General features: G+C 70.4%; 96 protein-coding genes, 1 tRNA gene and 6 pseudogenes (1 of these 103 only partly in view). 42 read left to right on the forward strand and 61 right to left on the reverse strand.

What is annotated here, in order from left to right; genetic code table 11:
• Positions 1-188: 188 nt before the first annotated feature.
• Positions 189-356 carry a hypothetical protein gene (locus ACIBB8_RS08335; RefSeq protein ID WP_398949711.1) on the forward strand — a complete coding sequence of 56 codons (168 nt, stop codon included), beginning with the start codon at positions 189-191 and terminating at the stop codon, positions 354-356.
• Between the two features lie 583 nt (positions 357-939).
• Here the strand turns inward: ACIBB8_RS08335 and ACIBB8_RS08340 are convergent.
• A complete protein-coding gene (locus tag ACIBB8_RS08340; protein ID WP_398949712.1) occupies positions 940-1,572 on the reverse strand; it encodes a hypothetical protein in 633 nt (210 codons plus the stop codon).
• A 139-nt stretch (positions 1,573-1,711) separates the two neighbouring features.
• Here ACIBB8_RS08340 and ACIBB8_RS08345 point away from each other — a divergent pair, with 139 nt between their 5' ends.
• From ACIBB8_RS08345 to ACIBB8_RS08365, 5 genes are all read left to right on the forward strand, one after another.
• Positions 1,712-3,097 (forward strand): universal stress protein, encoded by a 1,386-nt coding sequence (locus ACIBB8_RS08345; protein ID WP_398949714.1) that lies wholly within the window; start codon positions 1,712-1,714, stop codon positions 3,095-3,097.
• A 216-nt stretch (positions 3,098-3,313) separates the two neighbouring features.
• Positions 3,314-3,994, forward strand: coding sequence for a TetR/AcrR family transcriptional regulator (locus ACIBB8_RS08350; RefSeq protein ID WP_398949716.1), 681 nt, complete (start codon positions 3,314-3,316; stop codon positions 3,992-3,994).
• Positions 3,991-4,128, forward strand: a complete 138-nt coding sequence (locus ACIBB8_RS08355) for a hypothetical protein (protein ID WP_366691711.1) — start codon at positions 3,991-3,993, stop codon at positions 4,126-4,128. Before ACIBB8_RS08350 ends, ACIBB8_RS08355 begins: the two co-directional genes overlap by 4 nt.
• 174 nt (positions 4,129-4,302) lie before the next feature.
• Positions 4,303-5,181 carry an ABC transporter substrate-binding protein gene (locus tag ACIBB8_RS08360; protein ID WP_398949718.1) on the forward strand — a complete coding sequence of 293 codons (879 nt, stop codon included), beginning with the start codon at positions 4,303-4,305 and terminating at the stop codon, positions 5,179-5,181.
• A 646-nt stretch (positions 5,182-5,827) separates the two neighbouring features.
• Complete coding sequence (locus ACIBB8_RS08365) at positions 5,828-6,718, forward strand: NAD(P)H-binding protein (protein ID WP_398949720.1); 891 nt, start codon at positions 5,828-5,830, stop codon at positions 6,716-6,718.
• Between the two features lie 191 nt (positions 6,719-6,909).
• On the opposite strand, the gene ACIBB8_RS08370 is transcribed toward ACIBB8_RS08365, so the two are convergent.
• The 17 genes and pseudogenes from ACIBB8_RS08370 to ACIBB8_RS08450 form a co-directional block, all read right to left on the reverse strand.
• Positions 6,910-6,997: transfer RNA gene (locus tag ACIBB8_RS08370), tRNA-Leu, on the reverse strand.
• Between the two features lie 642 nt (positions 6,998-7,639).
• On the reverse strand, positions 7,640-8,791 hold the full coding sequence (locus tag ACIBB8_RS08375; RefSeq protein WP_398949722.1) for a sugar phosphate isomerase/epimerase family protein: 1,152 nt from the start codon (positions 8,789-8,791) through the stop codon (positions 7,640-7,642).
• Positions 8,792-8,840: 49 nt separating this feature from the next.
• Positions 8,841-10,250: a nucleotide pyrophosphatase/phosphodiesterase family protein gene (locus tag ACIBB8_RS08380; RefSeq protein WP_398949724.1), complete on the reverse strand. Its 1,410-nt coding sequence runs from the start codon at positions 10,248-10,250 to the stop codon at positions 8,841-8,843.
• On the reverse strand, positions 10,247-11,422 hold the full coding sequence (eboE, locus tag ACIBB8_RS08385; RefSeq protein WP_398949726.1) for a metabolite traffic protein EboE: 1,176 nt from the start codon (positions 11,420-11,422) through the stop codon (positions 10,247-10,249). The genes ACIBB8_RS08380 and eboE overlap by 4 nt, the downstream gene beginning before the upstream one ends.
• A 4-nt stretch (positions 11,423-11,426) precedes the next feature.
• Positions 11,427-12,275 carry a TatD family hydrolase gene (locus ACIBB8_RS08390; RefSeq protein ID WP_398949728.1) on the reverse strand — a complete coding sequence of 283 codons (849 nt, stop codon included), beginning with the start codon at positions 12,273-12,275 and terminating at the stop codon, positions 11,427-11,429.
• Entirely contained in the window at positions 12,275-12,934 is a 660-nt protein-coding gene (locus tag ACIBB8_RS08395) for an EboA domain-containing protein (RefSeq protein ID WP_398950092.1), read from the reverse strand. The genes ACIBB8_RS08390 and ACIBB8_RS08395 overlap by 1 nt, the downstream gene beginning before the upstream one ends.
• On the reverse strand, positions 12,931-13,824 hold the full coding sequence (locus ACIBB8_RS08400) for a sugar phosphate isomerase/epimerase family protein (protein ID WP_398949730.1): 894 nt from the start codon (positions 13,822-13,824) through the stop codon (positions 12,931-12,933). The genes ACIBB8_RS08395 and ACIBB8_RS08400 overlap by 4 nt, the downstream gene beginning before the upstream one ends.
• Entirely contained in the window at positions 13,821-15,002 is a 1,182-nt protein-coding gene (locus ACIBB8_RS08405; protein ID WP_398949731.1) for an SCO3242 family prenyltransferase, read from the reverse strand. The genes ACIBB8_RS08400 and ACIBB8_RS08405 overlap by 4 nt, the downstream gene beginning before the upstream one ends.
• Positions 14,999-16,117, reverse strand: coding sequence for an inositol-3-phosphate synthase (locus tag ACIBB8_RS08410; RefSeq protein WP_398949732.1), 1,119 nt, complete (start codon positions 16,115-16,117; stop codon positions 14,999-15,001). Before ACIBB8_RS08410 ends, ACIBB8_RS08405 begins: the two co-directional genes overlap by 4 nt.
• Positions 16,118-16,463: 346 nt before the next feature.
• Entirely contained in the window at positions 16,464-20,177 is a 3,714-nt protein-coding gene (locus ACIBB8_RS08415) for a ThuA domain-containing protein (protein ID WP_398949734.1), read from the reverse strand.
• Between the two features lie 391 nt (positions 20,178-20,568).
• On the reverse strand, positions 20,569-21,573 hold the full coding sequence (locus ACIBB8_RS08420; protein WP_398949736.1) for a sugar phosphate isomerase/epimerase family protein: 1,005 nt from the start codon (positions 21,571-21,573) through the stop codon (positions 20,569-20,571).
• 12 nt (positions 21,574-21,585) lie between these two features.
• Positions 21,586-22,815, reverse strand: a complete 1,230-nt coding sequence (locus ACIBB8_RS08425; RefSeq protein ID WP_398949738.1) for a Gfo/Idh/MocA family protein — start codon at positions 22,813-22,815, stop codon at positions 21,586-21,588.
• A gap of 70 nt (positions 22,816-22,885) precedes the next feature.
• On the reverse strand, positions 22,886-23,923 hold the full coding sequence (locus ACIBB8_RS08430) for a substrate-binding domain-containing protein (RefSeq protein WP_398949740.1): 1,038 nt from the start codon (positions 23,921-23,923) through the stop codon (positions 22,886-22,888).
• An 82-nt stretch (positions 23,924-24,005) separates the two neighbouring features.
• Complete coding sequence (locus tag ACIBB8_RS08435) at positions 24,006-25,055, reverse strand: ABC transporter permease (protein ID WP_398949742.1); 1,050 nt, start codon at positions 25,053-25,055, stop codon at positions 24,006-24,008.
• Positions 25,052-26,578 carry a sugar ABC transporter ATP-binding protein gene (locus tag ACIBB8_RS08440; protein WP_398949744.1) on the reverse strand — a complete coding sequence of 509 codons (1,527 nt, stop codon included), beginning with the start codon at positions 26,576-26,578 and terminating at the stop codon, positions 25,052-25,054. Before ACIBB8_RS08440 ends, ACIBB8_RS08435 begins: the two co-directional genes overlap by 4 nt.
• Positions 26,579-26,704: 126 nt before the next feature.
• A complete protein-coding gene (locus ACIBB8_RS08445; protein ID WP_398949745.1) occupies positions 26,705-27,886 on the reverse strand; it encodes an ROK family protein in 1,182 nt (393 codons plus the stop codon).
• Between the two features lie 119 nt (positions 27,887-28,005).
• Positions 28,006-28,194, reverse strand: a pseudogene (locus ACIBB8_RS08450) (nitroreductase/quinone reductase family protein); the annotation flags it as partial.
• Between the two features lie 509 nt (positions 28,195-28,703).
• On the opposite strand from ACIBB8_RS08450, the gene ACIBB8_RS08455 reads away from it, so the two are divergent.
• Complete coding sequence (locus ACIBB8_RS08455; RefSeq protein WP_398950094.1) at positions 28,704-29,369, forward strand: fascin domain-containing protein; 666 nt, start codon at positions 28,704-28,706, stop codon at positions 29,367-29,369.
• 267 nt (positions 29,370-29,636) lie between these two features.
• On the opposite strand, the gene ACIBB8_RS08460 is transcribed toward ACIBB8_RS08455, so the two are convergent.
• Entirely contained in the window at positions 29,637-30,086 is a 450-nt protein-coding gene (locus ACIBB8_RS08460) for a carboxymuconolactone decarboxylase family protein (protein ID WP_383063226.1), read from the reverse strand.
• 94 nt (positions 30,087-30,180) lie between these two features.
• Between ACIBB8_RS08460 and ACIBB8_RS08465 the strand changes: the two genes are divergently transcribed.
• Positions 30,181-31,059: a sigma-70 family RNA polymerase sigma factor gene (locus tag ACIBB8_RS08465; RefSeq protein ID WP_398949747.1), complete on the forward strand. Its 879-nt coding sequence runs from the start codon at positions 30,181-30,183 to the stop codon at positions 31,057-31,059.
• A gap of 147 nt (positions 31,060-31,206) precedes the next feature.
• Here ACIBB8_RS08465 and ACIBB8_RS08470 read toward each other — a convergent pair whose 3' ends face one another.
• Entirely contained in the window at positions 31,207-31,860 is a 654-nt protein-coding gene (locus tag ACIBB8_RS08470; protein WP_398949749.1) for a GntR family transcriptional regulator, read from the reverse strand.
• A 66-nt stretch (positions 31,861-31,926) separates the two neighbouring features.
• Entirely contained in the window at positions 31,927-32,883 is a 957-nt protein-coding gene (locus ACIBB8_RS08475; protein ID WP_398949751.1) for a beta-ketoacyl-ACP synthase III, read from the reverse strand.
• A gap of 238 nt (positions 32,884-33,121) precedes the next feature.
• Between ACIBB8_RS08475 and ACIBB8_RS08480 the strand changes: the two are divergent.
• Together ACIBB8_RS08480 and fdhD are read left to right on the forward strand one after the other, a co-directional pair.
• Positions 33,122-33,265 (forward strand): annotated as a pseudogene (locus ACIBB8_RS08480) (Fe-S-binding domain-containing protein); the annotation flags it as partial.
• Between the two features lie 5 nt (positions 33,266-33,270).
• The gene (fdhD, locus tag ACIBB8_RS08485; protein ID WP_398949753.1) at positions 33,271-34,119 is read left to right on the forward strand and encodes a formate dehydrogenase accessory sulfurtransferase FdhD; all 849 of its coding nucleotides are present in this window, start codon (positions 33,271-33,273) and stop codon (positions 34,117-34,119) included.
• Positions 34,120-34,234: 115 nt separating this feature from the next.
• Here fdhD and ACIBB8_RS08490 read toward each other — a convergent pair whose 3' ends face one another.
• On the reverse strand, positions 34,235-35,278 hold the full coding sequence (locus ACIBB8_RS08490) for a bile acid:sodium symporter family protein (protein WP_398949755.1): 1,044 nt from the start codon (positions 35,276-35,278) through the stop codon (positions 34,235-34,237).
• Between the two features lie 116 nt (positions 35,279-35,394).
• On the opposite strand from ACIBB8_RS08490, the gene ACIBB8_RS08495 reads away from it, so the two are divergent.
• The 4 genes from ACIBB8_RS08495 (at position 35,395) to ACIBB8_RS08510 (ending at position 39,999) form a co-directional block, all read left to right on the forward strand.
• Positions 35,395-36,297, forward strand: coding sequence for a LysR substrate-binding domain-containing protein (locus tag ACIBB8_RS08495; protein WP_398949757.1), 903 nt, complete (start codon positions 35,395-35,397; stop codon positions 36,295-36,297).
• A 299-nt stretch (positions 36,298-36,596) separates the two neighbouring features.
• A complete protein-coding gene (locus ACIBB8_RS08500) occupies positions 36,597-38,396 on the forward strand; it encodes an AMP-dependent synthetase/ligase (RefSeq protein ID WP_398949759.1) in 1,800 nt (599 codons plus the stop codon).
• Positions 38,397-38,583: 187 nt separating this feature from the next.
• Positions 38,584-39,420 carry an aldo/keto reductase gene (locus ACIBB8_RS08505; protein WP_398949761.1) on the forward strand — a complete coding sequence of 279 codons (837 nt, stop codon included), beginning with the start codon at positions 38,584-38,586 and terminating at the stop codon, positions 39,418-39,420.
• A gap of 96 nt (positions 39,421-39,516) precedes the next feature.
• Positions 39,517-39,999, forward strand: a complete 483-nt coding sequence (locus ACIBB8_RS08510; RefSeq protein WP_398949763.1) for an RICIN domain-containing protein — start codon at positions 39,517-39,519, stop codon at positions 39,997-39,999.
• Between the two features lie 11 nt (positions 40,000-40,010).
• Here the strand turns inward: ACIBB8_RS08510 and ACIBB8_RS08515 are convergent, their stop codons facing one another.
• Entirely contained in the window at positions 40,011-40,940 is a 930-nt protein-coding gene (locus ACIBB8_RS08515; RefSeq protein ID WP_398949765.1) for a class I SAM-dependent methyltransferase, read from the reverse strand.
• A 21-nt stretch (positions 40,941-40,961) separates the two neighbouring features.
• Positions 40,962-41,933: a cupin domain-containing protein gene (locus ACIBB8_RS08520; RefSeq protein ID WP_398949767.1), complete on the reverse strand. Its 972-nt coding sequence runs from the start codon at positions 41,931-41,933 to the stop codon at positions 40,962-40,964.
• Positions 41,934-42,014: 81 nt separating this feature from the next.
• Between ACIBB8_RS08520 and ACIBB8_RS08525 the strand changes: the two genes are divergently transcribed.
• Positions 42,015-42,869 carry an NmrA family transcriptional regulator gene (locus ACIBB8_RS08525; protein ID WP_398949769.1) on the forward strand — a complete coding sequence of 285 codons (855 nt, stop codon included), beginning with the start codon at positions 42,015-42,017 and terminating at the stop codon, positions 42,867-42,869.
• Between the two features lie 228 nt (positions 42,870-43,097).
• On the opposite strand, the gene ACIBB8_RS08530 is transcribed toward ACIBB8_RS08525, so the two are convergent.
• The gene (locus ACIBB8_RS08530) at positions 43,098-43,841 is read right to left on the reverse strand and encodes a class I SAM-dependent methyltransferase (protein ID WP_398949771.1); all 744 of its coding nucleotides are present in this window, start codon (positions 43,839-43,841) and stop codon (positions 43,098-43,100) included.
• Between the two features lie 92 nt (positions 43,842-43,933).
• On the opposite strand from ACIBB8_RS08530, the pseudogene ACIBB8_RS08535 reads away from it, so the two are divergent.
• Positions 43,934-44,142: pseudogene (locus tag ACIBB8_RS08535) on the forward strand (LysR family transcriptional regulator); the annotation flags it as partial.
• Between the two features lie 115 nt (positions 44,143-44,257).
• Here the strand turns inward: ACIBB8_RS08535 and ACIBB8_RS08540 are convergent.
• Positions 44,258-44,563 (reverse strand): 4a-hydroxytetrahydrobiopterin dehydratase, encoded by a 306-nt coding sequence (locus ACIBB8_RS08540; protein ID WP_398949773.1) that lies wholly within the window; start codon positions 44,561-44,563, stop codon positions 44,258-44,260.
• A gap of 61 nt (positions 44,564-44,624) precedes the next feature.
• On the opposite strand from ACIBB8_RS08540, the gene ACIBB8_RS08545 reads away from it, so the two are divergent.
• On the forward strand, positions 44,625-45,422 hold the full coding sequence (locus ACIBB8_RS08545; protein ID WP_398949775.1) for a helix-turn-helix domain-containing protein: 798 nt from the start codon (positions 44,625-44,627) through the stop codon (positions 45,420-45,422).
• Between the two features lie 114 nt (positions 45,423-45,536).
• Here ACIBB8_RS08545 and secD read toward each other — a convergent pair whose 3' ends face one another.
• The 7 genes and pseudogenes from secD to ACIBB8_RS08580 form a co-directional block, all read right to left on the reverse strand.
• Positions 45,537-47,840, reverse strand: coding sequence for a protein translocase subunit SecD (secD, locus tag ACIBB8_RS08550; protein WP_398949777.1), 2,304 nt, complete (start codon positions 47,838-47,840; stop codon positions 45,537-45,539).
• 53 nt (positions 47,841-47,893) lie between these two features.
• Positions 47,894-48,358: a hypothetical protein gene (locus ACIBB8_RS08555; protein ID WP_398949779.1), complete on the reverse strand. Its 465-nt coding sequence runs from the start codon at positions 48,356-48,358 to the stop codon at positions 47,894-47,896.
• Positions 48,359-48,471: 113 nt separating this feature from the next.
• Positions 48,472-49,296: a rod shape-determining protein gene (locus tag ACIBB8_RS08560; protein ID WP_398950096.1), complete on the reverse strand. Its 825-nt coding sequence runs from the start codon at positions 49,294-49,296 to the stop codon at positions 48,472-48,474.
• A 183-nt stretch (positions 49,297-49,479) separates the two neighbouring features.
• Positions 49,480-51,594 (reverse strand): NAD-dependent DNA ligase LigA, encoded by a 2,115-nt coding sequence (gene ligA / locus ACIBB8_RS08565; protein WP_398949781.1) that lies wholly within the window; start codon positions 51,592-51,594, stop codon positions 49,480-49,482.
• Between the two features lie 78 nt (positions 51,595-51,672).
• Positions 51,673-53,796, reverse strand: a complete 2,124-nt coding sequence (locus tag ACIBB8_RS08570; protein WP_398949783.1) for an alkaline phosphatase family protein — start codon at positions 53,794-53,796, stop codon at positions 51,673-51,675.
• Between the two features lie 96 nt (positions 53,797-53,892).
• Complete coding sequence (locus ACIBB8_RS08575; RefSeq protein ID WP_398949785.1) at positions 53,893-54,297, reverse strand: hypothetical protein; 405 nt, start codon at positions 54,295-54,297, stop codon at positions 53,893-53,895.
• 152 nt (positions 54,298-54,449) lie between these two features.
• Positions 54,450-55,337: pseudogene (locus ACIBB8_RS08580) on the reverse strand (aldehyde dehydrogenase family protein); the annotation flags it as partial.
• Here ACIBB8_RS08580 and ACIBB8_RS08585 point away from each other — a divergent pair.
• The 3 genes from ACIBB8_RS08585 (at position 55,267) to ACIBB8_RS08595 (ending at position 56,952) form a co-directional block, all read left to right on the forward strand.
• The gene (locus ACIBB8_RS08585) at positions 55,267-55,449 is read left to right on the forward strand and encodes a hypothetical protein (protein ID WP_398949787.1); all 183 of its coding nucleotides are present in this window, start codon (positions 55,267-55,269) and stop codon (positions 55,447-55,449) included. The pseudogene ACIBB8_RS08580 and the gene ACIBB8_RS08585 overlap by 71 nt on opposite strands.
• Before the next feature lie 103 nt (positions 55,450-55,552).
• Positions 55,553-56,335, forward strand: coding sequence for an MBL fold metallo-hydrolase (locus tag ACIBB8_RS08590; RefSeq protein ID WP_398949789.1), 783 nt, complete (start codon positions 55,553-55,555; stop codon positions 56,333-56,335).
• Complete coding sequence (locus ACIBB8_RS08595; RefSeq protein WP_398949791.1) at positions 56,332-56,952, forward strand: DedA family protein; 621 nt, start codon at positions 56,332-56,334, stop codon at positions 56,950-56,952. Before ACIBB8_RS08590 ends, ACIBB8_RS08595 begins: the two co-directional genes overlap by 4 nt.
• Here the strand turns inward: ACIBB8_RS08595 and ACIBB8_RS08600 are convergent.
• Both ACIBB8_RS08600 and ACIBB8_RS08605 read right to left on the reverse strand, forming a co-directional pair.
• Positions 56,942-58,141, reverse strand: a complete 1,200-nt coding sequence (locus ACIBB8_RS08600; protein WP_398949794.1) for an MBL fold metallo-hydrolase — start codon at positions 58,139-58,141, stop codon at positions 56,942-56,944. The two genes, ACIBB8_RS08595 and ACIBB8_RS08600, sit on opposite strands and share 11 nt — an antisense overlap.
• 101 nt (positions 58,142-58,242) lie before the next feature.
• On the reverse strand, positions 58,243-59,511 hold the full coding sequence (locus ACIBB8_RS08605) for an aminotransferase class I/II-fold pyridoxal phosphate-dependent enzyme (protein WP_398949796.1): 1,269 nt from the start codon (positions 59,509-59,511) through the stop codon (positions 58,243-58,245).
• Positions 59,512-59,851: 340 nt separating this feature from the next.
• On the opposite strand from ACIBB8_RS08605, the gene ACIBB8_RS08610 reads away from it, so the two are divergent.
• Both ACIBB8_RS08610 and ACIBB8_RS08615 read left to right on the forward strand, forming a co-directional pair.
• A complete protein-coding gene (locus tag ACIBB8_RS08610) occupies positions 59,852-60,661 on the forward strand; it encodes a class I SAM-dependent methyltransferase (protein WP_398949798.1) in 810 nt (269 codons plus the stop codon).
• A 66-nt stretch (positions 60,662-60,727) separates the two neighbouring features.
• The gene (locus ACIBB8_RS08615; protein ID WP_398949800.1) at positions 60,728-61,081 is read left to right on the forward strand and encodes a VOC family protein; all 354 of its coding nucleotides are present in this window, start codon (positions 60,728-60,730) and stop codon (positions 61,079-61,081) included.
• A 27-nt stretch (positions 61,082-61,108) separates the two neighbouring features.
• On the opposite strand, the gene ACIBB8_RS08620 is transcribed toward ACIBB8_RS08615, so the two are convergent.
• From ACIBB8_RS08620 to ACIBB8_RS08630, 3 genes and pseudogenes are all read right to left on the reverse strand, one after another.
• A complete protein-coding gene (locus ACIBB8_RS08620; RefSeq protein WP_398949802.1) occupies positions 61,109-61,651 on the reverse strand; it encodes an AAA family ATPase in 543 nt (180 codons plus the stop codon).
• A 28-nt stretch (positions 61,652-61,679) separates the two neighbouring features.
• Positions 61,680-63,650 (reverse strand): DUF5107 domain-containing protein, encoded by a 1,971-nt coding sequence (locus ACIBB8_RS08625; protein WP_398949804.1) that lies wholly within the window; start codon positions 63,648-63,650, stop codon positions 61,680-61,682.
• A gap of 201 nt (positions 63,651-63,851) precedes the next feature.
• Positions 63,852-64,001: pseudogene (locus ACIBB8_RS08630) on the reverse strand (arginase family protein); the annotation flags it as partial.
• 66 nt (positions 64,002-64,067) lie between these two features.
• Between ACIBB8_RS08630 and ACIBB8_RS08635 the strand changes: the two are divergent.
• Positions 64,068-64,421 (forward strand): DUF6204 family protein, encoded by a 354-nt coding sequence (locus ACIBB8_RS08635; RefSeq protein WP_398949806.1) that lies wholly within the window; start codon positions 64,068-64,070, stop codon positions 64,419-64,421.
• A 140-nt stretch (positions 64,422-64,561) separates the two neighbouring features.
• Here the strand turns inward: ACIBB8_RS08635 and ACIBB8_RS08640 are convergent, their stop codons facing one another.
• The 3 genes from ACIBB8_RS08640 to ACIBB8_RS08650 form a co-directional block, all read right to left on the reverse strand.
• Positions 64,562-65,488 carry a hypothetical protein gene (locus ACIBB8_RS08640; RefSeq protein ID WP_398949808.1) on the reverse strand — a complete coding sequence of 309 codons (927 nt, stop codon included), beginning with the start codon at positions 65,486-65,488 and terminating at the stop codon, positions 64,562-64,564.
• A 101-nt stretch (positions 65,489-65,589) separates the two neighbouring features.
• Positions 65,590-66,027: a hypothetical protein gene (locus ACIBB8_RS08645; protein ID WP_398949810.1), complete on the reverse strand. Its 438-nt coding sequence runs from the start codon at positions 66,025-66,027 to the stop codon at positions 65,590-65,592.
• Positions 66,028-66,181: 154 nt separating this feature from the next.
• Complete coding sequence (locus ACIBB8_RS08650; RefSeq protein WP_398949812.1) at positions 66,182-67,330, reverse strand: cation diffusion facilitator family transporter; 1,149 nt, start codon at positions 67,328-67,330, stop codon at positions 66,182-66,184.
• A gap of 17 nt (positions 67,331-67,347) precedes the next feature.
• On the opposite strand from ACIBB8_RS08650, the gene ACIBB8_RS08655 reads away from it, so the two are divergent.
• Entirely contained in the window at positions 67,348-67,707 is a 360-nt protein-coding gene (locus tag ACIBB8_RS08655) for an ArsR/SmtB family transcription factor (protein ID WP_398949814.1), read from the forward strand.
• A gap of 77 nt (positions 67,708-67,784) precedes the next feature.
• Here the strand turns inward: ACIBB8_RS08655 and ACIBB8_RS08660 are convergent, their stop codons facing one another.
• The 3 genes from ACIBB8_RS08660 to ACIBB8_RS08670 all read right to left on the reverse strand — a co-directional run bounded on the left by ACIBB8_RS08660 (position 67,785) and on the right by ACIBB8_RS08670 (position 70,731).
• Positions 67,785-69,065 (reverse strand): MFS transporter, encoded by a 1,281-nt coding sequence (locus tag ACIBB8_RS08660; RefSeq protein ID WP_398949816.1) that lies wholly within the window; start codon positions 69,063-69,065, stop codon positions 67,785-67,787.
• On the reverse strand, positions 69,062-70,198 hold the full coding sequence (locus tag ACIBB8_RS08665; RefSeq protein WP_398949818.1) for a PLP-dependent cysteine synthase family protein: 1,137 nt from the start codon (positions 70,196-70,198) through the stop codon (positions 69,062-69,064). The genes ACIBB8_RS08660 and ACIBB8_RS08665 overlap by 4 nt, the downstream gene beginning before the upstream one ends.
• A 137-nt stretch (positions 70,199-70,335) precedes the next feature.
• Positions 70,336-70,731 carry a hypothetical protein gene (locus ACIBB8_RS08670; RefSeq protein WP_398949820.1) on the reverse strand — a complete coding sequence of 132 codons (396 nt, stop codon included), beginning with the start codon at positions 70,729-70,731 and terminating at the stop codon, positions 70,336-70,338.
• Between the two features lie 702 nt (positions 70,732-71,433).
• Between ACIBB8_RS08670 and ACIBB8_RS08675 the strand changes: the two genes are divergently transcribed.
• A complete protein-coding gene (locus tag ACIBB8_RS08675) occupies positions 71,434-72,981 on the forward strand; it encodes an esterase (RefSeq protein WP_398949822.1) in 1,548 nt (515 codons plus the stop codon).
• Positions 72,982-73,162: 181 nt separating this feature from the next.
• Entirely contained in the window at positions 73,163-75,385 is a 2,223-nt protein-coding gene (locus tag ACIBB8_RS08680) for an NADP-dependent isocitrate dehydrogenase (protein WP_398949824.1), read from the forward strand.
• Between the two features lie 446 nt (positions 75,386-75,831).
• On the opposite strand, the gene ACIBB8_RS08685 is transcribed toward ACIBB8_RS08680, so the two are convergent.
• The 4 genes from ACIBB8_RS08685 to ACIBB8_RS08700 form a co-directional block, all read right to left on the reverse strand.
• Complete coding sequence (locus tag ACIBB8_RS08685; protein ID WP_398949827.1) at positions 75,832-78,207, reverse strand: beta-N-acetylglucosaminidase domain-containing protein; 2,376 nt, start codon at positions 78,205-78,207, stop codon at positions 75,832-75,834.
• 497 nt (positions 78,208-78,704) lie between these two features.
• Entirely contained in the window at positions 78,705-79,055 is a 351-nt protein-coding gene (locus ACIBB8_RS08690; protein ID WP_398949829.1) for a transposase, read from the reverse strand.
• Entirely contained in the window at positions 78,941-79,300 is a 360-nt protein-coding gene (locus ACIBB8_RS08695; RefSeq protein WP_398949831.1) for a transposase, read from the reverse strand. The genes ACIBB8_RS08690 and ACIBB8_RS08695 overlap by 115 nt, the downstream gene beginning before the upstream one ends.
• 45 nt (positions 79,301-79,345) lie before the next feature.
• Positions 79,346-79,930 carry a DinB family protein gene (locus ACIBB8_RS08700; RefSeq protein ID WP_398949833.1) on the reverse strand — a complete coding sequence of 195 codons (585 nt, stop codon included), beginning with the start codon at positions 79,928-79,930 and terminating at the stop codon, positions 79,346-79,348.
• Positions 79,931-80,366: 436 nt separating this feature from the next.
• Between ACIBB8_RS08700 and ACIBB8_RS08705 the strand changes: the two genes are divergently transcribed.
• Positions 80,367-81,089, forward strand: a complete 723-nt coding sequence (locus ACIBB8_RS08705) for a carbon-nitrogen hydrolase family protein (protein ID WP_398949835.1) — start codon at positions 80,367-80,369, stop codon at positions 81,087-81,089.
• 49 nt (positions 81,090-81,138) lie between these two features.
• Here the strand turns inward: ACIBB8_RS08705 and ACIBB8_RS08710 are convergent, their stop codons facing one another.
• From ACIBB8_RS08710 to ACIBB8_RS08750, 9 genes and pseudogenes are all read right to left on the reverse strand, one after another.
• Positions 81,139-81,705, reverse strand: a complete 567-nt coding sequence (locus tag ACIBB8_RS08710) for a GNAT family N-acetyltransferase (RefSeq protein ID WP_398949837.1) — start codon at positions 81,703-81,705, stop codon at positions 81,139-81,141.
• A 27-nt stretch (positions 81,706-81,732) separates the two neighbouring features.
• The gene (locus ACIBB8_RS08715; protein WP_398949839.1) at positions 81,733-81,972 is read right to left on the reverse strand and encodes a lipopolysaccharide assembly protein LapA domain-containing protein; all 240 of its coding nucleotides are present in this window, start codon (positions 81,970-81,972) and stop codon (positions 81,733-81,735) included.
• Between the two features lie 135 nt (positions 81,973-82,107).
• A pseudogene (locus ACIBB8_RS08720) lies at positions 82,108-82,304 on the reverse strand (peptidase S15); the annotation flags it as partial.
• Positions 82,305-82,311: 7 nt separating this feature from the next.
• Positions 82,312-83,256, reverse strand: coding sequence for an LD-carboxypeptidase (locus ACIBB8_RS08725; RefSeq protein ID WP_398949841.1), 945 nt, complete (start codon positions 83,254-83,256; stop codon positions 82,312-82,314).
• A complete protein-coding gene (locus tag ACIBB8_RS08730; protein ID WP_398949843.1) occupies positions 83,253-85,241 on the reverse strand; it encodes a prolyl oligopeptidase family serine peptidase in 1,989 nt (662 codons plus the stop codon). Before ACIBB8_RS08730 ends, ACIBB8_RS08725 begins: the two co-directional genes overlap by 4 nt.
• Before the next feature lie 20 nt (positions 85,242-85,261).
• Positions 85,262-86,605 (reverse strand): M20/M25/M40 family metallo-hydrolase, encoded by a 1,344-nt coding sequence (locus ACIBB8_RS08735; RefSeq protein WP_398949845.1) that lies wholly within the window; start codon positions 86,603-86,605, stop codon positions 85,262-85,264.
• Positions 86,598-87,431: a M55 family metallopeptidase gene (locus ACIBB8_RS08740; RefSeq protein WP_398949847.1), complete on the reverse strand. Its 834-nt coding sequence runs from the start codon at positions 87,429-87,431 to the stop codon at positions 86,598-86,600. The genes ACIBB8_RS08735 and ACIBB8_RS08740 overlap by 8 nt, the downstream gene beginning before the upstream one ends.
• Before the next feature lie 540 nt (positions 87,432-87,971).
• The gene (locus ACIBB8_RS08745) at positions 87,972-90,443 is read right to left on the reverse strand and encodes an MFS transporter (protein WP_398949849.1); all 2,472 of its coding nucleotides are present in this window, start codon (positions 90,441-90,443) and stop codon (positions 87,972-87,974) included.
• 187 nt (positions 90,444-90,630) lie between these two features.
• Positions 90,631-91,074, reverse strand: a complete 444-nt coding sequence (locus ACIBB8_RS08750) for an SRPBCC family protein (protein ID WP_398949851.1) — start codon at positions 91,072-91,074, stop codon at positions 90,631-90,633.
• Between the two features lie 428 nt (positions 91,075-91,502).
• Here ACIBB8_RS08750 and ACIBB8_RS08755 point away from each other — a divergent pair, with 428 nt between their 5' ends.
• Positions 91,503-93,095 (forward strand): alpha/beta hydrolase, encoded by a 1,593-nt coding sequence (locus tag ACIBB8_RS08755; protein ID WP_398949853.1) that lies wholly within the window; start codon positions 91,503-91,505, stop codon positions 93,093-93,095.
• Between the two features lie 58 nt (positions 93,096-93,153).
• On the opposite strand, the gene ACIBB8_RS08760 is transcribed toward ACIBB8_RS08755, so the two are convergent.
• On the reverse strand, positions 93,154-93,741 hold the full coding sequence (locus ACIBB8_RS08760; RefSeq protein WP_398949855.1) for an adenylosuccinate lyase: 588 nt from the start codon (positions 93,739-93,741) through the stop codon (positions 93,154-93,156).
• A 358-nt stretch (positions 93,742-94,099) separates the two neighbouring features.
• On the opposite strand from ACIBB8_RS08760, the gene ACIBB8_RS08765 reads away from it, so the two are divergent.
• From ACIBB8_RS08765 to pssA, 10 genes are all read left to right on the forward strand, one after another.
• Complete coding sequence (locus tag ACIBB8_RS08765; RefSeq protein WP_398949857.1) at positions 94,100-95,881, forward strand: 3-hydroxyacyl-CoA dehydrogenase family protein; 1,782 nt, start codon at positions 94,100-94,102, stop codon at positions 95,879-95,881.
• A gap of 199 nt (positions 95,882-96,080) precedes the next feature.
• Positions 96,081-96,896 (forward strand): TetR family transcriptional regulator, encoded by an 816-nt coding sequence (locus ACIBB8_RS08770; protein ID WP_398949859.1) that lies wholly within the window; start codon positions 96,081-96,083, stop codon positions 96,894-96,896.
• 126 nt (positions 96,897-97,022) lie between these two features.
• The gene (locus ACIBB8_RS08775; protein ID WP_398949861.1) at positions 97,023-97,820 is read left to right on the forward strand and encodes a GNAT family N-acetyltransferase; all 798 of its coding nucleotides are present in this window, start codon (positions 97,023-97,025) and stop codon (positions 97,818-97,820) included.
• Between the two features lie 392 nt (positions 97,821-98,212).
• A complete protein-coding gene (gene ccrA, locus ACIBB8_RS08780) occupies positions 98,213-99,550 on the forward strand; it encodes a crotonyl-CoA carboxylase/reductase (RefSeq protein WP_398949863.1) in 1,338 nt (445 codons plus the stop codon).
• A 1-nt stretch (position 99,551) separates the two neighbouring features.
• Positions 99,552-101,564, forward strand: coding sequence for a protein meaA (locus tag ACIBB8_RS08785; RefSeq protein ID WP_398949865.1), 2,013 nt, complete (start codon positions 99,552-99,554; stop codon positions 101,562-101,564).
• Positions 101,561-102,580: an HpcH/HpaI aldolase/citrate lyase family protein gene (locus tag ACIBB8_RS08790; RefSeq protein ID WP_398949867.1), complete on the forward strand. Its 1,020-nt coding sequence runs from the start codon at positions 101,561-101,563 to the stop codon at positions 102,578-102,580. Before ACIBB8_RS08785 ends, ACIBB8_RS08790 begins: the two co-directional genes overlap by 4 nt.
• Before the next feature lie 2 nt (positions 102,581-102,582).
• Positions 102,583-103,110, forward strand: coding sequence for a MaoC family dehydratase (locus tag ACIBB8_RS08795; protein WP_398949869.1), 528 nt, complete (start codon positions 102,583-102,585; stop codon positions 103,108-103,110).
• Between the two features lie 2 nt (positions 103,111-103,112).
• Positions 103,113-104,354, forward strand: coding sequence for an acyl-CoA dehydrogenase family protein (locus tag ACIBB8_RS08800; RefSeq protein WP_398949871.1), 1,242 nt, complete (start codon positions 103,113-103,115; stop codon positions 104,352-104,354).
• Between the two features lie 181 nt (positions 104,355-104,535).
• A complete protein-coding gene (locus tag ACIBB8_RS08805) occupies positions 104,536-105,183 on the forward strand; it encodes a phosphatidylserine decarboxylase (protein ID WP_366134641.1) in 648 nt (215 codons plus the stop codon).
• Entirely contained in the window at positions 105,170-106,024 is an 855-nt protein-coding gene (gene pssA / locus ACIBB8_RS08810) for a CDP-diacylglycerol--serine O-phosphatidyltransferase (protein WP_398949873.1), read from the forward strand. Before ACIBB8_RS08805 ends, pssA begins: the two co-directional genes overlap by 14 nt.
• Before the next feature lie 77 nt (positions 106,025-106,101).
• Here the strand turns inward: pssA and ACIBB8_RS08815 are convergent, their stop codons facing one another.
• From ACIBB8_RS08815 to ACIBB8_RS08825, 3 genes are all read right to left on the reverse strand, one after another.
• Positions 106,102-108,567, reverse strand: a complete 2,466-nt coding sequence (locus ACIBB8_RS08815; protein WP_398950098.1) for a SpoIIE family protein phosphatase — start codon at positions 108,565-108,567, stop codon at positions 106,102-106,104.
• Between the two features lie 159 nt (positions 108,568-108,726).
• The gene (locus ACIBB8_RS08820; RefSeq protein WP_398949876.1) at positions 108,727-108,906 is read right to left on the reverse strand and encodes a hypothetical protein; all 180 of its coding nucleotides are present in this window, start codon (positions 108,904-108,906) and stop codon (positions 108,727-108,729) included.
• A 142-nt stretch (positions 108,907-109,048) separates the two neighbouring features.
• Positions 109,049-110,164 (reverse strand): glycerate kinase, encoded by a 1,116-nt coding sequence (locus tag ACIBB8_RS08825; protein WP_398950100.1) that lies wholly within the window; start codon positions 110,162-110,164, stop codon positions 109,049-109,051.
• Positions 110,165-110,315: 151 nt separating this feature from the next.
• Between ACIBB8_RS08825 and ACIBB8_RS08830 the strand changes: the two genes are divergently transcribed.
• The 4 genes from ACIBB8_RS08830 to ACIBB8_RS08845 form a co-directional block, all read left to right on the forward strand.
• Positions 110,316-110,810 (forward strand): NUDIX domain-containing protein, encoded by a 495-nt coding sequence (locus tag ACIBB8_RS08830; RefSeq protein ID WP_398949878.1) that lies wholly within the window; start codon positions 110,316-110,318, stop codon positions 110,808-110,810.
• 380 nt (positions 110,811-111,190) lie between these two features.
• On the forward strand, positions 111,191-111,934 hold the full coding sequence (locus tag ACIBB8_RS08835) for an SIR2 family NAD-dependent protein deacylase (protein ID WP_398949880.1): 744 nt from the start codon (positions 111,191-111,193) through the stop codon (positions 111,932-111,934).
• 1,522 nt (positions 111,935-113,456) lie between these two features.
• On the forward strand, positions 113,457-114,509 hold the full coding sequence (locus ACIBB8_RS08840; protein WP_398949882.1) for a substrate-binding domain-containing protein: 1,053 nt from the start codon (positions 113,457-113,459) through the stop codon (positions 114,507-114,509).
• Positions 114,510-114,630: 121 nt separating this feature from the next.
• On the forward strand, positions 114,631-114,981 hold the beginning of the coding sequence (locus ACIBB8_RS08845) for a sugar ABC transporter ATP-binding protein (protein ID WP_398949884.1). It continues 1,221 nt past the right edge of the window; only the first 351 of its 1,572 coding nucleotides appear in the window; the start codon lies at positions 114,631-114,633; its stop codon lies off the right edge, out of view.

Consider the following 114,981-nt stretch of genomic DNA (forward strand, 5'->3'; position numbering starts at 1 on the left):
CCAGAGGCAATGTAGCCCCGAGTCGACACGAGCAACAGTGGTCACTTTCGCCTCCAGTCTCCCCAGGGAAACCGGAAGCAATCATTCAACTTTCGCACCCTTGCGCCCAGTTGGAATGACCACATAGCTTCTGCCCCGGCCGGACCTCACCCATGGTCCGGTCTTCACCCCTACGACGGAGGTCCACGATGACCCGTGTGATCGGCACGATGGGCGACAAGCTGCTGAGCAAGCTGCTGAAGGAGGAGCGCGCAGGCGCCTGCTTTCCGGAGGCCGGCCGGTTCTGCAAGTGCGTGAACCACGTCCGGTACATCATCACCTGCCTCGGACCCTGCGCGAAGAGCGGCACCTGCTGACCCACGCCCCATCCCATTCCACCAAGTCCGCCGTGTCAGGTAACCACGAGGTAGTCATGAGGCTTAACCCCGGGGCGGAACAGCTCAGTCGCGGCACGGATGAAGACCGGTTCCGCTTCACCGGTGACGGCGTGTGCGTCAAGCACACCGTCACACGGCGATGACGCGCTCCGGCCCAACTGCCGGTTACCCGGAGGAGACTTCTCCTCCGGGTAACCGGCTGCGAGCCCGCGCCGCATGGGCGGCCGTCGCCCTGTAGTTCCGCGTCGCGGGCGTCGTCGACGCCGACTTCCACCATCAGCTCGGGCTCCACCAGCGTGACGTTCAGCGCCTCCCGGCTGCCCAACCCAGCCCAGGGCGTTGTGTTGCTACTCATCGCCGACAGTCGGCGATGCGCGGTCGCCGTCCGAACTTGGCCAACCACTGGCGGCTTTCCGTTTCCGGGACCCTGCTGCGCGGCCTGTGCCCGCACGCTCCGCCGGTACTGGAGAAGCTCGTCGCCCGACTCCTGGCCAGGACCCGGCGGATCGCCCGGCGAACGCCGGACAAGTCGCGGGCATCCTGTACAGATCAACGAGCGCTGCTACTTGCCCGGCTTGAACGTGCCTTCCGCCGGGTGCGCGAACGCCCCCACCGTGGTCTTCTTCCCGGCCGAAGTCCCCTTGAGCGCGAGCTGCCCGCCCATCACCCGTAAGTCCAGGTAGAAGCGCACCACGCCCCGCTCGGCCTTCAGGCCGTGGATGCGGGAGTTGATGTAGCCGAGCTGGTTCAGCTTCTGCCTCACCTGAATCGTGGTGGGCTTGTTCAGGCCAATCAGCGCCTGGGTAATGCGTTTGCCATGCTCACGGCCCTCACACGCCTCCACTCCACTCAGCTCAGGCTGCTCAGGCGTAGCAGTGGGGGACGGCACGTCCGTGGGCGGCTTCTCGTCCACTGGCAGCATCTCACTCGGCCCCGTGGGCGGATGCTCACCCGGGCCCGGATCATCCGACTCCGCAGCCGGGGCATCCGGCACGCATGGCGCACCCACCCGCTCCAGCATCTTCATAAACGCAACCTGCGCATCCGGGCTCGGGCTGGTAGCCACCGCCTGCGCGCCCACGCTGCCTGCGGTGTTCTGCTTCCGTTTACCGGCCTGCTCGCTGCCGCACGCAGCCAGCGCCACCACCGCGAGCACTGCCGCCCCCGCGCCCGTAAGAACTCTGTTCAGCGTCATGAACACAGGCTCACAGCACAGTCTGCCATCGCGCATGAGTACGCGTACTCATGCGCGATGGCAGGCCCCGTAGAGGCGTGGTCGGGGGGCCGGGCATCCCCCTCAGTGCACCCTGCCGCCCTCTGCCCCGGAGAAGAAGGTGGTAGGACACCGAGTTCTCCGGGCCCGGCGCGCGACCCGGTTCGAGATGTTCGTGACGCCGGAGCGGCTGAATGCCTGGTACCTGGAGTCCAGGGTGGTGAACATGGTCACTCCCGGCAGGGAGGACAACGTCCGGGTGGCCATGACCGTACGCGAGGCCATCTACCGGCTCGTCACCAACCGCCGTCTCGGTGAGGAGTTCGACCGGGAGGCGTTCGACGCGGTGAACACCGCCGCGCGCAAGACTCCTGTGACACCCCAGCTCACCCTGACCGGGCGGCTCACCGACGCGACTCCGGAGCAGGCGCTGGCGACCGTCGCCAGGCAGGCCGAAGGCACGTACCCGCACCACCGGGTGCGCGCCTTCGGCCTGCCCGCACTGTCCTCGGGACCTCCGGCCCCGATTCCGGAGCCATCAGGCCCTGGGACTCGGTGGCGCCCTGGGCGAGGCTGGTCACCAGCCTCGGGTTACCCGCCCGGGACCCATCGCCGAGCCTGGAGAAACAACGTCATGAGCAAGTACGTGTTGGCCGGAGTCGACGGCTCGGCCGAGAGCACCGCGGCGGCGCAGTGGGCGGCCGACGAGGCCGTCCGCCACGGCGTCGGCCTGCGGCTGGTCCACGCCTGGACCTGGCAGGACAACCTGCACGGCGATCCCGACCAGCCGACGGACGTGCGGGCCCTGACCCTGCGCATGCTCACCGACGCCGCGCAGGAGGTCCGCCAGGCCCACCCGGGCCTGGATGTGCACGCGGAAGTCCTGGACGGGGACGAGTCGGCCGCAACCCTGCTCGGTGCCGCGACCGACGCCGAGTCGCTGGTCGTCGGTTCGCTGGGCCTGGGCCGATTCCGCGGGCTACTGGTCGGCTCCGTTGGCCTCGCTGTCGCGGCGCGGTGCGACGTGCCCGTGGTCCTGGTCCGCGCCGCGCAGTCGGAGCCGGTCACCGGACCTGGCGCCTCCGAGGTGGTCCTTGGCATCGACACTCGGGCCCCGGCGGACGACGTCATCGAGTTCGCCTTCCGGCAGGCCGCCTCCCGGGGCCTCGTGCTGCGCGCCGTGCACGGCTGGGCTCCGCCGCCGGTCTGGGGCTACGCCGGGTGGGTGACGCCGCAGTTCGAGGCCGAGCAGTTCCAGGCCATCGAGGCCGAGTTGCTCAGCCAGGCCCTCACCACATGGCGGAAGAAGTACCCCGAGGTCGAGGTGGTCGAGGACAGCCGGATCGGCAGCAGCGCCGGTGCGGTGGTGGACGCCTCCGGCGATGCCGCGCTCGTCGTAGTCGGCCGCCGACGCCGTCGGCACCACCTCGGCCTGCGGCTCGGAGCGGTCGCGCACGCGGTGCTCCAGCACGCGCAGGCCCCGGTCGCGGTCGTCCCGCACGACTGAACCAGCCTGGTGCCTCCGGCGTGGGGCATGGGCCCCCCGGCACAGCGCGGGGCGTCTCCGGATGCCGCGTCCACGCAGTTGGACGCGGCATCCGGCGTTTGCATCGCACCACCCTCCTCCGTCGTCAGGCAGCGGGTTGCCAGTTGCCGAGACAGGCTCCTGCCCCCAACGCATCGTGCCTTGACAACACGCGAGCGGGAACCCAGCCTGGGAACTATGGAAACTAAATCAGCATGGAAAGTTTCCACACGCGACGAGCAGCGTGCTGACGTGATCGTCGAGGCGGCCGGCCGCCTGTGCCTCGCGCCAGGCTTCGCGCGAGTGAGCATGGACGATCTCGCTCGTGAGCTCGGGATGAGCAAGAAGACGATCTACCGCCATTTCCCGGACAAACGCAGCCTGCTGACCGCCGTACTGGACCGGCAGTTCGCAGCAGTGGAGCGCACGCTGATGACGGCGGCCGAGGAAGCAGAAGGGCAGCCGTTCGATGTGCGGGTCCAGCGGTTCCTGATCGCGGCGGGCAGCGAGCTCGGGCGGATCGGCGCGGCTCGGCTCGCGACCGGACGGGGCGGCGATGCGCCGCTGCGCCGCTACGTGGAGCAGCGCGCGGACGCGGTGGTCTACCGGCGGCTCGACGAGCTGTTCCGGGACGGACACCGGCTGGGACTGCTGTCGACGCCGCCCGAGCTGCTCAGCGAGATCACCCGCGGCGCGCTGGAGCGGCTTCTCACCTCGCAGTTGCCGCACGAAATGGACTGGACCGCGGCGGATCTACTGCGGGCGACCGTCGACACCGTGCTCCACGGGGCGATCCGCTCAGCACCCGGCATCGACGACGACCAACTCGGGGCGGTCATTCCGACAGCCCGCGCCGGTGCGGAGGAGGTGGGCCCATGATCGGGTCGACCGACACGTATGTCATCAAGTCGTTCCAGGACGCGACGTGGGAGGAACTGGACGGCGAGTTCGACGCCGAGATGCCTGCGACGTTCGCGGTCATCAGTGGCCGCCGCTACCCCTGGGCCGCCTGACACACCCGGCCGACGGCGACAAGCCGGCCGTCTTCTACATCAGCCAGGACGACGCCTTCACGATCGGTACCCCAACCGCGGTCAATGGCGGGATGTTCATGCACTGACACCCCCGCCCTCCATACACGAGGCCGGACCGCATCCGACACACCGTCACGTCGAAGGAAAACATTCATGCACACGATCGATCTCGCCTACGTCGGACGCGGCCCGCACGAGGAACTGGTCACCTACATTGCCGATCAGGAGGACTTCTACGCTGACGAGGACGTCCACGTCGCCGTGCGCGACGGCTGCACCTGGGATGCACAGCGGCTGCGCCGCGGCGCAGTCATTGGGCTGGGCCGGACAGTGCTGTCCCGACTGAGGGACGGCATCCCTTGGATCGCGCTCAATGTAAACACCTACCGCCCCTTGTTCTGGTTCCTGGCTCGCCCCGGCATTGCCTCGGTGGCCGATCTGGCCGGCCGGCGGCTGACGGTACACCCCCCTCACACCGGACCCGGGTGCTTTACCCGGATCGTGCTGCGCCAGGCCGGCCTCGACCCGGACCGCGACGTCCAGACCATCGTCCGCTGGCCCGGCGACTTCGGCATGGACCTGCGCCGGCTGGAGGAGGGCAGTATCGACGCCGCCGTGGTCGGTGACACCCTGGCACCGGACGCGGTCGCCGCCGAGCACGGTTGGCAGGTGCTGGCCTTTGTCGGCGACCACTTCCAGATCCCCACCTCGGGCGTGGCCGTCGACCCCACCTACACCGACCCGGGCAGCCCTGCGGTCCAGGCCGTCGTACGAGCCCACCGGCGCGCCCTGCAGGTGATCCGCAACGACCCCGACACCACGGTGCGGTACCTGCAGACGTTCCTCGGCCGACACACCGAGGATGAAGTCCGAGCCCACTACGAGGCGTATATCGCAACGCAGTTCACCACCGACGGCCGAGTCGACCTCTCCATCGGCGTCAACGCGATCACAGCGGTCGCCGCCGAACTCGGTGTCCCTGCCACTTTCACCGCAGCCGAGTTCTACCGCACCGCAACCATCACACCTTAGACAAAGGTGTCCGAATACGTGTCAGCGAACATAGGCGGTCAGGTCAGTGAGCGGCTGACCACCTGGCCAGTCCGCAAGTTGCGCCACACCAGGGAGCCACGACGTCCGCCAAGAGGTCCCCCGCTGTGACGAGGCACCGTAGTTGGCATGGCGGCACGGCTGCGACCAGCAGCGATGCAAACTGACCTGGTAAGGTCCTCGGAACCTGCCCCTGTGGCCTTGGACGACCGCGGTGATCACCGCTTTGCAGCCGCACCTCAACGAACCGGGTCTGGCAGGCTGAGTCTTTCGGTGCGGCACCTCACTGCCGCGGCTCGCTGCGCCGATCACGACCGGGTAACTCCGTGTCCATAAAGCCATCCGCTTACCGATCAGCGGACTCGTCCGGTCGAACGGGGTCCTGATCGGGCGGTCGCGGTGCGGTCGGTGCAGGAAGGCGCGACATCGCCGGCGCTGCTGGCTGGTGGAAGGCCGCCGCATGAGGGCTGCCGTCTCGCGGCTCTTGGCGGCCCGGGGCATGCTCGTGGTGGTGAACCACCACGCCATCGCACAACCGGAGGACCCGGCCGAAAACATTGCCTTTTCCCAGACACAATCGGAAGAAGGGGTTCCGCGATCGACAGCGGCTCCGGACAGAGGGAAACCCATGTATGAGAAGAACCACGCGACGGTGGCGGTCACCGGGGTGACCGGGGCGCTGGGCAGCCGGATCGCGGCCCGACTCGCCAGCCATGGCATCCCCCAGCTCCTCGTCGGACGCAGCCCAGACCGCATGCCCGAACTGCCAGGCGCCCAGCGGCGCGGTCCGGCCGCCTACGCCGACGCCTCCGCCATGCGCAAGGCACTCGAGGGCGCGTCGACCCTCATCCTGGTGTCCGGACACCGCACAGGGCGCCGACTGGAGGAACACGCCGCCGCGGTCGAGGCCGCGATCGCGGTCGGCGTGAACCGGGTCCTGTATGTGTCCCTCGTCGGCGCTTCGCCCACCGCCACCTACATCAACGCCCGCGACCAGTGGGCGACCGAACAGTTCCTGGCCGGGGCCGGGATCCGCCACACGGTGCTTCGGTCGGGCTTCTACACGTCGACGCCGGCCGCCCTCGCCGACGAGGAGTTCGTCGTGAGCGGCCCCGCGAGCACCGGCCGGGCCGCCTTCGTCACCCACGAGGACATCGCCGACGTGATCACGGCCGTCGCCCTCGACGAGGGTCCCCGCTCCGAGCATGACAGCGCGACCCTGGAGATAACCGGGCCCGAGGCCCTGACCCTCGACGAAGCGGTCACCCGGATCGCGGCGGCCACCGGCCGGCCCTACCGCTTCGAACCCGAGACCCTTGAGGAAGCCTTCGCGCGGCGATGGCGATGGGGCATGAGCGGGGAACAGATCGAGACCTGGATCTCGTGGTACCAGGCGATCGAAAGAGGCGAGATCTCCACGGTCACCGACGTCGTCCCCCGGCTCACCGGCTCACCGGCGACCCCGATCTCGGACGTGCCCTGGTGGCCCGCGCCGAACACCGCGCGTGGCACCCCCTGAGCTCAAGCGAGCACGATGCCGAGCGAAGCCACTCGGATGGACTGCTTCGCCGCCACATCGGCGCAACCGCGGCGAAACGCTCGGCCTGTCATCCCTGGTCTGACCTGGGGAATCACTGGGCCGTTGGTCACGTGGTTGGTCACGCCACTGCCCAGAAAAGCAGAAAACCCCTGATGGACAGGGGTCTCAGCTGGTGTCCGAGGGGGGACTTGAACCCCCACGCCCGATAAAGGGCACTAGCACCTCAAGCTAGCGCGTCTGCCATTCCGCCACCCGGACTAGGTGATCGGCCCCGGTCTCCCGCGGCGACAAAGAAAACAATACCAGGGGTTTGGAGTGCCTCTCACCTGCATATTCGGTGGTCAGTGGGGGGTGGCGGGCATACGGAAGCGACTGACCTGACATGTGTACGGTCTGTCGCCGCTCGTACACGCGCAGTGCGCCAGGCGGATCGCCGGGCGGCGTCCGGCTGCTGCGAAGACCGTCGGGCTAGGGCCTGTTCTGAGTTCCCCGTCGTCCGCGCGAAGCGCGGGCGCAGCGGTGGTCGGTGCGGCGAGCGTGCGTGCCGGGCGTCGGGGCGCAGGCGGGGAACTCAGAACAGGCCCTAGCGCCCTTCCTGGCAGGCTTTGCCCCGTCATCGCGCTGCGGGCGCTGCCCCCGCCGTGAACGATCCGACGACCGCTGTGCAGTGTCTGGACGGACGAGGAGCCCGCAGGTGTCGCGGGGGATGCCGGCCGGAATCGATGGCCTGCTGAAGTTGGCGCCCGAGGAGCGGACAGGCGCGCTGGTCGGGCACCGTACGCTCCTGCTGACGGCCGTGGAGCGCACGGTGCCTGACGTCACCGGGCGGGCGCGCGCTGTTCCCCGGTGTCAGGAATTGGGGGTGAGGCGCGGACCGCCCGTCCGGTACCGCCGATGGTCCTACTTGCGCAGCGCCGCCAAGTTGTCGTAGCCGATCCGCGCATGGTTCAGGGACTGCGCGGGGACGGTCGAGCTCGGTGCGTTGTCCTGCTCGACCATCGGGTTGTGGTAGTTCTTCGCCCCGACGTGGCGGAAGAACGTCCGGTAGTCGATGTCCCCGGTACCGAAGGGGACCATGTCGTAGCCGTTGCCGCTGTTTGTGTTGACGATGCCGTCCTTGGCGTGGAACAGCGGGTAGCGCTTGGTGTTGCCGCGGACCAGTGCCGCCGGGTCGAAGATGTTCTCCTGCTGCGATCCGTCGTGCGCGGTGTAGGTGTGGAACTTGTACTGGGCGACGTGCGCCCAGAAGATGTCCATCTCCAGCCATACGGACTTCGGGTCGGTGACCTCAAGGAAGTACTCGAGCTTGCGGATGCCGGAGCTGCGGGTGGGGCGTCCCTGTGCGTCCAGCGGACCGCCGTCGAGCAGGAAGCCGTAGGCCGCGTCGTGGTTGTGGGTGTACAGCTTGATGCCCGCGCCCTGAGCGATCTGTCCCAGCGTGTTCCACTTGTCGGCGGCCACGTCCCAGTCGGCACGGTACGCGCTGCCGGTGGGGTCACCACCGGTGCCCATGTGTTCCATGCCGAGGATGTTCGCTATCTCGAGGTGGAGCTTGAACTTGTCCAGGTCGCTCTGGTTCAGCGGCCAGGACGACGGGATGAAGCCGTGGTTGCCCTGGGCGCGCAGACCGTACTCGTCCAGCCACGAGCGCAGCAGCTTCGCGCCTTCCACCGATTCGAGGTTGTTTCCGCCGGGTGCGTTGGCGTGCTGGCCATAGCCGGCGAACTCGACCTGCTGGTAGCCGTAGCGGGCCAGCTCCCCGAAGACCTCACGGAAGCCCGAGGGAAGGTCGGTGGTGAGCGGATCCCGGCCCGTGGCGTCGCGCACGGTGTACAGGATGATTCCTCGTCTCGCCGCCGGGACCAGAGCCTGGCCGACACCCTGACCATTGCTGGATGCGGTCTGGGCGAGGGCCGGCGACGCGCCGAAGGCGGGCGCGGCGATCGCCGCTGCCGCAGCGGCCGTGCAAGTGCTCAGGAAGCGGCGGCGACTGACGCCGAGGCTGCGGCGCAGGGCGCCGTCGGTTCCGGATTCGTCGTTGTACGCGGTCACGGTCTCTCTCTTTCTCGAAGATGCTCGAAACGCTGTGCGCGGACCGATCTCATGCGAGGCCGGCCAGCTTGAGGAGCAGGGACTTCACTTCGGTGGCCCGGACGGGGCCGGTGAACGCGTGGGGGGTGGAGCAGAGGATGAGCGGACCTTCTTCGTCGCTCAGGGGGAGGCGGCCGTGGCTGCCGCGAATGGGTGACGGATCGAGGGGCACGACCGCCATCCGGTAACGCATGCCGAGCTTCTTGCGGGCCACGGCGGTGGCCGCCTTGACCCGGACGTACGGGTCCTGGGGGTCCAGGAAGAGTTCGACCGGGTCGTAACCGGGTTTGCGATGGATCTCGACGAGCTGCGCGAAGTCGGGGGCGCGCGCGTCGTCGAGCCAGTAGTAGTACGTGAACCAGGCATCCGGGTCGGCAACGGCGACGAGCTCGCCGGAGCGCGGGTGGTCGAGGCCGTGAGCCTTCTTGCCCTCGTCGTCGAGGAGTTGTTCGATGCCTTGGACGTCCTGGAGAGCTTCACGGGTCGCATCGAGATCCTCGGGACGGCGTACGTAGACGTGGGCGAGCTGGTGGTCGGCGACGGCGAAGGCGCGGGAGGCCATCGGGTCCAGGTACTCCATGCCGTCCTGGGTGTGGACCTCCAGCAGGCCGGCGCGGCGCAGTGCCCGGTTGATGTCGACCGGGCGGTCGACGCGGGTGATGCCGTACTCGGAGAGCGCGACGACGGTGCGCCCCTCGCGCCGGGCGTCGTCGAGCAGCGGAGCCATGGCCCGGTCGAGCTCAGCCGCCGCCCGGTACGCGCGGGGGTCGTCGGGCCCGTAGCGCTGCAGGTCGTAGTCCAGGTGCGGCAGATAGCACAGGGCCAGGTCGGGGTGGCGGGTGTCCAGGATGTGCCGGGTCGCGTCGATGATCCACTGCGAGGAGACGAGGTCGGCGCCTGGTCCCCAGAAGTGGAAGAGGGGGAAGGTGCCGAGCTTTTCGGTGAGTTCGTCGTGGAGGGCGGGCGGCCGGGTGTAGCAGTCGGGTTCCTTGCGGCCGTCGGCGTAGTAGACGGGACGTGGGGTCACGGTGACGTCGGTGTCGGCGCCCATCGCGTACCACCAGCAGATGTTGGCGACGGTGTAACCGGGGTGGGCGCGGCGGGCGGCGTCCCAGAGCTTGTCCCCGGCGACGAGTCCGTTGTGCTGGCGCCAGAGGAGGACGTCGCCGAGCTCGCGGAAGTACCAGCCGTTGGCCACGATGCCGTGTTCGGCGGGGGTGGTGCCGGTGAGGAAGGTGGACTGGGCGGCACAGGTGACGGCGGGCAGCACGGTGCCGAGGGGGGCGTGGGTGCCGGACTGGCCGAGGGATGCGAGGTGCGGCATGTGGTCGAGGAGCCGGGGGGTGAGGCCGACGACGTCGAGGACGAGGAGGGGGGTGGGGGCGCCGGTGGGGGACGTACCCGTTTCGACCGGTGTCACGGGAGCTCCTTGAGGCCGAGGTCGACCAGGAGGTCGCGGGCGAGGGTGAGTTCGGCGGCGATGCCGTCGGCGAGCTGGGGCCGGCTGCGGGGGCGCAGCTCGGCGGGGAGCGCCTGCCAGGTGTACGTCTCGACCTCCAGGTGACGCGTCAACGGCCGGGCTCCGCCGACCAGTCGGGTCAGCGTGGACTGGAGCACCGGGAGGGTCGAGGTGAGCGGTGGGGCGGGGGGTGCGTGCAGCGGGACGTGGAAGTGGGCGCGCCACGGGGTGCCGTCGGGCAGTGCGTGGCCGGTGACCGCCTCGTCGAGGTCGTCGGTGCCGCGCAGTCCGTGCGTGGTCCGGGTGCGGGTCTGGTGGAGGAAGCGGGGTTCGGCGAAGGCGGCGAGCGCGGTGCGCACCTCGGGGAGGTGCGGGTGTTCGGCGTGGAGTGCGGCGGAGAGCTGGCACTTGGTGACTTGGATGCCGGCTGCGGAGAGTGCGTCGAGGGCGGTGTCCGGGTCTTCGAAGGAGGTGGCGAGATGGCAGGTGTCGATGCAGATGCCGATGCGGTCGTGTCCGACGGCGGTGAGCGGTGCGACGGCGTCGGCGGTGGTCTCGACCGTGCAGCCCGGTTCGGGTTCGAGACCGATCCGGATGGATTTGCCGGTCAGCTCGGCGAGGGCGTCGAGCCGTTCGGCGAGGGTGCTGAGGGCGGTGTGTGCGGTGCGGGCGGCTTCCGGGTCGCCGGTGTACGGGGTGCGCCAGGCGATCGGGAGGGTGGAGATGGTGCCTTCGGTGACGTCGTCGGGGAGCAGGGTGGCGAGCAGCCGGGCGAGATCGGTGGTGTGGGCGAGGCGTTCGGCGTCCGTCCAGTCCGGCTTGTACACCCGGTACTTGACCTCTTCGGCGCCGAACCCTTCGTACGGGAAGCCGTTCAGGGTGACGACTTCGAGGCCGCGGCGGTCGAGTTCGGCGCGCAGGGAGCGCTGCTGGGCGGGGTCGTTGATCAGGGTGTTCGCGGCGTCCTTGGCGAGCCAGAGGCCGATGCCGAGGCGGTCGCGGCCGAGGCGTCTGCGGACGGGTTCGCAGTGGTCGCGCAGTTGGGCGCGGACACCGTCCAGGGTCTCGGCGGGGTGGACGTTGGTGCAGTAGGCGAGGTGGACGGTGGTTCCGTCGGGGTGGCGGAAGCGCATCGGGTCACTCCCCGCCGCGGAGGATGGAGTTCCCCTCGTGGAGTGGATCGGGGGTGGCGAGATCGAGTTGCAGGCGGCCGCTCTGGCCGTAGAAGGCGACGGGGTTGCGCCAGAGGACCTGGTCGACGTCGTCCTCACTGAACCCTGCGGCGAGCATGGCGTCGCCGACCTTCCGGGTCTTGAGGGGGTCGCTCCTGCCCCAGTCGGCGGCCGAGTTGACCAGGATTTTCTCGGTGCCGTGGGTCTTGAGGATCGCGATCATGCGGTCCTCGTCCATCTTGGTGTCGGGGTAGACGGAGAAACCGGCCCAGCAGCCGCTGTCCGCGGCGTCCTTCACGGTCGTCTCGTTGAGGTGATCGAGCAGGACCCGCTCCGGGGGGAGGTGGGATTCGCGGATCACGTCGATGGTGCGGTGCAGACCGGTGAGCTTGTCGCGGTGCGGGGTGTGGACGAGGGCGGGCAGTCCGTGGTCGGCGGCGAGCTGCAGCTGGGCGGCGAGGGCGGTGTCCTCGGCAGGAGTCATGGAGTCGTAGCCGATCTCGCCGACGGCGACGACGGAGTCCTTGACGAGGTAGCGGGGCAGGGCGTCCAGGACGGGGGTGCAGCGGGGGTCGTTCGCCTCTTTGGGGTTGAGGGCGAGCGTGCAGTGGTGGGCGATGCCGTACTGGGCGGCACGGAAGGGTTCCCAGCCGAGGAGGGCGTCGAAGTAGTCGAAGAAGCTCGCGGGCGAGGTGCGGGGCTGGCCGAGCCAGAAGGAGGGTTCGACGAGGGCGCGGACACCTGCGTCGTACATCGCCTGGTAGTCGTCCGTGGTGCGGGAGGTCATGTGGATGTGGGGGTCGAAGATGCGCATCAGGACTCCTCCGTGGAGACGGCAGGGCCGGGGGTGGTGAGATCGAGCACCCGGGTGAGATCGGCGGGGACGCTGCGTCCGGCGGCGGTGCGTTCGGCTGCGAAGTCGCCCAGCATGCGCGCGAGTTCCGCGTCCCCGCGGGCGCGGTGGGCCAGTGCGTCGACGGCCTCGACGGGGACTCCGGTGAAGAGGCACTTGAGGATGGCGTGGCGCCACTGGTGCGTGTCGAGATGGGCGGCGGCGTACGGACCGACGGCGGCGGCGACCAGCCGGGTGTCGTTGGTGCGCAGGGCGTCCTCGACGAGGGGGAGGGCGGTGGGGCCGAGGTCCAGCCGGTGGAGGGTGAGGAGGACGGCGCGCCGCTCGGCGGCGGTGCCCTGTTCGTAGAGCCTGGTCACGGCGGGGAGGGCGGCTCGGGCTTCGAGGAGCAGCAGGGCGCGTACGGCGTCGGCGTGCTCCAGTCCGCAGTGCCGGCCTGCGGCGGCGAACCGCAGCTCCCACGGGGGCACGGCGTACGGGCCGCCGGGCGCGGTGTCCTCGTGGGCGGCGGCGTGCGCGGCCTCGGTGAGGGCCTCGTCGAGCCACGCGCGTGCGGCGCCGCCCAGCCGGCCGTCGAGTTGCCCGCGGGTCAGCAGCGGGGGCGTCTGCGGTGGCGTCATCGGCATGACGTTGCTCCCTTCGGGACGTCCTTCGGGACTGTCGACGGGATGCGGGAGCGAAGGAAGTCGATGGAGGTGCGGGCGAGTTCGGGGCCGGCGTGGGAGTGGCGGGGCAGTTCGACCACGGTGAGGCCGCGGTATCCGGTGTCGCCGAGTGTGTCGAGCGCTTCGAGTACGGGCGGGAAGTCGATCTCGCCGTCGCCGAACGGCAGATGCTCGTGGATGCCCCGGCGCATGTCCTCGATCTGGACGTGGCGCAGCCAGGGTGCGGCGTCCCGGACGCAGTCCGCGGGTGAGGACGGCTCCAGGCACTGGCAGTGGCCGATATCGAGGGTGAGCCCGAGTGGTTCGGGGTCGCCGCTGAGGATGCGCAGGTGGTGGAAGTCGGAGAGATTGGCGAGGAGATGTCCGGGTTCGGGCTCGATGGCGAGTGGGATGCCAATGCGGTCGGCGGCTGCGAGCACCGGGGCCAGGGCGTCGGTCAGCCGCTGCCAGGCCGTATCGGGCGTGGTGTGGGGTGGGGTGATGCCGCTGAAGCAGTGCACGGCGTGGGCGCCCAGGTAGGCGGCGACTTCGACGGCCCGGACCAGGAGCCGGGTGCGGGCGGCGCGGTCCTCCGGGTCCGCGTCGAGGAGGGACGGGCCGTGCTTGCGGCGCGGGTCGAGGACATAGCGGGCACCGGTCTCGACGGTGACACCCAGCCCGAGCTGTTCGAGTCTGTGCGCCACGCGGCGGGTGCGGGCGGCGAGGTCCGGGGCGAGGGGGTCGAGGTGCATGTGGTCGAGGGTGAGGCCGACGCCGTCGTACCCGAGGCCCGCGAGGAGCGCGAGGGCGTCGTCGAGGCGGAGGTCGGTGAGCCCGTTGGTGCCGTAACCGAGGCGGATGGTCATGTGGGGCTCACCTTCCGGGCGAGTGTGCGGGCGAGAGGGACGAGTCCCATGACGGCGAGCCCGGTGCCGGCCGCTCCGGCACGGGCGGCGAGCGCGGCCTGGAGCGGGATCATCGCCCGGATGCCGCTGCCCACGGCGCGCTGGGTCAGCGGCGGGGACGGGTTCAGGGTGGCGTGGAGGAGCGGCTCGGCGGCGGTCCGGAGGTAGGCGCCGGTGAGTGCGGTGACGAGGAGGCGGGGCGAGGTGCCGGTGGGGGTGTCCGGGGGTGCGGGTGCTCCGGGTACGAGGCGGTGGTTGTCCCCCGTCACGCCGCTTCCCGGGGCCGGGGGCACGTCCCCGTGCCCCCGCTGCTCGCGCACCGCGGTCGCGCCGAGCGCGATGACCGCCGCGAGCGCGGAGAGGGGCGCGGTGGTGGAACCGCCCTGCGCCTCGTGGCGCGAGACGGCGGTGACGGCGTAGGTGTGCGCTCCGAGCAGGGCGGCGGCGGGGAGTGCGGCGCGCAACGGGAGGGCTGCTTGCCGGGACAACTCCCCGTGGCGCGGCTGGACATCCCTGGCTGATTTCGCCAGGGTGCGGCCGCTCCTGCCGACGAGCCGGGCGATCGGTCCGCGGCGCGGCCCCCCGGCGCGGCCCGGGGTGGGCGCGGGTGTCCGGACGAGGTCTGTCGCCGGGCTGCCGGGCGCGGTGACCGTGCGGGTGTCGGAGCGCTCCGGCTCCGCGCCTGCCCCCCATGTTGCGGTGGCGCCCAGCAGCAGGTCGAGGGCGCGTGCCGTGGCCATCGCGGCCGGGCCCGCCTGGGTGTGCTTCAGGTGGAGGTCGTAGGCCCAGACCGTTGCGGCCAGGCCGGTGGCCACCGTCAGGGTCGGGCGGCCGGCGCGGGCGGCGAGGGACAGGCCCGCGGCCGTCAGCGCGCCTGCCGCCGTGAGGGCCGCGCCCGGGGTGATCCGGCCCGAGGGGATCGGGCGGTGCGGACGGTCGACGGCGTCCTCGTCGCGGTCGGCCCAGTCGTTGAGGGCCATGCCCGCCTCGTAGAGGCAGAGGGACGCGCCGACGGCCAGCGCGGTGCCACGGCCGGGACGCCGTCCGATGGCCGCCGCCCCGGCGAGTGCGTCCCCGGGGACGGTGAACAGTGCCGAGATCCGCAGCAGCTCGGCCCAAGCCCGTACGGTAGCTGTCACTTCTCCCCCCGCAGCCGTTCGGCGAAGGCCAGCAGCGCGTTGTACTGCTCGGACAGTGCGGCGGGGCCGCCGTCCGGGTCCTTGAAGTAGAAGCCGAGTTCGGGACGCGGGCCGGTCAGGCCCACCTCCTGGGCGCGGGCGAGCAGCCGCGCCAGGTCGAGGACCAGGGGGGCGGCCAGCGCCGAGTCGCAGCCCTGCCAGGTCGTCTGGAGGACCATGCGGGCGCCGAGGAATCCGTCGAACGCGATGTGGTCCCAGGCCGTCTTCCAGTCGCCGAGTGCGGGCACGTCGTCGATGTGCACCTCCCCCTCGGGCGCGGCGCCAAGCGTGTCGGCGAGGACGCGCTCCTTGCCCGCGTTCTTGGCCGCTGCGGCGCCGGGGTCGGCCAGCGCCGCTCCGTCCCCGCCGCCCAGCAGGTTCGTACCGGACCAGGCCCGTACCGGCAGGGCGCGTTGCACGAACATCGGGGCGAGCACGGAGCGGAGCAGCGTCTGGCCCGTCTTGCCGTCGCGGCCTGCGTGAGGAAGTCCGCAGTCCGCGACGGCATCCTGGAGCGCGGGAGCGCGCAGTCCGGTGGAGGGGGTGAAATTGATGTAGGGGCAGCCGGCCCGGAGCGCGGCCGCGGCGTAGAGCGAGCTGGTGGGCAGCCGGTTCTCGCCGGGTTCCGGGACGGGTTCGGTCGACGCGACGTTGATGACGACCGTGCGGGTCAGGTCGCCCCGGCGGCCGAAGTCGGTGAGGTCCGCGGCGAACGCAGCGATGAGTTCCTCGTCGGTGCGGGTGTCGCCGGGCAGCGGTCCACCCGGGCGTATCTCGGCGTCAGCGGCCGCGAGTTCGGTCCGTACGGCGGTGGGCAGCCCGTGCGGGAGCACTCCCCCCGCGGCCAGTGCCTCCGCCCGTTTGGGGAGCGGACAGCCGACGGTGTCGTGCCCTCCGAAGACCAGGGATGTCAGCGCCGGCAGCCCGCTGCCGGCGAACGGCGCGGTCTCGGTGACCATGCCTGCCGCCGGGTGGAAACCCGCCGCGACGGCCGCGCAGCCCGCCATGGCGGTGGTGGCGACGGAGCCGCGTGCTCCGATGAACCAGACTCCGGTACGAACGGCATGTGCTGACACGGGCTGCCTCCCTGGCTGGGGATCCTGGCTGGGCAGTGCAAAGAGAGGGGGCGCTGATCGAATCGAGGACGGACAAGGGTGGAGGGTGACGGCGGGCGGGGTAGGGCCTTTGCCCCGCCCGCCGTCAGTCTGCGGCTGTCGCCCAGTGCCGTGACCGGCAATGTCTGCCCCATGGGGAGCGTCGTCCAGTGCGTGCGATCGCAAGGCGGCCGGAAGTCCTTGGATGGGGTCTCCCCCTGCTCGAACCGAGCTGAGAGCCTGGGGAAGGAGCTACCAGGGCTTGTGGCCAACGCGGCGAGCGGGCGTGCTGGGCGGCGCGACGGGGCAAAGCTTGCCGGGAGGGGTACTAGGCGGCGGGCAGCTCCTTCAACTCGATGTTGCGGAAGGACACATGGTCGTCGGCTCCGTGGTTCTGGAGGCCGATGTAGCCGCTCTTCAGGCTGCGGACGGGATCGGTGTTGGTGAAGTCGTTGATCTTGACTCCGTTGAGGAAGACCTGGAGCCGTTCGCCCTGGACCTTGATCTCGTAGCTGTTCCACTGGCCGGGCGGCCGCAGGACCTGGTCACGGGCCTTGATGTCCGCCGCCTTGAAGCCGTAGATGGAGCCCGTGGTGCGGTCGGGGGCGTCGGTGGCGTCGATCTGGACCTCGTAGCCGTTGTTCACCGCGGACCAGGGGTCGTCGGACTCCGGGAACCCGACGAAGACACCGGAGTTGTCGTCGCCCTCCAGCTTCCAGTCGAGCTTCAGCGAGTACGACCCCAGCTCCTTGGCCTGGTAGGTGAGCAGGCCCATGCCGCCGTCGGAGCGGAGTTCACCGTCGACGACGTTGAACTTCCCGGGGCCCGCCTGCTTCCAGCCCTCGAGCGTCTTGCCGTTGAAGATCGACCGGTAGCCGGTGTCCGGCTTGCAGTCGGCCTTCACCTGTCCGGCCGCGTAGCGGACGCCGCCGAGGAGGAGCTGGCGGAAGGCAGGTTCGGCGTACGACGCCTTGGTGTGGCCGAGGCCGGTGTAGAAGGAGCGGCCGCCCTGGTAGGTCTGGCACCAGGTGATCGGGTGGTCGCCCTTCATGGTGCCGCCGGTGTAGGTCGTCTCGTCGAGCGTGGCGAGGACCTTCACCTTGTCGCGCGGGTTGGTGCGGTAGTTGTACAGCTCATCGGTTCGGTTCCAGGCGTCGTCGAGGTGGGCGGTCGCCGGGTGCTGGTGGTCCTCGACACGGACGGTGACGGGCTGGATCGCGGGGTGTCCGGCGAAGTACGCGCCGACAAGTCCGCCGTAGAACGACCAGTCGTACTCGGTGTCCGCGGCGGCGTGCACGCCCATGTAGCCGCCGCCGGTGGCGATGTAGTTCTCGAACGCCTTCTGCTGGTCGGCATTGAGGACGTCACCGGTCGTGGAGAGGAAGACGACGGCGTCGTAGCGGGCCAGATTGCTGGTGGTGAACTGGCCTGCTTCCTCGGTGGAGTCGACGGTGATGTTGCTGGTCGCGCCGAGTTCCTTCAGTGCCGCGATGCCCTCGGGGATCGCGTCGTGGCGGAAGCCGGCCGTCTTCGAGAAGACCAGGACCCGCTTGGCGGTCCGGTCGGGGGCGCTGTTGGAGAGCTCGAAGTCGTCGACGTCGTAGAGCGCCCCGGCGCCGCCCTTGAAGACCAGGAAGAGTTCGGTGGCCTTCCCCGGGACGCCGCGCAGCGGTACGTCGATGTCCTGGAATTTCTCCCAGCCACCGGTCACCGGGACCGGTGCGGAGCCGAGGATCTTGCCGGTCGCGGAGCCGGACCGTACTTCGAGGAAGCCCCCCGCGCCGCCGGACGAGATCCGGGCGGTGAGCTTGGTGGAGTCACCGAGGATGTACGGCTTGAAGGCGATCCAGTCGCCGTTGTCGATGTCGCCGACCGTCTTGCCGCCGTGCGCGGCCGCCTTGTCGTACGTCCTGATGCCGGACGACGCGGTGAAGTGCTCGGCCTGCCGGTGGCGGGGCTGAAGCTGCGACTGGGCGTGGCCGGAGAGCGCGGCCTGGCCGCCGCCCCCGCCGTCGGTGTACGAGGCGTCGATGACTCCGAAGATGTTGGCGTTCGGGTCGTGTCCGCCGTCGATCTGGGTGCTGATGGTGCCGGTGCAGCCGTTGGTCGTGGTGATCGGGTGGCCGTGGCTGTCATGACCGAGTACGAAGCGGACCTCGACCTTCGAGCAGTCGATCGTGCCGTCCTCGGGGTCGGTGACGGTCACCTTGAACGGGACTTTGTCGCCGAAGCTGAACAGCTGCCCGTCACCGGGGAGTTCCAGCTTTACCGTGGGTGCCGTGTTGCCGACGGTCACATGAACGCTCGCCAATCCGGTGCGTCCGGTGGGGTCCTTGGCGGTGACGGTCGCGGTGTAGGTGCCGTTCTTCCTGTACGTGTACGTGGGGTTCGCGGCGGTCGACGTGCCGCCGTCACCGAAGTCCCAGGCGTACGTGAGTGCGTCGCCGTCGGAGTCCGTGGTGCCGGCCGAGGAGAACTGCACCTTCAGCGGTGCGGCGCCGGACGTCTTGTCGGAGGCGGCTTCGGCTACGGGCGAGTGGCCGCCGGTGGCGTTCTCGATGCGGTAGAGCGCGGAGTTCTCGTCGCCGCCGAACCAGGAGAGGCCGTAGTCCAGGACGTACAGCGCCCCGTCCGGGCCGAAGGCCATGTCCATCACCTGGGTCCCGGACCACGGGACGTTGTTGATGGACTGGACGGTGCCGTCGCCGTCCTGCTTGATGCGCTTGATCCAGCGCCGGCCGAACTCACCGGCGAAGAAGTCACCGTCGTACGACTCGGGGAACTTCACGGGTGAGTCGAGGTTCGGGTCGTAGTGGTAGACGGGGCCGCCCATCGGCGACTCGGAGCCGTTGCCGAACTCGGGCACGGAACCGCCGTCGTACGGGATCCAGGCGGGCTGCGCCGGGGGCAGGTCGACCAGGCCGGTGTTGTGCGGCGAGGTGTTCTTCGGGGCGTTGCAGTCGAAGGCGGCGCCGGACGTCTTCGTCGCGAAGTCGTAGTCGACGAACGCGTCGTTCTTCCCGGTGCAGAACGGCCAGCCGAAGTTGCCCGGCTCGGTCACCCGGGCGAACTCGACCGTTCCGGCCGGTCCGCGCTTGGGGTCGGCAGCGCCCGCGTCGGGCCCGTAGTCGCCGACGTAGACAATGCCGGTGGCCTTGTCGACGCTGAAGCGGAACGGGTTGCGGAAGCCCATCGCGTAGATCTCGGGGCGCGTCTTGTCCGTGCCCGGCGCGAAGAGGTTGCCGTCCGGAATGGTGTACGAGCCGTCGTCGGCGACCTTGATCCGCAGGATCTTGCCGCGCAGGTCGTTGGTGTTGCCCGAGGTGCGCCGGGCGTCGAACGCAGGGTTGCGGTTCGGGCGTTCGTCGATGGGCGTGTAGCCGTCGGAGGCGAACGGGTTGGAGTCGTCGCCGGTCGACAGATACAGGTTGCCCTGCGCGTCGAAGTCGATGTCGCCGCCGACGTGGCAGCAGATGCCACGGGACGCCTTGACGTCGAGAACCTTCTTCTCGCTGCTCAGGTCGAGGGTGCCGTCCTCCTTGAGGACGAAGCGGGAGAGCCGGTTGACGCCGTCGAACTTGGCGAAGTCGGCGGCGGTTCCGGTCTCCGGGGCGTCGCCGGGCGGGGTGTCCAGCGGAGGCGCGTAGTAGAGGTAGATCGCTCGGTTCTCACTGAACTTCGGGTCGATGCCGACGCCCTGGAGGCCTTCCTCGTCATGCGAGTAGACGGGGATGACGCCGGAGACCCTGGTGTTGCCTGCGCTGTCGGTGATCCGCAGCTCGCCGTTGCGCGAGGTGTGCAGGACGCTGCGGTCGGGGAGCACGGCCAGGGACATGGGTTCGCCGGTCTCTGCGGCGCCCTTGGCGAGGGTGACCTGCTGGAAGTCCTCGGTCGCCGCCGCGTCGGACGCGGCCGGCGAGGTCGGGACCGATGCGGCCGCACCGGACGGGGCGCCCAAGGCGAGGGTGGTCGCGGTGAGCAGGCCGCCGGTGAGCAGGGCGAGGGATGTTCGGAGTCGGGGCCGGGTTCTGGTTCTGTGCACGAGTGTCCTCCGGAGAGTGCCGGTTGTACGGGCGAGTGCTGCCGTGCCGTTCCGCGCGGGGACTGCCGCGCAGGTCACCGAGGGCCTGGCGGGGCTCCGGTGACGCGAGTCATGTGGTGTACACCAAGGGGACGGTAGACGGGTTCGTCCGAGGTGGAAAGCCCTTGCGCAGGAGATAAGTTGAACTTTTTCCTGGGCCAGGACAAAGGAGGTTTTGGGCAGCCTGAACCGTCCCGGCGGCGCGCGTGTCGCCGGGCAGCGCAGACCCGTCCGCCACCCGCCCCGCCCCGCCGGGGCTCCGGCCCCGGACCCCGGCCCTCACACGCCGGACGTGCTCAAAGGGCGCGATCGAGGAGCGGAGGTCCGGGGATGGAGCCCCGGGGAGAAGCCGTCAGTCGCCGCCCCCGAATGCCGCGTCGAACGACGCAGCCGGCGGGTCGAAGTCGTACCGCTTCAGCGTGGCAAGCGCTTCCGGTGCGCCCGCCAGCCGGTCCATCCCGGCGTCCTCCCACTCCACCGAGATCGGGCCTTCGTAGTCGATCGAGCGGAGCATCCGGAACACGTCCTCCCACGGCACGTCACCGTGCCCGGCGGAGACGAAGTCCCAGCCGCGCCGCGGATCGCCCCAGGGCAGGTGCGAGCCGAGACGGCCGTTGCGCCCGTCGAGACGCTTGCGGGCCTCCTTGCAGTCCACGTGGTAGATCCGGTCCCGGAAGTCGTAGAGGAAGCCCACCGGATCGAGGTCCTGCCAGACGAAATGGCTCGGGTCGAAGTTCAGCCCGAACGCGGCCCGGTGGCCGACGGCCTCCAGGGCCCGGTGCGTGGTCCAGTAGTCGTACGCGATCTCACTGGGGTGCACCTCGTGGGCGAACCGCACGCCCTCCGCGTCGAACACGTCGAGGATCGGGTTCCAGCGCTCGGCGAAGTCCTTGTAACCGCGCTCGATCATCCGCGGCGGCACCGGCGGGAACATCGCCACCAGGTGCCAGATCGACGAGCCGGTGAAGCCGATGACGGTACGGACCCCGAAGGCGGCGGCCGCGCGGGCGGTGTTCTTGATCTCCTCGGCGGCCCGTTGCCGTACCCCTTCGGGCTCGCCGTCGCCCCAGATCCGGGCGGGCAGGATGCCCTGATGCCGTTCGTCGATCGGGTTGTCGCAGACCGCCTGGCCGACGAGGTGGTTGGAGATCGCCCAGCACTTCAGACCGTACTTGTCGAGCAACTGCCGCCGCCCGTCGAGATAGCCGGGGTCGGCAAGAGCCTTGTCGACCTCGAAGTGATCACCCCAGCAGGCGAGTTCGAGCCCGTCATAACCGAAGTCCCGAGCAAGCCGGCAGACCTCCTCCAGCGGCAGGTCGGCCCACTGGCCGGTGAAGAGCGTGAAAGGACGGGGCATGCGCGGAACCTCCTAGGACGGTACGGGGGTGTGTACGGAGCTCTTCTCGGCGCTTTCCTCCACCGCCGCGAGCACCCGCTGCACCTGAAGTCCGTCGGCGAACGACGGAACGGGGTCGGCCCCTTCGGCGATCGTCGTGACCAGGTCGCGGGCCTGGTGGATGAAGGTGTGCTCGTAGCCGAGTGCGTGGCCCGGCGGCCACCACGCCTCCAGGTACGGGTGCGCGGGCTCGGTGACGAGGATGCGGCGGAACCCGGCGGTGGTGACCTGCTCGGTGTGGTCGTGGAAGGACAGTTCGTTGAGGCGTTCCAGATCGAAGGCGAGCGAGCCGCGTTCGCCGTTGATCTCCAGCCTTAAGGCGTTCTTGCGGCCCGCCGCCATCCGGGTCGCCTCGAACGAGGCCAGTGCTCCGGAGGCGAGCCTGCCGGTGAACAGGGCGGCGTCGTCGACGGTGACCGCCCCGCGTGCTCCGCTGTCCGCGGTGCCCGAGAGCCCGGCCGACGCTCCGGCGAGCAGCGGTCGTTCCCGTACGAAGGTCTCGGCGACCGCCGACACCCCCACCAGGAGCTCCCCCGCCAGATACTGGGCAAGGTCGACGATGTGCGCCCCGAGGTCGCCGAGCGCACCGGATCCCGCGTGCTCGCGCTTGAGCCGCCAGGTGAGCGGCGAGTCGGGGTCGACCAGCCAGTCCTGGAGGTAGGTGGCCCGTACGTGCCGCAGGGCGCCGAGCCTGCCGTCGGCGATCAGCTTCCGTGCGTACGCGATCGCCGGCACCTTGCGGTAGTTGAAGCCGACCATCGCCACCTGGCCGCGAACCCTGGCCCGTTCCGCGGCCTCCGTCATGGCCTCCGCCTCGGCGACCGTGTTGGCGAGCGGCTTCTCGCACAGCACGTGCTTGCCGGCCTCCAGGGCGGCGATGGCGATCTCCGCATGACTGTCGCCGGGCGTGCAGATGTCGACGAGCTGGACGTCGTCCCGGGCGATCAGGGCACGCCAGTCGGTCTCCGCCGCCGCCCAGCCGTGCCGTTCGGCGGCGGCGGAGACCGCCGTACGGTCGCGTCCGCAGATCGCGGCGAGAGCCGGCTGCATCGGCAGGTCGAAGACGTGTCCGGCGGTGCGCCACCCCTGTGAGTGGGCGGCGCCCATGAACGCGTATCCGACCATGCCGACTCCGAGCGTCGCCTTCGGCACGATCGTCGGCGGCGCTGCGGCCTCCTGCTCCGTCTCTTCCCTACGGGCCATACGGGCTTCCTCCTCGTCGGTCGTTCGGTGGGCGCACGGCAGGAGGGTCAGCACCCTCCTGGACGGCGGATCAGCTGAAGCCCGTCGGCAGGTACTGGTCGATGTTGTCCTTGGTGACAACGGCCGAGTAGAGGGTGAGGCTGGTCGGGATCTCCAGTTCGGAGAGCCCGCCGATGCCCTTGCCCTGCCCCAGGGCACGCGCCAGGTCGATCGCGGACGCGGCCATCGTCGGCGGGTAGAGAACCGTGGCCTTCAGGACGCTGTTGTCGGCCTTGATGGCGTCCATCGCGGACTTCGCGCCCGCGCCTCCGACCATCAGGAACTCGTCCCGGCCGGCCTGCTGGATGGCGCGGAGCGCGCCGACTCCCTGGTCGTCGTCGTGGTTCCACAGCGCGTCGAACTTCTTCTGCGCCTGCAGGAGTTGAGCCATCTTCGCCTGGCCCGACTCGACGGTGAAATCGGCGGCCTGACGAGCCACCAACTTGACGTTGGAGTAATTCTTGAGGGCGTCGGCGAAGCCCTGGCTGCGCTGCTTGGTGAGCTCCAGGTTGTCGATGCCCGCGAGCTCGACCACCTTGGCGTTCGGCTTGTCCTTGAGCTGTTCGCCGATGTACGTGCCGGCATTGAGACCCATGCCGTAGTTGTCGCCGCCGACCCAGCAGCGGTAGGCCTGCGGTGAGGCGAAGATGCGGTCCAGGTTGATGACGGGGATGCCCGCCTTCATCGCCTCCAGACCGACCTGGGTGAGCGCCTTGCCGTCGGCGGGGAGGATGACGAGGACGTCGACCTTCTTGTTGATGAGGGTCTTGACCTGGCCGATCTGGGCGGCGGTGTCGTTGGAGCCCTCGGTGATCTCCAGGGTCACCTCGGAGTACTTCTCCGCCCGCGACTTGGCGTTCTCGTTGATGGCGTTGAGCCATCCGTGGTCGGCCTGTGGTCCGGCGAAGCCGATGGTGACGGGCTTGCCGGGCTTGTCGTCGGCAGCCGGCTGATTGCTCTGCGCGGGCTGCGACTTCTTGGGCTCATTGCTGGTGCAAGCGGTGAGGAGAGCGCCCGCGGAGACGGCTGCGGTGCCGAAGAGCAGTCCTCTGCGGCTGGTTTCTGGCATGGCTGTCGAACCCTTCATCCGGTGCGTGGGTGGCATGCGGAACTGTGGGTGAGATGGGGTGGAGTGGGGAGAGCCCGGGGACTCAGGTCTCCCCGTGGGCCGAGGTTCGGCGCTGGACCAGGACGGCGGCGACGATGATCGCGCCCTTGGCGATCTGCTGGACATCGCTCTGCAGATTGTTGAGCGCGAAGATATTGGTGATGGTGGTGAAGACTAGGACACCGAGGACGGAGCCGACGATCGTGCCGCGTCCTCCGGTGAGCAGGGTGCCGCCGATGATCGCGGCGGCGATGGCGTCGAGCTCGTACAGGTTGCCGTTGGTGTTCTGTCCCGAGCCGGACAGGATGATCAGCATGAAGGCGGCGATGCCGCAGCAGAGCCCGGAGAGCAGATACAGATAGAGCCGCTGCCTCTTCACGTCGATCCCGGCGAGGCGGGCCGCTTCCGCGTTGCCGCCGACCGCGACCGTGCGGCGTCCGAACGTCGTCCGGTTCAGCACCAGCCAGCCGATGACGGTGACCGCGGCGAAGGCCATGACCAGCGGCGGGATGCCGAGGACGTACGAGTCGGGCAGCCCCAGGTCGAGGACCGACTGGACGGTGACGATCTGTGTCTTGCCGTCGGTGATCAGCAGGGCGAGACCGCGGGCCGAGGCGAGCATGGCCAGCGTCGCGATGAACGGCACCACCCTCCCGTACGCGATCAGCACCCCATTGACGAGTCCGGCGCCGAGGCCGACGAGCACGGCGGTGAAGAGGATCCCCGCGAAGCCGTACTCCTGGGTGGCGAGCGTGGTCGCCCAGACCGAGGCGAGCGCGACCATCGCGCCGACCGACAGATCGATGCCGCCGCTGGTGATGACGAACGTCATGCCGACGGTGACGACGCCGATGACGGACGACTGGGTCAGGATCAGCTGCAGATTCCCGGTGTCCAGGAACGCGTCGGGCTCGGTGAAACCGCCGACGGCGATCAGTGCGGCGAGGACGCCGAGCAGCGACAGGTTACGGACGTCCGCGCGCACCCCGAGGGCGCGCAGTCCGCCGCCCTTCGAGGGCGGCAGCGCCGCGGGGGCGGGCGGGGCCGCCTTGTCCGGCCCACCGTGCTGCGCCGAGGAAACGGGCTGAGTCATGACGTCGGGCTCCCTTCCATCACGAGGTCGAGTACACGGTGCTCGTCGAGCTCCTGGGCCTCCGCCGTATGCACGACGCGGCCCTCGCGGAGCACCAGCACCCGGTCGGCGAGGCCCAGCACTTCGGGCACTTCGCTGGAGACCAGCAGAACGGCGAGGCCTTCGTCGGCCAGCCGGCGGATCACGGCGTAGAGCTCGGCGCGGGCGCCGACGTCGACACCGCGGGTCGGTTCGTCGAGCAGCAGCACCCGGCAGCCGCGCAGCAGCCAGCGGGCCAGGACGGCCTTCTGCTGATTGCCGCCGGAGAGGGTGCGGACGGGGGTGTCCGGGTTGTCGGGGCGCAGCGAGAGTTCGCGGGTGGCGGCGCGGGCCGCCCGGCGCTCGTCTCCGCGGTTGAGCCAACCGGCCCGGGAGAAGCGGGACATGGAGGAGACCGACACGTTACGGGTGACGGATTCGAGCATCAGCAGGGCCTGCGCCTTGCGTTCCTCGGGGGCGAGTCCGATGCCCGCGGCGACGGCGGCGCGGACGCTGCCGGGGCGCAGCGGCCGCCCGCCGACGAGGACCCGGCCCGCGCTCGGCCTGCGGGCTCCGTAGATCGTCTCCAGGATCTCGGAGCGCCCGGATCCGACGAGTCCGGCGAGCCCGACGATCTCGCCGGGCCGCAGTTCCAGGTCGACGGGGGCGAACTCGCCTTCCCTGGCGAGTCCTTCGAGAGTGAGCACGGGGTCCTGCCGGATGTCCTCCGCAGGAGCGCCGGGGCGCTGCGGGAAGACGTACTCGACATTACGGCCGGTCATCATGGCAACGATGTCGCGCGTAGGGGTGGACTCGGCGGGCAGCCCGACGGCGACAGCCCGCCCGTCCTTGAGCACGGTCACCCGGTCACCGATCCGGCGAATCTCCTCCAGGCGGTGGGAGATGTAGACGACGGCTACCCCGTCGGCGGTGAGCCCGGCGACGATTCGGAAGAGGTTGGCGACCTCGTCGGGGTCGAGGGCGGCGGACGGCTCGTCCATGACGATGAGCCGTACGTCGTGGGAGAGCGCCCGCGCCATGGAGACAATCTGCTGCTGGGCGGCGGACAGCGCACCGACGGGACGGGCGGGATCGATCTCGGGGTGGCCGAGGCGCTTCAGCAGTGCGGCGGCGGCCGCGCGCCCTTCGCGGGTGCGGACGACGAAGCGGGCGGCGGTGGGTTCGTGGCCGAGGAAGATGTTCTCGGCGACCGAGAGGCCTTCGACCAGGTCGAGTTCCTGGTAGATGGTGGCGATGCCGAGACGCATGGCGGCGATCGGCGACTTGAGCGAGACGGCTGCGCCGCGCCAGGTGATCTCGCCGCCGTCGGGCTGGTGAGCCCCGGCGAGCACCTTGATGAGGGTGGACTTGCCGGCGCCGTTCTGGCCGAGCAGACAGTGGACTTCGCCGGCCTGGACCTCCAGGTCCACGCCGTCGAGGGCGCGCACACCGGGGAACGACTTGGTGATGCCGGACATGGTGAGCAGGGGTGGTTCTGATGCCATGACAAATCCCCTCGGCGGGTGCGGGGCCGGTGAGCGGGCAGGGCGCAGTGCTGTTCCGGGGGTCACCCCCCGGCCCCCCGGCCACAAGAGGCGGGGGGCGGTTCGGTGGTGCGTACCGGTCGAGGGTCAGGCCGGTGAGAACAGGTGGTCGCTGATGAGCCGGGCGGCGCCGATCACTCCGGCGGCCGGCCCCAACTCGCCCAGAACGATGGGGAGATTGCCGGTGGCCAGCGGCAGGGACTGCCGGTAGACCTGGGTCCGGACGCTGGCGAGGAGCGTGTGGCCGAGGCCGGTCACACCGCCGCCGATCACCACCAGTCCGGGGTTGAAAAAGCTGACGAGTCCGGCGATGACCTGGCCGACCCGGTTGCCGCCCTCGCGGATCAGGTCGAGCGAGGTGGCGTCACCGGCGGCCGCGGCGGCGGCCACATCGGCGGCAGTGAGTTTCCCGGCCGCCTCCAGCCGGGTGGCGAGCTCCTGCGACTGTCCCGCGCGCGCCGCGTCCTCGGCGTCGCGGGCCAGCGCGGCGCCGCTGAAGTGGGCTTCCAGGCAGCCCCGGTTGCCGCAGGCGCAGGCGCGGCCGTCGGGTTCGACCTGGATGTGGCCGATGTCGCCGGCGCTGCCCGTCGTACCGCGGTAGACGTCGCCGCCGACGACGATGCCGCAGCCGATTCCGGTACCGATCTTGACGCAGAGGAAGTCGCCCACGGAGCGTGCGACGCCCGCGTGCTGTTCCCCCATCGCCATCAGATTCACGTCGTTGTCGACCATGACGGGGCAGCCCAGTTCCTGGCTGAGTGCCTCGCGGACCGGGAAGCCGTCCCAGCCGGGCATGATCGGGGGTGCGACCGGTACACCTTCGGGGAAGCGGACCGGTCCGGGTACGCCGATGCCCGCGCCGTCGAAGCCTTCGGCGAGTCCGGAGGCCCGGAGCTTGGCCGCCATGGACAGCACCTGTTCGAAGATCGCGACAGGTCCTTCGCGTACGTCCATGGGGTGGTTGAGGTGACCCAGAACCTCCAACTCCGCGTTGGTGACCGCCACATCGATGGATGTGGCACCGATGTCGACGCCGAGGAAACGCAGTGCGGGAGCGAGCCGGATGTTGTGCGAGCGACGCCCGCCGCGGGAGGCGGCGAGTCCGTCGGCCACGATGAGTCCGGTCTCCAGCAGCCGGTCCACCTCTACGGCGAGCTTGGAGCGGGAGAGGTCGACCTGATCCCCCAGCTGTGCCCGGGAGTTGGGCCCTCCGTCACGCAACAACCGGAGCAGTCGCGCCTGATGCGCATTCGCGGGTCGTGCCGTCATACGTCTCACGCGCCCCTCCCCGCCACATCGGCCTGTCCGTCGGGCTTTCGAGTGGAACGTAGCAGCGGTTGCCGGGAGTGGGAAGAAGTTGCGCAGGAATCCACTACAACTTTCTCCACACCGAGGACAAAGCGGTGCCGGCCGGTCCGGGCGCCGGTGGTGGTCAGCAGCACGAGCGGGGCGCCCTCGAACATCCCGCCCACCTCGCCGGCGCATGTTCGTCGACGCGCTCGCGGCTTACGAACGCGGCCCCGGTGACCTCGGCGACCGCCGCGTTGCCACAAGAGCCGGCTGGACCACGAGTCCACAGAGAGGCGCAGGCCCGCCGACGGACGGACGACCGCAATTCCGTGGACGGCACACCGGCTCCCGCCCGAACCGAACCCGCGCTTCGCGGACGCGGCCGATTTCCGGGCAGCAGTCCCGACAAGTGGCCGTGAAGGAAACGAAGAGTTTCGCTCGCCTTAACGGAGAAATGCGGAATGCGTCATGCAGCACGGCTACTTTCCGGACCTTCCGGAATTCCGTAAAATCATTGTCGAAAATCGCATCCCGCCGTTACGCTGAGGCTGCTTCGCCAAGTGGCGCAGCAGCTGCGGAAACGCCCGGGGAGGGCGTCGGCCGTAGTTGTCGAGGGTGGGGATTAATTCGGGGACGGCTTCGCCATGCGGAGAGAACAGTTACCGGCGCACGCAACGACCTGTGCCGCTGTTCATGCCGTGAATATCCGGAGAAGGTGACCGGAAACCCGACGAGGCCCGTTTTCTCGCCGCCTCCGAATTCTTTTGACGACATGTGAGGATGACCTGTGCGACGCATCACGTCCGTTTTTCTGTCACTGAGTGCCCTTCTGGCGGTCTCCACGCTGGCTGCACCCGCGGCCGGAGCCGCCCCGCGGGCCGACGGACCGGCCGCCGTTCCCGGCGGCTGGGAGGCGGTGGACGGCGCCGAACTGGCGCGGATCTCAGAGAAGACAGGCACCCGGCAGGCCCCGTTCGCCGCCGGTGGCGGTGTCTCCACCACGGCCGAGGTGCCTGAGCTCCTCGCCCTGCAATCAGCCCGCAACGGTCAGTTCGCCGCGACCGAGGTGAACTACGCCGCGCCAAACACTGGTGTGCTGCGGGCCCGGTCCGCCGAGGTCGGCGGCTCCTGGGAGGGCTTCGCCTTCGAGTGGGACGAGGCTTCCGCGACGTACGCCCTGAAGTCCCTGGCGAACAACCGCTACGTGGCGGTCGAGAAGAACTACACCGGCAGCGCGCAGAACGTGCTGCGCGCCCGTTCCACCAGTGTGGGCGGCTGGGAGCGGTTCTTCCTGTACTACAACGAGGGACTGGACCGCTGGGCGCTCCAGTCCACGCTGAACGGGCTCTTCGTCGCCATGGAGAACAACTACACCGGGTCGCTCCAGTACGCACTGCGCGCCCGCTCGACCGAGATCACCGGCTCCTGGGAGGAGTTCACCCTCTACCACCTCGGCGCCTGACGTACGGCCGGACCCCGGTGCCCGCGGAGAGCGGGCGCCGGGGTCCGCGCTGCCGTTGCGGGCCCTGCGGGACCGAGTTCGCCCCGGGAGCCGGGGCCCCTGGCCGCGCACCACGCACCGCCACTGGTCCTACGGGAGGAATAGTCAAGACCTGTGGATCGGGGTACCTGTCACGAATGCCACAGACCTTGGAGTTTCGGTCTGTGGGGGCGTCATCCCTTGACGTTAGGAAGGCGCGGCCTCCAGGGGGATGACGCCCCGCCCGACTCACCAGGTCTTGCCAGCCTGCTCCCGGACCGTGCGGTTGATCCGGTTGAAGAAGTTGGTCATCGCGATCTCCAAGGTGATCGCGCCCAGTTGCTCCTCGCTGAAGTGGTCGGCGGCGGCGTCCCAGATCTCGTCGGTGACGCCCGGTGCGCCGTCCTGGAGCCGGGTGGCGGCCTCGGTCAAGGCGAGGGCAGCCCGCTCCTCATCGGTGTAGAAGGGCGTCTCGCGCCATGCGACCACGTTGTGCAGCCGCTCGTCTGTCTCACCGGCCTGCTTCGCCGACTGGATCGTGGCGAAGACGCACGGACTGCAGCCGTTGATCTGGCTGACACGCAGATGGACCAGCGACAGCAGGTGCTTGTCTACGCCCCCGGCGTGAATCGCCTTGTAGAGGTGCTGGATTGCTGTGATCACGTCGGGATTGGCCGGGCTCTTCACACGTGCTTCCATCGGTCTTACCCCTTCATCGGTGGTTCATCGGTTACCTGCACCCCTCCGGGCCCGTCATCACCCGTGACGGAGCAGAGCCGAGGAAGGTAACAACATGTCCGACACCAGCCCGACGGACCCGATAGCCGAGACGTTCGAGGCCCAGCGCGACCGGCTGCGCGCGGTCGCCCATCGCATGCTCGGGTCGCACGCCGACGCCGAGGACGTGGTCCAGGAGGCCTGGCTGCGGCTCTCCCGCCAGGACACGGCGACCATCCACAACCTCGCCGGCTGGCTGACCACGGTGGTCGGCCGGATCAGCCTCGATGTCCTGCGATCGCGCCAGGCCCGCCCGGAGGCGTCCTACGACGACGGTCTGTCCGAGCTCGTGGTGACGCTCGACGACAATCCTGCTCCCGAGGACGACGCGGTGCTCGCCGACTCGGTCGGGCTCGCACTCCTCGTCGTTCTGGAGTCGCTCGGGCCGAGCGAGCGGCTGGCGTTCGTGCTGCACGACCTGTTCGCGGTGCCGTTCGACGAGATCGGTCAGATCCTCGGCAAGTCCACCGCCGCCACCAAGATGCTCGCCAGCCGCGCCCGCAGGAAGGTGCAGACGATTGAGCGACCGACCGGCGTCGGACGGGAGCAGCGAGAGGTGGTCCAGGCCTTCCTGGCGGCGGCTCGCCGCGGCGACTTCGAGGAGTTGCTGCGGGTACTCGACCCCGAGGTGAAACTGACCGTCGACACCCCGTCCGGCGTGGTCGTCACCCTCGGCGCCACCAAGGTCGCAGCCGGCGCGCAACTGTCCGCCAGCGCAGCCACGCAGGGGCGGACGGTGCTCGTCAACGGCCTCCCGGGGATCATTTCCTGGCGCGAGGACGGCACCCCGCTCTCGGTCCTCGCGTTCACCGTCGTCGACGGCCGGATCACCGACATCACGGTCGTGATCGATCCGGCCAAGCTCGCGCTGATGGACCTGCCGGATCCGGCGTGAGTCCCTGCCGGGGCAGGTCGCTGCCAAGCGGCCAAGGTCTGTGGATCATTGACCTGTTTCAGGCTGCGGGGGCTTCGTGGCGTTCGACGAGGTGGCCGCGTTCGAAGCGGGCCCCGGCCCGGACGAGGGCGACGAGGTGGGGTGCGTTCACGGCTTGCGCGTCTGCTCCGTGTGCGCCCGCATGATCTCCGCGGCCCGCTGTTCGTCCCGCGAGGAGATCGCCGCGGTCAGCGAGCGGTGTTCGATCCAGGACCGGGTGCCGCGCCGGCGGGCCACCGGTGTGTAGTACCAGCGGACCCGGCGGTCGACCTGTCCGGCGAGCTGGGCGAGCACTACATTGCCCGCCAGCTCCATGACCTTGGCATGGAAGGCGGCGTTGGTGGCGACGGCGAGATCCACATCGTCGTCGGCAACCGCCTGCTCGCCCTTGGCGCAGAGCTCTTCGAGGGCGGCGATGCCGGCCGTGCCGGAGTTGGCCGCGGCCAGCCGGGCGGCCTCGGCCTCCAGCAGGGTGCGGACCGAGAGCAGCTGGTCCGCCTCCTCCTCGGTGGGTTCATGGACGAACGCGCCCTGGGCGGGACGCAGATCGACCCAGCCCTCGGTGTTCAGTCGCTGCAAGGCCTCGCGCACCGGCTGCCGGGACACACCGAGGTGCCCCGCCAGCTCACTCTCGACCAGATGCCGGCCGGGGCGGAGCGCACGCGTGGTGATCAGTTCGAGCAGCGCCTCATAGACACGCTCGCGCAGCGGACCGGGCCGTTCCAGCTTTGGCAGGGCCCCCTGCGGTAGTCCTGTGGACAACGTCGCCGTCCCTCTCCGGGCGACGAGCAATTGCTTATCGTCTACAGTCTACGAGCGCCATGGGAGTCAGGGGCAACGGATCACCTGACCCGCGTACGAGAGGTTCCCGCCGAACCCGAAAAGCAGTGCCGGAGCGCCGCTGTCGACCTCGCCGCGTTCCACCAGTTTCGACAGGGCCATGGGGATCGAAGCGGCGGACGTATTGCCGGAATCCACGACATCCCGGGCGATGACCGCGTTGACCGCACCGATCTTCCTGGCGACCGGTTCGATGATCCGCAGATTGGCCTGATGCAGTACCACCGCGGCCAGATCCTCGGGGGCGATCCCTGCCTTTTCGCACACTTTGCGCGCGATGGGCGGCAGTTGGGTGGTGGCCCAGCGGTAGACGGACTGCCCCTCCTGGGCGAAGCGCGGCGGCGTCCCCTCGATCCGGACCGCGCGGCCCATCTCCGGCACCGACCCCCAGAGCACGGGGCCGATTCCGGGCGCGGCGTCCGCTCCGCCCTGCGGGTCCGCGACCACGACTGCGGCACCCGCACCGTCGCCGAGCAGGACGCAGGTGGAGCGGTCGGTCCAGTCGGCGATGTCGGCCATTTTGTCGGCGCCGATCACCAGCGCACGGGTCGCGGCGCCCGCCCGGATCGCATGGTCGGCGGTGGCGAGGGCGTGGGTGAACCCGGAGCAGACCACGTTGATGTCCATGACGGCGGGCGAAGCCATGCCGAGGCGGGCAGCCACGCGCGCGGACATGCTGGGCGAACGGTCGATCGCGGTGGAGGTCGCGACGAGGACCAGATCGATGTCGGCGGGGTCGAGTCCGGCCGTGGCGAGCGCCTTGGCCGCCGCGTGCGCGGCCATCTCGTCCACCGGCTCGTCAGGGCCTCCCACATGGCGGGTCTTGATCCCGACGCGACTGGTGATCCACTCGTCGCTGGTGTCGACCATGGCCGCCAGGTCGTCATTGGTGAGCACCTTGGCGGGCTGATAGTGGCCGAGCGCCACGACACGTGAGCCGGTCATGTAGAGGTTCCCCTCGCTACGTATGGCAGGAACTACCCAGTCTTGGTGGCTACCGCCCGGTACGGGGGCACGTGATCCCACAGGATTACCGGCCGAGGCTTGGAGGCTTGACAACACCCTTGACGACCGAACGCATACTGCAGACGCGCCGAGACCCGTCCCATCCCATCGCCGCGGGCCGCATCTGGCCGCGATGCGGCGGGACGGCGTCCGCGTCACACTGCCGTCCGAGCGCGCCGTCGGGTGTGTCGCGTACGCCACACTCCATGTGCAGGACAATGAGCTCGTCAAGGTCACCTCTCCGCAGGACAACCCGGTGACCCATGGCAACCTGTGCATCAAGGGCCGCTTCGGCTTCCACCACGTACAGAATCGGGTTTAGCCGCCATGGGACGGGTCACCGAGCGCCGCCGCACCATCCGCATCCGGGACGGGGCGGTCTCCACGCGCCCCGACACCCTCGTCGCCGAGGAGCCCCTGGAGATCCGGCTGAACGGCAGACCGCTCGCCATCACCATGCGCACGCCGGGCGACGACTTCGCGTTGGCGGCGGGCTTCCTGGTCAGCGAGGGCGTGATCGGTGACGGCTCCGAGGTGCAGTCGATCGTGTACTGCGCGGGGGCGACGGCGGACAGCGTGAACACGTACAACGTGGTGGATGTGAAGCTCGCGCCCGGTGTGCAGGTCCCCGACATCACACTCGAACGCAACGTCTACACGACCTCCTCCTGCGGGCTCTGCGGCAAGGCGAGCCTCGACGCGGTCCGCACCACCACCCGGCACCCGATCGCCGACACTCCCCCGGTCCGGGTCGAGCCCGCGCTGCTCTCGGCTCTCCCCGACCGGCTCCGCGAGTCGCAGCGGGTCTTCGACCGGACCGGAGGCCTGCATGCGGCGGCGCTGTTCTCCGAGACGGGGGAACTGCTCGACATCCGGGAGGACGTCGGCCGGCACAACGCCGTGGACAAGCTTGTCGGCCGGGCCCTGACCGACGACCGGCTACCGCTGTCCCGCGCGATTCTGCTGGTGTCCGGGCGGGCCTCCTTCGAGCTGGCGCAGAAGGCGGTGATGGCCGGAATCCCGGTGCTCGCTGCGGTCTCGGCGCCGTCGTCGCTCGCCGTGGATCTGGCGGCGGAGACCGGACTGACCCTGGTCGGATTTCTGCGGGGCCCATCCATGAACGTGTACGCGGGTGAGCACCGCATCGCCCTGGAGACGACGGTCGGCCAGGCCTGAGGTGCCCGGCCCGTGACACGGGCCAGGGGTCCGGCCGGCGGGGAGGGCCCCCTGCGCCGGCCTGTCCCGCTTCCATGGCGTCCGTCATCGGCGCCTTCGGGTTCGGGCGAGCGCGTCAGCCCGCCAAAAGGGGCTCCTCGGCCACCGCACCGCTCGCCGGAATGCCCGGGCGCTCCCGGAGTCCGTCCTGCGGATCCCGCGAGCGCCGCTTCGCGATCACCGCGCACACCATCAGCTGCATCTGGTGGAAGAGCATCAGGGGCAGCACGGCGAAGCCGGCGTGCGCCCCGAAGAGCACACTGGCCATCGGGAGTCCGGATGCCAGGCTCTTCTTCGAACCGGCGAACTGGATGGCGATCCGGTCGCCTCGGTCGAAGCCGAGCCGCTTCGCCCCGTACCAGGTCAGCGTGAGCATCAGCGCGAGCAGCAGCGCTTCGGCGGCCAGCAGCGCACCGAGCCTAGCCGGGGTGACCTGGTGCCAGATACCGGCGACCATGCCCTCGCTGAAAGCCGTATAGACGACCAGCAGGATCGAGCCCCGGTCGACACGGCCGAGGACCTTCTTGTGTCGGGTGAGGAAGCCGCCGATCCAGCGGCGGAGCAGCTGCCCGGTGATGAACGGGAGCAGCAGCTGGACCCCGATCCTCAGCAGCGCGTCGGCCGAGAATCCGCCTCCGCTGTTGCCGAGCAGCGCTGCGGCGAGCAGCGGGGTGAGGAAGATCCCGGCGATCGAGGAGAAGGAGCCCGCGCAGATCGCCGCCGGCACGTTGCCGCGGGCGATCGAGGTGAAGGCGATCGACGACTGGATGGTCGGCGGGACGAGGCAGAGGAAGAGGAAGCCGGTGTAGAGCTGCGGGGTCAGGACGTACGGAACCAGCCCCTTGCCCGCCAGTCCCAGCAGCGGGAACGCGACGAAGGTACAGATCAGGACGGTGAGGTGGAGCCGCCAGTGCTTGAGGCCGTCGAGCGCCTCGGCGGTCGAGAGGCGGGCGCCGTACAGGAAGAAGAGGAGGGCTACCGCTCCGGTCGACGCGCCGTCCGCGACCTCCGCGGCGGCCCCCGATGCGGGCAGCAGCGCCGCGAGCGCGACCGTGCCGATCAGCGCCAGGATGTACGGGTCGATCGGCAGCCAGGACGGCAGCTTGAAGGTGCGGCTCATGTGCTCCACGTGTCTCTCGTTCAGGTCGTGCCCTCTTCATCCTGCTCTCGATCAGGGCGATCGGGAATCCGGCATACCGCTCTCACTGTCATCATGATTCGCGATAGCTTGACGCTATGTACGATCCTGCACAGCTCCGTACCTTTCTTGCCGTCGCCCAGACGCTGAGCTTCACCCAGGCCGCCCGTCGGCTGGGCGTGCGGCAGTCCACGGTGAGTCAGCACGTGCGGCGGCTGGAGGACGCGACCGGGCGCCAGCTGTTCACGCGGGACACGCACCGGGTCGATCTCACCGTGGACGGTGAGGCGATGCTGGGCTTCGCGCGGACGATCCTGCAGGCCCACGAGCGGGCCGCGGCGTTCTTCACCGGAACGCGGCTGCGCGGGCGGCTGCGATTCGGGGCGTCCGAGGACTTCGTGCAGACCCGGCTGCCGGAGATCCTGGAGTCGTTCCGCCGCGACCATCCGGAGGTCGAGCTGGAGCTGACCGTGGAGCTCTCCGGGACGCTGCACCGGCAGTTGGCGGCGGGACGGCTCGATCTCGTCCTCGCCAAGCGGCGGACCGGTGACACGCACGGCGAACTGGTCTGGCAGGACGCACTGACCTGGATCGGCGCACCGCACCTGCGGATCGACCCGGACCGCCCGGTGCCGCTGATTCTCTTCCCGCCGCCGGGCCTCACCCGGGCCCGCGCCCTGGAGGTGCTGGAGGAGCACGGCCGGTCCTGGCGGATCGCCTGTACGAGTACGAGCCTCAGCGGACTCGTCGCGGCGGCCCACGCCGGTCTCGGCGTGATGGCGCACACCCGCGGGCTCATCCCGCCGGGACTGACGCCCGTACCGGCCAGGGCGGGGCTGCCGGAACTCGGCGACGTGGATTTCGTCCTGCTGCACGGCCGCCGCCGGGATGCGGCGCAGGAGGCGGCGGACGCGCTCGCGGCAGCGATCCTGGCGGGCGGCGACCGGCTGATCCGTGGCATCGGCGGGATCAACGCGATCAGCGGCAGCGACGGCGCATGACCGCACGCGTGCGCGGGGCGAAAGGGAAGCACAGGTCCGGAACACCCCCTGACCGCCTTGACGGGAGTGGCCGAGGCGTACGGATCCGGTGGAGATTCCGGCGCGAGCTACTTACCCCACCGTCAGAAGCGCGCCCGAGCCCTGCCCATCTGGCCGGATATCTGTGGCTGACCAGTGCAGATGGCACGCTTTCCGGTCGTTCCGGGCCCTCCCGCCGAGCCACCCGGTGGGGTAGCGTCACGGCGCAGTGCGGAGCGCCACAAGGAGCAGGTCATTGCGCGAGTTCACTGTCCCCCCCCATGGCGGTCGCGCCTCAGGTAGGCGGGCTGGCCGATGCCGTCTTCGACTACGCGGAGGAGGATCCGCACCGTGTCGCACTGGGCCGGAAGGACGCGGACGGACACTGGCGTGATGTCAGCGCGGCGACGTTCCGCGACGAGGTGCTCGCGCTCGCCAAGGGGCTGATCGCCCATGGTGTCCGGTTCGGTGACCGAGTCGCCCTGATGGCGCGTACCCGTTACGAGTGGACACTCTTCGACTTTGCGCTGTGGTCGGTCGGCGCCCAGTCCGTGCCGGTCTATCCGACCTCCTCCGCCGAGCAGGTCTTCTGGATGCTGCACGACGCCGAGGTGTCCGCGATCATGGTCGAGCACGAGGACCATGCGATGACGATCGCCTCGGTGATCGACCGGCTGCCCCAGCTGAAGCGGCTCTGGCAGTTGGACTCGGACGCGGTGACCGAGCTGGTCGAGGCGGGCGTGCCTGTCGAGGACGAGGTGGTGCACCGGCACCGGCGGGCGGTGATGCCCGATTCGGTGGCGACCGTCATCTACACGTCCGGCACCACGGGCCGCCCCAAGGGCTGCGTGATCACGCACGCCAACTTCATGTTCGAGACGGACACGATGGCGTTGCGCTGGGAGTCGGTCTTCCACTCCAAGCCGGGCGACGAGGCCGCCACGCTCCTCTTTCTGCCGCTGGCGCACGTCTTCGGCCGGATGGTCGAGATCGCGGCGGTCCGTGGCCGGGTGAAGCTGGGCCATCAGCCGGAGCTGTCGGCGAAGGCGCTCATGCCGGACCTGGTGTCGTTCCGGCCGACATTCATCCTGGCGGTTCCGTACATATTCGAGAAGGTCTTCAACGGCGCACGGCGCAAGGCCGAGGCGGAGGGCAGGATCGGGCCCTTCGACAAGGCCGTGGACGTAGCGGTGAAGTACGCGGAGGCGATGGAGCACCGGGCGTTCGGGACCGGCCCCGGCCCTTCCGCGGCGCTGCGGATGCAGCACCAGTTCTTCGACAAGGTCGTGTACAAGAAGGTCCGCGACGCGATGGGCGGCCGGGTCCGGCACGCCATGTCGGGCGGCTCGGGGATGGAGCGGCGGCTCGGTCTGTTCTTCGAGGGCGCCGGCGTCACGGTGTACGAGGGGTACGGACTGACCGAGTCCACGGCGGCGGCCACCGCCAATCCGCCGGAGCGCACCCGGTACGGCACGGTCGGGCAGCCGATCCCCGGCACCACCGTGCACATCACCGACGACGGCGAGGTGTGGGTGCACGGCGCCCAGGTCTTCGGCGGCTACCTGGGCAACCCGAAGGCCACCGCCGCGGTGCTGCACGACGGCTGGCTGGCCACCGGCGACCTGGGTGCGCTCGACGAGGACGGCTATCTGACGATCACCGGGCGGAAGAAGGAGATCCTGGTGACATCGGGCGGAAAGAGCGTGTCGCCGGCTGGTCTGGAGGAGCGGGTGCGGGCCCATCCGCTGGTGGCGCAGTGCATCGTGGTCGGCAACGACAGGCCGTACATCGCGGCGCTGGTGACCGTCGACCAGGAGTCCGTGGACCACTGGCTCACCATGCAGGGGCGGCCGCCGATGAACGCGGCGGACCTCGTGCGGGACCCGGATCTGGAGATGGAGGTCAGGCGGGCGGTGGTGGCCGCCAACACGGCGGTGTCGCAGGCCGAGTCGATCCGTACCTTCAGGATCCTTGCGCATCAGTTCACCGAGGAGCACGGCCTGCTGACCCCGTCGCTGAAGCTGAAGCGGAAGGCGATCGAGACGGCGTACGCGGTCGAGGTGGACGCGCTGTACCGCTGAGATCGCAGGGCGTCGGGAGCCCACTCCCTGTCGCGAGGAAGGCCGTAGGGCCGGAGCGCTGTCGGGCCCTGCTTGCGTCGGTCCCGAGCTGACGGGGTACGGACGGGCCGGTCGGCAGGGAATGCATGGCGCCTCGTGATCGTTGATTATGGGGATATCAACCGACGACGCAAAGGATCGACTGCTCGTGAGCCAGGTCCCCTCCCTCACCCTCAACAACGGCGTCGAGATGCCGCAGCTCGGTTTCGGTGTCTGGCAGGTGCCTGACGACGATGCCGCGAAGGCAGTCGCGACGGCCATCGAGTCCGGGTACCGGAGCATCGACACCGCCGCGATCTACGGGAACGAGGAGGGCACCGGCAAGGCCGTCGCCGCCTCCGGCGTCCCCCGTGAGGAGCTCTTCGTCACCACCAAGCTGTGGAACGTCGACCAGGGCTACGAGTCGACGATGCGCGCATTCGACGCCTCACTGGACAAGCTGGGCCTCGACTACGTCGACCTGTACCTGATCCACTGGCCGGTGCCTGCCAAGGACGCGTACATCGACACGTACAAGGCGTTCGAGAAGATCTACACCGACGGTCGCGCGAGGGCCATCGGTGTCTCCAACTTCCTTCCGGAGCACCTGGAGCGCCTGCTCGGCGAGACCTCCGTGGTCCCGGTGATCAACCAGATCGAGCTGCACCCGCAGCTCCAGCAGGCCGAGTCACGCGCCTTCCACGCGCGGCACGGCATCGCCACCGAGGCCTGGTCCCCGCTGGGACAGGGCAAGGGCCTCCTGGAGGTCCCGACGGTCGTCGCGATCGCCCGGAAGCACGGTCGCACACCCGCGCAGGCTGTGCTCCGCTGGCACCTCCAGACGGGCAACGTGGTGATCCCGAAGTCCGTGACACCGTCGCGGATCGCGGAAAACATCGATGTGTTCGGCTTCGAGCTGGACGCCGACGACCTGGCCGCGTTCGCCGCGCTCGACGAGGGCAAGCGCATCGGCCCGAACCCTGGCGAGTTCAACCTGGGCGCCTGAGCCCAGCCGTCGCACGACCGCATCACGCACGACCGCCGTCCGGCTCCCCCGCCGGGCGGCGGTCTGCATGCGGGTGAACCCGGAGGAGACACCATCATGAGCGCGGACACCGCACCCGTTGTCGCACCAGGCCTGTATCGGCTGCGCAATGTGGGCAGCGGACTGCTGCTGGAGGTCGACGGCTGCGCCAAGGGCAGCGGCGCCAACGTGCAGCAGGGCACGGACAAGCAGGACGGGGCGGGCGGGCGGCACTGGCAGCTCTCCCCCGTACACGAGGGTGCCGCGCTGTACCACCTGACCAATGCGCACAGCGGCAAGCGGCTGGACGTCGCGAATGCCTCCACGGCGGACGGCGCCAACGTCCAGCAGTGGAAGGCCAACAACTACGGCGCCCAGGAGTGGCTGATCGAACAGCACCTGGACGCGCCGGGCACCGTGACGCTGGTCAGCTTCATCAGCGGACTCGTCCTGGAAGTGGCCGACAGTTCCACGGCGGACGGCGCCAATGTCCAGCAAGGGGAGGACACCGACTCCCCCGGCCAGTGGTGGAAGTTGGAGCCGGTGCCGGACAGCCCTTAGGACCGGCAGTGTCAGCCCCGTCGGGCCAGGTGGACCGTACGCGCCGTCAGCAGGAAGACGTCGGGCCGGTGGTGCAGTCCGGCCGGGTCCTCGGGGTCGAGCAGCCGGTCGAGTGTGGTGAGGTCGTCGGCGGCGAGTTCCCCGGCGAACATCTCGCGGCGGCGGGCGAATTCGGCGATGACATGCTTGCGCGCCCGGTCGGAGAGGGGTGCGGGCAGGTCGAGCAGGAAACTGCGAGTGCCCTGCGGGGCCAGCCCCACCGCGGCGAACAGGGCACTCCAGTCCTCGATCTCCCGCGTGGCGTCCGGGAGCGCCGCCCGCATCTCCTCGAACCACTCCGCGGTGATCGCGTCGAGCCTGGCCTCCAGGCCGGGCCGGCCGATGCCGATATCGCGCGGAAGCTGACGGGGCGGCAGCCCGCCCTCGACGAGGGCGACGGTCCCGCCGGGGCGCAGCAGTCCGGCGAAGCCGGCGAGGACGGCGCGCTGGTCTCCCATGTGATGCAGGGCGTTGCCCGCCCAGATCAGGTCCGCCTCTCCCAACTTGGTCAGCTCGTCGGGGATTTCGGCGTGCAGGGTACGGACGCGATCGCCGAGTCCGAGGCGTTGGGCGCGGGCCAGCGTGCGCTCGAGGAGTGCCGGAGTGCTGTCCACGGCGACGACTTCGGCCTCGGGGAACTCCTGGGCGAGCAGGCAGGAGATCACGCCGGGTCCGCTGCCGATGTCGAGGACCCTGCGTACCTGCGGGGCGGTGGGCAGTCCGGCGATCCAGTGGGCCGCCGCCGCGTACTGGGGGCTGCTGAGCTCGCCGTTCCGCTCCAGCTGCGGACCCATGACGTCCCAGTCGAGGTCGGTGGTGTCGTGGTGGTGGCTGTGCCCGGTACGGTCGGGCCGGTCGTGGGTGCTGCCGTGATGAGGGCTGTGATCGGCGTGCTTCGTCATGCGGACAAGCCTCGCCGGTCCTCAGGCAGGTGGCGAACTTTGTTGCCGGTTCGGCAAGCCGTGGCCTCTCCGGTACTCCTGGGGGCTGACGCCGCGGCCGCGTTTGAAGGCGGTGCTGAAGGCGAACGACCCGCTGTAGCCGACCTTCCGGGCCACCGCCTCCACGGTGGCGTCCGTCTCCCGCAGTAGATCCGCGGCGACGGCCAGGCGCCAGCCGGTCAGGTACGCCATCGGCGGCTCCCCCACCAGTTCGGTGAAGCGGCGGGCGAGTCCGGCCCGCGAGACTCCGGTCCGGGCGGCCAGTGCGGCGACTGTCCAGGGGTGCGCCGGTTCGTTCTGCAGCAGCCGTAGCGCCTGTCCGACGACCGGGTCGCCCATCGCCCGGTACCAGGCCGGTCCCTCGGCCCCGGGCCGGGAGAACCAGCTGCGCAGTACGGCGATGAGCAGCAGATCGAGCAGCCGGTCGAGGACTACGCTCTGGCCCGGCTCGTCCCGGGATATCTCGGCGTCGAGCAGCATCAGCAGGGGGTCGCTTCGGGTGTCGGAGGGCAGGAGGAGCAGCGGGGGCAGGGCGTCGAGGAGCCGCCTGCTGATCTCGCCCTCCAGCAGATAGGTGCCGATGAGCATGTTCGCCGCGCCGTCAGGGGCGTTGCCCCAGGTGCGTACCCCCAGCTGCATGGACTCCGAGAGCGGCTCGCCGCGCAGGGTGCCGCAGACGCCGCCGGGGCCGATCCGGGCGTGCGGCGCGGTGCCGGGGGTGTCAGCGACGGTGTACGGCTCCGGGCCGCGGGCGATGGCGATGTCACCGCGCCGCAGCAGCACCGGGTCCGTCGCGCCTGCGGGGACGATCCAGGCCTCGCCGTGGGTCATGGACATCAGACAGAGCGGCGCCCGGTCCTCGATCCGTACGGACCAGGGCGGTTCCATCACCATGCGCAGCAGGAAGGCCCCCCTGGCCCGTGGTCCGTCGAGCAGTCCGGCGAGTGCGTCCATGGTCAGCAGCGTAGACGTACGCGTAGGGGGTTGAGCGGTTCGCGCATGGTCCGGGCGCAGCGTCTCCGCGACGCTTGAGTCATGACACAGAACACGGAGAACGTGAAGCGCGAGACAGTGTTGGTGACGAGCGGTACGGGAAAGACGGGCCGCCGGGTGGTGGAGCGGCTCGCCGCCCGCGGAGTGCCGGTACGGGCCGGCTCGCGCGATGGCGAGGTCCGCTTCGACTGGGCGGACGAGTCGAGCTGGGCGCCCGCCCTGCGGGGCGTGGATGCCGCGTACGTCGCGTACTACCCCGATCTGGCGGCGCCCGGTGCCCCGGAGGCGATGGCGGCCTTCGGGCGGATCGCGGTGGAGAACGGGGTGCACCGGCTGGTGTTGCTCTCCGGGCGGGGCGAACCGCAGGCGGTGGTGGCGGAGGAGAAGCTGCGGGGGGCGGCGGCCGGGGCAACGCTCACCGTCGTACGGTCGGCGTTCTTCGCGCAGAACTTCAGCGAGGGCGCGCTGCTGGACGGGGTGTTCGGCGGTGAGGTGGTGTTCCCGGCGGGCGGGACCGCTGAGCCGTTCGTCGATGCCGACGATCTGGCTGACGTGGTGGTCGCCGCGCTCACCGAGGAGGGCCACGAGGGCCTGGTGCACGAACTGACCGGACCTCGGCTGCTGACCTTCGACGAGGTGGCGGCGGAGCTCACGCGGGCCGTGGGACGCGAGGTGCGCTACGTATCGGTGACGGAGTCTCAGTACGCGGCGGCTTTGGAGGAGTTCGGCATGCCGGGGCCCGAAGCGGGCTTCCTGGCGGAGCTGTTCACGACGCTGCTGGACGGTCACAACGCGAGCACGACGGACGGGGTGGAGCGCGTGCTGGGACGGGCTCCGAAGGACTTCGGCACGTTCGCGCGGGAGGCCGCGGAGGACGGGGCCTGGACGGTGGCGTAAGGGGGTCATCTGCCGGACCCCCGGCCGACGCGGGCGAACCGATGCGGCCTGCGCGCCCTGATGACGCGCGGGACACGGACGGCCAAACCCCTGTCGGGCAGGTTCAGGCAGCCCGCCCGCAGGGGGGGTTGCCTGAACCTGCGGTCTGCCGCCTGCGCGGGCGGGGGCGTCACCGCGAACTCGGGGTCCTGCGATGCGGCCCCGGACGACCCCCGACCCCGCGGGACTTCAGCCCCTGCGCCGGAACGCCAGCAGCCGGTACTCCGGCTCGGGGCGCGGCCGGTCCGGCTCGGGCAGCGCCAGGAGCGCCGACGCCAGCTCGTCCGCCGCCGCCCCCGGCACCTCCAGACGTGAGACGAAGTAGCCGGCACGCACAGCATGCGCAGCACTGCGCGGCGTCCGCCCCTGCCCGTGTCCGAGGAATCGGTTCTCCCCCACCACATCGAGCCCGGCCTCCGCCCCGTACGCGACGACCAGTTCCTCGGGGTCGGACGGGCTGGGACGCAGGTACGGCGCGAACAGCTCATCGATGTCGCTGCCCACGTCGTGCGCTGCGTCCTTGTCGACCGTGGTGACGAACACACCGCCGGCCCGCAGCACCCGTGCCGCCTCGGACACCACCGCCCGCACGTCACCCGCCCCCCGCAGCAGATGCAGCAGCCAGACGGTGCCCACGGCGTCGACCGCGGCGGCGGGCAGCGGCAGCCGCCGTGCGTCGGCCAGCGCCACGGCGCCGATCCGCTGCCGCGCGAACCGCACCATGCCGTACGAGGCATCGGTGCCCAGCACCCGCAGTGCAGGCCGGGCCAGTGCCATCCGCTCGGTGACCAGTCCCGTACCGCAGCCGATGTCCAGCAGTGTGCGGGCGGACTCCGGGACCAGCCCGAGCAGCGCGCGTGCCGCCGCCTCGGCGCGGGGCACACCGCCACGCGTCGCGTCGTATGCAGCCGCCTCAGCGTTGTAATCCAGCATGAGGGCGACTGTAGGGCAACCGCCCCGTATCGCTGAACAGATCAGCGACAGGCGTGTATTGCCGGTTCGGCCGGGCCGCATAACTTGTGTTCATCGAGCTGGAGTTACGCCGGCTACGGACCGCATGTGCCATCGCCGACATGGTGGCCTCACCACGGCGGCAGCCGCGTCGGGGCTCGCCCAGCCCGCTCCGAGCGCTCAACTGCGGAGGATCGAGAAGGCATTCGGCGGGCCGCTCTTCGACCCGGACCATACCGGCGCCCACCCCACCCCGCTCGGCAAGTTGGTGCTCGGCACCGCGCCTGGTGACCCGGCCGGTCGCCGGGTCAGCGCTGAGCCGGCGTACCCGCGCCGGCTCGCCGCGCACCCCCGTTTCGGGGTGGGGGCGCCCCGACGAGCGCGGCGCCCCCGCTCCGTCACACCGCGCCGTGCCCCGCGGCAATCGCCTCCACGCGCGCGGCGAGTTCCAGGTCGTGCTCGGTGACCACCCCGCCCGCGTCGTGCGTGTTCACCGACAGGGAGACGGTGTTGTAGCCGAGCGTCAGATCGGAGTGGTGGTTCAGCTCCTCCTGGATCTGCGCGACATGGATGGTGAGTCCGGCGGCGGCGAAGTGCGAACGGAACCGGTATCTGCGGGTGATCCGGTCTCCCTCCAGCGCCCAGCCGGGCAGCTCGCGCAGCCGGTCCTCGATCTCTTTCTGCGACAGCGGTTCGGCGGGCATGGTGCGACTCCCTCACAAGGTCGATACCGATGGGCGGTGCCGGTGACGTTACGGTCTCCGTATGACAACTGTCGCGCTTGACACAGGGGTAGGGCCACTGCTGCGCAGTTGGCGGGAGCAGCGCCGACTGAGCCAGTTGGAGCTGGCGCTGCGCGCGGACTCCTCGGCCCGCCACATCTCCTTCATCGAGACGGGCCGTTCCCGCCCCAGCGAGGAGATGATCCTCCGGCTGGCCGAGCATCTCGATGTACCGGTCAGGGAACGCAATGCCCTACTGGTGGTGGCCGGCTATGCGCCCCGTTACGCGGAGACCGCGCTCGACGATCCCGCGATGGGTACGCTGCGCGAGGGCATGGAGCAGCTGTTGCGAGGGTACGACCCGTATCCGGCGCTCGTCGTCGACGGGACATATAACGTGGTGGCCGCCAATCGGGGTATCGCCATGATGCTGGAGGGGGTGGCCGAGCACCTGCTCGCACCTCCGCTCAACGCCATGCGGCTCACCCTCCACCCCGAGGGCCTGGCTCCGCGGATCCGTAATCTTCCGGAATGGCGGGCCGACCTGCTGGCGCAGATGGAACGTCAGATCGCACTGGCCCGTTCGGCGGAGCTGCGTGAGCTGTACGAGGAGGTCGCGGCCTATCCCCTGCCGAAGAGCGCCGACGGGCAGGACGAGCCGTCGGCACTGCCGTTCGCGCTGCCGATGGTGATCGAGCACGACGGGCGGGTGCTCTCGTTCGTCTCCTCCATCGCGACGTTCAATACGCCGATGGATGTGACGGTGGCCGAATTGGCGATCGAGACGTTTCTGCCCGCCGATCAGGAGACCGCCGCGTATCTGAGGTCGCTCCCGTCCTGACGGTCCGCATCCGGTGCGTCACTTGGCGGGGGCGGGCGGAACGCAGGACCGCCGCGACGTGTGCCGCCCCCGCCTCGGTAGGCGGGGGCGGCACGCTGCGGGAGCGCGAAGCGGTTACACACGCGCCCCGTTGTCGAGCGGGTCCCGGCGTTTCGTCCGCGCGCCGGACGTGCGCCCGGGGGCCCGCTTGCGGGCGGGCGGCGGGGCCTTGCTGCTCTTCTCCAGGGTGAGTGCGACCGGTACGGCCGTCAGGACCGAGGAGTACGTGCCGACGCAGATACCGATGAGCAGGGCGAGCGCGAAGTCCGCGAGGGAGTCGCCGCCCAGCACGGCAAGAGCGGCCAGGATGAAGAGGGCGCCCATGCCGGTGTTGACGGTTCTGGGAACGGTCTGCAGGACGGCGCGGTTGGCGATGGTCGCCACGGGTACGCGGCGCGCCTTCGCCCACAGTTCGCGGACCCGGTCGAAGACGACCACCGAGTCGTTGACGGAGTAGCCGATGACGGTGAGGAGTGCGGCCAGGAAGATGCCGTCGACGGTGCGGCCGAGCCAGGCGAACGCGCCGATCAGAATGATGACGTCATGGACGAGCGCGGCGACCGATGCCAGGGCGAACGTCCAGCGGAACCGGACCGCCAGATACCCGAGTTGCACCAGGACGGCGATGGCGAGCGCGATCAGCGCGTTGCGCCGCAGTTCGTCGCCGAGGCTGGGTCCGATGAGTTCGTCGCGAACCTTGGTGGTGTGGCCGCCCTCCTCGGCAAGGACGGCACGCAGGGCGTGCTCCTCGTCGTTGCTGAGGTCCCCGGTACGTACGGAGAGGTCGCCCGCGCCCGCCGTGGTGACCTCGGCGTCGCCGAACCCCGCGTCAGCCAGGGCAGTGCGGGCGGTCTCCACGTCCACGGGCCGGCTGGTGGAGTACTCGACGAGCCGGCCTCCGGTGAACTCCACGCCCAGATTGACACCCCGTACGACGATACCGAGGACCGCGACGGCGATCAGCGCCGTGGAGATCAGCAGCCAACGGCGGGGTGACCGGAACAGCTGCGGATCACGGCGGGCCAGCCAGGTCCGTACCCGGCCGGGGCGGGCGATGCCGTTGACGCCCCGGTAGTCGCTGACGAACCGCGAGCGGGACGCGATCTCGGTGAGGGCGCGAGCGATGACGAGCGCCGAGAACATCGACGCGAGAACACCGATGGCGAGCGTGACTCCGAAGCCCTTGACCGGTCCCGAGCCGAGGAAGAAGAGCAGACCGGCCGCGATCAGGGTGGTGACGTTGGAGTCGGCGACCGCGCTCCAGGCGTTACGGAATCCGGCGGTCATCGCGGAGCGCAGGGAGCGGCCGGGACGTTCCGCGTACTCCTCCCTGGCCCGTTCGAAGACCAGCACGTTCGCGTCGACCGCCATCCCGATGGCGAGGACGAATCCAGCGAGTCCGGGGAGGGTGAGGGTGACGCCGAGAGCGACCAGCGCGGCGTACGAGATGACTCCGTACGCGGCCAGGGCCATCGCGGCGAGGGCGCCGAAGAACCGGTAGACGAACGTGATGAAGAGGGCGGTGGCGGCGGCGCCGATGAGGGCGGCTTGGGCGCTGGCGTCGATGGCGGCGGCGCCGAGTGTCGGACCGACGGTCCGCTGTTCGACGATCTCGACGGGAAGGGGCAGCGCGCCGCCCTTGATGAGCAGCGCAAGATCGCGGGCCTCGTCGGCGCCGAAGGAGCCGGTGATCTGTGTGGAGCCGGACGGAAGGCCGACGTTGCAGCCGACGGACGGGGCGACCTGGGGCGAGGAGATCACCTGGTCGTCGAGGACGATCGCGACCCGCCGCCGATCGTCCTGAACGGGATGGCAGGCGGCTTCGCCGGTCAGCCGGGTCCAGTCCCGGCCCGCGCCCTTGTGGAAGTCGAGGGAGACGGTCCAGCCGGCGCCCTGCTGGGCATCGAAGGAGGCCCCGGCGTCCTTGACGCCCGCGCCGGTGAGCCGGGCCGGGCCGAGGGCGAGAGGGCGGCCCTCCTCGTCGGGCAGCGTCAGCCCGTCGGCCTTTCCCTTCTCCTGTTCCGTGCCGGGTCCCTGGACGGCGTGGAAGCTGAGCTGGGCGGTCTTGCCGATGACTTCGGCGGCCTTGCGCGGGTCCTGGACGTCGGGCAGCTCGACGATGATCCGGTCCTCTCCGGACCGGGTCAGGGTCGGTTCGGCGACGCCGAGCGAGTCGATGCGCTGGCGGAGCACCTCAACGGTTCGGTCGGTGCTCTCCCGGTCCGCCTTCGTGGTGGCGGAGTCCTTGGCCTGGAGCACCATCCTGGTGCCGCCCTGAAGATCGAGGCCGAATCTGGGTGACATGGTCAGCGTGATGAGCACGGAGACGAGCAGCACGGCCGCAGCCAGAACCGCTCGCACCGTGGTGGCGCGAGTCATGGAAATCCTCCGAGAGGGACGTCGGCCGCACTCGCCTCGGCGAGGACACGGCGTCAGGTCTGTCGAGCAGAACGGTGGCCGGGGGAACGGTCCGTCCTCGGAGGGCCGCGTACGCCGGGGAGCGCCACGCGGAAGGGATCGGCTGCGAAGGAAGGGGTGTCCGGGGCCCGTTGCCGGGCCGGAAGCGGTACGAGGATGCCGGGCGTCCCCGGCAGCAGGGCGCCGCCGGGGCCAGGCGGCGGCAGCTGGTGCTGGATGCGGATGTGGTCGGTGGCGACCCAGGGGCGGGGAACGGCCGGGAGAGCTGTGCGGTCGTGGCCTGCCGTGGCCGTGTGGGTCTGCCGGGTGTCGTGCGTGCGGGCGGTCCGGTCGGTGTGCTGGGCGGACGGCGGAACGACGGCCGTGTGCGCGGCGGCGGGCGACGGACCGGACAGAGAGCGTGGCGGGGTTACGGCTCCGGCGGCCGCGACGGCCGCGGACGCGCCGCCGACGACGGCGAGCACGACGAGGAGGAACACGACCAGGGCCTGACGGGCCGCTGTCGCGCTCCCTCGGCGCGCCGTACGGTGTGCCGGGCTGTCCGGTCGCCCTCTCGGGGGTGCGTTCCCCGGGGGCGGCCCCGGGAGGGGGGTCACCTCGCCAGGCCGGGCAGGGCCGGTGCCATGGCGGCGTGCCGGAGCGCGGAGCTGAGGATCAGCCCCGCGCCACGGACCACGGTGGTGGCCGGGTCGTCGGCGAGCCGCACCGGAACCCCGAGGCGGACGGCGATCCGGTTGGTGATGTCGGGGCGCAGGGCACCGCCTCCGGCGAGCAACGGTCCCTTGCGCAGGGCTCCGAGGACCGCGCCGTGCCGGTCCTGCTGCCACATCTCCATGATCATGTCCAGCGCGGTGCGGACGACGGCGGTGGGCGGCTCGGCGGGTCCGAGGTCGCTGAGTCCGGTCTCGGCCTCGCGGGCATCCCGGACCATTCCGTCGACCAGGAGGGTGACCTCGGTCAGCTCGGCGCCGATGTCGACGACGAGCAGCGGGCCGCCGTCCTGCGGCCCGGCGTATGCGGCGGCGGCCCTGGCGCTGTTCAGCACGATGACGCTCGTCGGCCCGAGTGCGGCGAGGAGCTCCCGCGCCTCGGCGCGGTGTTCGGGCCCGGCGAGGACCGGGTGGCTGAGGACGATCAGGGTCTCGCTGCGGTCGGCGCCCAGTGCCGTGTCGGCGATGCGGCTGAGCATCCGGCCGCAGGACTCGGGGTCGACGATGCGCCCGCGCCGGACCGGACGGCCGTGACCGCGCCCACCCTCGGGATCGCCGGTGGACTCGGCGTCGGTGACGATGCCGAGTCCGGGGATCCAGGCGCGCGTGCGGGAACTGCCGAGGTCGAGGGCGAGTCCGCGGGTGACACCGCGGTATCCCTTGCGGACGGACCGGCCGTGTCGCAGTCCGTCGTGCGGAGAATGCATCATCCCTCATCCCCCGGCCTGCCGCAGCAGCCGTTCACACACTCGTCGGCTCGCCGATAGCGAGGCATGACCGAGCCCTCACTATGCAATAAGAAGGCAAAGAAAGCCACTCTCAGGCAAAATCCAAGGGCTCGGCGCGCCAGCCCGTCCGCCCTCGCGGACGGGCTGGCGCATATGAGCCCCTCACACCTCCGACGGCAGGAACTCGGCGATCAGTTCGGCGAACTCGTCCGGTGCGGCGATCCGCACGCCGAGGTCCTCCGCCTTGGTGCGCTTGGACCCGGCCTTCTCGCCGGCGACGAGCAGCGTGGTGCGCTTGGAGACGCTGGACGAGGACTTCCCGCCGGCCCGCTCGATCAGCTCGTTCATCTGGTTCCGGGAGAGCTTCTCCAGCGCTCCGGTCATGGCCCCGGTGACGACCACGGTCATTCCGTCCAGCGGCCGTTCGGCGGCCGTCTCGCCGTCCGCGATGGCGGCAGCCGCGTCCGTGTGTTCCTCGCCGGGCTCCGGCGGCGGCGTCGCGCCGGGCTCCACCATGGTGACTCCGGCGGCGACCAGCTTCTCGATCAGCGGGGCGAGCTCAACCAGCTCCGCGACCACCCCGGCGGCCTTCTCCTTGCCGATGCCGTCGACCTGCTGGAGCGTGTCGACGTCGGCGGCGCGGATCCGGTCCATGCTGGCGAAGTAGCGGGCAATACGCCGCGACATGGAACGCCCCGTGCCCCGGACGCCCAGGGCGCAGAAGACCCGGGAGAGCGGGCGGGTACGCGCCGTCTCGATGGCGGCCAGGAGGTTGTCGGTGCTCGTCTCGCCCATCCGCTCCAGGCCGAGCAGCTGCTCGCGTTCGAGCGTGAAGAGATCGGCGAAGTCGGTGACCAGCCCGGCATCGACGAGCTGGACGACACGGGTCGCGCCGAGGCCCTCGATGTCGAGCTGGTCGCGGCCCGCCGCATACGAGACGGAGGCGACGAGGCGGCAGTCGCGGCCCCGGACACAGCGCCAGCGCTGCTCGCTCGTGTCGATCTCGGAACCGCACTGCGGACACGTCTCGGGGAAGACGATGGGCTGCTCGTCGCCGGTCCGCAGATGGGCGACCGGCGCCTCGATGCGGGGGATGATGTCGCCGGCCTTGTAGACCATCACCCGGTCGCCCAGACGCAGATCGCGGCGGGTGATGTCGGCCGGGTTGTGCAGCGTGGCGTAACTCACAGTCGATCCGTCGATCTCGACGGGTTCCAGTACCGCGCGCGGGGCAATGATGCCGGTCCTGCCGACGTTCCACTCGACGCCGAGGAGCCGGGTGACCTTCTCGACGGCCGGGAGCTTGTACGCGATGGCCCAGCGCGGCGCCCGGGTGCCCGAACCGGCCTCGCGCTGGTCGGCCGCGAGATCGGCCTTGATCACGATGCCGTCGATACCGAACGGCAACGAGGCGCGCAGCGCGGCGATTTCCTCGACCCGGGCCTGCACCTCCTCGACCGTGGTGACGGTGCGCGGCGCCACATCCGTGTCGGCCGCGGTGTGCACGCCGAGCCCGGCCACGTACCTGAGGACTTCGCTGTGCGGGAGTCCGGCCAGCGTGTCGGTCAGCGCGCCGGACTCGGGCAGCGGCAGGGCGCCGTACGCGAAGAACGTCATCTCGACCGTGTAGGGGCGGTCCTTGGCGCGGAGGGTGCCCGCGGCGCCGTTCCTCGGGTTGGCGAAGGGGTCGCCGCCGTGCTCGGTGCGGGCCGTGTTGGCCTGTTCGAACTGCTCGTTCGTCATCAGGATCTCGCCGCGGACCTCTATCGTCACCGGCTCGCCGAGCTGTTCCGGAAGCCCGACGACGGTGCCGACCGCATGCGACACGTCCTCGCCCGCCGTGCCGTCGCCCCGGGTGATCAGGCGCTCCAGGCGGCCCGACCGGTAGCGGGCGGCGACCGCCAGCCCGTCGAGCTTGGGCTCCACACTCCACGCGGCGACCGGTCTGCCGATCCGGCGCTCCAGGGACGCCGTCCAAGTGGCGAACTGCTCGGCGGAGAACACGTTGTCCAGGGAGAGCATCGGCACCGTGTGCGGTACGTCCCCGCCCGCGGCGCCGCCGGCCACCTTGCCGGTCGGCGAGGCGGCCAGCACGTCCTGCGGGTGCTCCTCCTCATATGCGGCGATCCCGCGCACCAGCCGGTCGTACGCGTCGTCGTCGAGCGTGCTCTCGCCCGCGGCGTAGTACGCGGCGGCGGCCGCCGACGCTTCTTCGACCGCGGCGCCGTAGGAGGCGGCATCGGCGAGCACAACAGCTGAGTTCGTCATGGGCACCATCCTGCCGTCCACCACTGACAATGCCCCTCAGAGCCTCTCGGGCGACCTCTGATCGGGCGGAGGTCGCCCGACAGGCTCTCAGCCGGCCTCCGCCGCCGTCCCGTCCGCCCCGCCGGAATCATCGGCGCCGTCCGAAGTCAGCGGTACCTGCGGTCCGGAACACTCCCGCAGCCAGCGGCGCAGCACCTCGTGCACCTGCTCGGCCCCCACCAGCTCCGCACCGTCCGCACCCGGCCCCGCCGATCTGCGGGAGGTCACCGGCTCCGACATGGTGCGCGGGTGGAGCAGGAACGGCCGGGACTGCTCACCTCCCAGCCCGCCGTGGGAGCCGATCTGTTCCTCGAAGGCATGCACACAGCCCGTGGCGGGGTCGTACATCGAGTTGACCATCACATCGGCGACATGCGGGAAGGTGTCGGTGCGCCGCACCGCGTCCGCCGCGCCCGGCCCGAACGGCTCCAGCAGTCCTTCCCCGTCCGCCAGTTCCGACACCGGTGTCTGTGCGCCGCCACGCCCCAGCACCACCGATCCGTGCAGCTCACTGCGGACCAGCAGGAAGCCGATGCCGGGGTGGTTGGCGAGGGTGCTCAGCAGCGCGGGATGCCGGCGGTCGAGCTGTTCGCGGGTCGCGCGCCCGTCGATGTCGGGGAAGGAGATCAGGCCGAGGTTGCCGGATGCGAGGACGACCGGGCCGGACGGGGTCGCGGGGAGTTCCGCCTCGCCTTCCTCGACGGGCCGGTGCAAAGCGATCCGTACCGCGTCCCGCGCCTCCGAGCCGCTCTTCGTACGCTGCGCCCGCCGGGGTACGGGCAGCCCGCAGCCCGCCCGTACCAGGTCCTTGAGCGTCAGCCCGTACGCCCCGGCAAAGGTCTCCCCCGGGCTCTGTCCGTGGTCGGAGAGCAGCACGATCCGGTAGCGGCGAGGGGTATGTTCGGCGACCTTGACGATCAGGGCGAGGGAACGGTCCAGGCGCACGAGGACCTTGTCCGCGTCGCGGCTGTGGGGCCCGGAGTGGTGCGCCACTTCGTCGTACGCGACGAGGTCGGCGTAGACGGCGGTGCGTCCGGCGAACATGTCCCCGATGAGCGCCGCGACCACCACGTCGCGCTCGACGACGGTCGCGAAGGCACGGATGAAGGGGTAGAGCCCGCCGCGCTTGATCCGGGGTGCGTCCTTCCGGATCCGCGCCCGGGTCGACTGGCCGATCTCCCGGCCGACCTCGGCGACGAACGACAGGGCGGTACGGACGGCGTTCGCCGGGTCGGAGAAATACGCGAAGTAACCGGCCCGGGAGCGGCGCCCCTTGCCCCGCCGGGCAGCCATCGACAGGACGAGGGCGAGCTGGTCCGCGCCGCCGCTGAAGAGGTTTCCGCGGCTGGCGCCGTCGAGGGTGAGCAGCCCGCCGTCACGGGTGCGCACGATGGCGCGGCGCTGCAGTTCGAGGGCGCTCGCGGGTCTGCTGGAGACCATGACGTCGCCGGTCTCCTTCTCGTACCAGCGGAAGGCGGGGATGTCGAAGTTGCTGCCGTGCAGGATGCCCAGCTGGCTGGCGCCGGTCTGGCTGGACCAGTCGGTGCGCCACGGGGTGAGCCGGTGGCCCGACCCATCGGCGAGCCAGTTGGCGACGGTGGGCATCAGACCGCCCGCGGCGGCCCGCGCGAGAACGTCGTGGCCGACACCGTCGAGCTGGATGAAGACCGTGCCCGGCGGTCCGCTGCGGCCACCGTCCCCGCCGCTGCGACGGCGGCGCCGGTCGGCGAGGCGGGAGAGCCTGCGGCGGTAGGCGTTGTCGTCGCGGACGGCGAGTGCGGTGGAGGTCGCGGAGGCGACGGCGGACATCACGGCGGCGACGACGACCGCGGTCTCCGGGTTGACTGCGCCGCGCCCGTCCGGGATGAGCCGCAGGGCGACGAGCAGCAGCGAGCCGTTGAGGAAGAAGACCAGCATCCCGAGGACGAAGGCGGGCACGATGAGCAGCGCCCGCACGACGACCGGCCAGACCAGTGCGGAGAGCAGACCGAACGCGCCGGCGCCCCAGGCAGCGGTGAACGCGATCTTGGTGAAGCTGTCGCCGTTGTCCGACTGGAGCTGGAAGTCGGGCAGAATCCCGGCGAGTATCAGCATGGTGAGGGTCGAGACGCCCCACACCACGATCACTCGCATCAGGGCGCTGCCGGCCGTACGCCATCGCCCGTCACTCACGCCGTTCCCACCTCACACGTCGGCCCTGCCGTTCCGGACCCGACCCCAGCTTTTCACAGCAGGTTCGCACGGCACGGAGCCCGGGGCGGGCGCCGGTCAGCAGCCGTCGTATCCGGCGGTCGGCATGGAGAGCCTGCGGTGCACGCTCGCCTTCGTACGGGAGCTGTACGACGGCTCGTCGAAACCGGCGAACTCCAGGCGTACGCCTCGCCGCTCGCACTCCGCGGCGAACTCCGGCACCGAGGTGAGTGCCCGGGCGAGCACCCGGTCGTTGGGTGCCACGAAGAGGTCGACATCGCCGTCGTCGACATCCGCCCACAGAGCGTGGTGGTCGGGGCGCAGCCCGTAGAACCGCAACTGCCGCGTGACGACATAGCCCTTGTCCGCGGCCCAGCGGGCGCACAGGGCGTGCTGGCTGCGCGTGTCCACGAGGAACGGGTCGCTGTCGAGCTCCTCCAGCGGCGTGAGACTGGCGATGGCCGCCACCCGTACGTCCTCCATGGGCATTCCCCCCTGCTAGGCGTGCACGCGACCCTACCCCTCCGGCTCCCGCACAAAAAGGCGCATGTCAGGGCGGGAGGGGTACGTGCCGGCACGCACACGCGCCCCCGGCGCCGGGCGGGACCCGGGGCGGGGGCGCATGGAGGGGCAGGTCAGAGCGAGGTCATGACGTGCTTGATGCGCGTGTAGTCCTCGAATCCGTACGCGGAGAGGTCCTTGCCATAGCCCGACTGCTTGTAGCCGCCGTGCGGCATCTCGGCGACGAGCGCCATGTGCGTGTTGATCCAGACGCAGCCGAAATCGAGGTTCTTGGACATCCGCATCGCCCGTGCGTGGTCCTTGGTCCATACGGAGGAGGCGAGGGCGTAGTCGACGCCGTTCGCGTACTCCACGGCCTGGGCCTCGTCCGTGAACGACTGGACGGTCATGACGGGTCCGAAGGCCTCGTTCTGGACGATCTCGTCGTCCTGCCGCAGACCGGAGACGACCGTCGGGGCGTAGAAATAGCCCTTCTCGCCAACCCGGTGGCCGCCCGCCTCGACCCTGGCGTGGGCGGGGAGGCGGTCGATAAAGCCGCTGACCTGGGCGAGCTGACCCGCGTTGTTGAGCGGGAAGTAGACCACGTCCTCGTCGTCCGGCCGCCCGGTCCTGGTGTCGGCGGCGGCCTTGGCGAGGGCAGCGACGAACGCGTCGTGGACGGACTCCTGGACCAGGACGCGGGTCGCGGCGGTGCAGTCCTGGCCGGCGTTGAAGAAGCCGCCGACGATCAGGTCCTCGACCGCCTTCTCCAGGTCGGCGTCCTCGAAGACGACGGCCGGGGCCTTGCCACCGAGCTCGAGGTGAACGCGCTTGACGTCCTTGGCAGCGCTCTGCGCGACCTGGATGCCGGCCCGGACCGAACCGGTGATGGACGCCATCGCCGGGGTGGGGTGCTCCACCGTCATCCTGCCGGTCTCACGGTCGCCGCAGATGACGTTGAAGATGCCGCGGGGCAGCTCCAGCTCCTCCTCTACGCCGCCGATGATCTCGGCGATGACGTACCGGCTGCGGCGATTCGGGGCGCTGGCCGACCGCGATCTCGCGTCGACAGGAGCCCTGGCGGAGGTCTGGCTGGCGATCCAGGCAGCGGGGGCGCTGGGGCTGACGGACTGAGGGCGCCTCTGCGGTTCACCGGCCGGAGGCGTCCGCCCCCACCCACTCCGGCACTACGCTCAAGGGACCGGAACAGCGAGCTACGACGGACGGGAGACAGACGGTGCCGGTGGAAGTCACCTGGTGGGGTCATGCCACCTGCACCATCGCGGACTCCGGAGTCCGCGTCCTGACCGACCCCCTCTTCGTACGCCGCTTCGCGCATCTGCGCCGCCGCCGGGGTGCGCTGCCGGGCCCCGAGGCCACCGTCGCGGACGTCGTCCTCGTCTCCCATCTGCACTCCGACCACCTGCATCTGCCGTCGCTGGCCCGTCTCGCCCCCGGCACCCGGCTGATCGTGCCGGTGGGCGCCGTCCGTTCCGTGCCGGGGCTGCGGGTGCTGCGCAGCGCGCGCGGGCTGCGGATCACCGAGGTGGCCGCGGGGGACGAGGTGCGCGTCGGTGAGCTTCTGGTGCGGGCCGTCCCGGCGCGGCACGACGGCCGACGGCTCCCGGTGGGCCCGCACCGCTCCCCTGCCCTGGGCTATGTCGTCGAGGGCGAGGCCCGCACCTACTTCGCCGGAGACACCGGGCTGTTCGACGAAATGGCGGAGGCGGTCGGCCCGGTGGATGTGGCGCTGCTGCCGGTCGGCGGCTGGGGCCCGTATCTCGGCCACACTCATCTGGACGCGGGCCGGGCCGCGCAGGCGCTGGTCCGGCTGGCGCCGCGCTCGGCCGTGCCGGTGCACTACGGCACGTACTGGCCGATCGGAATGGACGGGGTCCGGCCGCACGAGTTCCACTCACCGGGTGACGAGTTCGTCCGGAAGGCGGCGCTGCTGGCGCCGGACGTGGCGGTGCACCAGCTGACCCACGGCGAGCACGTGCGGCCGGAGGCCGCCAGGTGATCTTGGAGGTCGTGAGACAGCTGCCCCCTGAGTCGACACAGCAGGCCGTCGGCTATCCGTCCCTGTTCCTGCTGGTGGCGCTGGGTGCACTGGTGCCGGTGGTGCCGACGGGCGCGCTGGTGAGTTCGGCGGCCGTGGTGGCGTTCCACCAGGCGGACCCGTTCGCGCTGCTGGTGGTGTTCGGGGTGGCGTCGGCGGCGGCGTTCCTCGGGGACATCTGTCTGTACTGGCTGGGGCAGCGCGGGGTGCGGTCGAAGAACGGCTCGAAGTGGCTGCGGGCGATCCGTGACCGGGCGGCGCCGGAACAGCTTGCGCAGGCTCAGCAAAAGCTGGACGAGCACGGTGCGGTGGTGCTGGTGCTGTCGCGGCTGGTGCCGGCCGGGCGGATTCCGGTGATGCTGGCGTGTCTGCTGGGGCGCATGCCGCTGCGGAGGTTCGCGCGTGGGGACATACCGGCCTGTCTGGCGTGGGCGGCGACCTATCAGCTGATCGGCATTCTGGGCGGTTCACTGTTCCCGAAGCCGTGGCAGGGCGTCGTGGCGGCGGTCGGGCTGACGCTGCTGATCAGTGGTTCTCCCGCGGTGTGGCGCAGGATGCGGGCCCGGTTCAGCCACTGATGCCCCGGGGCGCCCAGGGGATGTGCGGGGTGCGGTGCGTCTGCGGGGTGCGGTGCGTCTGCGGGGTGCGGGATGTCCGCGGGGCATGGGTCCCGTCCAGCAGCCGGGAGCCACCGATCGGCAGGTCCCACAGGTGTTCGCGCGGATGTCCGGCGCGCCGCCAGGCGGTACGGAGCCGGGTGAGGGGCTCGAGTACGGGCTCCGCGGAGAGCAGGAACGTCGCCCAGTGCATCGGCGCCATCGCGCGGGCGCCGAGATCCTCGTACGCCTGCACGGCCTCCTCCGGGTCGGTGTGCACGTCGCCGAGCCACCAGCGCGGTTCGTAGGCCCCGATCGGCAGCAGGGCCAGATCGATCCCGGGGTGGCGGCGGCCGATCTCCGTGAACCAGTGCCCGTAGCCGCTGTCCCCGGCGAAGTAGACCCGCTGCCCGTCGCCGCCGTCGATGGCGTGGACGACCCAGCCGCCCCACAGAGAGCGGCAGGTGTCGGTGAGGGTCCGCTTGGACCAGTGGTGGGAGGGCACGAAGTCGAAGCGGACGCCGCGCAGCACCGCCGACTCCCACCAGTCGAGCTCGGTGACGCAGGAGAAGCCGCGGCGACGGCACCACTGGCCGAGCCCCGCGGGGACGAACAGCGGGGTGTCGCGCGGCAGCCTGCGCAGGGTGGGGGCGTCGAGATGGTCGTAGTGGTTGTGGCTGATGACGACCGCGTCGACGGGCGGCAGGTCCTCCCAGCGGACACCGACGGGCGTGATCCTGGCGGGTGTGCCGAGGATGCGGCGGGACCAGACGGGGTCGGTGAGGATGGTCAGCCCGCCCGTGCGAATGATCCAGCTGGCATGCCCGGCCCAGGTGACGGAGGTCGTACCCGCGTCGGTGGCAGGCAGCGGTTCCGGGGCGTACGGCAGCCGGTGGATGCCGCGCAGCCCCTCCGCATTGGGCCGCATGGCGCGCTCACGGGCCAGTCTGGGCATGCCCCTGACACCCGGGAGCGGGGCGGTGAGCCGGTCGGCGAAGCCGGCGGGCCAGACCCGCACCTCACCGAGGGGGCGCGGCGGGACGATCTCGCCGCGGGGGGCCGAAGGCGCTGCCCCGGCATCGGAGCGGGGGGCCGAAGGCGCTGCCCCGGCATCGGAGCGGGGGGCCGAAGGCGCGGCCCCGGCATCGGAGCGCCCGGTCTGTTCCGTCATCGAAGTACTCCCGTCCCGGAAGGCGTCGTCGGTACGTCAGCGCTCACGTATGCCGGTGCGTCGTCGGCACATCGGCGCGTACGTCATCGGAGTTCGGTTCGTCATCGGAGTTCGTCGAGGGCTGTTCCGAAAATGCTCAGCGCTCGGGCGACATGCGGCAATTTCAGGGGCTCCACCGCAGTGAGGGACTCCATCTGCTGCTCCGGGCTTGATCCGAGCAGCGGTCCGGTGCCCAGCCGCACCCGCAGCGCGCCCAGTTCGTCCCCGAAGCGGTGGCCGCCGGGGGTGGGCGCGCCGAGGCGTTCGGTGAGGTACTCCTCCAGTTCCAGGGAGTCCGTGACGCCGCGGGTGGCCAGCCGGGCCCGGAGCGGCCCCAGGTCGGCGTAGAGGTGGCGGCCCGCCTGCGGGGGCCGGGCCAGCGCGCCCGCGGCGAGCACCGCCCGGTGGGCCGCGGCGGCGACCTGCGCGTGCAGCGCGGTGGCCCGGCGGACCCGGGCTGTGACGGCCTCCGGTTCGCTCAGCGCGTGGGCGGCCGCGGCGGCGACTGGGCCCGCGACGAGGGCGCCCAGGGCGGTGAGGATGTCGAGGGTACGGGCGTGCCGCACCGCCGCCCGTTCGGTGTCCGGGAATCTGGCGACCGCGACCGGCCAGGCGGACGGGGTCAGCGCCCCGGCAAGATCGCAGACGACGGTGACGTCGTCGGGGCACATCTCGGCCGGGCTGAGCAGGACCGTGTCGTGGGGGCGGTGGAGGGTGTCGCGCCAGGTCTCGTCGCTGACGATGTGCATCCCTTCGGCGACGGCTGCCTCGCACGCCTCGCGGACGAGTTCCGGTGGGGCGACGGTGGCGGTCGGGTCGTCGACGACGGAGATCAGCAGCAGCCGTGGACGGCCGCCTTCGGCACGCACCCTTCGTACGGTCTCCAGCAGTGCGTACGGGTCGGGCACGCCGCCGCACTCGGCGGGGGTCGGCACATGGTAGGCGGGCCGGCCGAGCAGCCGGGCCTGCGGGATCCAGGTGGCGGGACAGGGGCGCGGCGTGAGGACGTCACCTCCGTGCGCGGCGATCAGGGCGAGCAGCAGCGGCGAGGCGCCGGGGGCGGCGGCGACGCATTCCGGTCCGCCGCGCAGCCCGCGCCGGGTCCAGTAGGCGGCGGCCGCCTCGCGCAGGGGTTCGCCGCCACCGGTCGGTTCGGGCTCGCTGCGCCCTGCTGCCGCGGCGACCACACCGGCCAGCTCGGGCAGCACGGGCAGACCCGGATCGGGGGCGGGCGGCCCGTAGCGTACGGGCCCGCGATCCTCCCGAGGGGTCCACGGGACACGCCCGGCGTCCCCTTCCGGCCCGGCCCGCTCGGTCCGCTCCCGCGCCATCCCGGGTCTCCTTCACTGCCGCTCCGTCACCCTGTCCGGCTCCGGCTCGCCCTGCCTTGTGCCGTCACGCTCCCAGGGCCCTTTATACGGAGGTTTGAGCGACACCGCCCGCCCGGCAGAGTCGCCGGTGCGCCGCCCTCGGGTCACGACCGGACCGTCCGAGCAGGGGTTCGACCTCGGTGGGGAACCGAACCCGGTCCGCCACCCTGCCCGATGCCTGTGTGAGCCATCGCCTGCAGTTCCAGATATCAAGACACATATCTCACCATCCGACATCTCGGCGTACGTTTGGCGTATCGCTCAGCGCTTCGCATCACGCTCCGAGAAAGGACGCACAGCCATGCCGAAGGAGACCGCCGTCTACACCCACGGCCACCACGAATCGGTACTGCGCTCGCACCGCTGGCGCACTGCCGCCAACTCGGCGGCCTATCTGATCAGCGAACTCCGGCCCGGCATGGCGGTGCTGGACGTCGGCTGCGGACCCGGCACCATCACCGCGGATCTGGCGGCACTGGTCGCCCCCGGCAGGGTGACCGCCGTCGACACCACCCGCGAGATCCTGGACCAGGCCGCCGAGGTCGCCGGCGAACGCGGCCTGGACAACGTCGAGTTCACCACCGCCGATGTGCACTCCCTGGACTTCCCCGACGACTCCTTCGATGTGGTGCACGCCCACCAGGTGCTGCAGCACGTGGGCGACCCGGTCCAGGCTCTGCGCGAGATGAGGCGGGTCTGCCGTCCCGGCGGCATCGTCGCGGCCCGCGACAGCGACTACGCGGCGATGACCTGGTACCCGGACATGCCCGTCATGGACGCGTGGCAGGAGCTGTACGGACGAGTGGCCCGCGCCAACGGCGGTGAGCCGGACGCGGGCCGGCGACTGCTCTCCTGGGCGCGGCAGGCCGGCTTCACCGAGATCAGCCCGTCAGCCGCCACCTGGTGTTACGCCACGCCGGAGAACCGCGCCTGGTGGAGCGGCCTGTGGGCGGACCGCACGGTCGGCTCGATGTACGCGAAGCTGGCCGTGGACGGCGGCCACGCGACCGCCGGACAGCTGACCGACATCGCGGCGGCCTGGCGCACCTGGGGCGAGCAGGACGACGCATGGTTCATGGTCCCGCACGGCGAGGTGCTCTGCCGCGCCTGACACCGGCCAACGCCCGGCAGATGGAATCGATCACATGGGCCCGACCCGCCAACTACCCTTTTCCGCATGGAAATTCTGGGAACCACGCTGCGTATCTGCGTCGATGACCTGGAGGCCGCGGTGGCCTTCTACGAGGACCTCACGGCCAGTTCGGCGCTGCTCTTCGAGCGCGGCGGGGTCTCGGTCGCCGCGATCAGCTGCTTTCTGCTGATGAGCGGCCCCGAGTCGGAGCTTGAGATCCTGCGCAAGGTGACGGCGACGATCGCGGTGAAGAACGTCGACGACGCCCACGAGGCCCTTGTCCGGGTCGGCGCCCGGATCGTCGCGGGCCCGGTGCCGACTCCGGCCGGCCGGAACCTGATCGCCGTCCATCCGGACGGCTCGGTCTTCGAGTACGTCGACCGGAACCTGCCCGTCTGACCCGGCAGGTTCCGGCCGCGGCGCCCCCTACCGCGACTCCGCTCCCACGTGCGTCAGCACCTCGTCCGCCAGTTCGCGCGTGGGCCGCTCGCCGTCCAGGAGCACCGTCCCGGCCCGCAGCGTGTCGACCGCGGCCACACACTGCGCGATCTGCGCCCTGCACCACCGCCGGGCGGCCTCGTCGCGTACGGGGTCGTCCGGCGCGACGACCCGGACATCGATCCGTTGTTCCAGGACATGGGCGGGCACCTCGAGGAAGAAGTGATGGACTCTCACTCCAGCTGCTTCCAGGGCTCCGAAGATCTCGTCCGCGTACTGCGGATCAACGACCGTCATCGGGGCCAGGACGGGCCGCCCGTACTCCTCGACCAGCCCGATGGCCATCGAGGCAACTTGCCTTCGCCACAGCGGCAGATGCTGGAAGTTGCCCTTCGGCACCTCAACGATGTCCCGCAGGACGTAACCGATCTGCTCGGGATCGTAGACGAGGGCCTCGGGCCACCGCCGGTGCAGTTCGGCCACCAGTGTGGTCTTGCCGCTGCCGAACGCCCCGTTCACCCAGACGATCACGCGCCGCTCCCCTCCTCGGTGCTCCTGTTCAACTCTTTGGACGCATCCGGTAGTTGTACACATCGGGCAGTGGCTCGTCGGTGAGCGCCGACCACACCTCGTCGAGGATCTCCGCCCCCTCCCGAAGGTCCGCGACCTCGAAGCCCTCGTCGAAGACGGCACGGGCGGCGGCGCAGTCTCCCTCGGCCAGCAGGAGCCGGGCCTCCAGCAGGCGGAACCGGCCGCGCTGCTGGATCGCCGGGCGCAGCCCGGTCCAGACCGTCCGGGCGTCCTCGGTCCGCCCGGCCGCCAGCAGCGCCTCGATCGCCTCGCGGCCGAGAGCGGCGGTGGCCGCCGTCCAGACATCGCCGTCGTCCCGGGCCTCCGCGCACAGGTCACCGAACGCCTCGGTGTAGAGGTCGGCCGCCCGGTCGCGCTGGCCGCCCTCCTGGGCGGCGACGGCCAGGCAGCGCAGCAGCGGCCAGCGGGACGACGCGAGGGCGAGACCGCGTTCCCAGCTGCGGACCGCCTGGGCGCGGTCGCCGGCGTGCCACTGGGCGACGCCGAGGTGGTACTCGGCGAGAGGTTCGGCGGCTGCCGTCTCCAGCATGTCCCGCCAGTGCGCGGAGACCAGCGACGGTCCTGGCGGCGCCACGCGGCGCGGTTCGGGGAAACCGCCCCGGTCGAGCAGGTGCAGCCAGGGCGCCTGCTGCTCACCCAGGGTGGAATCGGCGAACGGCGTGCCGGGGAGCTTGTATCCGGCGCGCCGGACTTCGAGGGCGCCCCAGCCGGAGCCGGTGGCGAGGGACTCGCCGGGCTCGGTGTCGGCGTACGGGCGCCAGGCCGCGTACGCGGCATCGACGTCGGCCCGCGGCATCGCCTCGGCCAGCCGTTGTTCGGTCTCGGCACGAGCCGCGGTCCAGTCGGCGCCGTGCACGACCCGGGGGTCCGCGGACAGCGGACCGTAGGACTCCAGCCAGCTGAACTCGGCGCCTGGTTCGAGCGGAATGTGCTCCAGCTGGGTGCGGGCCAGTCCGGCCTGGATCTCCGCGTAGCCGACGGTGCCGGGTTCGGTGAGCCACTGCTGCCAGCGGCGTCCGCCGGGCCCGTTGCCCCAGACGAAGAGCTTGCGGCCACGCAGCAGGTCGGTGGAGGTCTGGACGAGGCCCTGGCCCTCGGCGTCGAGGGAGGCGATCCAGCGGCGGGCGCCGTCGGGCACTTCGTAGAAATAGTCGGCGGGGAAGTCGCTGAGCAGCGGGTACGTACGGTCGACGGAACCGGTCACCGGGACGGGAACCCGGGTCAGTGTCCGTTCGTAACCGAAGTGCCAGGCCTCGTCGGCAGGGGCCAGGATCCGGGTGCGCTCGCCTTCCGGGACGGCGATGTTGGACCACCAGTAGACGGGCGCGGTGTGCTCGTGCGGGTTGCGTATCCGTACGCCGACATGGAGGAAATCGGAGTCCTGCGGCAACCACAGATCCACCTGGAACGGGAGGTCGCGCAGTCGCTCCCACTCCCAGAGCCGGACCATCTCGCCGCCGTCGGGGGCAGCGACACGGGCGGCATGCACCGGGGCGCAGGACAGCGTGGTGTGCCCCGTGGCGCCGATGTTCCACTCGATGCCGCCGGAGAACCAGGCGCCGTTGAGTGCGAAGTCGGCGGGCTGCAGGACGGGGTTGGTGTAAAGCAGTTCGCGGCCGGTCGGCTTGTGGTGGAGGGAGTGGATCCGACCGCCGAGCCCGGGCAGGACGGTGGCCCGCAGCCGGTCGTTCTCGATGATGATCGCGTCCAGGCCGGTGGGCGTGCGCTCGCGCCCGTATCCGTCGAGGATGCGGACCGGCAGGACGGTGCCCAGTGGCTCGTAGCCGATCTGCCGTGCCATGTCACGCGGCAGTCCTGCGCGGGCCCGGTCGTCGACGACATGCATCTCGTCGAGCGGCCGCAGCGCCGGCAGCGGGTTCTCCGGGCCCAGCGGTGCGGCGGGCAGAGTCAGTACGGCACGTCGTACGGTCGTGGCCAAGGCAACCTCGCTCCCTCGCGCGGGCCGCCGCAGGTCCGGCCGCCCCCCGATGACCATGGAACACGCTGGAAGCCGCCCCGACCAGGGGCGCAGCCGTCAGACTTCGGCAAAAGCCGCCGCCAGCTGGTCGGCGAGCAGCGCTCCGGCGGTGCCGTCGGGGTCGAGATCGGTGTCGTACACCGTGACGTCGAGGCCGACACAGCGCGGCGAGCGGACGACGCCGCCCTCCAGCGCCCCGAGCCTCTGCACGATCCGCTGCTCGCGCAGTGCACCGGTCGGCTGGTAGCAGCCGGGAGCGGGCGGCCGCAGCCTGAGGTCGGACGGGGCGTCGACAACGGCAATATTCCGTATGCCGTTCATCCTCGCCGTCGTAGCCTTGATCATCGACGACTCATGCGATGAAGGCGGCAGGACACGATGGGCACCCAGCACACCTACCGAGTGATCGTGCGCGGCACCTTTGACGGCCTCACGGACGAGGCACGCGCCCGACTGCTGGCCGAGGTCGAGCAGCACGGCCTGGCGGCGATGCAGTTCACCGAGGAGGGTTCACTCACCTACGACGCGGTGCTCAAGCACTTCAGCTTCCGGTATGTGGTCGTGTCGGACGCCGAGGACGGCGAGGAGATGGCGTCGGCGATCGCCGAGGACCGGGCGGCGACGGCACTGGGGGAATACGGCTATGGCTTCCGCGAACTGCGCTCCACCGCAACGGACATGGACACCATGAAGATCAATTACAAGGGGCGGCGGGCAGCGGGCCCGGCGTGACGCCGCATCGAGAGCCCGCCGGCCCCTTCATGCCACTGCCCGACCTCTGACCGGCCGGATTCCTGACGAGGGGCGCCGCCGCCCGGGATGCTGCCGGCGACTGCGCCAACAGCGTCCGCACGGGCGGCGCCCCTCCGGGTTCAGCCCACGGGCAGGGTCAGGGCAGCGGTGTGGAGTTTGCCGTCGGTCCGGAACTGCAGGAACAGCCGCCAGTTGCCCGAGGTGGGCAGTTCGGCGTGGAAAGCCAGGTCGGGGCCACCGTGGTCACCGTTCACCTTGGTGGTCGGGTGAAGGTGGGCGAATGCGGCGTCGCCCTCGTGGAAGGCGGTCAGATGGGCGTAGGTCTCCAGGTAGGGCTGGAGATCGGTGACCGGTTCGCCGTCCTTGGACACGGTGACGGTCAGCGGGTGCGCCATGCCGGCCATCGGCTCGCCCTTGACGGTGACGGTGTAGCCGTCGACCTCGGCGCTGCCGGCCCCTGGGGGCAGCGGGGTCTTCGTGGTCGTCCCGGGGACGGTGACGCTGCGGCTCAGGACGAAGTCCTTGCCCTTCCCTGCGCCGGTGTCCGGGGTGAAGGAGGCGAACATGCGCCAGGAGCCGGGGGCGAGGGAGGTGAGGTCGGCGGTCCAGGTGCCGTCGGCGGCCATGACCGGGTGGATGTGCTGGAAGCCGGTCAGGTCCGAGCGGATGGCGTAGAAGTGCATCCGCTTGGTCTGGTCGACGGCGAAGTCGGTGACCGGCTTGCCGTCCGGGCCATTGACCGTGAACCGGTACGCGGCCCGCTTGCCGGAGGGCAGGGTCGCGTCGCGGGGGGTGAGGCGGTAGCCGTCCTTGTTGTCGGACAGGCCGTTGTCGGCGGCCATGTGGTCCATGCCGGGCATGTCACTCATCGAAGGCGACGCGCTGTGCGAAGGGGAATCCGAGGCCTTCGCGCCGTGATTCATGCCGGGCATGGCCGAGGAGTCGCCGGAGGAGCCGCACGCGGCCAGGGTCAGCGCGAGGGCCACGGCGGTGCCGGCCGCCGCGACGGCGCGGCGACGCATGGTGAATCGGGAAGAGGCGAACATGAGAGGGGGTCTTTCCGGGTGGGCGCACCACGCCGGTGGCGCGCGGGAAGGGCAGGACACGGGGCCGGTCCGGTCGGTGACCGGGTCCGGCGCGGTGCCTGTCACGTCCGCGCGACGCACACCTGGATGAGGAGATCCCGCCCACCGGCCGGCGGCCCGCGCCGCCGTGTCCAGCCGGTGGCCGCCCGCAATCCCGCCGGGAACCATGCGGCCGACAGTGCGACGGCGGCGTACAGGCCGGCCGTCGGCAGCGGGTTCCGCTTGTGCGCGGGGGTGGAGACGCACTGCACCCCGTGCATCCCCGAACTGTCACCGGCCCGGGCGGCCTGAGCACTCTGTGCGGTGGTCGGCGGCGCCGCCGAGGTCATCGTCGGAGCTGCGTGGCCGTCGTGCATGGGTGCGGTGACAGAGGGCATCGCACCGTGGCAGCCCTCGGCGGCGGTGGCCGGCGTGCCGTGCATGAGGAACAGACCGAGCAGGACGGCACAGACCGCGATGAGCCGGGCACTGCCCCGCTCGCTCGGTGGTCCGATGCCCACTACCGCTCCTTTGCTCCGCGTTGCTGCGCGTCTGTAGCCGCCGACCCGTACGACCATACCCCGGCCGGGTACCTGGGGCCCCTCGGCCCGTCGGATGCGGGCGATGAGTGCGTACCGTTCGTCGTCGACCGGCCCGCCCCAGGTGCTGCCGAGGTCAGGTGGCCCAGTGGTGGGCGAGGGCGGCGTGGGGGTCGCCGTGTTCGGCGGTGTGGTCGGTGTGCACGGTGGCGCCGACCAGTCGGGGGACGGCGTGGATGAGGGCGTGCTCGGCTGTGACGGCCAGGGCGTGAGCCTGGACCACGGTGAGGTGCGGGTCGACGACGATGTCGGCCTCCGCGCGCAACGCGTGGCCGACCCACCGCAGGCGGACCTGTCCGATGTCGCGGATGCCGTCCACGGCCCGCAAAGCGGTTTCGGCGGTGTCGACCAGGGCGGGGTCGACGGAGTCCATCAACCGCCGGTAGACCTCGCGGGCGGCTTGCCTCAGCACCATGAGGATGACCACGGTGATGAGCAGCCCGACGATCGGGTCGGCGGCCCGCCATCCGAGTGCCGCGCCGCCGGCGCCGAGGAGGACGGCGAGCGAGGTGAAGCCATCGGTGCGGGCGTGCAGTCCGTCGGCGACGAGGGCGGCGGAGCCGATCGTGCGGCCGGTGCGGATGCGGTAGCGGGCCACCCATTCGTTGCCGATGAAGCCGACCACCGCGGCGGCGGCGACCGCCCACAGCTGGGTGATGTCGCGTGGCCTGAGGAGCCGGTCGACCGCCTCGTACGCAGCCAGGGCGGAGGATGCGGCGATGGTGAGCACGATGGCGACGCCGGCCAGGTCCTCGGCGCGTCCGTAACCGTAGGTGTAACGGCGGTTCGCCGCACGGCGGCCCAGGACGAACGCGATGCCCAGAGGGATGGCGGTCAATGCGTCGGCGGCGTTGTGAATGGTGTCGCCCAGCAGCGCGACCGACCCCGACGCCACGACGACGACCGCCTGGATCACCGTGGTCGCCCCCAGGATGCCCAGGGACAGCCACAGGGTGCGCATCCCCTCCCTGGAGGTCTCCATCGCCGAGTCGACTTTGTCCATGACCTCGTGACTGTGCGGCGTGATCACATGGGAGACCTGGTGCCGAACCCGCGACCAGCGCGAACCGTCACGCTCGCGGCTCTGCGGGTACCCGTGGTCGTGCGCGTCCTCGTGACCGTGGTCATGCCCGTGCCCGGCACCCGGGCCGTCGTGACCATGGTGATGCTGCTGGCTCACAGCGCGCTCGCTTTCGTCGGGCGGCGGGGTGGACGGAGATCCCACCCGTCTATTATGTGCGTATGAATGCACGCATGCATCTATCAACTGCGCAGGGTTCGCAGCCGCGAGACGTGGGCACTGAGCATTTCCTGGTCGCGGCCGAGGTCCTGGGCCTTCTGGCGGACCGCACCCGTCTGGCGCTGCTGCATGTCCTGGCAGCGAATGAAGCGGACGTCACCTCACTGGCGGAGGCCGTAGGAGCGGCCCGGCCGGCGGTCAGCCAGCATCTCGCCCGGTTGCGCATGTCCGGGCTGGTGACGACCCGCAAGGAGGGTCGGCGGGTGATCTACACGCTGCCCGACGGGCATCTGCGACGTGTGGTGGCCGAAGCCCTGGAGCTGGCGGATCACCGGCTGACCGGGCGTGCGCCCCACGCATGAGGCGCACGCCCGGCCAAGGGCTCAGAGCCTGTCGGGTGACCTTCGATCGCCCGATCAGAGGTCACCCGGACAGGCTCTCAGGCCACCGCCGGCGCCGGGACAGCGGTGGCAGGGTCGAGATGGCCGGTGCGGCGCAGTGCGATCAGGGCCGCCGCGCAACCACCGCCCACGGCGGCCAGCACCGCCCACGGCAGCCACGGTGTGCCGAGGCGGGCGGCGAGGTCGAACAGGGCTCCCACGCCCAGGTTCCCTGCGGCCACCGCGATCCCGGAGACGGTGCTGTACGCGCCGTAGTACGTGGCGACCAGCCGCTCGCCGGACAGCCGGACCAGGGTGTCCATCTCGAACGGGTACAGCAGCGCCGAGCCGACGGCCAGCAGGCACGCGCACAGCACCAGACCGGCCGTCCCGCCCCCGGCCGAAAGGCCGCCGGCCCGATGGTGGGGGCCGAGCAGCAGAGGCAGGAAGGCTGCACCCATCAGGACGAGGCCGGTCGCAATGGCTTTGGGGGCTTCGAAGCGTTTTCCGGCCCAGGCGGTGAGCCGCAGTTGTCCGGCGACGGAGGTCAGGGCGGAGACGGCGAAAATCACGCCCATGGCGGTGCCGCTGTTGTCACCGAAGAGAGTGCGGGCCTGCAGCGGCAGGGCGAGGTAGGTCTGGAAGGCCAGGAGGTAGGAGCCCGCCATCGCGGCGGAGAACAGGACAAAGGGCCGGTTGGTGGCGATGGTCCGCCAGTCCGCGGCGATACCGCGCAGCCCGCCCGCGCGCTCGGCGCCGGCGGCCGGACTGCACGGGGGCAGGGCGCGGGCCTGGACGACGGCAAGCAGTGCGAAGACCGCGGCCGCGACCGTACACATGAGGCGGAAGTCCCAGGCGAGCAGGGCAAGGCCCACGAGGGGGCCGAGCAGGATGCCGGCCTGGTAGAAGACGTTGAAGGCGGCGAAGGCCTCCACTCGGCGCTCGCCCGCTCCGGCGGCGAGGTAGGCGCGGACGGCAGGATTGAACAGGGCCCCGGCGAGCCCGGTGGCGGCGGACGCGACGACAAGCACCGGGAGGGTGTCGGCGAGGGCCAGCAGGGCGAATGCGCCGGTGCGCAGGCCGCAGCCGGTCAGGATGAGGGGCTTGTAGCCGATCCGGTCGGCGAGGGTGCCGCCGAGCCAGAACATCCCTTGCTGGGAGAGGTTGCGCACGCCGAGCACCAGGCCGACCGCCCAGGCGGCCAGGCCCAGGCCGTGGGCGAGGTGGTCGGCGAGGTAGGGCATCAGCATGTAGAAGCCGAGATTGATACCGAACTGATTGCACATCAGCAGCTGGAGACCGGGGTCGAAGGAGCGCACCCGCGCGCACAGTTGCTTCACCGGACACCCACCACGGTGCGCATGCCCGCGGGGACGGTGCGATCCAGCGGGTCGGTCACGCGGGCGCACCGCGTCCAGTGCCGCACGGTGTGTTCGGCCGGGTCGTCGATGGTGTCGGGTTCCTCCGGCGGAAGGTGGCCGAGCAACTGGTGCTCCTGGCACCAGGCGTCGTTGTAGATGGTTTCCAGGTAGCGGTGGGGTCCGTCGGGGAAGATCGCAGCGATGCGGGTGCCGGAGGGACAGGTGCGGGCCGCCCATCCGGCGACCCGGGCGACCGCGCCGACGCTCCAGCCGCCCGAGGCGTAGTGCCGACGGGCGAGTTGACGGCAGGCCCAGACCGCCTCGGCGGGGGCGACCCAGTGGACTTCGGTGAAAGCGCGGTAGTCGACGTTGCCCGGATGGATGCTGGAGCCCAGGCCGCGCATCAGGCGCGCGGCGGCAGGCTGCCCGAAGATCGTCGAGCCGGTCGCGTCGACGCCGATCAGCGCCAGATCGGGGAGGCTCTCCCGGAGCACGGCGCTGATCCCTGCTGAGTGGCCGCCCGTGCCTACCGAGGCGACGAGTACGTCGATGCGGCCGAGCTGAGCGATCAGTTCGGCGGCCAGAGGCCTGTACGCGGCGACGTTGTCGGGGTTGTGGTACTGGTCCGGGCACCACGCTCCCGGGTTCGCGCCGAGCAGCTCGGTGACCTGGTCGCGACGGGCCTGCTGCCAGCCGCCGGCCGGATGCGGGGCGGCCACCTGCCGCACCTCGGCGCCCAGTGTGGTGAGAAGGCGCAGCATCGCCGGTTCCATGCCGGGGTCGGTGACAACGGTGACCGGGTGGTCGTGGGTCAGACCGGCCAGGGCCAGGCCGAGCGCGAGGGTGCCGCTGGAGGACTCGATGATCGGGGCTCCGGGCTGGAGAACGCCACGGCGACGGGCTTCCCGGACCATGTGCAGGCCGGGCCGGTCCTTGATGCCTCCGGGGTTGGCTCCCTCCAGTTTGGCGAAGAAGCCCCGTCCGGCAGGCGCGAAAGGCTCACCCACCCACAGGACCGGGGTGTTGCCCACCAACTGGTGGGCGCCGCGGGCGACCTGCGGCGCGGGGGCGAGTGAGTTCGGGCAGAAGTTTTCGAGCAGGGGGACGTGCATGGTCGGTAACGCTCCTTGGTGCACACCGGAACAAGCGGGGTGTGCGGGGCAGACGGGTCACGGGCACGCGAGCACGCCTCCGGCCCCACCCGTGCCCGCGCGGGCACGGGCACGAAGAGAAGGCGTGCGGGCGCGGCCTACCGCCGCAGGACGCAGAGCCGGGTCAGAGTCGCCTGGCCGCCGGTACCGCCCCTCAAGGGTTCCGGACCCTCGCGATCGGACGGGCCTGACACCGAGCGGGGCGTGTACGTGAGAGGCGCCATGTCACCGGGATCGGTGATGGCGCGGTCCACAGGGGTACGAACCCGGTCCACGGCGTGGTCGACCACGTCCGCGTGGCCGCCACCGTGGCCGGGCGCCCGGTCCACGCTGTGCTCCGCCACGGCGTGCGAACAGCCGTCGACGGCCGCGTGCGTGGACAGAGTGGCGAACCCCGGCCCGTGCAGAGCACCAACGAGATGACAGCCGACCAGCAGGAGCAGGGCGAACAACAACGCTGCCCGCACCGGGTGCCCCACCGCCTTGCTGCTCATCCCCGGGATCATTACCTCAAAGTAGTCGATCCCTCACCGATAGTCACTTTTCGGCTTCGCCAACACCCCGTTCCCCCTTCCTTCGGCGGGCATGCCCCGGCACCTCTGAAAAGCGCCGGTCGGCCCCACGGCAGCATCGTCGATCGCGCCACCGACACCGGGGCTCATCGCACCAGAAGCGTCGGACACCCCCGCGAACAAGGCCCCCGACGAAACCCGCTAACAGCCGGAGGCCAACACACGAGCAAGCGCCGCCCCGCCTGCGATCCCCACGTCGGCCGGCCGCCCGGGAGACCCACACCCCCGGCCGCTGGGCCGGGGGCGGTCCAGGAAGCGCCGGAAGGGAGAACCGGTCTCATAGCCGGGGACGCCACCGGGCCACCGCCCGTACTCCGATCCTCACGCTGACGCCCCACACCCGCATCCTGGGACCGCACCGGCCAGAGGGCCATTACCCCGACCGCCCCCGAACTGCGGGCGGCAACCTGGGGCCGACACGAGACGCGGTACTCACGGTCACCGCGAACACGCGCCCCCGGACGGCGGCGTCGGGATCTTCTTCGGAAATCAGGGCACATTCTGCGTACAACCCTTGTGCCCCATGTGCTGTCAAACACGACGACGGACAAGGAACGGGCCCTTTCCGGATACCCCCCGCGCCCCCCGAGCAAGCCCGGCCCTTCGTGAGCCAAGGAGCCGCTCATGCGCAAGCACCGCTCGGCCGCCGTTGCCGCGGCATCGTTTCTTCTCGTGACGGGGGCGGCCATCGCCGCCGCCCCGTCCGCGTACGCCGGGACTCCCGGCGGCACCCACGCCAACGACCGCAACACCGACTTCAACGGCGACGGCTACGACGATGTGCTCGTCGGTGCTCCCGGTGCGGCCGTCGGCGGGCACAAGGGCGCGGGCATGGTCACCGTGCAGTACGGCGGGCCCAAGGGCATGGGCACCTCCAACGCCAGGGCCTTCAGCCAGAACACCTCGGGTGTGGCCGGCGCCGCCGAGGCCGGCGACGGTTTCGGCAAGACCCTGGCCACCGGCGACCTGGACGGCGACGGCTACGACGACGCGGTCGTCGGCATCCCTGGCGAGGACATCGGTAGCGTCTCCAACGCGGGTGGCGTCGTCGTCCTGTGGGGCACGCCGAAGGGGCTCAGCGGGTCGGTGAGCAACTGGCTGCAGGCCGAAAAGCCCACCGCAGGCGGCAAGTTCGGCGCCTCGCTCGCCGCGGCCCGGTTCTCCGACACCACCCCGGGCGATCTGCTGGCGGTCATGGACTCGGTCGGACTGACCATGTACCAGTTCGAACCAGCCACCGAGCCCAGCACGAAGAGTGCCGGCCCGCAGGCGCGGCAGCCCGTACAGAAGTCGCGTACGACGCTCTCCTCGCCGTCGAAGAAGGCACGCACCGGGTCCGCCGCCGAGGCGCCGGGCATCCGGCCCACGTCGATGACGACCGGCGACTACGACAACAACGGCTACGCCGACCTGGTCGTCTCCGGCACCAGCGTCGGCGGCGAGCCGGGGCACGGCTGGTCGTACATCCTCCCCGGCACCGCCTCCCATGACGAGCCGCTGCCGGTCACCGCGGTACGCGGCGGCCCGGTCGTCGCCTCCGGCGACATCAACGGCGACGGATACGACGACCTGGCCACCGGCGAGCCGCACAGCCCGGACGACGGCGGCGCGAGCATGACCGGCGGTATGGTCGGCGTCTACTACGGCAGCGCGGCCGGCCCCGCGGGCCGGGAGGGCCCCGGCACCCCGCCCGTCTGGTGGACCCAGAACTCTTCCGGCGTACCGGGATCGAACGAGCGGGGCGACGGCTTCGGCACCGACCTCTCCATCGGCGACACGAACAAGGACGGATTCGCGGACCTGGCGATCGGCATCTCCGGCGAGGACGTCGGCAGAGTCACGGACGCGGGTGCCTTCACCGTGCTGCGCGGCTCGGCCCGGGGGCTGACCGCCACCGGAGCGCTGTCGGTGACGCAGGGCACCGTGAAGGTCCCGGGCACGGTGGAGAAGGGCGACAAGTTCGGCGGCCAGGTCTCCTTCACCGACCCCAACGACGACGGACGCTTCGGTCTGCTCGTCTCGGCGCCCGGTGAGAACACGAACGACGGCTACGTCTGGGTCTTCTCCGCGGGCGCCGGCGGCTTGACGACCTCCGGCTCGTGGAACTACGGGGCGAGAGCTTTCGGCGGTCCGTCCCTGGACGCGCTGTACGGGGCGGCGATCGACGACTGACATGACGCGGGCGGGAGCTCGTCCCGCCCGCATCCGCTCCGACCGCCAGGGCCACCGCCCGGATCCGCCCACAGATGATCTCCACGGACCGCCGCCAGGTCGGCAGGGCCCTGTCGAACAGATGGCGGTCACGGGATATCTTGATATCAAGCAATGTTGCAGACGTGGAGCGGAGCACCCGGTGACTGACTCGACCATCATCTATACGCACACCGACGAGGCCCCGGCCCTGGCGACGTATTCGTTCTTGCCTGTGATCGAGGCGTACGCCTCGACGGCCGGGGTCACCGTGGAGAACCGCGACATCTCCCTGGCGGGGCGGATCATTGCCACCTTCCCGGAGCACCTCGACGAGAACCAGCGCATCGATGACGCTCTCGCCGAGCTCGGCGAGCTGGCCAAGACGCCCAGCGCCAACATCATCAAGCTGCCGAACATCTCGGCGTCGATCCCGCAGATGAAGGCGGCCATCGCCGAGCTGCAGCAGCAGGGCTACGCGCTGCCGGACTACCCGGACGACCCGCAGACGGACGAGGAGAAGGACGTCCGCGCGCGCTACGACAAGATCAAGGGCAGCGCGGTCAACCCGGTCCTGCGCGAGGGCAACTCCGACCGCCGTGCCCCCGCGTCGGTGAAGAACTACGCCAAGACGCACCCGCACCGCATGGGCGCCTGGACGGCCGACTCGAAGACGAACGTCGCGACGATGAACGCCGACGACTTCCGCTCCACCGAGAAGTCCGCCGTCATCGCCGAGCCCGGCTCCCTGCGGATCGAGCTCGCCGGTGACGACGGCACCACCACCGTCCTGCGCGAGTCGGTACCCGTGCTCGCGGGCGAGGTCGTCGACGCGTCCGTGATGCGGGCAGCGGCCCTGCACGAGTTCCTCAAGGCGCAGATCGCCCGCGCCAAGGCCGAGGGTGTGCTCTTCTCCGTGCACCTGAAGGCCACGATGATGAAGGTCTCCGACCCGATCGTCTTCGGCCACGTGGTGCGCGCCTTCTTCCCGAAGACGTTCGAGAAGTACGGCCAGGCACTGATCGCCGCCGGCCTGTCGCCGAACGACGGTCTCGGCACGATCCTGAACGGCCTGGACGGCGTGCCGCACCTTGGCGCCGAGATCAAGGCCTCCTTCGAGGCCGAGCTCGCCGAGGGTCCTGCCCTGGCGATGGTCGACTCCGATCGCGGCATCACCAACCTGCACGTGCCGAGCGATGTCATCGTCGACGCGTCCATGCCGGCCATGATCCGTACCTCCGGTCACATGTGGGGCCCGGACGGCAAGGAGGCCGACACCCTGGCCGTCCTGCCGGACAGCAGCTACTCGGGCGTCTACCAGGCCGTCATCGACGACTGCCGGGCGCACGGTGCGTTCGACCCGTCGACAATGGGTTCGGTGCCGAACGTCGGTCTGATGGCGCAGAAGGCCGAGGAGTACGGCAGCCACGACAAGACCTTCGAGATCGCCGCCCCGGGCACGGTCCGCGTCGTCGACGGTTCCGGCAACGTGGTGCTGGAGCAGACGGTCGCCGCCGGTGACATCTTCCGCATGTGCCAGACCAAGGACCTGCCGATCCAGGACTGGGTCAAGCTCGCCGTCACCCGGGCCCGCGCGACCGGCACCCCGGCCGTGTTCTGGCTGGACGAGGGCCGCGCGCACGACGCGACGCTCATCGCCAAGGTCAGGACGTACCTCGCCGACCACGACACCGAGGGTCTGCAGATCAAGATCCTGTCGCCGGTCGAGGCGACCGCGTTCTCACTGGAGCGCATCCGCCGGGGCGAGGACACCATCTCGGTCACCGGCAACGTGCTGCGTGACTACCTGACCGACCTGTTCCCGATCCTGGAGCTCGGCACGAGCGCCAAGATGCTCTCGGTCGTCCCGCTGATGAACGGCGGCGGCCTGTTCGAGACCGGCGCCGGTGGCTCCGCTCCCAAGCACGTCCAGCAGCTGGTCAAGGAGAACTACCTGCGCTGGGACAGCCTGGGTGAGTTCCTCGCGCTCGCGGTCAGCTTCGAGCACCTGGCGCAGACGACGGGCAACGCGCGCGCCCAGGTGCTCGCCGACACCCTCGACCGCGCCACCGGCACCTTCCTCAACGAGGACAAGTCGCCGAGCCGCAAGCTGGGTGGCATCGACAACCGCGGCAGCCACTTCTACCTGGCGATGTACTGGGCCCAGGAGCTGGCGAAGCAGACCGCCGACGCGCAGCTCGCGGAGGCGTTCGCCGGTCTCGCCAAGACGCTGACCGAGCAGGAGCAGACGATCGTCGACGAGCTCATCGCGGTGCAGGGCTCGCCGGTCGACATCGGCGGCTACTACCGTCCGGACGTCGCCAAGGCGTCGGCCGCCATGCGCCCGTCGGCGACGTTCAACGAGGCCATCGCTTCGCTGGGCTAGCCCACAGCAGTTCCCGGTCGCCGCGCAGCTCGCGGTGACCGTTCCGCCCCGGTCGCACGTGCGGCCGGGGCGGTCCCACATGCTTCCGGGTGGAACGATCCTGCAGTCCCCGACAGACCGGGGTTCGCTGAGCAGGCCCGGAACGCGGTGCCGGGATTGCACCCGGACGAACGCCACCAGCAGCGCCGACGGGTCGTGCACGAGGTTGAACAGGTCATCGAACCGGCGGCCGGGATGCCGTTTTCGAGAATCGCCATCAGGGGCGTACGGGCCCGGGTCAGCGCGGGAGTTCCGCGCGGCACAGCCGGATGAAGGCCGGACCGGCCGCCGCCCCTGCCGCGCACACCGCGGCGCCGGCGGCGGATCACGAGGTACACAGGAGGGCGGTCCGCATCGGGCGGACCGCCCTCCTGCCTCTTGACTACGCCTTGGCGGCTACCGCCGGATCACACCGCGGGCGATCCGTAGATGCCCATCTCGTAGACCGAGTAGCCCCAGGTCGTCTTCCGCTTGACGCCCTGCATTCGGACATACTGCACCGCACTGCTGGAGTTGATCTTGATTACGTCATTGCCGCAGCTGTCGGGGTTCTGGGTGGCTGCCTCGCTCCAGTTCGTCCCGTCCAGGGAGGTCTGGATCTGGTACTCCGTCGCGCAGGCGCCCTCCCAGGCGAGGGTTACCGCTGCGACCTTGGCGGGGGCGGCGAGCTTCACCTGGACCCACTCGTTGTCGCTGTAGCCGGATGCCCAACGGGTGCCGAGCTGACCGTCGTTGACGTACCGGGCCGAGAGCCGGTCGAGGTTCTGCTCGACGCTGGATGCGCTCGCCGTGCCCTTCAGTGCGAGGTTCTCCGAGCCGCCCGCGGCATCCCACAGCTGAAGCCGGATGTCCGCCTGGATGAGGAAGGAGTCGAGTACCCCGTCGCCGACCTTGGGCTGGGCCTTGCCCCAGGTGTTGCGCGCCGGATCGACCCGTACGGCCCGGGCCTGCTTCTGCAGAGCCTCGGAGTCGGCGAGCAGCGCCTCGGCCTTCTCCTTGTCACCGGCCTGCCGGGCCGCGAGCGCGTCCAGTGTCTTCCCCATCGACATGCCCCACAGCTGGGTGGCGTCCAGCCAGGGCTTGGCATCGGCGGCGAAGCCCTGCTCCACCGATCCGGCGCGGATGGCGGCGGGGGCGTCCTCGATTTCGCTCGCGTAGGTTCGCAGCGCCTTGACAGAACTGGTCCGGTCGCCCGCGTCCCATGCCTTCCAGAACTCGGCTACCCGGCCGGCGAGTTCGGGTGCCTGGGACTGCCAGGGGGTGGTGCCGAAGGTCGGGGCCAGGTGTTCCAGGTCGGCGAAGACGAGCAGCGCGTCGGTGGCCCGGCGGTCACCGCCCGCGAGGTAGGCCATGGCGCGCGCCCAGCTCGCCTTCGCGTCGTACGCCTTGTCGTTCCAGGTGAAGTCCGCGGCGCCGAAGACCGCGACCTTGCTGGCGTACGGCTGGTTCATCGGGTTGGCAACGATGCCGGAGAGGTGGCTGGACAGGCCCGCCTCGCGCTTGTCGTACGGGGCGAGCAGCAGTCGGCCGCTGGTGTTGCCGTAGTCGTTGACCGGGTAGTTGTCCCAGACGAAGACCTTGCGGCCGAAGAGCTTCGAGGCACCGTCGGCCTGCTCGTTGGTGATCGCGGGCGGTACAACGTCGGTACCGGTCCACATGACGACGACGGCCGGGTCCAGGGTGGCCCGCATCGTCTGCTTGTAGCTGGTGTCGGTCAGGTCGCCGTACTCGGTCGGCACCATCTGCAGCGGGCGGGCGCCCTCGTGAGTGGCGATGAAGTTCTGCTGGAGGTCGTTGAGCAGGTCGACCTGGGCCTTCGCGGCCGCGGTGCGTCCCGGCTGGCCGTACGTCGCCTGGTCGGCCGCGCAGTTCCACCTGGTGTAGCTGATGTCGTCCAGCGGGATGGAGAAGGACCGGGTGCCCAGATCGTAGAGGGCCTGGAGCTTGGCCTTGAGGGCCTTGCGGTCGTCGGAGTTGGAGTAGCAGATCGATCCGCCGGGTGAGACCGCGAACGTGAAGCGGACGTGGTTCGCGGTGGCCCGGTTCACCAGCTCGCCCAGTTCGGCGAGTTTGTCGGTGGGATAGAGTTCGCGCCACCTGTCGCGGTGGTAGGGGTCGTCCTTGGGCGCGTAGATGTAGGTGTTGGCCTTGACGTCGCCGTAGAAGTCCATCTGGTCCAGCCGCTCGGCATGCGTCCAGGGCTGACCGTAGAAGCCCTCGATCGTGCCGCGCAGCGGCATCGACGGGAAGTCACTGATCTGTGCGCCCGCCACCTGCCAGTCATCGCCCTGGCGTTGGAAGAGCTGGCGCAGCGTCTGCACCGCGTAGAACTGGCCCGTCGCGTCCGTGCCTCCGAGGGCGACCTGCTGGCGCGGGGCCTGTCCCGACACACGCAGGGCGTAACCCTCGGCGTGGTGGGCGACGGCGGTGTCACCCAGCGCGCTTGCGATGTCCGGGCGTTCGGCGGATCCAAGCCTGATGGTGAGCAAACCTGCTGCTCCCGAGGGGACTTCGCCGGGGGCGACGACATCGACGCGCGCGACGCCGTGCTTCTTCAGTTCGCGGATCAGCCGGTCACGGGCGGCCGCGTCCGTGTGGTCGTCCGCGACCACGAGCACCCGGCCCGTTACGGTCGCGTCGCGTCCGGCGCGGGAGATGGACTGCGGGGTGGGGGAAACCGGCGGCAGGGGGCCGGCGTCGGCCGAGGCCGCGTCCGGAAGCGGCTGGGCGCTGGCGGCCTGCGGCAGCACCCCGAGCACCATGGCGCTTGCTATTGCGAACATTCCTGCGGCGATCCTGCGTCTTGCCATGAAGATCTCCAAGTTGGTCTAGACCGCGACGGCCACAAAAGGTTACTGCTGAAACTCAGTTCACTGTCAACAGGTCCGACCTATTGGATTAGACCACTAGAGTCGCTACGTTTCGCTGGAGCCAACCACGGAGTCCAAGGCAAACATGATGAAGGGGAGAGCTCTGTGATCAACCGCAGGTCGGTCGTGGCATGCGGGGCCGCGGACACATCCGTGCCACTCACGATCCCGGCCGTACGCGATGCCGCGGCGGCGCCGGGGCACTGGCGGCCGGGCCCCGCCACCCGCATCGTCCTGGTGCCGGGCTCCGCCGGGCGGCTGCGCGACGAAGCCCGCACACTGGCGGCCGAGTTGGTCCAGGAGGGCCATCTGGACCGGCCGCCGCAGATCCCGGTGAAGCCACACCCCGCGCCTCACGAACTGGCCCTCCGGCTCGGCCGGGTGCCCGGTTCGGCGTCCCCCGAGGCGTATCAGGCCAGGTGTTCGGCGGAGAAGTACGCCTTGTCCGCGCGGAGTTTGACGGGTCGGCGCCGCCGTGGTCCCCGGCGGGACCGGACGGCGGGTATGCCGCGGGTGAGCGGCTTGAGGGCGAGGCTGTCGTGCATGTTCGCGCCGGACACGGCGACCGCGAGCGGGATGCCCTGGGCATCGGACAGCATGTGCAGCTTGCTGCCCTTCTTGCCGCGATCGACCGGGTTCGGCCCGGTCAGCGATCCCCCCTTTGGGCGCGACCGGAGGCCGCGTCGACGATCGCCGAGGTCCAGTCCACCTCGCCCCGGGCCCCGAGTTCGTCCAGCACCGCCCGGTGCAGCCGACGCCACAGACCGGCCTCGGTCCGTACCGTGAAGCGGCGATGCGCGGTGGCGGGCGAGGTGCCGAACGTCGGCGGCAGATGCCGCCAGGCACAGCCGCTGGTCAGCGCGTACACCACTGCCGTGAACACGGTCCGCTCGTCACACGGAGCGGTCCCACCACCTTGCGGACGAGCAGCGAACGACGGCAGCAACGGGGCGGCCAGCTCGCGGAGTTCATCAGGAACCAGACGCTTGGATAGATCAGCACCCACGACCGGCATCATGCCGCACGAACATCAAGTCACGTGAGACAACCTCTAAGCCTTGATTGGTGCGGCCGACCTGGCGGCCTGCTCGATCTTCGCGCAGTAGGCTGCACGGGCTTCCTCGTCGATCTGCTTCTCGTGTTCGGCGCGCAACCCGGTCCGGCCGTCGAGGCCCTCGCGCAGGATATCGGCGTGTCCGGCATGCCGGATGGACTCGCCGAGGACATGGACCATGATGGCGAACAGGTTCGTGTCGGCGTAAGGCTCCGGCCACCACGGCACGTGGCCGGGGGCGTCGAGGGGAAGCTCGTTGATCGTCGCGTCCGAGTGTTCCCACGTGCGCCGGTAGAACGCGATGATCTGATCGCGGGTCTCGTCCTCGGTCGCCCACAGATCGCTGCCGTTGGAGTCCTGCCACCGGGGCAGCGGTTCCGGGGAAGGGCGGTCGAAGACCTCGCCGAAGTACCTGGCCTCGACGGTGGCCACGTGTTTGACCAGGCCGAGGAGGTTGGTCCCGGTCGCTGTCAAAGGTCGGCGGGCGTCGTATTCGGACAAGCCGTCGAGTTTCCAGAGCAGCGCCTTGCGGTCCCGCCGCAGTCTCCCGTGCAGGTTGTCTTTCGCGAATTCGTCGATCATGCGGCATGAGCCTGCCATGGGCTGCTCGTGGTCTCAAGATCCCGTACGTGGTCCGCAACGACTGGCAGAGCCGAGGCCTGGTATTTCGGCAACGCGGGAAGCGTGCGTGCCAGGGCGTGGCCGCCCGATCAGAGGTCACCCGACAGGCTCTAAGGCATGGGGGGACCCCCTTCGCGTCGCCTCCCTCCTCCGCCTTGGATTCGAAGCCGCATGACGCCGCTCGCTGATCCACTCGCTATCGTGCACCAGGCCGTAAGCCGATGTCGTAGCCGTACCCGCTCCGTTCCGTGCCGAGTAGCGCCTCACGATCCTCTCGATACGCCCCGGTCCCGGCCCCCGAGTACAGTGCGACCGCCGGTGAGCTGCGAATATGGCGCGGGGCTGCCACCTCCGGACAGCTCCGCCGCCTGAGCAGCCGACCGATTCGGAGCAGCACATGACCGCGCCACTCACCGTCGCCGTCGCCCAGCCCGCCTGTGAGTACCTCGACGTCTCCGCGAACGCCGCGGCCCATGCCGAGGCGATCAAGGACGCGGGGGCCCGGCTGGTCGTCTTCCCGGAGCTGTCACTGACGGGCTACGACCTCGCCGCCCCGGCCGTCTCGCCCGACGACACCCGTCTCCGGCCGATCATCGCCGCCTGCCGCTCCACCGGAGCGACGGCCCTGGTCGGGGCCCCGGTACGCGAGGCGGACGGGCGTGAGTACATCGCCGTGCTGGCCGTCACGGGAGAGGGCGTTCGGGTCGTCTACCGGAAGATGTGGCTGCACGGCGAGGAGTCCGACCGATTCGCCCCGGGCGAGAAGCCGGAGGTCCTGGTGATCGACGGCGTGCGGCTGGGTCTTGCGGTGTGTTACGACGCGGCCGTCCCGGAACACGCCGCCGAGACCGCCGCGCTCGGTATCGACGCGTATGTGGCCGGCACGCTCTACGGTGCGGGTCCCGAGTCGGCGGCCCGGCGCGACGGGCACATGAGGGAGCGGGCGCTCGCTCACGGGGTGTGGGTGGTGCTGGCCACCTCGGCGGGGGCCAGCGGTACGTATCCGGAGACGTCCGGTGGTTCGGGGGTATGGGGTCCGGACGGAGCCGTGGTGGTGCAGGCCGGGCCGGCGGCCGGCGCCCTGGTGTCCGCGAGAATCGGGGGAACCGTGCCTGCCTGAGGCGTATCCGGCGGATCAGGGAGGACAGGGCCCAGGCCTTTCTTTCGGATCAAAGGCCTGGGGCGAGCATCTCCGCCGTGATCGCCCACCGTTCGTGGTCCCGCCATGCCCCGTCGATGAAGAGGAAATCCGGCGAGAAGCCTTCGAGCCGGAATCCGGCCCGGCGCACGAGGGCGATCGAGCCCTTGTTGCCGGGCTGGATGTTCGCTTCCAGACGGTGCAGGCCGAGCGGTCCGAAGGCGTACCGCAGTACCAGAACGAGCCCTTCGCTCATCAGGCCGCGCCCCGAGGCGTGGGCGAACGCCCCGTATCCCAGGGCGCCGCAGCGGAACGCACCGCCGACGATGTTGTTGATGTTGATGAAGCCGGCGAGGGGACCGCTCCCGGCACCGTCGACGGCTGTGCACTCGCAGACGAGGAAGCCCGCCTTTGCGGGGTCCTCGATCAGCCGGCCCGCGTAAGCGGCGTACGCGCGCGCGTCGTCGGGCGGGAACAGCCACGGGTGGTGCAGGTCGCCGCTCTCCTTGACCCGGCTGGTGAACTCCTCGGCGTCCGCGGGGGTGAAGGGGCGGATCCCCACGCGCGGGCCCTCGGCCAGGTAGACGTTGTCAGACATCCGGACAGCGTAGACAGCGTGCCGGGCTCACCTGGGACGGCGGCGGAACAGATAGCCGCCGCAGACCATGCCGGCCGCGAACATCGCGAGCAGCACCACGTACAGGGGCAGCGTCACCAACGGGATCAGCAGACGGATGGTGACCTCACCGGTGTTCTCGGCGATGAAGACGACCGACAGAACCGCGATGACGAGGACAACGATGCGGGACGGTGAGAACGGTCCGACGCTGCCCCTGCCACCGCTCGATACGTCCTTCGGGCTCATGGCTGGGCCCCTTCCCTGGTCCTGATACGCCACCGCCCCCCGACTCCAGGATGCTCCCATCCCGCGCCCGGGGGGCAGTGGCGTGCGGCCGTACAGGTGACGGCCCGTTCCGGGTCGGTTCACCCGTCCTGCGGCCACGGGCAGCTCCAGCACGCCGGTGATCCGTGGGCTGCTGACAACGGTGACCGGTTTGATGCTGCGACTGCCGGCCTACGCGCTGTCGCCGGCCGCGATCACGCATTCGAGCCGGTGCCGCGCCACGTACCGTGCACGATGCCCGGCAGCTGCACGCTGAACGGCCGGGTGACGTCGGGCACCCGCACCGTTGGGACCCAGTGTTCAGATCAGCGCGGGCACCTCGACCGTGAGCGTGCCCGGACCGCCGTCCTCCGGCGCGTCCAGCACCGCGGGCAGGCCGAGCGGAATCGTCAGCGCCGTCGGGCCGTGGCCGAAGCCCAGCTCCTCGACGACGGGCACGCCCAGCCCGCCGAGCCGGTCGGCCAGGACCGCACGCACCTCCTCGTACGGTTCGCAGCCCTGCCAGGAGCCGCAGGCGACCCCGGATATCCCGGACAGCGCCCCGGCCCGCAGCAGTTGAGTGAAGATGCGGTCGAGGCGGTACGGATCCTCCGTCGTGTCCTCGATCATCAGCAGCCCACCGCGGGCGGACGTCCGGGCCTGCGGGGTGCCGATGTCGGCGGCGAGCAGGCTCACGCAGCCGCCGTACGTGATGCCGCTGCCCCGGCCGGGCACCAGCACCCCGGCCGTGCGAAGGCCCAGGGTCCGTACCGACTCCGGCTCGAACAGGGTGGCCCGCAGCGACTCCTGGGTGTCCGGGTCCTTGAGGAAGGTCTCCGCGGCGACCATCGGTCCGTGCAGCGTCGAGAGCCCCACGCGCTGGGCGAACGCCTCGTGCAGCACGGTGATGTCGCTGAAGCCGACGAACACCTTGGGCCCGGCCGCGCGCATCGCCGCCCAGTCGACCAGGTCGACCATGCGGTGCGCCCCGTATCCGCCGCGGGCGCACAGCACCGCGTCGAAAGACGGGTCGCACCAGGCCTGCTGAAGGTCGCGGGCGCGCGCCTCGTCCGTACCGGCGAGATAGCCCAACTCCGGGTGCACATCACGGACATGGGGCATCTCCACGGGCTCCAGGCCCCAGCCGCGCAGCACGTCCAGACCCGCCTCGAGGCGGTCGCCCGGCACCGGTCCGCTGGGCGACACGACGGCGACCCTGGCACCCGGTCGCAGGCGGGCGGGGCGGGTCAGCGGAGTCAGCGTCACTTCTTCAGCTCCAGTTGTGGTATGTCGGGGCGGTCGATGCCGAAAGTCTGGGTGTAGAGGGAGAGTTCGGCCTCCAGTGCGGCGATCAGGGTGTCGGCTCGCCGGAATCCATGGCTCTCCCCCTCGAACGCGAGATACGCGTGCGGGATGCCGCGCCCTTCGATGGCGGTCAGGAACCGCTCGCACTGGACCGGTGGGCAGATCACGTCGTCCAGCCCCTGGAGCAGCAGGAACGGTGTGGTCAGCCGGTCTGCTCGGTTGATCGGCGACCGCGCGCGGTAGCGGTCCGGGACATCGGCGAGCGGGCCGATCAGGGACTCCAGATACTGCGACTCGAAGTCATGGGTCTCGTCGGTGCCCCAGCCGGTCAGGTCGAGGATCGGATAGCTGACGGTGCCGCAGGCGTAGACGTCGGTGCTGGTCAGCGACGCGGCGGTGGTCCAGCCGCCGGCGCTGCCGCCGCGGATGGCGAGCCGGTCCGGGTCGGCGGTGCCCTCGGCTGCCAGCGCCCGGGCGACGGCGGCGCAGTCCTCCACGTCGACGATGCCCCACTGTTCGCGCAGCCGGTTGCGGTAGGCCCTGCCGTAACCGGTGGAGCCGCCGTAGTTGACCTCGGCGACGCCGATGCCGCGCGAGGTGAAGTAGGCGATCTCCAGGTCGAGGACGAGCGCGGCATGCCCGGTGGGGCCACCGTGCGCCCACACGACGTAGGGCGGCAACTCGCCTTCGTGACCGTCCCGTTCGGGGTTGCGGGGCGGATAGATGTGGGCGTGGATGTCACGGCCTTCGGGCCCGGCGAAGGTGCGGTTCTGCGGTGCGGGGTAGTACGCGGGGTCGACCGCGTCGCGGTGCTGCGCGCCGATGATCCGGGTGCGACCCGTCGCGGTGTCCAGCTCCACCACCTCGTACGCGCTCTGCGGACTCGCGGCGACACCGACGACCCGGCTGCCGTGAACGGTGAGCGTCTCGACCCACTCGGTCCAGGGCCCGGCGGTGTCGGCGAGTTCGCCGGTCTCCGGGTCGAGGATGCCGAGGGTGGTGGTGCCCTTGCCGTGGATGGTGGCGATCAGTCCGTTCTCCAGCGGGCGGAACCAGCTGAGCCCGATCTTCCAGAGCGGCCCGGCGAACTCCTGCTTCCTCGTGCAGAGCGCCACCGCGCCCCGGTGCGGATCGGCGCGGTACAGGTTCCACCAGCCGCTGCGGTCGCTCGCGAAGAGGAGCTGTCCGTCGGTGGTCCATTCGATCTGCGGTACCGATTCTCCGGGTCCGCCGCCGAATTTCCAGGAGTTGCGGAACGTGCCGTCGTCGGCGACGTCGGCGAGCATCACCTCGGTGCCGTCCCACGGCATCCGCGGGTGGTCCCAGGCGATCCACGCGACGCGCCGCCCGTCGGGCGACAGCTTCGGCCCGGTCACGAAGCGGTGCCGGCCGTCGGAGAGTTCGCGTACCGCGCCGCGGTCGTCGGCCGCTGATCCGTCCAGCGGTACGGCGGCGATCACCCGGCGCACATCGGTGGGCGCCTCGCCGGTGAACTCCTCCAGGACGCACCACACTTCGCCCCGATCGCCCCGGTCGAGGTGCAGCTGCGGATCGACCCAGCGCAGTCCGCCGCCGACGGCCGAGACCGGGGTGAGCGGCCATGGTTCGTCGGGCCCGTCGGGCGCGTACGCGTACAGCCGCTGGTCGATGAAGTTCACGAAGACGATCAGCGGTCCGGCATCAACGCGCCCGGCACCGGCCCAGGGCAGTCCGCCGTACTCGATGACGCGGCTGCGTACGTTCCACGGAACGGGCAGCACGGTTTCGGTGGTCCCGTCCGCCCGGCGGCGGACCAGGGCGCGGCGGCCCGCCTCGGCCGGGCGCGGCTCCGTCCACCACATCTCGTCGCCGACCGCGCCGACGTACTCCGGGCGGCCGTCGTGCGAGGCGGCCAGCCGTGCGTCGATCGGCGACGGCCATGCTCCGTAGGCCTCTGTGGACACCATGTTCAATCCCCCCGTGCGGGTCAGGCCGTGCGCAGATAGTGGTCGAGTACGCGGACGCCGAAGTGCAGTGCCTCGACGGGCACGCGTTCGTCGACGCCGTGGAAGAGCGCCTGGTAGTCGAAGCCGACCGGGAGCTTCAGCGGTGAGAAGCCGTAGCCGGTGATGCCGAGCCGGGAGAACTGTTTGGCGTCCGTGCCGCCGGACATGCAGTACGGCACGACATGGCCGTCCGGGTCGAAGCGTTCGACGGCGGCGCGCAGCTTCGCGTACGTCGGTGAGTCGACCGGCGCCTGCAGTGCGACCTCGCGGTGGTGGAACTCCCAGTCGACGCCCGGTCCGGTCAGCCGGTCCAAGGTGGCGCGGAACTCGTCCTCGCCACCGGGCACCGTCCGGCCGTCGATGTAGGCGAGGGCACGGCCGGGGATCACGTTGACCTTGTACCCGGCTTCGAGCATCGTCGGGTTGGAGCTGTTCCTGACGGTCGGTTCGACCAGGGCCGCGGCCGGTCCGAGCTTTCCGAGCAGTTCGTCCACGTCGAACCCGGGGGCGTCGACATCTGCGCGGATGCCGTGCAGGGCGGCGATCTCGGTGAGGGCGGCCCGGACGGTCGGGGTGAGCCGTACCGGCCATTCGTGCGCGCCGATCCGGGCGACGGCCGCGGCGAGTGCGGTGACCGCGTTCGCCCTGTTGACCTTAGAGCCGTGCCCGGCCTTGCCGTGGGCGGTGAGCTTCAGCCATCCGGTCCCGCGCTCACCGGCGGCGATGGGGTAGAGCGACATCCCCGGTCCGGCGTGGAAGGTGAAGGCGCCGGATTCACTGATGCCCTCCGTGCACCCTTCGAAGAGTTCGGGGTGCCGGTCGGCGAGGAAGCCGGAGCCGTCCTCCGCGCTGGCCTCCTCGTCGGCGGTGTACGCGATCACGATGTCCCGGCGCGGCCGGATACCGGCCCGGGCCCAGGCCCGGACGACGGCGAGGACCATGGCGTCCATGTTCTTCATGTCGATGGCGCCGCGGCCCCAGACGACACCGTCGCGGACCTCCCCGGAGAAGGGGTGCACGGTCCAGTCGTCGGCCTCGGCGGGCACGACGTCGAGATGCCCGTGGACGAGGAGCGCGTCGGCGGACGGATCGGTGCCCTCGATCCTGGCGACCACGTTGGTGCGGCCCGGGGTGCGTTCGAGCAGTTGGGGTGCCAGTCCCGCGGCGGCCAGCCGTTCGGCGACGTACTCGGCGGCCGGGCGCTCCCGGCAGTCGCCGCCGCCCCGGTTGGTCGTGTCGATCCGGATCAGTTCGGACGTGAACGTCACGGATTCGTCGAGTGCCAGGCCGTCGACGGAGTCCTGGGGGGTGGTCGCCTCAGCCATACTGTTCCTCCACGGCGGACGACACGATCGTCGTCACCGCCTTGAACGTGCGAATACCTTCGTACATCGTCGCGCTGGTGTAGGCGACGCGCCGCTCACCACTGGGCACCACGCCGGGAACCACGGTGGCCGCTGTGGCCAGATGCTCGGCATCGAACTCCAGCTCCACCGTGAACGGGCCGCCCCGCACCGGTTCGACGCGCCCGGCGAGCGAGGTGGCCTCCTTGGCGGCCGCGCGGATATCGGCCGCGGTACGAGCGGGGGTCCGGCATACCGCGGCGTACCTCGACACATAGTCCTTCACCGCGACCTTGCGGGCGGCGGGGGCGTATCCGTCGGCGTCCACGCAGGTCAGGTCGTCGCCGGTGACGAGGACGACGGGCACGCCGTACTCCGCGGCGACATGCGCGTTGAGCAGTCCCTCGCTGGCGCGGACCCCGTTCAGCCAGACGCCGGTGATGGAGTTGGCCAGGTACGTGTGGGCGAGCACACCCTCCGAACCGGCTCCCGTGTGGTAGCCGACGAAGGCGATCGCGTCGACGTCACCGTGCTGGATGCCCTCCACCATGCTGAGGGACTTGTGCCTCCCGGTGAGCATCTGAACCCGCTCGTCGAGCCGTTCCAGCAGCAGGTTGCGCATGGACCAGTGGGCCTCGTTGATCAGCACCTCGTCGGCGCCCCCGTCGTAGAAGCCGAGGGCCGCCGCGTTCACATCGGCGGTGAACATCGATCGGCAGCGCTCCCACTGCGGCGTCCCGGGCAGCACATCGGCCGGCCAGGTCACGCCCGTGGCGCCTTCCATGTCCGCGCTGATGAGGATCTTCACGATGTATCGGTCCTCTCGCAGGTCGGCAGGCATGCGCTCCGGCCGTGACAGCGGTTGCCGTCCCCGGACCCGGAGGAACGCCCGACAGGCTCCCGAAGCGGCCGTTCGCGAAGGGAGATCTTCATGCGGCAACACCGTACGCGGCGACGGAGCCCCAGGCCAGAGGCGTTGTCAGCTCCAGAGGTCCAGTCCACTGCCGGGTCAGTCTGACGGCCGGTCGGCGCGGGGACCCCGATGCCGGGTCTTGAACGTTCCGGATCCCGTACCCGGGCCCCGGTCGGCACGCCGTGGCCCGTCCATGGGTCACGCGGTGGTCCCCCGGGTCACGCCGTGGTGATGGGCCGCCGCCGGCGGGACGGGGAACGACGCACTCAGCGTTTCCGGGCCCGGCCGGTCGCGCGCGGCCCGGGGTGCAGTGGGGTGACATCGGCCGACCGTCCGGGGGAAGACGGCTCACGGCCGCATGCCGACCGGCAGAGTCGCCCCCGGAGGTGGTACGCCCGCGCGCCACCACGCAGAACGCGGCGAAGGGACGCGGCGTCAGTCCTCGTGACCGAGCTGCAGGTCACGTTCGGTGCGTCCGCCGCCCGCGACCTGGAGGACAGTGGCCACCGGCGGGTACCCCGCCGCGATGACGGTGTACTCGCCGGTCGACAGGTCCACGAAGCGGAAGGCGCCGTCGGGCCCGGTCGTCAGGGTGTCGACCACATTGCCCGCCGCGTCCAGGAGCGTGACCCGGGCGTCCTCGACGAGCCGTCCGCCGCTTGCCCGTACGACGCCGCGCAGCACCGCTCCGCCGGCCAGTTCGATGTCCTGCCGGGTCTCCCTGGCCGCTTGCACACTGACCGGCAGCGCGGCGGGCCGGAAGGCGGGAGCGCTGGCGGCGAGGGTGTATTCGCCGGCCACCAACTCCGAAATCACATAGCCGCCTTCACGGCCGCTGCGGGTGGACGCGACGACTTCGCCGCGCACATCGGTGAGCGTGACGGCGGCGTCCCGCACCGGGATCCCATCGGCCGTGACGACGGTCCCGGCAAGTCGGCCCGCACCGCCGAGCACCACGTCGAGCTCGACGGGCCGCTCGCCGACGGTGACGCTGACGGCCTGCGGCTGGTGCCCTCCGGCCGCCGCGATGAGGACGTACGAACCGGAGCCGGGCACGCTCAGCGCGTACCGCCCGTCGTCGCCGCTCGCGCCGCGGCCGACCTGCTTCCCCTGGATGTCGATCAGGGTGAGGGCGGCGCGTGGGACCTTCGTACCGTCGGGGTGCTGGACGCAGCCGCACACCGGGACGCCCGACAGGTGGACGGGCGGTGGAGGGGCCTGGGTGGTGCGGGCGGCCGGGATGGGGGTGGCGGACTCGGCGGCTGCGGATTCGGGGCTGTGGTGGGACACCAGCGGTTTCTCCTTGAGGAAGAAGGCGATGACGAGGCCGAGTGCGAGCACCGGCACGAGGTAGAGGAAGATCCGCGGCATCGCGTCGGCGTACGCCTGGATGTAGCTGTCGCGGAGGGCCGGCTCCATGGCGTGGACCAGCTGCGGGGTGATCGACTCGGGGTCGGGGAGGTCGGCGCCGGAGGGGAGGCGGACGGCGAGGGCGTCGGCGAGACGGCCCGCGAAGAGCGTTCCGAAGACGGCGGCGCCGACGCTGCCGCCGATCTGCCGGAAGTAGTTGTTCGCGCTGGTGGCGGTGCCGAGGTCGGCGGGTGGTACGGAGTTCTGCACGGCAAGGACGAGCACCGGCATGATCAGGCCGATCCCGATGCCCAGGACGGCCTGGGCGATGCTGTATTCGAGGCGTGGGGTGTCGGTTTCGAGGTGGGAGAGCAGCCACATGCCGACGACCGAGATCGCACTCCCGGCGATCGGGTAGACGCGGTAGCGGCCGGTACGGGAGATCAGCTGGCCGGAGACGACGGACGCGCCGACGATGCCGCCCATCATCGGCAGCATCAGCAGCCCGGATTCGGTGGCGGTGGCGCCGTCGACCATCTGCAGGAACGTCGGCAGATAGCTGGCGGCGCCGAACAGTGCGACGCCGACGACCGCGCCGACGAGCGCGGTCACATTGAAGATCGAGTCGCGGAACAGCCTCAGCGGGATCACCGGTTCGGGCGCGCGACGCTCGACGACCAGGAAGAGCAGAGCCGTTCCGGCGGCCCCGGCGGCCAGCCCGAGGATGGTGCGCGAGCCCCACGCGTACTCCGTACCGCCCCAACTGGTCAGCAGCACCACGCAGGTGGAGGCGGCGGCCAGCAGCAGCGCGCCGAGCACATCGAGCCGGGGCCGGACGTCGGGTTTGGGGAGTTTCAGCACGACGGTGATGACGGCCAGTGTGACCAGTCCGAACGGGACGTTGATGTAGAAGCACCAGCGCCAGGAAGCATGGTCGGTGAAGAACCCGCCGAGCAGCGGTCCGGCGACGGACGCGAGACCGAAGGCGGCGCCGATCAGCCCCATGAAACGGCCGCGCTCGCGGGGCGGTACGACATCCGCGATGATCGCCTGAACCCCGATCATGAGCCCGCCGCCGCCGATGCCCTGGACGGCTCGGAAGGCGATCAGCTCGTCCATGGTCCGGGACCAGCCGGCCAGCGCGGAGCCGACGACGAAGACGACGATGGCGAACTGGAAGACGCTCTTGCGGCCGAAGAGATCGCCGAGCTTGCCGTAGATCGGCAGCCCGATGGTGGAGGCGAGCAGATAGGCGGTGACGGCCCAGGACATCTTCTCCAGGCCGTGCAGCTCACCGACGATCTTCGGCAGCGCGGTGGCGACGATCATCTGGTCGAGCGCCGCGAGCAGCAGGGTGAGCATCAGCCCGAGGAAAACCAGCCGGATCCGGCGGGGGCTGATCTCCGCGGTGTCGGGACCCGGTGGCGGCGAGGGCGGAGCAGTTCTCGCACCGGACAGGGCGACGGTCCGAGCACCGTGCGGATCCGCGGTCGCCGCCTCGACGTCGCCCTCCGCACCGTCCGGCTCGCCCTTCACCAGAGTGATTCCACCCGCCACGTGCCGCTCCCCTCGTCGCATCTGCGCCGCCCATTTCTCGCATTGCGCGACAAGAGAGGGCAAACGCGACGGGGGGCGCTGACGGCGCACTCAGGGGGCTTATCCCCCGGTGGGAGCCACTACGGCGCACAACCGACCGGCCGGGAAAACCACCCGAACCGGTGAGGCCGGTCGGCGATACGTGAGGCTACTTCTCGACCTTCGTCGCGAGGTTCTGCAACAGCTCGTCGTAGATGCGCGCAAGACCCTTGGGCGCGAAGGTCCTCTCGAAGAATCCACCGATGCCGCCCGCGCCGTTCCAGACGGTCGAGACGACGGCCTTGGACCGGCCCTCACCGGCCGGGGTGACGGTCCACGTGGTGACCATCGACGAGTTGCGGTCCTTCTCGACGAGCTGCCCGTCGGACGGCTCGGTCACGTCGAGCAGGCAGTCGCGGACCCGCTTGCTGGTGGCCTGGAGCTTCCAGTGGACGAGGGTGCCTTCGCCGTCACCGCCCTCGCGGACCTCGTACTCGCTGAAGTGGCCGGGCAGGACCTTGCCCCGGACCTCCTGGTAGTCGGCCAGCGCGTCGAACACCGTCTCCGCGTCCGCCGCGATGATCCGCTCTGTCGTGGCCTCGACCTGCGCCATGGCTGTTCCTCCAGCACTTCGGTTGTTCGGGGGTGTGCTGAGCCAATCACCTCCGGCACGCCGCTCAAAATCCGGGCCGGGACGAAGGCGAAAAAAACGATCACGGGAACAGGTGTTCCACTCTCTCCAGTGCTGCCGAGGAGACGTCCATGCACTGGGACAATCCGGTCGAGAACACCTGAGAGGCCGGGACGGGCACACTCTTCGCCCCGGACGCGGTGGCCACGCGCACCTTCGACAACGGCGCGACGGGCAGCCGCCGCCGGACGGTCCCAGGTCCACCCGGCCGACCCTGCTCTGAGCCTCCGTCACCACCCCGGCAAACGGGTCAACTCTCACCCGATCATGCCCTTCCGCGCCCGAATGCGGGGAGCATGCGGCGGGGGCTGTGCCACGCGCAGCCGCATTCCCCCACCACGGGAGGCCATATGACGAATCGTTCAGGAATTCTGATCGCCGTCGGTGCGACAGTCGCCGGTCTGGTGACCGCCGTTCCGTCCCCGGCGGCCGCCACCGGCGCCGCACCGCATGCCGTGCAACTGCGCTGGACCGGCTGTGGCACCAAGGAATATCCGGCACTGCAGTGCTCAAAGGTCAGTACACCGCTGAATCATGACGATCCGTCGGGCCGGCGGATCACCCTCGCCCTGTCCCGGGTCCCGCACACAGCGAAGATCTCGCAGGGTCCGCTTTTCGTCAACCCCGGGGGTCCTGGCGGCAGCGGGCTGACCATGGCCGGGTTCGTGGCCTCCTCGCTCCCGAAGAACGTCGCCGCGCAGTACGACGTGATCGGGTTCGACCCACGCGGGGTCGGGAAGAGCTCCCCGGCGCTGGACTGCGTACCCAAGTACTTCAAGCCGCCGCGGCCCGACTCGGTGCCGCGGACCCTCGCCAAGGAGCGGACCCGTCGCGACCGGGCGCGCAACTTCGCCGCGGAGTGCGGCAGGAAGTACCCCGACCTGCTGCCGTACATGGACACGGTCAGCGCCGCCAAGGACCTCGATGTGATCCGGCGGGCCACCGGCGCACCGAAGATCAACTACTTCGGGTACTCGTACGGTACGTACCTGGGCGCGGTGTACGCGAAGCTGTTCCCGCAGCGGGTGCGGCGGCTGGTGCTCGACTCGAACGTCGACCCGGAAGGTGTCTGGTACGAGGACAACATCGGCCAGAACTACGCGTTCGACGCCCGCCAGAAGGCGTTCGCCGCATGGGTGGCGAAGCACGACGAGACGTACCGGCTCGGCAACAACCCGGCGAGGGTCGAAGCAGCCTGGTACCGGATGCGCGACGCGGTGCGGAAACAGCCCGCGGGCAAGAAGGTCGGCCCGAGCGAGCTGGAGGAGACCTTCCTGCCGGGCGGCTACTACAACGGGTACTGGCCCTATCTGGCCGACGCGTTCGCCGCGTACGTGAACCACAAGGACCAGAACGCGCTCGTCGCCGCGTACGACCGGCTCGGTGCCGTCGACGCGAAGGGCGACAACGGCTACTCGGTGTACCTGGCCGTGCAGTGCCGCGACTCCCGGTGGCCGCTGAGCTGGAACACCTGGCGCAACGACAGCTGGAAGGTGCACGCCAAAGCGCCCTTCTACACCTGGAGCAACACCTGGTACAACGCGCCGTGCGCCTCCTGGCCGGTGGCGCCGCTGAATCCGGTGCGGGTCTCGAACCACGCGCTCCCGCCGGTGCTGCTCTTCCAGGCCACGGACGACGCGGCCACACCGTACGCGGGCGGGGTCGCCCTGCACCGGCGGCTCCGCGGCTCCAGCCTGGTGGTCGAGCAGGGCGGCGGCAATCACGGAGTCACGCTGAGCGGCAACGCATGCCTGGACACGTACCTGACGGACTATCTCGCCAAGGGCACCGTCCCTCGCGCCAACAGCAGCCTCGCCGACGTGGATGCGGTGTGCGGGACGTCACCCGAACCGAAGCCGCTGACCGCCGGGGCGGCGAAGTCGGCGACGCGCGCGGACGGCAAGGGCGGCACGTTGCACGGGCTGCTCGGCTTCCACGGCTGAGGGGGCCGGGGCCGGGTCCGGCGAAGGGAGCCGGCCCCGCCCGGCCGCTGCTGTGTCCTCAATCGCCGGACGCGCCCGGCGACGGCAGCCGCCCGATCGCCCGCTCCGCCGCTCCGGCCAGCCTGGGGTGCGGCAGTGCCGCCTCCAGGACCGGGCGGGCCCGCGCGTCGCCGAGCTGTCCCAGACCCTCCACACAGGCCAGCGCGACCCGCCAGTGCGGCTCGTCCGGTCCCAGCAGCCGCTCCAGGGTGCTGATCAGCGCCGGGACGGACTCGGGGGCCCGCAGGGCGGTGAGCAGACGGACCGGGTGCAGGGCGTACGCCGTGCGCAGAGTGTTCGTCGCGAGCGCGGCGGCGGCACGCGGGGTGCGGGGGTCGCCCAGGCGCACCAGGGCGTGGGCCGCGGACACGCAGCGCTCCGGGTCACGGTGGTTGAGCAGCAGGACCAGCACCTCGAAGGCCCGTCGGTCACCGCCGCAGCCGAGCCGGAACGCGGCGATCTCACGCGCCCAGAGCGGTCGCTCCGGTTCGACGAGGACCCGGGCCAGTTCCTCGTCGTCGTCGGTGGCGAGCAGTCTGCGGTACGCAGCCGACTCCCCCGCCTCGTCCGCCAGCCGGTCGGTCAGCGACCGGAACTCCTCGTCCATGACCCTGAGGGTAGCGGCGGCCACGGTGAGTGTGACCCGGCGCACAGCGAATCGGGGCTGGCGCGCTCGTTACTCGCCGGTTAATCTCATGTGAGCGGGACACCACCCCCGCCGACTCCAGTGGCCTGGTGACGCAGCCACCCGGAGTGCTTGTCGGCTCGGCAGCTTTGTGAGACGCGACTCCGGGACAGAGTCCGTCGCCCCTTCTCCCGTCCGGGCGTGCCTCCCGCACCCCGGCCAGGAACACCTCGACACGCAACCCCCGCACGCCATGCGCTGGTTCGGACCCTTGTGGCACCAGCCGATCCGTGCGCGCCGTGCGCCCACTCAGTCGTCACTCATCCCCTGGAGTCCCGTGATGGACACCCCTCTCTCCACCATCGCCGTCGTCGGTCTCGGCACCATGGGCATCGGCATCGCCGAGGTCCTGACCCGGGCCGGCCGCGAGGTCATCGGTATCGACGTCAGCGACGCGGCCGCCCGTCAGGCCGTCGCCGCCCTGGAGGCCTCCACCGCCCGCGCCGTGAAGAAGGAGCGGATCACCGAGGGGGAGCGCCTGGACGCGCTCGCCCGGTTCCGTACCTTCTCCGACCTGCAGGCCGTGGCGGAGGCGCAGCTCGTCATCGAGGTCGTGCCCGAGTCGTACGAGATCAAGCAGCAGCTCTTCCGCGAACTCGACGCGATCGTCTCCCCCACCGCGATCCTGGCGACCGGCACGAACGCCCTGTCGGTGACCCGGCTCGCGGCCGAGTCGCAGCACCCCGAGCGTGTGCTGGGCCTGCACTTCTTCAACCCGGCACCCGCGATGAAGCTGGTCGAGGTGGTCTCCTCGGTGCTGACCGCGCCGCCGGCCGTCGAGGCGGTCACGGAGCTCGCCCGCGAGCTCGGCAAGGAACCGGTTGCGGTGGGCGACCGGCCGGGCTTCGTCGCCGACGGGCTCCTCTTCGGCTACCTCAACCAGGCGGCCGCGATGTACGAGGCGAACTACGCCTCCCGTGAGGACATCGACACGGCCATGAAGCTGGGCTGCGGGCTGCCGATGGGCCCCCTCGCCCTGCTCGACCTGATCGGCGTCGACACCGCCCGTACCGTCCTGGAGGCGATGTACTGCGCGTCGCACGACCGGCTGCACGCCCCCGCTCCGATCCTCAAGCAGCTCAGCGAGGCAGGTCTGACCGGCCGCAAGGCGGGCCGCGGCTTCTACACGTACGTGGCGCCGGGCAGCCAGACCGTGGTGCCGGACGCGCAGACGCCGCTGGAGAACGCCGGAGCGGAGGCCGGGCGCACGGTCCGGTCGGTGGGCGTCGCGGGCTCCGGGACGATGGCCTCGGGTATAGCGGAGGTCTTCGCGAAGGCCGGTTACGACGTGGTGCTCGCCGCGCGCAGCCAGGAGAAGGCAGACACCGCGAAGGGGAGGATCGCCAAGTCGCTGGAGCGTTCGGTCACCAAGGGGCGGCTGACGGCGGAGGCACGGGACGAGACCCTGGGCCGGATCACCGCCGCCGGTTCCCTGGACTCGTTCGCCGATGTCGACCTCGCGGTCGAGGCGGTCGCCGAGGATCTGGCGGTCAAGCAGCAACTGTTCGGCACGCTGGACAAGATCTGCAAGCCGGGCGCGGTGCTCGCCACGACCACCTCGTCGCTACCGGTCGTGGCGTGCGCGCGGGCGACCTCACGTCCGCAGGACGTCATCGGGATGCACTTCTTCAACCCGGCACCCGCGATGAAGCTGGTCGAGGTGGTCCGTACGGTGCTGACGTCGGACGATGTCCACGCAACCGTCCGTGAGGTGTGCGGGAAGATCCGCAAGCACCCGGTGGACTGCGGAGACCGGGCCGGATTCATCGTGAACGCGCTGCTGTTCCCGTACCTCAACAACGCGATCAAGATGGTCGAGCAGCACTACGCGACACTCGACGACATCGACGCCGCGATGAAGCTGGGCGGCGGCTACCCGATGGGCCCGTTCGAGCTCCTGGACGTCGTCGGGCTCGATGTCTCGCTCGCCATCGAGAAGGTGCTGCACAGCGAGTTCCGCGACCCGGGCCTGGCCCCGGCGCCACTGCTGGAGCACCTGGTGGCGGCCGGCTGCCTCGGCCGCAAGACGGGGCGCGGCTTCCGCGAATATGCCCGGCGCTGAGGACCGGCAGGTGCCTGAACGGCGGACCGGTGATCCGGCCGGGCGTGCGCGCCCGGCCGGATCACCGGCGGCTCCCGGGCCGGGAGCCGGATGGGGAGGGCTGCTCGATCCGACCGCGCAGCCCCCGAACTGGGACGTACGGCCGGGCGGACCGCCCCCGCAGGCGCGCTCTCCTGCAGTGATGCAGTACGTTCACACCATGTCCCAGCCCGCCAGGTCCCCCCGTGTCTCCGCCGCGCCCGATGCCCCGGAAAGTGCCGCAGGAACGCGCGCCGCCGCCCAGCGGCTCAAAATGCGCCGCGAACTGGCCGCCGCGGCGATGGAGCTCTTCGCCACGAAGGGGTACGAGGCGACGACGGTCGACGAGATCGCGGGCGCCGCGGGTGTCGCCCGGCGGACCTTTTTCCGGCACTTCCGCTCCAAGGAAGAGGCGATCTTCCCCGACCACGACGACACTCTCGTCCGGGCCGAGGCCGTCCTCAATGCCGCCCCCGCGCACGAGCACCCGCTCGACACCGTCTGCCGCGGCATCAAGGAAGTCATGAAGATGTACGCGGCCAAGCCCGCGGTCTCGGTGGCCCGCTACAAGCTGACCCGTGAGGTCCCCACGCTGCGGGAGGCCGAGATCGCCTCGGTGGCCCGATACGAGCGGCTGTTCACGCGCTATCTGCTGGGCCACTTCGACGAGCACGACCACCGTGTCGGCAACGACGACCCGCTGCTGGCGGAGGTCGCGGCATCGGCCGTCGTCACCGCGCACAACCATGTGCTGCGCCGCTGGCTGCGGGCGGGCGGCCAGGGCGATGTGGAAGCCCAGCTCGACCACGCCTTCGCGATCGTCCGGGACACGTTCGGGACGGGCATCGGGGCCGGGCGCATCGCCGGGGCCGAATCGACGCCGGCGCCCGCCGCTTCGGTGAGCACCGAGGGCGAGGTGCTCGTCGCGGTGGCACGGACGGACGCACCGCTCGACGAAGTGATGCGCACGATCCAGCAGGCGCTCAAGGACCGCTGAGCGGGGGCCCGCCGGCCGGCCGCTCCACCGTCGCCGGACGGGCCGGCGCCCCTCCCGTCCGGCGCTCGCGCGTCCGGGCGGAGAAACCCGGTTGCCGCGCCCGTACCGTCGTGTTCCCGTGGGCGGATGACTCATGATCGCGACCTCCTGCTGACCCTCTTCGACCGCGAGTTGCGCGAGCACGCCCGCCCCGACGGGCCCGGCGTCCGCGTCGAGCGCACCGCCGATGTCGTACGGCAGGCCGGGTCGGCCGACGACTGGAACGGTGTCGTCTGGTCGTCCCCCGGTCTGGACGCCGTACGGGCGGATGCGGCCATCGCCGAGCAGGTGGAGCACTTCACGGCGCTCGGCCACGACGAGTTCGAGTGGAAGCTGTACGCGCACGACCGGCCGGCCGACCTGGGGCGGCGGCTGGTGGACGCCGGCTTCGTCGCGGAGCCGCCGGAGACCCTCCTGGTCGCCCCGGTGGCGGACGTCCCGGTGGCCGTGGAGCTCCCCGAGGGGGTCACGCTGCACGCGGTGTCGGATGCGGCCGGTGTGGAGCTGATGGCCGCGGCCCACGAGCGGGCGTTCGGCACGGACGGGTCGAAGCTGCGGCACCAGGTGCTGGCGCGGCTGGCCGAGGCCCCGGACAGCTTCGTCGGGGTGCTGGCCATGGCGGGCGACGAGCCGGTGAGCTCGGCCCGGATGGAGCTGTACCCGGGCACCTGCTTTGCGGGGCTCTGGGGCGGCGGGACCGTGGAGCCGTGGCGTGGAAGGGGTATCTACCGGGCGCTGATCGCCTACCGTGCCCGGATCGCCGCCGAGCGTGGCTTTCGCTATCTGCAGGTGGACGCGACCGACCTGAGCAGGCCGATCCTCCTGCGGCTCGGTTTCCGGGTTCTGTCCACCACCACGCCGTATGTGTACCGGCGCCCGGCCTGACCGGACACGGAGGGACAGAGCGACGCGAAACAGCCTCGTTACTGCTCATGCGTGCCCAGCGGATGACAACTGAGAGAAATTATTGGCACCGAGTGCCTTGCCAGGTGTCACGGAGTGCCATACGTTGAAGTTGTCCGGGCGGCCGGCGTGCAGGTACCTCACGTACGCCGGTTGTCCCCGCAAGCCATGTGCCTGCGCGCCCGGGCGCCTGCGTCACAGGCAATCCCTTCTGCTCCACCAGAGCAAGCCGAAGCTTTACCAGCCGAACCGACGGCAGCACCTCCACACCGCACCGCACCCCCGTTGGCAGGGACTCTCAAGCGTCCCCCGACGCAGTTCCCCAAGCTCTCGGCTCCGCTCGAGCAGGGGAGACCCCATCCCGGAGGCACACCGTGAAGGAAATCCTGGACGCGATCCAATCGCAGGACAGCACCGCCGCAGATTTCGCGGCCCTGTCCATCCCTGAGTCGTACCGCGCGGTGACCGTGCACAAGGACGAGACGGAGATGTTCGCCGGGCTCGCCACCCGCGACAAGGACCCCCGCAAGTCGCTGCACCTCGACGAGGTGCCGGTTCCGGAGCTCGGGCCCGGTGAGGCGCTGGTCGCCGTCATGGCCAGCTCGGTGAACTACAACTCCGTCTGGACCTCGATCTTCGAACCGCTCTCCACCTTCGGGTTCCTGGAGCGCTACGGGAAGCTCAGCGAGCTCGCCAAGCGCCACGACCTGCCGTACCACGTCATCGGCTCCGACCTGGCGGGCGTCGTCCTGCGCACCGGCCCCGGCGTCAACGCCTGGCACCCCGGCGACGAGGTCGTCGCGCACTGCCTCTCGGTCGAACTGGAGTCCTCGGACGGCCACAACGACACGATGCTCGACCCCGAGCAGCGGATCTGGGGCTTCGAGACCAACTTCGGCGGCCTCGCCGAGATCGCGCTCGTCAAGTCCAACCAGCTGATGCCGAAGCCGCAGCACCTCAGCTGGGAGGAGGCCGCGGCTCCGGGCCTGGTCAACTCCACCGCGTACCGCCAGCTCGTCTCGCGCAACGGCGCCGGCATGAAGCAGGGCGACAACGTGCTGATCTGGGGCGCCAGCGGCGGACTCGGTTCATACGCCACGCAGTTCGCACTGGCCGGTGGCGCCAACCCGATCTGTGTCGTCTCCAGCGAGCAGAAGGCGGACATCTGCCGGAAGATGGGCGCAGAGGCGATCATCGACCGCAACGCCGAGGGCTACACCTTCTGGAAGGACGAGCACAACCAGGACCCGCGCGAGTGGAAGCGGTTCGGCAAGCGCATCCGTGAGCTGACCGGCGGCGAGGACGTCGACATCGTCTTCGAGCACCCGGGCCGGGAGACGTTCGGCGCCTCGGTGTACGTGACCCGCAAGGGCGGCACGATCGTCACCTGCGCCTCGACCTCGGGCTACAACCACGAGTACGACAACCGCTACCTGTGGATGTCGCTGAAGAAGATCGTGGGCTCGCACTTCGCCAACTACCGCGAGGCGTGGGAGGCCAACCGGCTGGTCGCCAAGGGCAAGATCCACCCGACGCTGTCGAAGGTCTACTCCCTGGAGGAGACCGGCCAGGCCGCGTACGACGTGCACCGCAACCTGCACCAGGGCAAGGTCGGCGTCCTGGCACTGGCCCCGCGCGAGGGTCTGGGTGTGCGCAACGAAGAGCTGCGCGAGCGGCACATCGACGCCATCAACCGCTTCAGGGATGCCTGACGTGGCCGGGCGTCAGAAGGACCGCCCGTGGCTCATGCGGACGTACGCCGGTCACTCGACCGCCGAGGCGTCCAACGAGCTCTACCGGCGCAACCTCGCCAAGGGCCAGACGGGTCTGTCGGTCGCCTTCGACCTGCCGACCCAGACGGGTTACGACCCCGACCACATCCTCGCCCGCGGCGAGGTCGGCCGGGTCGGCGTGCCCGTCTCGCACCTCGGCGACATGCGGCGGCTGTTCCGGGACATACCGCTGGAACAGATGAACACCTCGATGACGATCAACGCCACCGCGATGTGGCTGCTGGCCCTCTATCAGGTGGTCGCCGAGGAGCAGGGCGCCGACGCCACGAAGCTCCAGGGCACCACGCAGAACGACATCGTCAAGGAGTACCTCTCGCGCGGGACGCATGTCTTCCCGCCCGGCCCCTCGCTGCGGCTGACCACCGACATGATCACGTACACGGTCAGCCACATCCCGAAGTGGAACCCGATCAACATCTGCAGCTACCACCTGCAGGAGGCGGGCGCCACCCCGGTCCAGGAGATCGCGTACGCCATGTCGACGGCCCTTGCGGTCCTGGACGCCGTGCGCGACTCGGGCCAGGTACCGGAGGAGAAGTTCGGCGATGTGGTCGCCCGCATCTCCTTCTTCGTGAACGCCGGCGTCCGCTTCATCGAGGAGATGTGCAAGATGCGTGCCTTCGGCCGCATCTGGGACCAGGTCACCCGCGAGCGGTACGGCATCACCGACGCCAAGCAGCGCAGGTTCCGCTACGGCGTCCAGGTCAACTCGCTCGGACTGACCGAGGCGCAGCCGGAGAACAACGTCCAGCGCATCGTCCTGGAGATGCTGGCCGTGACCCTGTCCAAGGACGCCCGCGCCCGGGCCGTGCAGTTGCCCGCCTGGAACGAGGCGCTGGGGCTCCCCCGGCCCTGGGACCAGCAGTGGTCGCTCCGCATCCAGCAGGTCCTCGCGCACGAGAGCGATCTGCTGGAGTACGAGGACATCTTCGCCGGATCCCATGTGATCGAGGCCAAGGTCGACGATCTGGTCACCGAGTCCCTCGCGGAGATCGACCGGATCCAGCAGATGGGCGGCGCGATGGCGGCCGTCGAGTCCGGCTATCTGAAGTCGGAGCTGGTCTCCTCGCACGCACGGCGGCGGGCCCGGATCGAGGGCGGCGAGGAGAAGATCGTCGGCGTCAACATCTACGAGGCGACCGAGCCGAACCCGCTCACGGCGGACCTCGACGGCGCGATCATGACGGTCGACCCCGCCAATGAGGCGAGGGTGGTCGCAGCGCTCCACGAGTGGCGCGACCACCGGGACGAGGCGCGCGCCTCCGAGGCCCTCGCAGCGCTGAAGAAAGCCGCGGCCGGCACCGAAAACTTGATGGAAGCGACCGTGGAGTGCGCCCGAGCGGGTGTCACCACCGGCGAGTGGTCGTGGGCGCTGCGCGATGTGTTCGGCGAGTTCCGGGCCCCGACGGGTGTGTCGTCCGCCCCGGTCGCCGTCACCGCGGAGGCCGGCACGCCGCTCGCTCTCGTACGGGAGCAGGTCGCCCGCACCGCCGAGGACCTCGGCACCGGACGGCTGCGGCTGCTGGTCGGGAAGCCGGGCCTGGACGGTCACTCCAACGGCGCCGAGCAGATCGCCGTACGGGCCCGTGACGCCGGGTTCGAGGTCGTCTACCAGGGGATCAGGCTGACCCCCGAGCACATCGTCTCGGCGGCGCTCGCCGAGGACGTGCACTGCGTCGGGCTGTCGATCCTGTCCGGCTCGCACGCCGCGCTGGTGCCGGACGTGCTGAACCGGCTGCGTGGGGCCGGCGCGAACGACATCCCGGTGATCGCGGGCGGGATCATTCCGCCCGCCGACGCCGCCGTGCTGATCGAGGCGGGTGTCGCCGCCGTTTTCACCCCGAAGGACTTCGGTATCACGGAGATCATCGGCCGTATCGTCGACGAGATCCGGAAAGCGAACAAGCTCGACCCTCTGGAGGTCCCCGCATGACCCAGCCCGCCCACCCGTCTCCCGCCACCGCCCTTCCGGGGAGCGGCTCCGCCGCGCACCTCCCGAACCGCCTGCGTCCCCGCCGCTCGTGTCTGGCCGTGCCCGGCTCGAACCCGCGGTTCCTGGAGAAGGCCCAGGGCCTCCCCGCCGACCAGGTCTTCCTGGACCTGGAGGACGCCTGCGCTCCGCTCGCCAAGGAGGGCGCACGGCACCACATCGTCGACGCGCTGAACAATGGCGACTGGACGGGCAAGACCCGGGTCGTCCGCGTCAACGACTGGACGACGCACTGGACGTACCGCGATGTGATCACGGTCGTCGAGGGCGCGGGCCAGAACCTCGACTGCATCATGCTGCCGAAGGTGCAGGACGCCCAGCAGGTCGTCGCGCTCGACCTCCTGCTGACCCAGATCGAGAAGACGATGGGCTTCGAGGTCGGGAAGATCGGCATCGAGGCGCAGATCGAGAACGCCAAGGGCCTGGTGAACATCGACGACATCGCCGCCGCCTCACCGCGCCTGGAGACGCTGATCTTCGGCCCGGCCGACTTCATGGCGTCCATCAACATGAAGACCCTGGTCGTCGGCCAGCAGCCGCCCGGCTACGGTGCGGACGCGTACCACTACATCCTCATGCGCATCCTGATGGCGGCCCGTACGCACGACCTCCAGGCCATCGACGGCCCCTTCCTGCAGATCCGTGACGTGGACGCGTACCGCGAGGTCGCCGGCCGTGCGGCGGCGCTGGGCTTCGACGGCAAGTGGGTACTGCACCCCGGCCAGGTCGACGCTGCCAACGAGGTGTTCTCGCCGTCGCAGGAGGACTACGACCACGCCGAGCTGATCCTCGACGCATACGAGTGGTGCACCTCGGAAGAGGGCGGCAAGAAGGGTTCGGCGATGCTCGGCGACGAGATGATCGACGAGGCCAGCCGGAAGATGGCGCTCGTCATCGCGGGCAAGGGCCGCGCGGCCGGTATGCAGCGCACCTCCAAGTTCGAAGCGCCGGAGGCCTGATCATGCAGTTCGGACGTACCTATGAGGAGTTCGAGGTCGGTGCGGTCTACAAGCACTGGCCCGGAAAGACGGTCACCGAGTACGACGATCATCTTTTCTGCCTGCTCACCATGAATCATCACCCGCTGCACATGGACAGCAACTACGCGGAGAAGACGACCGATTTCGGCAAGAACGTTGTGGTCGGCAACTACATCTACTCGTTGCTGCTCGGCATGTCCGTGCCGGACGTCTCCGGAAAGGCGATCGCCAACCTGGAGGTCGAGTCGCTGAAGCATGTCGCACCGACCTTCCACGGCGACACGGTCTACGGCGAGACGACCGTCCTCGACAAGACTCCGTCAAAGTCCAAGAGCGACCGCGGAATCGTTCATGTGGAGACCAGGGGCTACAAGCAGGACGGGACGCTCGTCTGCGTGTTCCGCCGCAAGGTGATGGTCCCCACCGAGACGTACATCAAGGAGCGGGGCGGAGAGCAGCCCGGCCGCCCGGAGCTGAACCAGCCTTCGCAGAAGAACGTGGAGAAGTAGCCATGACGCGACTCGCCCAGACCGCCGGCCTGACCGACATTCAGCAGGAAATCCTCTCCACGGTCCGGGATTTCGTCGACAAGGAGATCATTCCTGTCGCGACCCAGCTGGAGCACCGCGACGAGTACCCGACGGAGATCGTCGAGGGGCTCAAGGAACTCGGCCTGTTCGGGCTGATGATTCCCGAGGAGTACGGAGGCCTGGGTGAGTCGCTTCTCACATACGCGCTCTGCGTGGAGGAAATCGCCCGCGGCTGGATGAGCGTGTCGGGAATCATCAACACGCACTTCATCGTGGCGTACATGCTCAAGCAGCACGGCACCCAGGAGCAGAAGGACACTTTCCTGCCCCGAATGGCGCTGGGCGAGGTCCGGGGCGCGTTCTCGATGTCCGAGCCGGCCCTGGGCTCGGACGTCTCCGCGATCACCTCCAAGGGCGTCTGGGACGGAGGGGGCACCTCCCGCTCGAGCGGAGCCGAGAGTGGCGGAGAGTACGTCCTGAGCGGCCAGAAGATGTGGCTGACGAACGGCGGCACGTCCTCGCTCGTCGCCGTACTGTGCCGGAGTGACGAAGGCCACCCCGAGGGCACGGCCCCGCACAAGTCGATGACGACCTTCCTGGTCGAGAAGGAACCGGGCTTCGGCGAGGTCCGGCCGGGGCTCACCATCCCCGGAAAGATCGACAAGATGGGCTACAAGGGCGTCGACACGACCGAACTCATCATGGACGGACTGCGCATTCCGGCCAATCGTGTACTCGGTGGCACCACCGGCCGCGGTTTTTACCAAATGATGGACGGCGTCGAAGTCGGCCGGGTAAATGTGGCCGCGCGTGGTTGCGGTGTCGCACAGCGTGCATTCGAACTGGGCGTTTCCTACGCCCAGCAACGCCACACCTTCGGAAAGCCGATCGCCCAGCACCAGGCCATCCAGTTCAAACTGGCCGAAATGGCCACGAAGGTCGAAGCTGCCCATGCGATGATGGTCAACGCGGCACGCAAAAAGGACTCCGGTGAACGAAACGACCTGGAGGCGGGGATGGCGAAGTACCTTGCCTCCGAGTACTGCAAGGAAGTCGTCGAGGACGCCTTCCGTATCCACGGCGGCTACGGCTTCTCCAAGGAGTATGAGATCGAGCGCCTCTACCGGGAGGCCCCGATGCTGCTGATCGGTGAAGGTACCGCCGAGATCCAGAAAATGATCATTGGGCGCCGACTCCTCGAGGAGTACCGATTCCAGGGATGATTGTCCCCTTCGAGGCGATTTGGCCGCGAAGAAGATCACACCCTGTCAACCTTTGCCGGTGCCTTCAAGCCGTTCGACTCGGCTGCTGGCTTGCCCAGTTGCGGCCCGCAACCGATAACATCGCCGGAAAAGCCGCCGTCCCCCGTTGCCAGCGCGGCCTCATCCGCTACGAAGGTCATCCATGCCCGACAGCCAAACCTCTGCACCACGCGGCGGAGTCCGCCTTGCGCGCGGAGCTTCGCCGTGGCTCCTCCCGACCGTCGCCACCGCGGCCCTCAGCATCGCCCGGGCCCGCAGGTCCGGGCGCTGGGCCGCGGTGGCCGTGCCCACCACCGCCCTGGCGGCGGGCATGCTGTGGTTCTTCCGCGACCCCGAGCGCGAGATCACCCAGGGCCGGGTCATCTCTCCGGCCGACGGTGTGGTGCAGAGCATCATGCCGTGGAAGGACGGACGCACCCGCGTCGCAATCTTCATGAGCCCGCTGAACGTCCATGTCAACCGGGCGCCGCTGGCGGGCACCGTGACGTCGGTCGAGCACATCCCCGGTGGGTTCGTTCCGGCGTTCAACAAGGAGAGCGAGAACAACGAGCGCGTTGTCTGGCACTTCGACACGGAGCTCGGCGACATCGAGATGGTGCAGATCGCGGGTGCGGTCGCCCGTCGCATCGTCCCGTACCTCCCGCAGGGCACGAAGGTCGAGCAGGGCGAGCGCATCGGTCTGATCCGCTTCGGCTCCCGGGTCGACATCTACCTTCCGGAGGGTGTCGAGGTCGCGGTCGAGGTCGGCCAGGCCACCACCGCGGGGGTGACTCGAATTGACCGTGATTGATCCCGACACGCAAGCCGGCTGGGTGCCCGAGAGCGAGTGCGAGGACGATGTCGAGGACATGCCGCTCTCACTGCGGCTGTCAATAGCAGACACCCTTACTCTCGGTAACGCCACGTGCGGTTTCATGGCGGTGTACTTCACCACCACGGGAATCCTCATCCCGCACCTCACGGGCAGCGACGAGAGCGGCATGGCCCGGCACTCCGCGGCCACCGCCGTGATCCTGATGCTCCTCGCCGCGGTCTTCGACCTGTTCGACGGGCTGGTGGCGCGCAAGCTCCGCTCCTCGCCGATGGGCGCGGAGCTGGACAACCTCTCGGACCTGATCAGCTTCGGGCTGGCCCCGGCGTACTTCGTGCTCGTGTACGGCATGGTCGCGGACGACGCATACCAGCGGGTGTCGGCGCTCGCGGCGATCGTCGTCCTGCTGGCCGTAGTGCTGAGACTGGCCAGATTCTCCTGCGTGACCATGAAGGACGGCATGTTCCAGGGCATGCCGAGCCCCTTCGGAGCGCTCACGGTCGTCTCGATCGTGCTCCTGGAACTGCCCTTCGTACCGACGCTCATCGCGATCATCGGAGTGGCGTGGCTGATGGTCAGCCGGGTTGAGTACCCGAAGCCGCGGGGAGTCCTCGCGGTGGCGATGCTCAGCTGGATCGTTGCCGCGATGGGTCTGCTCGCAGCATGGGCGTTCGATGCCCCCAGCGGTCGCCTGCTCCTGCAGACCGGCTGCGCGCTGCAGGTGGTCCTGGGAGCGGTCATCCCGCTCTTCGCGACGGCGCGGCGGGTGAACACCTTCCGCGGCAACCGGCGCGAGGCACGGGCGGCTCAGCTTCCCTAGCGATACAGAACAAGACGTACGAGGGCCCGGGCGCTTCCCCAGCACCCGGGCCCTCTCGCATGTCCGGTCGGGACCCGCTACGCGTCCTGCGCGCCGACCCAGCGGGCTGCGAGCAGGACGGCGATGTCATCGGGGCGGTCGGGCTCCCGTCTCGCCTCCCTGATCACCAGGTCCGCCATGCCGGCGAGGGACGGCGCGTCGGCTGCCTCGATGATGCCGCGCAACCGCTCGACTCCGTCGTCGATATCGGCCCCCGCCTGCTCGACCAGTCCGTCGGTGTACAGCGCCAGGATCGCGCCCGGGGGCAGCCGCAGGCTGCTGACGGGGTAGGTGGCGTCGGGGGTGACGCCGAGCACCACCCCGCCGGGGAGTTCCAGGACCACGGTCGTGCCGTCCGGGTGGCGCAGCAGGGGTTGCGGGTGCCCGGCCCGGACGAGCTGCGTCCGACCGGTGGCGAGGTCGAGCACGATGTAGCAGCAGCTGGCGATCTGGCCGGGGTCGAGGTCGATGAGCAGCCGGTTGGTGCCGCACATCACTTCCTGCGGGTCGTGCCCGCTGAGCGCAAAGGCGCGTACGGCGCTGCGCAGCTGGCCCATCGTCGCCGCGGCGGCGACACCGTGCCCCTGGACGTCCCCGATGACCAGGGCCAGCCCCCGGTCGGTCTCGATGACGTCGTACCAGTCGCCGCCGATGTCCATGCCCTGGGTGCCGGGGAGGTACCGCCCCGCGGTGTCGACCTGGTCGAGTACGGGCAGCCGTTGCGGCAGCAGGGCGTTCTGCAGGCCGCGGGCCACAGCGGACTCGGTGTCGTACTGCTGGGCTCGTTTGAGGGCGTGGGCGATGAGTCCGGCGAGCGCGGTGAGAACCGTGCGTTCCTCGGGGCTGAAGCCGCGAGGCTGGTCGAAGCCGAGGATGCAGGAGCCGACGGGCCGCCCGGAGGCGATAAGCGGCAGGAAGGCGCGGGCGCCGACGCTCGAGCCCAGGGGAATGTCGGGGTAGGCGAAAGCCAGGCGCTGCATGGACTCGAAGAACATGGGGCGGCCCGAGGTGAGCGTCTCGACGCCGGGCAGATGGGCGTCGAGCGCGACGCCGTCGAAGCGTTGCAGGAAGCCGTGCGGGAAGCCGGTCTCCCAGGCCAGGTAGAGGTGGCGTTCACGCAGGAGGTAGATCGCCAGCTGCCTGCCGCCGAACGCGGGGAGCAGCTCCTGGGTGACCACCGCGGACACCTGGCGGGCGGTGACGGCCTCCGTCAGCGCGATCGCGAGGGCGACGGGACGGTACACCCCGGCCGCGACCTCCGTCGGGGAATCCAGGCCCTCGCCTCTTGCGACGGAGCCGCCCGGCGGGAAGGAGGGCTCTTCCGTGGCGGAGAGTGTGGCGGTCACGCCGTCGTGGCCCGGGTACAGGGACACCGCCAGCCAGTCCCGCTCGGTGCGGCGCGCGAGGAAGTGCACGGGTTCGTGGGACAGCAGTGCGGCCCGGTGGTGGTCCTCATAGGCGGGACGCCCGAACCACGGCAGGGCCTCCCACAGGAGGCTTCCGACCAGCTCGGCCCGTTGCCGGCCGAGCAGCTCCTCCGCCAGCTGGTTGACGTAGGTGATCCGACCGAGCCGGTCGAGCGAGAAAATACCGTGCGGGAGCCAGCCGGCGGCCTCGGCGATGACCGGTCCGGCCCCGAGGTCCACCAGGAATCCGGTCAGCGTCCCGGCCGCGCTGCTGCGCGGTGGCTGGGCCCAGCGGCTGGAGAGTTCCAGCAGGTTGGTCCGGCCGTCGGGGCCGCGCAGCCGCATCCTGCGGGCGAACGGCCCGCCCGCGCTCGCCGCCCGGCGGGCGAGGGTCCACAGTCCGTACACGTCCTCCGGTGCCAGCAGCGCCATCAGAGCGTCGATGGTGCCCGGGAACCGCGCGGACTCGGTGCCGAGGATCCCGCACAGCTCCGCGTCGGCGTCTACGGCACCGGTTTCGAGGTCCCAGTCGAAGTGCCCGATCCGTACCGGTGGCATGGAGACGGAGGGCAGCTGCACGGGGACCGGCTCGCCGTCCCAGACGACCTTGGTACCTCCGGCCGCCAGTCCGGCGAGCTCCGTGCCGAGCCGATCGGCGATGTCGCGGAGCGCGCGCCGGTCGGCGTGCGAGACGGGTTCGCCGGGGGTGGCCGGGCGCAGCACCGCGAGCACGCCGAACTTCTCCCGGCCGCCGAAGACGGGCACGTACAGCGAACCGAACGGGAACGGCATGCCCGCCATCAGCTGAGGGAACCGGCGCATGCCCTCCTCGACGTCAGCGAGGTGGACGGGCTTCCCCGAGCGGTACGCCTCGGCCACAGGGAAGGGCCGGTTCACATGCATGCGCCACCAGGGGCGGAACAGCTGGGTCGGCAGCCCGGCGAGCACGGAGAGGCGCAGCAGATCGGGGTCACGGGAGCAAAGAAATATGCCGCCGGCATACCCACTGGCGGACTCGATCGCGCTCACTGCGGCCTGCGCGAGCACCAGGGACAATTCGTCCGGCACCCCGCCGCCGCTCGTCCTCCCCGGCACCATCACGTTCTCGGGCGGAGGGTACAGGGGCCGGCCGTACGAGGTCACACAGCCAGGATGCGCCCCGGCCCGCCTGCAGCGCACCTCGGTGGCCCGGGCGGAAGGGGCGCGCGAGGCGCGGGCCGCCGGACGGGTGGGGAGCCGTCCGGTGGCCGGCGACGCTCATTCTTCAGCGAGTACGAGGTGGCTGCCGCTGCCGCCTCGGCGGGGCGGACCGCCTTCAGGCCGCCGGGGCGTACTGGCGTCCGGCTTCGTGATCACGCTCTCCCGGGTGGACGGCGACGTCGGGTCCGAGAGGTTGTTCGGCTTCCCGAAGTCCTTCCCGAACGCCGTGCTGGTCATCAGCGCCTTGTCGACGCCCGGAGAGCGGGAGCGAGCGGTGGGGCGTGGGGACGGATCCGGAACGGGCCGGCCTCGGGCGCCCCGCCCGCGGCCTCACCCCGCCCGATCAGCCCGACGCACCTCAGTTCGGCAGGGGCTCTGCTCACGACAGGAAGTCGCGCGCGATCCCCTCCGCCACCCGCTCCAGCAGTGGCCCCGCCTGCGCCATGCACACGGCGGGGTCCGGCTCCAGGTCCGTGAGGGCGTACGCGCGCCGGATGCCCGCATGTCCCAGCGCCTCCGGGGGCAGCGCGAGGCGGCCGCAGACCGCCACCACATCCAGGCCCGCCGCGCGAGCCGCCGCCGCGACGCCCGCCGGAGCCTTGCCGTGCAGGGTCTGCCTGTCGAGGGAGCCCTCCCCCGTGATCACCAGCGTGGCGCGGGCGAGCGCCGGGGCGAAGCCGAGGACGTCGAGCATGACCTCGATGCCGGGGCGGAACCGGGCGCCGAGAGCGACGAGCGCCCCGTAACCGACGCCGCCTGCCGCACCCGCCCCGGGCAGTTTGGCGTGGTCCGGGCCGAGGACGGACGCGTAGTGGGTGAGTGCCGCGTCGAGGGTCGCGATGTCGTCCTCGGTCGCGCCCTTCTGCCGCCCGTAGACCGCCGGGGCGCCCTTCGGGCCGGTGAGCGGGTTGTCCACGTCGCTGGCGAGGATCAGGTCCACGTCGGCCAGCCGCGGGTCGAGGCCGGTCAGATCCGCCTCGGCCAGCTCCGCGAGGCCACCGCCCCCGGGGCCGACGGGCTTGCCGTCCGCGTCCAGGAAGCGGGCGCCGAGTGCGGCGAGCATGCCCGCGCCGCCGTCCGTGGTGGCACTGCCGCCGACCCCGAACACAATGGTCCGGGCGCCCGCGTCCATCGCTGCGGCCAGCAGCTCGCCGGAGCCGTACGTCGTGGCCGTCAGGGGGGCGAACACCCCTGCCGGAAGATGCTGAAGGCCGGAGGCCTCGGCCATCTCCACCACCGCGGTGGTGCCCCGCAGGGCGTACGTCGCGGTTACGGTCTCCCCGCGCGGCCCGGTCACCTGCGCCTCGCGCCGCTCGAATCCGGCGGCCACCGCCGCCGCCACTGTGCCATCGCCGCCGTCCGCCACGGGCAGGGTCTCGACCTGCACCTGGGGTACGACGCGCCGCAGCCCGGCCGTCACCCGCTCCGCGACCTGTACCGCGGTGAGCGATCCTTTGAACTTGTCCGCCGCGACAAGCACGCGGGCGGTCTCGATCACTGCTCCGTCCGTCACTTCGCATCCCTTGCTTTCGAACAGGCAGTCGCGCCGCCCCGACCCTATCCGGAGCACCGGCCCTCTGCCCATGGGTGTCCGGGCCCTGGACCTGCGGAACGGCGGACGTGCCGGCCCCCATTACGCTGCGCACGTGACCACCACTGACTACGCCACGTACATCGCAGGACTGCCCAAGGTGCTGGCCGCCGCGGCAACCGTCTTCCGGGACGGGGAGGGACGAGTGCTGCTCGTCGAGCCGAACTACCGGGACGGCTGGGCCCTGCCCGGTGGAACGATCGAGTCCGACGAGGGCGAGACCCCGCGGCAGGCCGCACGCCGCGAAACGGTCGAGGAGATCGGCCTCGATCTGGAGCCGGGCCGGCTGCTGGCGATCGACTGGGCACGCAGCCCCGAGCGTCCTCCGATCGCCGCCTACCTGTACGACGGCGGGGTCCTGGACGAGGCACAGTTGACGGCGATCCGGCTGCAGGAGGAGGAACTCCTCTCCTGGAAGCTGGTGGAGCGCGGCGCACTCGACCGGTATCTGCCCGGTCCCCTCGGACACCGGGTCCGGGCGGCGCTGGAGGTCCTCGATTCCGGAGCGGGCGCCGTGGAGCTGGAGGACGGCAGGCCCGTCGCCTCCTGACCTCATGACCTTCTGGCTCACCGCCATTCATCCCGTATCGGCATCGTGTGCCTCTGCGTCCCGCTGTTCCGGCAGTTCGTCACCGTGATCGTCCGTAAGGCAGTTGTCGACACCACCGGAAGCCCGGCGCAGACCGGGCCCCGGCTCCGGCCTCGCATGCGGCTTCCGTGCCGCTGCCGCTCCCGGCAGACGGCGGTGCCCGGCAGTCCGGTCATGTCCAGGCCATGTGGCGGGCGGCGTTCGGTCCCGGGTCCGGCGACCGGCGCGGCAAGCGGGGTACGCACTGCCGCCGTCGCCGGCACGGGACAGTGTGACGACGGGACCCGGCACCGGCCGATATCACCTCGCGGGCGGCAGCCGCCGCTGCGTACGCTCGCCGTATGACTCTCGTCGCGATCCTCAGCGGCGCCGGGATCTCCACTGATTCCGGCATCCCCGACTACCGCGGGCCGAACGGGCTCTGGCGGAAGGACCCGGAGGCCGAGAAGCTCGTCACGTACGACTTCTACATGGCCGATCCGGAGATCCGCCGCCGCTCCTGGCAGATGCGCCGCACCAGCGCGACCTGGCGCGCCGAGCCGAACGCGGCCCACCGCGCCGTGGCGGACCTGGAGCGGTCCGGGGTCCCCGTGCGGGTGATCACGCAGAACGTCGACGGGCTGCATCAGCTGGCCGGCCTCTCCGCCCGCAAGGTACTCGAACTGCACGGCACCGCGCGTCAGGTGGTCTGCACCCGCTGCCATGCCCGCTCACCGATGGCGGCGGCGCTGACCCGGGTGGAGGCGGGTGAAGAGGACCCGGCGTGCACGGTCTGCGGCGGCATCCTGAAGTCGGCGACCGTCATGTTCGGTGAGCGGCTCGATCCTGTGGTGCTGAGCGAGGCGATGTCGATCGCGAAGGCGTGCGACGTGTTCATCGCGGTCGGTACGACGCTGCAGGTACAGCCCGCCGCGTCGCTGGCCGGGATCGCGGCGGAGCACGGGGCGCGGCTGATCGTGGTGAACGCCGAGCCGACGCCGTACGACGAACTGGCGCAGGAGACGATCCGCGAGCCCATCGGGACCGCGCTGCCGTCGCTGCTCGCGCGGCTGTCCGCCGAGGCAGCCACGGGGAACGGTGGCTAGGAGTTTCAAAAGTCCCGCCTGCCTGGCGACGCCTGGAACGCCCGCTCGGGGCAAACATTGCCGATCACGGCACAAGTGCCCCTCCCGGCGCGCTTCTTGCGGGCGTCTGCAGGTTCGCTTCCCTCGGTTTCGGCGCACGGCTGCTCAGCGGAGTACTGGCGCGGACTTCGGCCTGGCAGGTGCTCGACAGGCTGGTCGCCGCGGCGACGGTGCCGACGGGCTGGATGCCGGTGGCCCGGGCGTGAGCGGGCCGCACACCTCCCCCGCTGGAGAACACCGCGGACGGCATCGAAGCGCCGCCGGCGAGCGGGAGGGCGGGACTCCGAGCACGGCGTCACCCCACTGAGAAGGCATGGTGGCCCTCATGTTCAAACATATTGCTTAATGTTTACTTTTGAGTTCCTGGACAGGGTGAGAGGTCGGCGCATGCAACAGACAGAGCGGAAGCCATGAAGAAGACCACCACCAAGCTCGCCGACGGCCGTGAGTTGATCTACTTCGACAGCGACGAGGCCGCCGATCGCGGTGCGCCCACCCGCGCGGGCCGGAGAGCGTCGAGAACCGCCCGGAGGTCCGGAGCGACACGGCGACCGGCGACACGGCGACCGAGGCACCGTCACATCGCATCGACAGGACCGTGTCCACCTTCCGCGGGCCGACGAGTGCCCGCTGCGCCGCTCGCAGGAGGCGCGGCTCGGCGATATCCCGGCCGCCGACTACGAGTGGGCGGTGTCGCGTTTGCGTTCGTGCGACCTGGGCCCGTGAGCCCCGTCGAAATCCCGGCCTGTCATTGCCGCACGTTCACGTAGACATATGAGGGAGCGCGAGGTCCGGCACGGCCCGGACTGGAGCGCCCGACGCAACGTCTGCTGTGCAGGCCGCCACGTTCTCGCACCCCGGGCGGAAGCACCACCCACCCAAGGCCTGGGGCCCAACGCCGGTATCGGCGGCGGTAATCGCCCGCGGAGCGTACGCAAGACCAGGCAGAGGCCTGGCGGCGCGCACAACCCCACCCCGCGTGAGGAAGAAGCGGAAACCCACCCGGAGCGGGTGACCCTCACCCTACGAGGGCCACCCGGGACGTAGATTCCTCGGCCCTGCCGGCCGTTCACCGCGCCGACACCAGGCGGCTGTTGACCACCGACGCCAACGGCCGGCGGGGACGGGACGGGGTCCGACGACGTCGCCGGGGCCGAACACCTTCGGCCGCCTCCGAGCGCTGCGCGGTCGGGCGCGCAGGAGGAGGGTGCGCGAAAGCACGGCAACTCGGCCCTCGCACCCAAACCTTGCCCCCACCAAAGACGTTGACTCTTGAGCTGTCATGTTTAATCATGTCCGCAGTTGATTCTCGTCGGCGGAAAAGGGACACCGTCGACAGAGGAAGCCCAACTCCATCTCCCAGGTTCTGAAGGCCCGTGCAGGGATGACACGAGCCCTTTTTTGATTCTGGGTGACTTGGTGACCTGGTGTCGCCCGTGCACCGCCGTGTGTTCCCCCAGCCATCCTTCCAAGGAGAAATACCGTGTCCATTCATTGCAGCCGTCGAGGTGTCGCAGCCGTCGCTCTGGGCATGGTCGCGACCCTGGCACTCGGGGCGTGTTCCAGTGGCCAGGAGGCCGCGAAGTCGGACGGTGACGGCGTTGCGAAGGTCGACGGCAAGATCTCTCTGACGTATCTGCAGAAGCAGGGTGACCAGGAGTACTTCGTCGGTGAGGCCGCGGGGGCCAAGGCCAAGGCCAAGGAGCTGGGCGTCGACCTGAAGGTGGTCAACCTCGGCAACGACGCCAACAAGACGATCAGCGAGGTCCAGTCCGCGATCGCCCAGAAGGCCAACGGTCTGATCGTCGTCGTCCCGGATCCCGCAGTCGGGCCCCAGCTCGTCCAGACCGCCAAGGACGGCAAGGTCGCGCTGCTCACCTCCGACGACCAGATCTGCACCACCGGCCCGGACCCGTCCGCCTGCGGTCCCGATGCGCTGGTGCCGCGGATCGGCTTCAGCGGCGCCCAGATGGGCGGCGAGGTCGGCAAGCGCGCCGCCGAAGAGTTCAAGAAGGCCGGCTGGAAGCCCGCCGAGACCCGGACCATCTCCGCCTGGAAGCAGGATGTCACCGTCTGCTCCGACCGGGTGAACGCCGCCAAGAAGGCGTTCGCGAGCGGTGCGGGTGCGGATGTGAAGAACATCGACGTTGCGACGGACAACACCCCGACCGGCGCGCAGGACAAGATCGCGGCCACCGTCACTGCCAACCCCGGCGTCAAGCACTGGGTCATGTGGGGCTGCAACGACGAGAACGTCCAGGGCGGTGTCACGGCGCTGGAGAACGCCGGCTTCAAGGCGGACGACGTCATCGGCGTCGGCCTCGGCGCCTACCTGGCCTGCAAAAACTGGAGCTCGGGCAAGCCGTCCGGCATGAAGGCCGCCCTGTTCATCAACGGCAGCGACGTCGGCGCTCTGGCCGTCCAGACCATGTACGACAAGCTCAAGAACGGCAAGGAGTTCCCGAAGGAGGCCTTCGCGCCCACCAAGATGGTCGACGCCTCCAACTGGAAGGCCTCCGGGGTCACGTGCAGCTGACCTGACACTCCCCGTCCGCCGGTGCGGCGGACCAGCACCCGCCGTACCGGCCTCCCCGGGCCCCTGCGCCGCCCCGTCGTCACTGCTGTAACGGAAACCGCTTCCAGCCTGCGAGGCCACCATGAGTAAACCCGGCACCGAACCATCGGGGCCCACGCAATCCACTGCCCGCCACGACGCGGTGGTCACCGTCGAGAACATCATCAAACGGTTCGGCGCCGTCCAGGCGCTCGGCGGTGTCACGCTCGACTTCCCTGCGGGGCAGGTCACCGCGCTGATGGGGGAGAACGGCGCGGGCAAGTCGACCCTGCTGAAGATCCTCACCGGTGATCACCAGCCCACCGACGGTCGCATCGTGCTCGACGGCAAGCCGGTCACGTTCGCTGCCCCGCAGGACGCCCGCAGGGCCGGCATCCGGATCATCCCGCAAGAGCCGGAGATCATCCCGCATGTCTCGGTGGCGGAGAACGTC

The sequence above is a fragment of the Streptomyces sp. NPDC051286 genome (assembly GCF_044455345.1).
Classification (GTDB): Bacteria; Actinomycetota; Actinomycetes; order Streptomycetales; family Streptomycetaceae; genus Streptomyces.

Bases quoted from the DNA above. Each gene is read 5' to 3' on its own strand.
- ACIBB8_RS08335 (WP_398949711.1), top strand. From the start codon at position 189: ATGACCCGTGTGATCGGCACGATGGGCGACAAGCTGCTGAGCAAGCTG.
- ACIBB8_RS08340 (WP_398949712.1), bottom strand. From the start codon at position 1,572: ATGACGCTGAACAGAGTTCTTACGGGCGCGGGGGCGGCAGTGCTCGCG.
- ACIBB8_RS08350 (WP_398949716.1), top strand. From the start codon at position 3,314: ATGGAAACTAAATCAGCATGGAAAGTTTCCACACGCGACGAGCAGCGT.
- ACIBB8_RS08355 (WP_366691711.1), top strand. From the start codon at position 3,991: ATGATCGGGTCGACCGACACGTATGTCATCAAGTCGTTCCAGGACGCG.
- ACIBB8_RS08360 (WP_398949718.1), top strand. From the start codon at position 4,303: ATGCACACGATCGATCTCGCCTACGTCGGACGCGGCCCGCACGAGGAA.
- ACIBB8_RS08365 (WP_398949720.1), top strand. From the start codon at position 5,828: ATGTATGAGAAGAACCACGCGACGGTGGCGGTCACCGGGGTGACCGGG.
- eboE (WP_398949726.1), bottom strand. From the start codon at position 11,422: ATGCGCTTCCGCCACCCCGACGGAACCACCGTCCACCTCGCCTACTGC.
- ACIBB8_RS08390 (WP_398949728.1), bottom strand. From the start codon at position 12,275: ATGCGCATCTTCGACCCCCACATCCACATGACCTCCCGCACCACGGAC.
- ACIBB8_RS08395 (WP_398950092.1), bottom strand. From the start codon at position 12,934: ATGACGCCACCGCAGACGCCCCCGCTGCTGACCCGCGGGCAACTCGAC.
- ACIBB8_RS08400 (WP_398949730.1), bottom strand. From the start codon at position 13,824: ATGACCATCCGCCTCGGTTACGGCACCAACGGGCTCACCGACCTCCGC.
- ACIBB8_RS08420 (WP_398949736.1), bottom strand. From the start codon at position 21,573: ATGCCCCGTCCTTTCACGCTCTTCACCGGCCAGTGGGCCGACCTGCCG.
- ACIBB8_RS08425 (WP_398949738.1), bottom strand. From the start codon at position 22,815: ATGGCCCGTAGGGAAGAGACGGAGCAGGAGGCCGCAGCGCCGCCGACG.
- ACIBB8_RS08430 (WP_398949740.1), bottom strand. From the start codon at position 23,923: ATGCCAGAAACCAGCCGCAGAGGACTGCTCTTCGGCACCGCAGCCGTC.
- ACIBB8_RS08435 (WP_398949742.1), bottom strand. From the start codon at position 25,055: ATGACTCAGCCCGTTTCCTCGGCGCAGCACGGTGGGCCGGACAAGGCG.
- ACIBB8_RS08440 (WP_398949744.1), bottom strand. From the start codon at position 26,578: ATGGCATCAGAACCACCCCTGCTCACCATGTCCGGCATCACCAAGTCG.
- ACIBB8_RS08445 (WP_398949745.1), bottom strand. From the start codon at position 27,886: ATGACGGCACGACCCGCGAATGCGCATCAGGCGCGACTGCTCCGGTTG.
- ACIBB8_RS08460 (WP_383063226.1), bottom strand. From the start codon at position 30,086: ATGGAAGCACGTGTGAAGAGCCCGGCCAATCCCGACGTGATCACAGCA.
- ACIBB8_RS08465 (WP_398949747.1), top strand. From the start codon at position 30,181: ATGTCCGACACCAGCCCGACGGACCCGATAGCCGAGACGTTCGAGGCC.
- ACIBB8_RS08475 (WP_398949751.1), bottom strand. From the start codon at position 32,883: ATGACCGGCTCACGTGTCGTGGCGCTCGGCCACTATCAGCCCGCCAAG.
- fdhD (WP_398949753.1), top strand. From the start codon at position 33,271: ATGGGACGGGTCACCGAGCGCCGCCGCACCATCCGCATCCGGGACGGG.
- ACIBB8_RS08490 (WP_398949755.1), bottom strand. From the start codon at position 35,278: ATGAGCCGCACCTTCAAGCTGCCGTCCTGGCTGCCGATCGACCCGTAC.
- ACIBB8_RS08495 (WP_398949757.1), top strand. From the start codon at position 35,395: ATGTACGATCCTGCACAGCTCCGTACCTTTCTTGCCGTCGCCCAGACG.
- ACIBB8_RS08500 (WP_398949759.1), top strand. From the start codon at position 36,597: ATGGCGGTCGCGCCTCAGGTAGGCGGGCTGGCCGATGCCGTCTTCGAC.
- ACIBB8_RS08510 (WP_398949763.1), top strand. From the start codon at position 39,517: ATGAGCGCGGACACCGCACCCGTTGTCGCACCAGGCCTGTATCGGCTG.
- ACIBB8_RS08515 (WP_398949765.1), bottom strand. From the start codon at position 40,940: ATGACGAAGCACGCCGATCACAGCCCTCATCACGGCAGCACCCACGAC.
- ACIBB8_RS08520 (WP_398949767.1), bottom strand. From the start codon at position 41,933: ATGGACGCACTCGCCGGACTGCTCGACGGACCACGGGCCAGGGGGGCC.
- ACIBB8_RS08525 (WP_398949769.1), top strand. From the start codon at position 42,015: ATGACACAGAACACGGAGAACGTGAAGCGCGAGACAGTGTTGGTGACG.
- ACIBB8_RS08530 (WP_398949771.1), bottom strand. From the start codon at position 43,841: ATGCTGGATTACAACGCTGAGGCGGCTGCATACGACGCGACGCGTGGC.
- ACIBB8_RS08540 (WP_398949773.1), bottom strand. From the start codon at position 44,563: ATGCCCGCCGAACCGCTGTCGCAGAAAGAGATCGAGGACCGGCTGCGC.
- ACIBB8_RS08545 (WP_398949775.1), top strand. From the start codon at position 44,625: ATGACAACTGTCGCGCTTGACACAGGGGTAGGGCCACTGCTGCGCAGT.
- secD (WP_398949777.1), bottom strand. From the start codon at position 47,840: ATGACTCGCGCCACCACGGTGCGAGCGGTTCTGGCTGCGGCCGTGCTG.
- ACIBB8_RS08560 (WP_398950096.1), bottom strand. From the start codon at position 49,296: ATGCATTCTCCGCACGACGGACTGCGACACGGCCGGTCCGTCCGCAAG.
- ligA (WP_398949781.1), bottom strand. From the start codon at position 51,594: ATGGTGCCCATGACGAACTCAGCTGTTGTGCTCGCCGATGCCGCCTCC.
- ACIBB8_RS08575 (WP_398949785.1), bottom strand. From the start codon at position 54,297: ATGGAGGACGTACGGGTGGCGGCCATCGCCAGTCTCACGCCGCTGGAG.
- ACIBB8_RS08585 (WP_398949787.1), top strand. From the start codon at position 55,267: ATGACGTTGAAGATGCCGCGGGGCAGCTCCAGCTCCTCCTCTACGCCG.
- ACIBB8_RS08600 (WP_398949794.1), bottom strand. From the start codon at position 58,141: ATGACGGAACAGACCGGGCGCTCCGATGCCGGGGCCGCGCCTTCGGCC.
- ACIBB8_RS08605 (WP_398949796.1), bottom strand. From the start codon at position 59,511: ATGGCGCGGGAGCGGACCGAGCGGGCCGGGCCGGAAGGGGACGCCGGG.
- ACIBB8_RS08610 (WP_398949798.1), top strand. From the start codon at position 59,852: ATGCCGAAGGAGACCGCCGTCTACACCCACGGCCACCACGAATCGGTA.
- ACIBB8_RS08615 (WP_398949800.1), top strand. From the start codon at position 60,728: ATGGAAATTCTGGGAACCACGCTGCGTATCTGCGTCGATGACCTGGAG.
- ACIBB8_RS08635 (WP_398949806.1), top strand. From the start codon at position 64,068: ATGGGCACCCAGCACACCTACCGAGTGATCGTGCGCGGCACCTTTGAC.
- ACIBB8_RS08640 (WP_398949808.1), bottom strand. From the start codon at position 65,488: ATGTTCGCCTCTTCCCGATTCACCATGCGTCGCCGCGCCGTCGCGGCG.
- ACIBB8_RS08655 (WP_398949814.1), top strand. From the start codon at position 67,348: ATGAATGCACGCATGCATCTATCAACTGCGCAGGGTTCGCAGCCGCGA.
- ACIBB8_RS08665 (WP_398949818.1), bottom strand. From the start codon at position 70,198: ATGCACGTCCCCCTGCTCGAAAACTTCTGCCCGAACTCACTCGCCCCC.
- ACIBB8_RS08670 (WP_398949820.1), bottom strand. From the start codon at position 70,731: ATGAGCAGCAAGGCGGTGGGGCACCCGGTGCGGGCAGCGTTGTTGTTC.
- ACIBB8_RS08675 (WP_398949822.1), top strand. From the start codon at position 71,434: ATGCGCAAGCACCGCTCGGCCGCCGTTGCCGCGGCATCGTTTCTTCTC.
- ACIBB8_RS08685 (WP_398949827.1), bottom strand. From the start codon at position 78,207: ATGTTCGCAATAGCAAGCGCCATGGTGCTCGGGGTGCTGCCGCAGGCC.
- ACIBB8_RS08700 (WP_398949833.1), bottom strand. From the start codon at position 79,930: ATGATCGACGAATTCGCGAAAGACAACCTGCACGGGAGACTGCGGCGG.
- ACIBB8_RS08705 (WP_398949835.1), top strand. From the start codon at position 80,367: ATGACCGCGCCACTCACCGTCGCCGTCGCCCAGCCCGCCTGTGAGTAC.
- ACIBB8_RS08710 (WP_398949837.1), bottom strand. From the start codon at position 81,705: ATGTCTGACAACGTCTACCTGGCCGAGGGCCCGCGCGTGGGGATCCGC.
- ACIBB8_RS08715 (WP_398949839.1), bottom strand. From the start codon at position 81,972: ATGAGCCCGAAGGACGTATCGAGCGGTGGCAGGGGCAGCGTCGGACCG.
- ACIBB8_RS08730 (WP_398949843.1), bottom strand. From the start codon at position 85,241: ATGGTGTCCACAGAGGCCTACGGAGCATGGCCGTCGCCGATCGACGCA.
- ACIBB8_RS08735 (WP_398949845.1), bottom strand. From the start codon at position 86,605: ATGGCTGAGGCGACCACCCCCCAGGACTCCGTCGACGGCCTGGCACTC.
- ACIBB8_RS08750 (WP_398949851.1), bottom strand. From the start codon at position 91,074: ATGGCGCAGGTCGAGGCCACGACAGAGCGGATCATCGCGGCGGACGCG.
- ACIBB8_RS08755 (WP_398949853.1), top strand. From the start codon at position 91,503: ATGACGAATCGTTCAGGAATTCTGATCGCCGTCGGTGCGACAGTCGCC.
- ACIBB8_RS08760 (WP_398949855.1), bottom strand. From the start codon at position 93,741: ATGGACGAGGAGTTCCGGTCGCTGACCGACCGGCTGGCGGACGAGGCG.
- ACIBB8_RS08765 (WP_398949857.1), top strand. From the start codon at position 94,100: ATGGACACCCCTCTCTCCACCATCGCCGTCGTCGGTCTCGGCACCATG.
- ACIBB8_RS08770 (WP_398949859.1), top strand. From the start codon at position 96,081: ATGTCCCAGCCCGCCAGGTCCCCCCGTGTCTCCGCCGCGCCCGATGCC.
- ACIBB8_RS08775 (WP_398949861.1), top strand. From the start codon at position 97,023: ATGACTCATGATCGCGACCTCCTGCTGACCCTCTTCGACCGCGAGTTG.
- ACIBB8_RS08790 (WP_398949867.1), top strand. From the start codon at position 101,561: ATGACCCAGCCCGCCCACCCGTCTCCCGCCACCGCCCTTCCGGGGAGC.
- ACIBB8_RS08795 (WP_398949869.1), top strand. From the start codon at position 102,583: ATGCAGTTCGGACGTACCTATGAGGAGTTCGAGGTCGGTGCGGTCTAC.
- ACIBB8_RS08800 (WP_398949871.1), top strand. From the start codon at position 103,113: ATGACGCGACTCGCCCAGACCGCCGGCCTGACCGACATTCAGCAGGAA.
- ACIBB8_RS08805 (WP_366134641.1), top strand. From the start codon at position 104,536: ATGCCCGACAGCCAAACCTCTGCACCACGCGGCGGAGTCCGCCTTGCG.
- ACIBB8_RS08815 (WP_398950098.1), bottom strand. From the start codon at position 108,567: ATGGTGCCGGGGAGGACGAGCGGCGGCGGGGTGCCGGACGAATTGTCC.
- ACIBB8_RS08820 (WP_398949876.1), bottom strand. From the start codon at position 108,906: ATGACCAGCACGGCGTTCGGGAAGGACTTCGGGAAGCCGAACAACCTC.
- ACIBB8_RS08835 (WP_398949880.1), top strand. From the start codon at position 111,191: ATGACTCTCGTCGCGATCCTCAGCGGCGCCGGGATCTCCACTGATTCC.